The organism is Agromyces sp. NPDC127015 (assembly GCF_042725165.1).
GTDB lineage: Bacteria > Actinomycetota > Actinomycetes > Actinomycetales > Microbacteriaceae > Agromyces > Agromyces chromiiresistens.
In genome coordinates this window covers 474,799-589,064 of the sequence record NZ_JBHXDI010000004.1, presented here as the reverse complement: position 1 = coordinate 589,064, position 114,266 = coordinate 474,799, and the positions used below count along the sequence as shown (strand labels likewise).

The following is a 114,266-nucleotide window of genomic DNA, read 5'->3' as shown; positions in this document are numbered from 1 at the left end:
CTTCATCGCGCCCCAGCTCTTCGGCATGGCGCTGTTCGTAGTCGTGCCGTTCGCAGCGAGCCTCGTGCTCGCGTTCGCGAGCTGGGACGGCCTCGGCGACCTGACCTGGGTCGGGTTCGAGAACTTCACGGCCCAGTTCCAGGACGAGCTGCTCTGGAAGTCGATCGTCAACACGCTGATCATCGCGTTCGTCACCGTGCCGATCGGCCTGGGGCTCGCCGTGATCATCGCGGTCGCGCTCGAGAAGCTGAAGACGCGGACGCTCTACCTCATTCTGTTCTTCGCACCGGTCGTCACGTCGACCGTCGCGGTCGCGATGATCTGGCAGCAGATGTTCCGCGGCGACGGCGTGCTCTCGACGGCGATCTCGAAGATCTTCGGCATCGCGCCGCCCGACTGGCTGCAGGACCCGAAGCTCGCGCTGCTCGCGGTCTGCATCGTGACGATCTGGTCGTCGCTCGGCCTCAACGTGGTGATCTTCCTCGCGGGCCTCCAGAACATCTCACCCTCGGTCATCGAGGCCGCACGCATCGACGGCGCCGGTCCGTGGCGCCTGTTCACGAGCGTCCGCCTGCCGCTGCTCTCGCCGATCGTGTTCTTCTCGTCGGTCGTCGCGTTCATCTCGTCGCTGCAGACGTTCGACACGGTCTACGTGCTCGTGCAGAACGCCGGGCCCGACAACGCGACGCGCACGATCGTCTACCACATCTACGATCTCGGCTTCGGCAAGTTCGAGATCGGGCCGTCGAGCGCGGCGAGCGTCATCCTGCTCGTGCTGACGCTCATCATCACGGCGATCCAATTCGGCGCCCAGAAGAAGTTCGTGCACTACGAGGACGACGAAGCATGAGTCTCACGAATCCGCGCCTCGCCGACGGCACGCAGACGCCGCTGACCGACTCGACGGTCGCGATGAGCGCGCCCGGGTACCGCCCGTCGGCGCCCCGCACGGGCAAGGGCAAGCGCCGCCTCAGCTCGACCGTGCTGCACGTCGCACTCGTGGTCGGCGGCCTCGCGATGGTCTTCCCGTTCCTCTGGATGCTGCTGACCTCGTTCAAGACGCTGCCGCAGCTGCTGCAGGACCCGCTCGCGTTCCTGCCGCAGCCCTGGACGTTCGACAACTACGTCGATGCCTGGAACGCGGTGCCGTTCGGCCAGGCGTACCTCAACAGCCTGTACATCGCCGCGCTCGTCGTGGCCGGCACGCTGCTCACGGCCGCCATGGCCGGTTACGCGTTCGCGCGCATCCGCTTCCGCGGCGCGAAGGTGCTGTTCATCGTGTTCCTCGCGACGCAGATGATCCCGAAGCAGGTCACGCTCATCCCGTTCTACCTGCTCATGACGCAACTCGGCTGGGTCGACTCGCACCTCGCGCTCATCGTGCCCGGCCTGCTTGCGAACCCGTTCGCAGTGTTCCTCATGCGCCAGTTCGTGCTGAGCCTGCCGAGGGAGCTCGAGGAGGCGGCACTCGTCGACGGCGCCGGACGCTGGCGCATCTTCTGGAGCATCATCCTGCCGAACCTGAAGCCGGGTCTCGCGGCGCTCAGCATCATCGTCGCGCTCGACGTGTGGAACGCCTTCCTGTTCCCGCTCGTGCTGCTGAACACGCCCGACCTGTTCACGGTGCCGCTGCTGCTGTCGAGCTTCCAGGGACAGTTCGGTTCGGTGAACTACGGCCTCGTGATGGCCGCGAGCGCGATCTCGACGATCCCGATGCTCATCGTGTTCGTCATCGGGCAGCGCCGCATCCTCAACAGCATGGCCGCCTCGGGACTGGGAGGACGATGACGTTGGCCGGTCGAGCAGGCGCGCAGCGCCGTATCGAGACCATGGATGCCTCGGCGCTGGCCGGCCTCGCCGGCCGCCACCTCGACCTGGTGCAGGCCCCGTTCACCCTGCCGCGTTCGCGCGTGCTCGTGTTCCGGGCCGACCGCGCGGCGGTCGAAGCGCGTGGGGGCGTCGGCGCCGGCGCCCCTGCTTCGGCCGTGCGCGTGCACACGTCGGAGTACGAGCGCCGGCTCGACGACTGCCGCGTCATCGACGAACTGACCGTGCGGGATGCCTCGGGGCTGGCGCTGCCCGTCACCGGGGTGCTGCCGCACGCGATCGAGTTCGGCGACGGCGCCGCGACGCTCACGTTCGCCGGGGCCGGTGCCCTGTCGGTCGGGGGAGGCGCAGGCCTCTCGGTCGAGTGGACGACCCCCGACGGCGAGTCGACCCGAGTCGAGTTCGCGCCGGAGGCGCCGTCGGTGCGCCTGCACGTGGCGGCCGACCGCGGCGTGCGGCACGAGGCATCCACGTCGCACGGTGACGACCTCGCGGGCACCGAGGGCCTGTGGCTCGACTGGTTCGCGAAGTGCCCGCTCGTGCGCGACGACCTGCAGCAGATGGCCGCGTTCTGCTGGTGGGTGCTCGGCGCGAACATCGTCGAACTGCCCGGCCTCGGCGACGCGCGCGGCGTCGTGCCGTCGAAGGTCGGCTACGTCGGGGTGTGGCAGTGGGACGCGTACTTCATCGCGATGGGCCTGCGCCACGGCGACCCCGAGCTCGCGCGCGAGCAGCTCGAGATCGCGTTCCGGTTCCCGAGCGAGAACGGGCAGCTGCCCGACGTCGTGCACGAGGAGGGCGTGCTCGCCACGAGCGACGACCTGCCGCATGCCGACCGCGACCGGTTGCGGCGTGCAGGGTCGCAGATCGCCGACCCGAACGCCCCGGTGCCGCTCACGAAGCCGCCGCTCGCGGCCTGGGCGCTCGGCAAGGTGCTCGAGGTCGAGGATGCCCCCGAATGGGCGGAGCGGCAGCTCGCCGTGATCCGCCGGTCGCAGGACTGGTGGTTCTCGGGCAGCGACCTCGACGGCGACGGCATGCCCGAGTACGGGCACCCCTACTCGTCGGGACTCGACGACAGCCCGATCTTCGACGGCCCGCTGCCGACGACGGCGCCCGACCTCGGCGCCTACCTCGTGCTGCAGGACCTCGAACTCGCCCGGCTCGCCGAGCGCTACGGGGCGGACGCCGCCGGCGACCCCGCGGCGCACCGGTCACGTGCCGCGCGCACGCTCGAGCTCCTGCTCGGCATGTGGGACGAGGCATCCGGCCGCTTCGAGGCCCGCGCGGCCGGCGAAGCGGTCGCGAGCGACGCGATCGTCGGGTTCATGCCGCTCCTGACCGGAGCACTGCCCGAGCCCGTGCTCGCGGCGCTCGTCGAGGCGCTCGGAGATCCCGAGCGGTACGCGCTGCCCTGGTCGGTGCCGACGGTCTCGGCCGCCGACCCCGACTTCTCGGCGACGCGCATGTGGCGGGGGCCGGTGTGGGTCAACACCAACCGGCTCATCGTCGAAGGCCTGCGGGCGTCGGGGCGCGAGGATCTCGCGCACGACCTCGCCGAGCGCACGGTCGCACTCGTCGTGCACGGCGGCGGGCCGCACGAGTACTTCAACCCGCTCACGGGCGAGAAGGCGCCGACCGCGACCACCGCGTTCGGCTGGTCGGCAGCGCTGTTCATCGACCTCGCGGTCGAGCTCTCCGAATCGTCGGCCGAATAGCGGCGAAGCGCAGATCGAGACCGCCGCCCCGAGGCATCCGCGGTCTCGATACGGCGCTGCGCGCCTGCTCGACCGACGCTCAGCAATGCAATTCCCAACCAGACAAGGAAGTCAGATGAGAACACGCACACTGCTCGCTCCCGTGGTCGCCCTCGGCGCCGCGGCTCTCCTCGCCGGATGCGCCCAAGTCAACCACCGAACGCGCGAGCGCCGGGCACGCTTCCGGTCTGTCGAGTAGGCGCACAGCGCCGTATCGGGATCACCGACACGCGATAGCTCCTACCCGTCCGTCTTCTTCGGGAATCGCTTCTTCGCCAGCGCGGGCAAGAGGTCGAATCGTCCCTCGATCAGGGCGAGGCGCTTGGCGCGGCCCCACCCTGCACCTGCTTCTCCGCGAAGTACGCTTCGTCGATCCGGTCGAACTCCTGCCGCAAGACGAGCGTCACGGGCCGACGCCGCTTCGTGTACTCGGCGCCGAGACTTGAGGACCTTCACGAGTCGTGGTCTCGATACGGCGCTTCGCGACTACTCGACCGACCTCCAGGAGTGGTGGTCTCGATACGGGCTTCGCCCCACTCGACCGACCTACGCGGTGAAGTACGGGCTGGAGGCGTTGTCGAGGATGCGGCGCATGCCGTGCAGCCAGTTGACCTTGAGCGCGGCGACCGCGCCCGGTACGTCGCCCTCGGAGAGGCAGGCCGCGATGGCGGCGTGCTCGGCCGCGACGCGCTCGATCATCACGTTGTTCGGCACGAGCAGCGACTCGTAGCGGTGGAACGCCCCGCGCACGCTCTCGATCACGTCGAGGAGGCGCCGGTTCGGGCAGGCCGAGAGCATGATGCCGTGCCACTCGTCGTCCTTCGTGACCACGAGGGCGTGCTCGACGACCTCCTGGTCGAACTCGGCGGCGAGCTTCGAGAGGCGGGTGCCGATCTCGCGCAGCTCGTCGACCGGGCTCAGTTCGAGCGCGAGGCTCTCGAGGGCGGCCATCACGGGAGCGAGGTCCTCGAACTCGCTCGCGCTGAGCGGCACGAAGCGGAAGCCCTTGCCGTTCTCGCTCGTGATCTGGCCTTCGCTCTCGAGGGCGATGAGGGCCTCTCGCAGCGGCGTTCGACTCACGCCGAGCTCGCCGGCGAGCTGCACCTCGTTGATGCCCTCACCCGGCTGCACCTCGCCCGCGCGCATGCGCGCGAGCAACTCCTCACGGACCTGCGAGCGCAGGTTCTTGCGTTCGATCGCCATGTGTTCGCCCTTCGGACCCCTCGGCCGTCGCGGTAAGCCTAGGGCTCAGCCCGGGCTTGACCGCTTCCGGCATCCGGTTTACGGTGTCTGTATACAGAATACATTCTGCACCGCAGACTGTACATCCCCGCGCACTCAGAGAGGAGCAGGTGTGACCGACGAGTCCCCTCGGCCGATCCGCCTCGACGCGCTCGCCTACGGCGGCGACTACAACCCCGACCAGTGGTCGGAGGAGGTCTGGCACGAAGACATCCGCCTCATGCGCGATGCCGGTGTCAACATCGTGAGCCTCCCGGTGTTCTCGTGGCCGCAGCTCGAGACCGCGCCCGGGGTCTACGAGTGGGGCTGGCTCGACCGCATCATCGAGCTCCTGTGGGAGGGCGGCATCAAGGTCGACCTCGCCACCGCGACCGCGACCCCGCCGTCGTGGCTCATCCGCAGCCACCCCGAGATGCTGCCGTCGAACGAAGACGGCCAGCGCCTCGAGTTCGGCTCGCGCCAGGCGTACTGCCCCAGCTCTCCGGTCTGGCGCGAGAACGTGGCGCGGATGACGCGCGCGATGGCCGAACGCTACGGCGAACACCCGGCGCTCGCGCTCTGGCACGTCTCGAACGAGTACGGCGATCACGTCTCGCGCTGCTGGTGCCCCGAGTCATCCGCGCACTTCCGCCGCTGGCTCGAGGCCCGCTACGGCGACCTCGACGGACTCAACGAGGCATGGGGCGTGAACGTGTGGGGCCAGCGCTACACCGACTGGGCGCACATCGAGGCGCCGCGCCGCTCGACCGGACCCGTGAACCCGACGCAGCTGCTCGACTTCGAGCGCTTCTCGTCGGACGCGCTGCTCGAGCTCTTCCAGCTCGAGGTCGACATCCTGCGCGAGGTCACGCCCGAGATCGGCGTCACCACGAACTTCATGTCGATCCTGCGCGACCTCGACTACTGGGACTTCGCCGCGGCCGAGGACCTCGTCACCGACGATGCGTACCCCGACCCCGCCGACCCGCTCGCGCACGTGCCGGCCGCCCTCAACTACGGCTACATGCGCTCACTCAAGGGCGGTCGGCCGTGGCTGCTGCTCGAGCAGGCACCGAGCGGCGTCAGCTGGCGCGACGTCAACGTGCCGAAGGCACCGGGCCAGTATCGGATCGGCAGCCTGCAGGCGATCGCCCACGGCTCCGACGGGGCGATGGTCTTCCAGTGGCGCCAGGCGAAGTACGGGCAGGAGAAGTTCCACTCGGCGATGGTCGGGCACCGCGGCGAGGCATCCCGCTCGTTCCAGGAGGCGAAGGCGTTCGGCGCCGAGCTGAAGCGCCTCGAGCCGGTGCGCGGCACCCGCGTGCGCTCGCGCGTCGCGCTCGTCGTCGACCACGACTCGTGGTGGGGCTCGTCGGCGACCGAGTCGCTGCCCTCGCAGCGGCTCAACTGGCTCGCACAGGCCCGCGCCTGGCACGCGGCGCTGCACGCGCTCGGGCACGCGGTCGACACGGTGCGGGCGACCGGCCCGTTCGACGGCTACGACGTCGTCGTGGTGCCGAACCTGTACGTCTCGGATGCCTCGCAGGCCGAGGCGCTCTCCGACTTCGTCGCACGCGGCGGCCAGCTCGTCGTCGGTCCGTTCTCGGGCGTCGTCGACGACACCGAGAAGGTGCACGACGGGGGAGCGCCCGGCCCGCTGCGCGGCCTCCTGGGTGTCGAGGTCGACGAGCAGTGGCCGGTGCCCGACGGGCTCGCCGAGCGCGTCGCGTTCGTCACCGGCGCCGAGTTCGACGCCCCGACCTGGGGCGAGTGGATCGAGGTGCACGACGGCACCGAGGTGCTCGCGCAGTACGCCTCGGGCGAGCTCGACGGCCGAGCGGCGATCACCATCCGTCGCTCGGGTAGCGCGCGAAGCGAGCGTCTCGAGACCACGGATCCCGCGGAGGGCGGTGGGCTCGATACGGGCTCCGCCCTCCTCGACCGACCGAGTGGCACCGCCTGGTACGTCAGCTGCGTGCTCGAGCGCGACGGGCTGATCGCCCTCTTCCGCGACGTGCTCGCCGCGGCCGGCCTGCCGGCGCGCGAGCGCATCGACCTCGACCTCGAGGCCGTGACCCGCAGCGACGAGACGACCGACTACACCTTCGTGCTCAACCACGGCCGCCGCGAGATCACGGTCGACGTGCCCGCCGGGGCGCGCGACCTGCTCACCGGTTCGACCGACGGCCGCACCCTCGCCCTCCCGCGCTTCGGCGCCGCCGTGCTCGCCACCCCGCGCGCGGCGAAGCCGCCCTTCATCACCCTGTCCGACACCACCGACTGAGGCACCATGACCGACACCTTCGTCCATCCGTACATCCCCAACACCGCGCCCGCGACGAAGCAGGCGATGCTCGACGCGGTCGGCGCCGCCTCGATCGACGAGTTCTACGCCGACGTGCCCGCCGACCTGCGCCTCGGCCGTGCGCTCGACCTGCCGGCGCCGCTCGTCGCCGAGCAGGACCTCGCAGGCCACGTCCGGGGCCTGCTCGGCAAGAACCGCTCGACCGACGAGCGGCTGAGCTTCCTCGGCCACGGCACGTACCACCACTACGTGCCCGCCGTCGTCGACGAGGTCATCAACCGCAGCGAGTTCCTCACCGCCTACGCGGGCGAGCCGTACGAGGACCACGGTCGCTTCCAGGCACTGTTCCAGTACCAGTCGCTCATGGCCGAGCTGCTCGCCATGGACGTCGTGAACGTGCCCACCTACGACGGGTACCAGGCGACCGCCACGGGCCTCTCGATGGCGGGCCGCATGACCGGGCGCCGCCGCGTGCTCGTCGCGAGCGACGTGCTGCCGGCCAAGCTCTCGAAGGTGACCGACTTCGTGCGCGTGCATCTCGACCTCGAGTTCGTGCCGACGGTGAACGGCACCGCGGACGCCTCGGCCGTCGCCGCACGCCTCGACGACGACGTCGCCGCCGTCTGGGTCGAGACGCCGTCGGTGACCGGTGCGCTGGAGACCCGCCTGCGCGAGCTCGCCGACGCGGCCCACGCCGCAGGCGCCGTGCTCGTCGTCGGCACCGACCCGATCGGCTACGGCGTGCTCACGCCGCCCGCCGAGCAGGGCGCCGACATCGTCTGCGGCGACATCCAGTCGCTGGGCCTCCACCAGTGGTTCGGCGGCGCGCACGGCGGCTTCATCGCCGTGAACGACGACCCGAAGTTCATCATGGAGATGCCCTCGCGCCTCTTCGGGCTCGCGACGACCGACGTGCCCGGCGAGGTCGGCTTCGGCGACGTCGCCTACGACCGCACCTCCTTCGCGCACCGCGAGGAGGGCAAGGAATGGGTCGGCACCGCCGCAGCCCTCTGGGGCATCGCCGCCGGCGTCTACCTCGCGCTCATGGGGCCGCAGGGCATGCGCGAACTCGGCGAGCTGCTGCTCGCCCGCACCCGCTACGCCCAGCAGCGGCTCGCCGCGATCCCCGGCGTCGCGCTCGGCGACGGTGCGCTGCACCTGCGCGAGTTCACGGTCGACCTCGCGGGTGCCGGCCTCACGGCGCACGGCGTCGTCGAGTCGCTGCGCCGCCAGGGCATCGAGCCGGGCGTCGTCGTCGGCGAGCACCGGCTGCTCGTCTGCGTCACCGAGATGACCGGCCAGGCCGCCATCGACCGTCTCGCCGCCGCGATCGGCGCGCTCGCCGAGGCATCCACCCTCAACACCACTCAGGAGGACCGCGCATGACGCTCCCCATCGCACCCAAGCCCGCCCTCCGCCGCTTCCACCAGGCCAGCTGGGACGAACCCGTCATCTTCGAGCTCTCCACCCCGGGCGAGCGCGGCGTGCTCGTCACGCCGATCGAGCCGGGCGTGCGCGACGCGGTCGGCGACGTCGTCTCCGACCTGCCCGTGGGCCTCCGCCGCGACGTGCCGCCCGCCCTGCCCGAGATGGGCCAGCAGCGGGTGCTCAAGCACTACCTGCGGCTCTCGCAGGAGAACCTCGGTGCCGACCTCAACGTCGACATCGGCCAGGGCACGTGCACGATGAAGTACTCGCCGAAGATCAACGACCAGCTCATCGGCGTGCCGCAGCTCACCGCCATGCACCCGCTGCAGGACCCGGCCGACGCGCAGGGAGTGCTCGAGATCACCTGGAACCTCGAGCGCATGCTCGCCGAGATCTCGGGCATGGACGAGGTGTCGCTGCACACGCAGGGCGGCTCGGCCGCGATCTGGGCGAACATCGCGATGATCCGTGCGTATCACGAGGCGAACGGCGAGGGCGAGCAGCGGCGCGAGGTCATCACGACGATCTTCAGCCACCCGTCGAACGCGGCGGCCGCGAAGGCGGCCGGCTACGACGTCATCACGATCTTCCCCGACGCCGAGGGCTACCCCGACCTCGCAGCCCTGAAGGCGGCCCTCTCGCCGCGCACCGCGGCGATCATGGTCACCAATCCGGAAGACACGGGCATCTACAACCCCGCGATCCGCGAGTGGGTGGATGCCGCCCACGGGGTCGGTGCGCTCGCCTCGTACGACCAGGCGAACGCCAACGGCATCCTCGGCATCACGCGCGCCCGCGACGCCGGCTTCGACGTGTGCCACTTCAACCTGCACAAGACGTTCTCGACGCCGCACGCGTGCGGCGGGCCCGGCGCCGGGGCGAACGCGGTGAGTGCCGCGCTCGCGCCGTTCCTCCCGGGGCCGCGCGTCGTGCGCGAGGTGGATGCCTCGGGCGAGGTGCGCTTCGACGTGCGCGAGGCGGGCCCGCAGTCGATCGGCGCGGTCGCGCCGTTCCACGGCGTCGTGCCGAACATCGTGCGCGCCTACTCGTGGATCATGGCGCTCGGTGCCGAGGGGCTGCTCGCGGCCGCCGAGATCGCGGTGCTCAACAACAACTACCTGCTCAAGAAGGTGACCGACATCCCGGGCGCCTCGGCGCCCTACGCCGAGGGCCGCCGCCGCATCGAGCAGGTGCGGTACTCGTGGCAGGAGCTCTTCGAGGAGACGGGCATCTCGTCGGAGGAGATCGGCGTTCGCCTCTCAGACTTCGGCATGCACTACTGGACGAGCCACCACCCGTACGTGGTGCCGCAGCCGTTCACCCTCGAGCCGACGGAGTCGTACTCGATGGCCGAGATCGACGAGTACGTCGCCGCGCTCGCCGAGGTCGCCCGCGAGGCACGCGAGACGCCCGAGGTCGTGCGCACCGCACCGCACAACCAGACGGTGCACCACACCCACCACGACGACCTCGACGACCCCGAGCGCTGGGCGATCACCTGGCGCGCCTACCGTCGCAAGTACTTCGGCGAGAGCCCGGCCGGTCGAGCGGCGCAGCGACTCGAGTCGACCGCCGCCACCGCGTCGGAGTCGGCCGCCTGAGCATGCTCGCCCTCGTCGTGAACCCTGTCGCCGGGGTCGGCGGTCCTGCGGGACTCGCCGGCTCCGACGGCGCGGCCGTGCAGGTCGAGGCCGCCGAGCGCGGCGCCCGGCCGCAGGCCGGCGAGCGGGCTCGGGTCGCGCTCGAGGTCGTCGCGGCGCATCTCCGTCGGTCGAGCAGCGCTGACGGGGTCGACGCGTCTCGAGACCGCGCCCGTGTCGCCGGTCGTCCCGGTACGGCGCTGCGCGCCGCCTCGACCGGCCGTCTGCCCGTCGTGCTCACCGCGGCGGGTGCGATGGGGGAGGACGCGGTGCGCGCCGCCGGCCTCGAGCCGCGCGTCGTCTACCGGCCGAGCGTCGCCGACCACGCGACATCCGCGGCCGCCACGACGGCGGCTGACACGACGGCCGCCGTGCGCGCACTCGTCGACGCCGGCGCGACCCTCGTGCTCTTCGCCGGCGGCGACGGCACCGCCCGCGATGTCGCGGCCGGGCTGTCGGAGGCCGGTCGAGGGACCGCGACGGGATCCTCTGCCGACGGCCGGAACGGCTCCGGAGGAACTTCCGTACCGCACGCCGACGTCGTGGTCGACGATTCCGGCATGTCGCCGAGAAGTTCCTACCGAGCATCGGTGCCGACGGCGTGGGGCGGCCGCCCGGGTGCGGTGGCGGTCGCCGCGCTCGGCATCCCGGCCGGCGTCAAGATGTACTCGCCCGCCTTCGCGGTGAGCCCGCGCGCCGCGGGCGCGCTCGCGGCGGCGTGGTCGGCGGCATCCGGATCGGACGGCGCCCTGCCCGTGCAGGAGCGCGAGGTGCTCGACATCGACGAGGCGGCGATGCGGCGTGCGCGCGTCGAGCCGCGCCTCTACGGCACCATGCCCGTGCCCTACCGCGCAGGCCGCACGCAGTCGCGCAAGGCGGCGACGCCGGTGACCGAGCAGGCCGCCGTCGCGGGTGCCGCGCGCGGTGCGGCCAAGGCGATGCGCCCGGGCATCCGCTACCTGCTCGGCCCCGGCGGCACGATGGCCGAGCTCGCCCGCGAGCTCGGGGTCGCGAAGACCCCGCTCGGCGTCGACGTCGTGCTCGACGGCCGGGTCGTCCGCGCGGGGGCGAGCGAGCACGAACTCGTCGACGAGATCTCGCGCGGCCCCGCGAAGGCCGTCGTGAGCGTCATCGGCGGCCAGGGTTTCCTGCTCGGCCGCGGCAACCAGCAGCTCTCGGCGCGCGTGCTGCGCCTGCTCGACGACGACCCGCTCATGGTCGTCGCCCCCGAGCAGAAGCTCATCGACCTCGGCGGCCGCCCCCTGCTCGTCGACACCGGCGACCCCCTCGTCGACGCCCGCCTCGCGGGATTCGCGCGCGTGATCACCGGCCCCTCCACCACGAGCCTCTACCCTGTGCACGCGCCCGACGCCGAGGCATCCGAACCCTGAACGTGACCGGTCGAGCCCGACCGGCCCTACACACCCACCCCGAACCGAAGGAGAAGGCCATGCGCCTCGAGAACAAGCAGGCCATCGTCACGGGCGGCGCGGGCGGCATCGGCCGCGCCACCTCGATCGCCCTCGCAGCCGAGGGTGCGAAGGTCGCCGTCGTCGACCTGAACGCCGACGCGGCGGCCGCGGTCGCCGACGAGATCCGGGCGGCCGGCGGCACGGCCATCGCGATCGCCGCGGATGTCGCGAGCGAGCCCGACATCGAGCGCGTCGTGCAGACCGTGGTCGACGAGTTCGGCGGCGTGAACGTCGTCTTCAACAACGCGGGCATCATCCGTCGCACGACCGCGGTCGAGACGACCGTCGAGGAGTGGGATCGCGTCTTCGGCGTGAACGTGCGCTCGATCTTCCTCATGTGCAAGCACGTCGTGCCGGTCATGGCGGCCGCGGGCGGCGGCTCGATCGTCAACACGGGTTCGGGCTGGGGCCTCAAGGGCGGTGGGCAGGCGATCTCGTACTGCGCCTCGAAGGGCGCCGTCGTCAACATGACCCGCGCGCTCGCCATCGACCACGGTCCGCAGGGTATCCGGGTGAACTCGGTCAACCCGGGCGACGTGAACACGGGCATGCTGCGCGACGAGGCCCGACAGCTCGGCCAGGCCGAAGCCGGATTCCTCGCCGAGGCCGCCGACCGGCCGCTGCGCCGCATGGGCGAGCCGCACGAGATCGCGGCGGCGGTCGTCTGGCTCGCGAGCGACGAGTCGAGCTACGTCACCGGTTCGGCGCTCGTCGTCGACGGCGGCGGCATCGCGTAGGCGGAGGTCGGTCGAGGAGCGCCGACGGAGGCGACGCGTATCGAGACCGCGCGCAACGGGCGCGTGGTCTCGACACGGCGCTTCGCGCCGACTCGACCGACCAGGCAGGGATCAGTCGTGCGGGATGGCGGCGACGACGTCGATCTCGACGAGGATGTTCGCGAGGCGTGAGCCGACCGTCGTGCGCACGGGGTAGGGCTCGGTGAAGAACTCGGCGTAGGCCTCGTTGTACTCGGCGAAGTCGGCGAGGTCCTCGAGGTGCGCGGTCACCTTCACGACGTCGTCGTGCGTGAGGCCGTACTCGGCGAGAACGGCGCCGATGTTGCGCAGCACCTGGCGGGTCTGCTCTTTCACGCCGCCCTCGACGACGAGGCCCGTCGCCGGGTCCTGCGGGCCGAAGCCCGCCGTGTACAGGAATCCGTTCGCGACGACGCCGTGGCTGTATGGCCCGGCGGGCTTCGGCGCGTTCGAGAGGGTGACGGCGGTCTTGGACATGGTTCCTCCTGTGTGATGGTGGTGGTCGTGGTGCGTCGGTGGTCGTCGGGGATGCCTCGGCGTGAGACCCGAGGCATCCGTCAGCCGAGATCGCGGGCGATGAGCTCGGCGGTCTCGCGCATGGCGGGCAGGTCGGCCTTCAGCCGGTCGAGGTCGGCGACCATGCGGATCGCCGTGATCGAGAGTGCGCCGACGATGCCCATGGAACTGCGGATGGGCACGGCGATGCAGTTCACGAATGCCTCGAACTCGCGGTCGTCGGTCGCGTAGCCGCGGGCCGAGACGATGGCGAGCTCGCGGTCGAGTCGCTCGCGCGAGTCGATGGTCAGGTCGGTGTAGCGCTGCCACACGACGCCGTCGAGCACGGCGTCGCGCCCCGCACGGTCGAGGTCGGCGAGGATCGCCTTTCCGACGGCGGAGCAGTAGGGGATCACGGCCCGGCCGATTCGCGAGTACATGCGCACGCCCGACTCGTCCTCGGCCTTGTCGACGTAGACGATCGAGCGGTCCATGAGCGCAGCGAGGTGCACGGTGTTGCCGGTGCGCCGCTGCAGGCGGCGTACGTGCTCGGAGCCGGCCTCGCGCAGGTCGAGCGAGTCGAGGGCCTGCTTCGAGAGGGCGGCGAGGTGCGTGCCGAGCGTGTAGCGGCCCGAGCCTCGCCTGCGCACCCAGCCGACCTGCTCGAGGGCCTGCAGCTCGCGGAACATGGTCGAGCGGTGGAGTCCGAACTCCTCGGCGAGCTCGGCGACCGTGCGCGGGCCGGCCGCGATGGCGTCGATGATGCGCGCCGCGCGCGTCACGCTCTGCGACATGTCAGGCCTCCAGCGGTTCGGTCGGTCGAGCGGCGCCCGACGAAGGAGGGCGCGCATCGGGACCACGGCCTCGATCGGCTCGCAGCCCCGTGCCCGGCGTGGCCCCCGTGAGCACCCCGTCGGCGAGCACGGGCACGCCCGCGACGAACACGTCGTCGATGCCGTCGGCGAACTCCAGCGGCGCGGCGTAGCTCGCGCCCGCGCCCACCCGGTCGGGGTCGACGAGCGCGAGATCGGCGATCGCGCCCTCGCGGACGACGCCCCGGTCGCCGAGCCCGAAGCGGCGCACCGCTCGCGTCGAGACGAGGGCCGAGGCATCCGCCCAGTCCAGCGCGCCCTGTTCACGGACCAGCAGCGCGAGGTACCGTGCGAACGAGCCGCGCGCCCGCGGATGCGGGTGCCGGCCGAGGAAGATGCCGTCGGATCCGCCGATCGCTCCGGGCAGCGAGAGGATCTCGGCGAGCTCGGCATCGCTGCGCTCGTGCTGCACCGCCATGACGACGTTGACCTCGAGCCGGGCGGCGACGAGCACGTCGAGCGCGAAGTCGATCGGGTCGCGCTCCGTGCGGGCCGCTCCCTCGGCGAGGGTGAGACCGTGCGCCCAGTCGAACTCGGGTGCGGCGATGTGCGCGAGCGTCAGCATGCCCGGCCAATCGGGCCCGAGGCTCGCATACCCCGCGATCGTCGGGAACCAGTCGAGCCGCAGCCGCTCCCGCTCGACCGGATCGGCGAGGACCTGCAGCACCTCGTCGGCGGATCGAACGGTGAGCTCGGCGGGCAGGATCGGCATGGCGAGGATCGAGCAGCCCCGCGTGTACGGGTAGGCGTCGAAGCTCGCGCGGTCGCCCGCCGACGCGAGCCGGCTGAGCTCGTGCCGCACGATCGCAGGCTCGGCGTGGAAGTGCGAGACATGCACCCGCACGCCGCTCGCCGCCGCGATCGCCGCGATCTCGTCGATGCCCGCGGCCGAGTTCGCCTCGTACCCGCCGCGCATGTGCGACACGTACACGCCGCCCGCGTCGGCGACGGGGCGGCAGAGCTCGGCGAGCTCGGCGGCGTCGGCGAAGAGACCCGGCACGTAGTCGAGTCCGGTCGAGAGGCCCACGGCGCCGTCGGCCAGGCCGGATGCCACGAGCGCGCGCATCTCGGCGAGCTCGGAACTGCTCGGTGCCGCGGTGGAGCGGCCCATGACCGCGGAACGCACCGTACCGGCGGGCACGAGGGTCGCGACGTTGAGCGGGGTCGTCCCCTCGTAGGTCGCGAGCAGGTCGGCGACGCCGCCGCCCGCGTAGTGCGGGTGCCGCCCGTTGATCGCCGCGAAGTACTCGGTGCCGTACGCGCCGTCGCCTGGGGCGAAGCCGACGCCGTCCTGCCCGCCGATCACCGTGGTGACACCCTGCCGCAGCAGCGCCAGCTGCACGTCGGGATCGAAGACCGCCCCGTCGGCATGCGAGTGCGCGTCGACGAATCCCGGCATGAGCAGGCGTCCGCCGGCGTCGATCGACTTCGTCGGTCGCGGGGATCCCGGCGAAGGCGGACGTGGATCGAGACCACCCGCCCACGCGGCATCCGTGGTCCCGAGACGGCGCTGCGCGCCTGCTCGACCGGCGGATGCCGGCGCGATCCGCGCGATCCGCCCGCCCGCGAGCAGCACGTCGTGCAGCCCCCCTCGTTCACCCGTCTCGTCGACGACGCGCGCATTCCTGATCAGGACGGTCATGGCGACGATCCTCAGAAGTACGTGCGCACGAGGTCGACGACGAGGTCGCTGCCCGAATGCTCGACGACGGGGATCCACCGCCACTTGTCGAACGCCGTGCACGGGTGCGACAGCCCGAGCGCGACGACGTCGCCGATCGCGACGGGCAGCGTGCCGCCCGCCTCGGCGCGCAGGTACGCGTGCTGGTCGTTGACCGCCGTGACGGATGCCTCGCCGAGGGGTCGCAGGTCGGCGCCGGGCGCCCCGGCGACGCCGAGCGGCATCGGCAGCCCCTCGTCGTACGGCAGGTCGCGCTTGCCGCCGTCGAGCAGCGCCAGCCCCGGCTCGGGGTGCGAGACGACGCGGGCGTGGCCGCGCATGGCCGCGACGAGTTCGGCGTCGATCGGCGAGATGCCGCGGTAGAAGCCGTCGTCGTGCACGAGCGAGGCGCCCGAGCGCAGCACCCAGCGAGTCGTGTGCACGTCGTGGTCGGCCTCGATGCCGGGTGCGAACACGTCGGCGACGAGGTCGAGGTAGGCGCTGCCGCCGGCGGTGACGACGAGGGGCCCGTCGGCGGGGTCGGCGAGGTCGCGCACCGCGTCGTGGAGCTCGAGCAGGTCGGCCAGGTAGTCGCGCACGGCGGCGACGGCGACCGAGGAGCGATCGTGCCCGAGGCTGCCCTCGTAGCCCGCGACGCCGGCGAGCCGCAGCACGGGGGAGTCGGCGATGCGGCGGGCGATGTCGATCGCCTCGTCGAGGCCGCGCGCGCCCGTGCGCCCGCCGCCCGCGCCGAGCTCGACGAGCACCGCGAGCGGGCGAGCGGGAGCGACGGATGCCGCGGCGAGTCCGCGCTCCATGGTCTCGACGGTCTCGATCGAGTCGGCCCACGACCAGAACTCGAAGTGGGCGTCGTCGTCCTGCTCGGCGGCGATCCACGCGAGGGTGTCTGGCGCCACGAGGGCGTTCGCGAGCATGAGCGACCGGACGCCGAACGCGCGGGCGGTGCGCACCTGGCCGGGGGTGGCGAGCGTGAGCCCGTTCGCCCCGGCGTCGAGCTGCAGCCGCCACAGCGCCGGTGCCATCGTGGTCTTGCCGTGCGGCATGAGCTCGAGCCCCCGCTCGTCGCACCAGCGCTGGATCGTCGCGGCATTGTGTTCGAGCGCCGCCCGGTCGAGCGCGAGCAGTGGCGTCCAGAACTCCGCGAGCCGCGGCGCGGTGGCGAGGAACTCGCGCACGGTGAGTCCGGCGGCACGGGCGGGCAGTCCTTTGTCGCCCGCCTCGAGGCGGAGGTCGGTGGTCTCGGAGAGCGGGGTGAGGCGCGACATCCGGAGCTCACTTTCATCTGTTGCGTATGCTGCAACGCGTTTGCGCAGCAGTTGCACACCCGTCAGCATAGACCCGTGACCGACGCTCTGCTGCCCGAGATCATCGCCATCGGAGAGACCATGGCGCTCGTGACGCCCGCGCTCGCCGAGCCGCTCGAGCGCGCCGTCGACTTCCACCTCGACGCGGGGGGAGCGGAGTCGAACGTCGCCTCCCACCTCGCCGCGCTCCGCCGAAGGGCCGCGTGGGCGGGCCGGGTCGGCGACGACGCGCTCGGCCGACGGCTCGTGGCGCAGCTCGCGAGCCGCGGCGTCGACACCCGTTTCGTCGAGCGAGATCCCGACGCGCCGACCGGACTCTACGTCAAGGACCCGGGCAACGGGGTGCAGTACTTCCGCGTGGGCTCGGCGGCGTCGCGCATGTCGCCGGCGTTCGCCGAGCGACTGCCCCTCGAGGGGGCGCGCGTCGTGCACCTCAGCGGCATCACGGCCGCGCTGTCGAGTTCGTGCGACGCGATGCTCGACGCGATGATCGAGCGCGTCGCCGCGACTCCCGCGCTGCTCAGCTTCGATGTGAACCACCGCGCGGCACTCTGGCGAAGCGCGGAGGCCGCCGCCGCGCGACTGCGCGCGCTCGCCGCCGCCGCCGATCTCGCCTTCGTCGGGCTCGACGAAGCAGCGCGACTGTGGGGCACCACGACGGCATCCGACGTGCGCGCGTTCCTGCCAGAGCCCGCCCGACTCATCGTGAAGGACGGCGATGTCGGCGCGACCGAGTTCGCGCGGGGCGTCGACGGCATCGACGCGGTCGAGCACGTCGCCGCGCACCCGGTCGACGTGGTCGAGGCCGTCGGCGCCGGCGACGCGTTCGCCGCGGGCTACCTCGCCGCGCTCCTCGACGACCGCGACGCCGCCGGGCGCCTGCGCGCCGGACACGACCGAGCCGTGCTCGTGCTCGGCGAGACGAGCGACTTCCCCCGCGACCCCCGCCGCTGAACCCACCGAGAGGCCCGACCCCCCATGACGACGATCGACAACACCGCCTTCGACACGCTGCTCGCCGGGCGACCCCTGATGGCGATCTTCCGCGGTCTCGGCGCCCGGCGCAGCCTCGAGCTCGCACGGCAGGCGTGGTCGCTCGGCATCGACGTCGTGGAGCTGCCGATCCAGTCCGAGGCCGATCTCGAGGCACTGGCCGCGGTCGCCGAGGCCGGTCGCGCCGAGGGGCGCGTCGTCGGCGCGGGCACCGTCGTCGCCGTGCGGCACGTGGAGCAGGCCGCCGCGGCCGGAGCGGCGTTCACCGTGAGCCCCGGTCTCGACGAGCGGATCGTGCGCGCGTCGTTCGAGGCCGGGTTGCCGCCCCTCCCCGGCGTCGCCACGGCGACGGAGGTGCAGCAGGCGATGGCCCTCGGCCTCACCTGGCTGAAGGCCTTCCCGGCCTCGCTCCTCGGCCCCGCCTGGTTCGGCGCCATGTCCGGTCCGTTCCCCGCGGCGCGCTTCGTCGCCACGGGCGGCATGGATGCCTCGAACGCGGGTGTCTTCCTGGCGAGGGGTGTGCGAACGGTGGCCGTCGGGTCGGCGCTCGAGGACCCCGAGCAGCTGCCGGCGCTCGCCGCGTTGCTCGCCGAGCACTGATCCGGGCTCCTCGGGCTCCACGGCCCCTCGTCGGCGACGCCACACCGGCCGACTTCTCCGCGCCACGCGGGCCGAGGTCGCCCGTCGGCGCGCTCGAGGAGCGGCGCGGGCTCGTGTTCGGGTGTCCTCGAGGCATCCTGAATTAATTGGATGAATTGTTTCCGGTTAGATTCTTTTCTGTTAGGGTCGCTTCCAGTAGCGCCCTGCGCACCAGGCTCCTGCAGGCGGCGTCACTGCTCTTCCCACGCAATGAAGCACGAGAGGACTGTCGGAACGATGAATCGAACCAAGCGCTCCATCACGGTGGCATTCGCCGCCGGAGCGGCCGCTATCGCCCTCGGGATGTCCGGGTGCTCGCCCTCGACCGGATCCGACGGCGACGCCGCGGTCCTCCGCGTCTGGGCCGGCAGCGCCACCCCGATCAACAACAACTTCAACCCGTTCGCCGTCGACACGGCCGTGCACGCCACCTTCGGCGCCATCTACGAGCCGCTGTTCTTCTTCAACCAGCTGTCCGCCGACCCGCCCGTCGGGCTCATCGGCGACAGCTACGAGTACAGCGAGGACGGCAAGACCCTCACCGTCACCATCAAGCCCGACCTGAAGTGGAGCGACGGCGAGGACCTGACGGCGGAGGACGTCGCCTTCACGTTCGGCTACGGCTCGAACAAGACCGAGCAGTTCGTCTCGGCCGAGGCGACCGACGACACGACCGTCGTGCTCACCTACACGGAGCCGCAGTTCACCAGCGCCTCGCTGACGCTCGGCTCGACCTACATCATCCCGAAGCACATCTGGGAGGGCATCGACGACTTCATGGCCGAGACCAACCCCGAACCGGTCGGCTCGGGCCCGTACGTGCTCAAGGACTTCTCGGAGGCCGCGTACACGGTCGAGGCGAACGACCTCTTCCGCGACGGCGCGCCCGCCGTCGAACAGGTGCAGTACCTCGGCCTCGACTCGAACCAGTCATCGCAGGACCTCTTGACCACCGGCAAGATCGACTGGGTCGGCCAGTTCATCGCGAACCCCGACGCCGTCACCGGCAAGGGCGACATCTCGACGCTCAACCTGCAGCAGGACCCGACGACGATCACCACCTGCGCGAACGCCGACCTCGGCTGCACCGGCCCCCAGACCGACCCCGCGGTGCGCCAGGCCATCAACCTCGCGATCGACCGGGCGACCATCCGCGAGAAGGCCTTCGCGGGCCTCGCGGGCGAGTCGTCGCCGTCGTTCACGCTGCAGCCCCGCGACGAGCAGTGGCTCGCCGACCCCGCGCTCGCCACGAGCCCGCAGGAGGCCGACCCCGCCGCGGCGGCCGAGGTCCTCGAGGCGGCCGGATACACCAAGGGCGACGACGGGTTCTACGGCAAGGACGGCACGGCGATCGAGATCGACCTGTTCTCGCCCGACGGATGGACCGACTACAACGATGCGGCGAAGCTCATCTCCGAGCAGGCCGCCGAAGCCGGCATCCGCATCAACGCACGCACCGTCTCCGACGCCGAGTACTGGACCCCGATCCAGAACGGCGACTTCCAGATGGCGCTCTTCGGCCTCACCCAGAGCCTCGTGGCCGACCCGTACTCGAACTACCACGAGTACTTCGCCGGCTCGTCGACCGCGAAGGTCGGCGAGGGCCCGCTCGACGGGCAGAACTACTCGCGCTACGCGAACCCCGTCGTCGACGAGGCCGTGCTCGCGGCCGGCGCCACGCAGGACGTGGCGACCAAGCAGGCGGCCTACGGCGCGATCCAGGCCGAGATCGCCCGAGACCTGCCGTACATCCCGGTGGTGCTCAACGCCTCGCAGTCGTTCTTCAACACCGAGAAGTTCACCGGCTGGCCGAGCGAGAGCGACCTGTACGCCGCTCCGCTGCCCTACCTCGCGGTCGCGAACGCGATGGTGCTCACGCACCTGAAGCCCGCCGAGTAGGCGCCGACGGTCCCATGGAACGAACCTTCCCCGCATCGAGGACGGCGGCAGCATGAGCTTCTACCTTCGGCGGGTCGCCTTCTACCTGGTGACCTTCTGGGCGGCGATCTCGCTCAACTTCCTGCTGCCGCGGCTGCTGCCGGGCGATCCGGCCGCGATCATGCTCGGCAAGCTGCGCCGAGCCAGCGGCGGGCGACCGCTCTCGGAGGAGACCGTGCAGGCGATCACGTCGATCCTCGGTGCGGGCAGGGACATGTCGCTGTGGGACCAGTACGTGGCGTACTGGGGCCGGCTGCTGCAGGGCGACCTCGGGGTCTCCTCGACGCGGTACCCGGCCCCCGTCGCCGACCTGATCTCGGCGGCGCTGCCGTGGACGATCTTCCTGGTCGGGACCGCGACCGTCATCTCGTTCCTGCTCGGCATCATCGTGGGCGCCTGGGTGGGATGGCGGCGCGGCACGAGGCTCGACCACCTCGTGCCGATCACCACCGTGTTCCAGTCGATCCCGTACTTCTGGCTCGCGCTCGTGCTCGTCGCGGTGTTCGCGGTGCAGCTCGGGTGGTTCCCGATCGTCGGCGGCTACGACGTGTTCGAGTTCCCGGCGGGGCCGGAGTGGAGCTGGGCGTTCCTCGGCAGCGCGATCTACCACGCGATCCTCCCGGCGACGACGATCGTGCTCTCCTCGGTCGGCGGCTGGCTGCTCGGCATGCGCAACATGATGGTCTCGACCATGTCGGAGGACTACGTGGTGACGGCCGAGGCGAAGGGACTCACCTCGCGGCGGACGCTCACGCGGTACGCCGCCCGCAACGCCGCCATCCCGAGCCTCGCGGGCTTCGGCATCGCGCTCGGCTTCGTCGTCGCCGGATCGATCGTGATGGAGCAGGTGTTCAGCTATCCGGGCCTCGGCAAACTCATGATCCAGGCCGTGCAGGGTCTCGACTACGCGCTCATGCAGGGCGTGTTCCTCGTGATCACCCTCACGGTGCTGGTGGCGAACTTCATCATGGACCTCATCTACGGCTTCATCGACCCGAGAGTGCGACACAATGGATGACTCCCAGCCGACGCTCGATCGCGCGCCAGACGACTCGGGCTACGCGATGGGCGACGACGCCCCGTTCCAGGCCCCGGTCTCCGCGGAGGCGGTGCGCGAATCCGCGCGCGAGGCGAGTGCGACCGCGGCGTTCGCCGTCGCGCAGGCCGGCCGTGGCGGGCGGTTCCGCCACATCCTGCCGAGTCGCTCGGGCAAGCTCATCACGGGCCTCGTGATCGTCGGCCTGATCACGCTGTTCGGCATCTTCGGCCCCATGATCGCGCAGCCGCCGCGCGACTCCGACAACGACGCCCTGCTGCCGCCGTCGGCGGAGCACTGGCTCGGCACGACGAAGCTCGGCTACGACGTCTTCTCGCAGCTCGCGTGGGGCACTCGCGGGTCGTTGTTCATCGGGCTCGTCGCGGGGGTGGTCGCCCTCGTGCTCGCGATCGTCTTCGGCGTGTTCGCCGGCTACTTCGGCGGCGTCGCCGACGAGGTGCTGACGCTCTTCACCAACATCGTGCTCGTGATCCCGGGGCTTCCCGTGGTCATGGTGATCGCCGCGTACGTGCAGACGGCGGAGGGGCTCGGTCCGCTCGCGCGGAGTTCGCTGCTCGTCGCGCTCGTACTCGGCATCACCGGCTGGGCGGGGTCGGCCGTCGTGCTTCGAGCGCAGGCCCGTTCGCTGCGTACGCGCGAGTACGTCGCCGCCGCACGGGTCGCCGGCGAGAGGCCCGCCCGCATCATCTTCGTCGAGATCCTCCCGAACCTCGTGCCGCTGCTCGCGGCCCAGTTCATCTTCGGCGTGATCTTCGCGGTGCTCGGCGAGGCCGGCCTCTCGTACCTCGGGCTCGGGCCGACCGGGTCGATCACCCTCGGCACGATGCTCAACGACGCCCAGACCGGGCAGGCCGTCGGCACCGGCGCCTGGTGGTGGTTCGTGCCGCCCGGCCTCATCATCGCCGCACTCGGTGCTGGGCTGTCGCTCATCAACTTCGCGATCGACGAGGTCGTGAACCCGAAGCTCAGGCTCGCACCCGAGAACGCCAAGCGCCAGCGACAGGCTGCGAAGGCAGGCAAGGGCGTCGCCGACACGGGAGCGTTCGCATGAGCCGCGCCGGCCGTGCGAACGGCATCGACCGCACCGGCATCCCCGTCGAGGCCGGCGTCACCGGAATCGACCCCTCCCGACGCGGCGAGCCCGTGCTGACCGCCCGGGACGTGTCGATCGAGTACGAGGTGGAGCCGCCCGTGAAGGCGGTGCGCGGCGCGTCGATCACCCTGCATCGCGGCGAGATCCTCGGACTCGCGGGGGAGTCGGGTTGCGGCAAGACGACGCTCGCCTACGGGCTGAACCGACTGCTCAAGGCGCCCGCCCTCATGACGGGCGGCGAGGTGGTCTTCCACGACGCCTCGGGGCGCGACATCGACGTCGTCGGGCTCGACGGCGAGGCGCTGCGCACCTTCCGGTGGAGCAAGGTGTCGATGGTGTTCCAGGGGTCGATGAACTCGCTGAACCCGGTCATGAGCGTGCGGAAGCAGCTGCACGACGTGTTCACGACGCACCGGCCCGGCATGCGGCGCGCCGAGCGCGAGGCGAGGAGCGCCGAGCTGCTGAGTCTCGTGGGCGTCGACCCGGCACGGCTGTCGAGCTTCCCGCACGAGCTCTCGGGCGGCATGCGGCAGCGCGTGATGATCGCGATGGCCCTCGCCCTCGACCCGCAGGTCATGATCATGGACGAGCCGACGACCGCGCTCGACGTGGTGGTGCAGCGGGGGATCATCCGCGAGATCATGCGGCTGCGCGAGCGGTTGGGGTTCGCCGTCGTCTTCATCACGCACGACCTGCCGCTGCTGATCGAGATCAGCGACCGCATCGCGATCATGCTCGAGGGGCGGATCGTCGAGCAGGGCACGGCGGAGGAGATCTACCGCACCCCCTCGCACGAGTACACGAAGCGCCTGCTCTCGAGCTTCCCGAGCCTGCGGGGGGATCGCGGCGACTTCATCAGGACCGGCGTCGGGTCGGGCGCCGTCGAGGGAGGTGCCGCATGAGCGCGCACGGCACGGCGACGAGCGGCACGAGCGCGACTTCGGCGAGCCTCGAGGCCCGCAATCTCGTGAAGGACTTCCGCCTGCGCAGCGGGGTGAAGTCGCGCATCCTGCACGCGGTCAGGGACGTCTCGTTCACCCTCGAACCCGGCCGCACGATCGCCCTCGTGGGCGAGAGCGGCTCGGGCAAGTCGACGATCGCCCGCATGATGGCGAAGCTCGAGGCCCCGAGCTCGGGCGAGATCCTGCTCGACGGGGCGCCGAGTGCGACGGGCGGCTCGCGGCTCGCGAGCTACCGGCGCGACGTGCAGATGGTCTTCCAGGATCCGTTCGGGTCGCTGAACCCGTTCCATCCGATCCGGCACCATCTCGAGCGGCCCCTGCGGATCCACCATCCGAGGCTCTCGTCGAAGGAGATCGGTGCGCGCGTCGACGAGCTGCTGGAACGGGTGCGGCTGTCGCCCGCGTCGACCTTCGCGGATCGGCGGCCGCACGAGCTGTCGGGCGGCCAGCGGCAGCGCGTGGCGATCGCCAGGGCGCTCGCTCCGGGCGCGAGGTTCATCATCGCCGACGAACCGGTGTCGATGCTCGACGTGTCGATCAGGCTCGGGGTGCTGAACCTGCTCGCCGAACTCCAGCGGCAGGAGCAGCTCGGCGTGCTCTACATCACGCACGACCTGGCGACTGCGCGGCACTTCTCCGACGAGATCCTGGTCATGTACCGCGGCGAGATCGTCGAGCGCGGTCCGAGCGAGCGGGTGATCCTCGATCCGCAGCACGAGTACACGAAGACGCTGCTCGAGGCGGCGGCCGACCCCGATCGCCTCGGGCGGCTTCGTGACGAAGTGCGGAACGGCGGTTGAATGTCAATTCAGTAAAGAACGTTTTTAGATAGAGTTGCGACAGTGCGATCCGCACCAGGGGAGGGACGGCATGAACCAGATCGATCCGGGCACGCCCACGTGGCTCGCCGCGCGCAACGACCGCACGGCGTTCCGGCTCCTCCTCGAGCACGGTCCGCTCACCCGCTCGAAGCTCGGTGCACTGTCGGGGCTGTCCAAGCCGACGGCCACGCAGATGATCACCCGGCTCGAGCGGGTCGGCCTCATCCATCCGGTGGGCGAGGTCTCGGGGGGCCGCGGTCCGAACGCCGTCAGCTACGGCGTGCGGGTCGATCGCATCACGGGCGTCGCGATCTCGATCGTGGCCGGCGCCATCCAGGCGGTCGTCGTCGACGCGATCGACGGCGATCACCCGATCGTCGAGATCGAGGCGGCATCCTCGGGGCGAACCCCAGAGGGCGACGTCCGCGCGGCGGTGGCGGCGGCCTGCGAGGCCGCGGGCCTCGATCGTTCGTCGGTCAGCCGCGTCGTCATCGGCGTGCAGGCCGCGTTCTCCGTCGACGGAGACGAGCTCTCGCTCACCGACACGCTCCCGGGCTGGCCGGCGGTCGGCGCCCGCGAACGGATCGAGGCCGCCCTCGGGCTCGCCGCGACGATCGACAACGACGTGAACCTGGCGGCCATGGCCGAGCGCGCGGTCGGCGCCGCGCAGGACGCCGCGAGCTTCGCCCTGTTCTGGATCGGCGACGGACTGGGGGTGGGCGTCGACCTCGGGGGCGTCGTGCATCGCGGCGCGTCGGGCAGCGCGGGCGAGATCGGCTACCTCGGCGTGCCGAGGGCCGCGGCCGAGCTCGCCCCCGAGGCGAACGACCTCACCGACCTGCTGGGCGGGCCGGCGGTGGCCAGGCTCCTCGGCGCCGCCGGGAGGCCGCTCGCCACTGCGCTGCCGCGGCTCGCGGAAGACGATGTCGCGCTCGCCTCGCTCGCCGATCGGGTGGCGCTCGCCGTGCATCCGCTGCTCGCGATCCTCGACCCGGCGATGATCGTGCTCGGCGGTCCGACCGGCACGGCCGGCGGGGCCCGGCTCGCCGCGCTCGTCGCCGAACGGATCGACCCGGCCGACCATCCGAGGGTCGTGGTGCGCACGAGCGGCACCGGCGTGCAGCCGGTCCTGCTCGGCGCCCGGCAGCAGCTCGTCGAACAGATCAGGGACCAGCTCGAGGCCGATATCTCGCTCGCGGGCTGACGCGCCCGCACCTCACACCACCGACACGGATGCCGCGAGGCATCCGGCGGTCGACCACACCTGCGCGCAGCACCTGCGCGCCAGCCTGCTTCCAGCGGAATGAGGAGACATGAAACTCGCCATCGTCGGCGGTGGATCCACCTACACCCCCGAGCTCATCGACGGCTTCGCCCGGCTGCGCGAGACGCTGCCGCTCGAGGAGATCCGGCTCGTCGACCCCGACGAGCACCGTCTCGCCCTCGTCGCCGGGATGTCGCGGCGCATGCTCGCCCACGCCGGTCACCCCGCGCGCGTGATCGGCACGACCGATCTCGTCGCGGGCGTCGCCGACGCCGACGCGGTGCTCGTCCAGCTGCGGGTCGGCGGGCAGCACGCGCGCCACGCCGACGAGACCTGGCCGCACGAGGTCGGCTGCATCGGTCAGGAGACCACCGGGCCCGGCGGCCTCGCGAAGGCGCTGCGCACGGTCCCCGTGGTGCTGCGCATCGCCGAGGCCGTGCGCCGGCACGCGAAGCCCGACGCCTGGATCGTCGACTTCACGAACCCGGTCGGCATCGTGACCCGCGCCTTGCTCGAGGCCGGGCACCGTGCGGTCGGCCTCTGCAACGTCGCGATCGGGTTCCAGCGTCGCTACGCGTCGTTCTACGGCGTCGAGCACGACCGCGTGCACCTCGGCCACGTCGGGCTCAACCACCTCACCTGGGAGCGCAGCGTCACGATCGACGGGCGCGACCGGCTTCCCGACCTCCTCGCCGACCGGCTCGGCGACCTGGCCGACGAGGTGCACCTCGCACCCGAGCTGCTCGCACAGCTCGGCGTCGTGCCCTCGTACTACCTGCGGTACTACTACGCCCACGACGAGGTGCTGCGCGAGCAGCTCGCCGAGCCGACGCGGGCCGAGGCGGTGCAGGCGATCGAGCGCGAGCTGCTCGAGCTCTACGCCGACGAGTCGCAGCACGAGAAACCCGCCGCGCTCGAGGGGCGGGGCGGGGCGTTCTACTCGGAGGCCGCGATCGAGCTGCTCGCCGCGATGCGCGACGGCGCGAGCCGGTCGCGGGTGGTGAACCTCCGGAACGACGGCGTGCTGCCCTTCCTGCCCGACGATCACGTGATCGAGGTGCCGGCCGTGTTCCGCGACGGGGGATTCGTCGCGGAACCGGTCGCGCCGCTGCCCGACGACATCTCGGGCCTCGTCTCGGCGGTCGCGGGCTACGAGCGGCTCGCGCTCGACGCGGCCGTGCACGGCGGACGCGACCGCGTCCTGCGCGCGATGCGGGCGCACCCGCTCGTGCTGCAGCACGAGCGGGCCGAACGGCTCACCGACCTGCTCATGGCCGAGAACGCCCGCTTCCTGGGGTGGGCATGACCGGCCGGGGCGGCTTGCCGCTCGTCGTCGCGGTCGACGGCGGCGGCTCCAAGACCGATGCCGTCTCGCTCGAGCTCGACGGCACGCTCGTCGAGCATCGTCGCGGTCCGGGCTCGAGCCCCCACTTCGACGGGCTCGACGCCTCGGCCGCGGTGGTCGACGAGCTCGTGCGGGCGGTCGCGGGCCGTCGCCCGGTCGTCCACGCGGGGCTCTACCTCTCGGGGCTCGACCTGCCCATCGAGATCGAGCGGTACGAGGCGGCCATCGGCCGGTGCGACTGGGCCGCGGCCTCGGTGACGGTCGACAACGACCTGTACGCGCTGCTGCGCGCCGGCACCGACGAACCCGACGCCGTCGCGATCGTGTGCGGCACGGGCGTGAACGCGATCGGACTCCGCGCCGACCGCGCCGAGGTGCGCTTCCCGTCGCTCGGGTCGCTCTCGGGCGACTGGGGCGGCGGTTCCGGCCTGGGCGAGGCGGCGCTCTGGCACGCCGCCCGCGCGGTCGACGGGCGCGGCCCGTCGACGGCGCTGGTCGGCGAGATCGAGCGGCGCCTCGGCGTCGGCTCGGTCGGTGAGCTGATCGAGGGCCTGCACTTCGGCGAACGGGATGCCTCGGAGCTGATCTCGCTCGCCCCCGCGGTGTTCGAGGCGGCCCGGGCCGGAGACGCCGTCGCGATCGGTCTCGTCGACCGGCAGGCGACGGAGCTCGCGGACTTCGCGCGGGCCTGCCTCACGAGGCTCGAGCTGCTCGACCGCGAGATCCCGGTCGTGCTGGGCGGCGGCATCGCGCGATCGCGCGACGAACGCCTGCTCCGAGGCATCCGCTCGGAACTCGCGGCGGCCGCGCCGCTCGCGCGCCTGAGCGTCGTCGACGATGCCCCCATCGTCGGGGCGGCACTGCTCGCGCTGGAGGCCGCCGGCGGCGACGGCGCCGCGCTCGTGCGTGCACGAGCGGCAGTGTCGGCGGTCACGGCGGCCGAGCCGGCGCTGCTCGACGCGTGACGTCGTCGATGCCGGGGCGTACGCTCGGCCCATGAGCATCCCGCAGCGATTCTCGCTCGTCACGCTCGGCGTCGCCGACGTCGAGGTGGCGACCGCCTTCTACCACCGGCTCGGCTGGCACGAGGCCCGGTCCTCGGTGCCCGGCGAGATCACCTTCTTCGCGACCCCGGGCGGGGTCGTCGCCCTCTGGGAGACCGCCGAGCTCGCGAAGGACGCGGCGCTGGGCACGTTCCACGCGAACGCGCCCGGTTTCCGCGCCGTCGCACTCGCGATCAACCTGGGCTCGCGCGACGAGGTCGACGAGGCGATCGGCGACTGGGTGCTCGCCGGCGGCTCGATCTCGAAGGCCGCGGCCGCGACCGAGTGGGGCGGGTACAGCGGGTACGTCGCCGACCCCGACGGCAACCTGTGGGAGCTGGCGCACAACCCGGGCTGGCCGCTCGACGAGCGAGGGCTGCCCCAGCTCGGCTGAGATCCGGGGCGAAGAGTACCCCGGTCAAGGGCACCCTCCCCGCCCATCTAGACTGGAATCCGTGAATTCAGAGGAAACCGTCGACGTCGTGCTGATCGGCGGGGGCATCATGAGCGCGACGCTCGGCTCCCTGATCTCCCAGTTGCAGCCCGATTGGACGATCCGCCTCTACGAGCGACTCGGCGAGGTCGCGCAGGAGTCCTCCAACGCGTGGAACAACGCGGGCACCGGCCACGCCGCCCTGTGCGAGCTCAACTACATGCCCGAGAACCCCGACGGCACGGTGAGCGCGGCGAAGGCCGTCTCCATCAACGAGCAGTTCCAGATCAGCCGCCAGTACTGGGCGTACCTCGTCGCCCAGGGTGCGCTGCCCGAGCCGCACAACTTCATCAACTCGACGCCGCACATGACCTTCGTGCGCGGCAAGGCGAACATCGAGTACCTGCGCAAGCGCGTCGCCGCGCTCAAGGACGAGCCGCTGTTCCCCGACCTCGAGTACACGGAAGACCTCGAGCGCATCGCCGAGTGGACGCCGCTGCTCGCGAAGAAGCGCAATCCGAAGGCGCGCGTCGCCGCGACGCGCATCGAGGCGGGCACCGACGTCGACTTCGGCGCCCTCACCAAGTACCTCATGCACGACATGGCCGCGCGCGGCGCGTCGATCCAGACGAACCACCAGGTCACCTGGCTCAAGCGCCAGAAAGACGGAACCTGGAAGCTGCGGCTGCGCCACACCGTGGGCAACACCCCGAAGACGGTGCGCGCGCGCTTCGTGTTCGTGGGCGCCGGCGGTGGTGCGCTCGCCCTGCTGCAGCACTCGGGCATCCCCGAGATCAAGGGCTTCGGCGGGTTCCCGATCTCGGGCCAGTTCCTCCGCACCACCGACCCGAAGATCGTCGCCCAGCATCAGTCGAAGGTCTACGGCAAGGCCGCCGTCGGCGCTCCGCCGATGTCGGTGCCGCACCTCGACACCCGCGTCGTCGACGGCGAGACCGCCCTGCTGTTCGGCCCGTACGCCGGCTTCACGCCCAAGTTCCTGAAGACGAGCACCTGGTTCGACCTGCCGTTCTCGATCCGCCTGCACAACATCTGGCCGATGATCCAGGTCGGCCTCAAGAACTTCGATCTCGTGAAGTACCTCGTCGGCGAGCTCATGGCCAACCGCGAGAAGAAGATGAAGGCGCTGCGCGAGTTCATGCCGACGGCGAAGACCGGCGACTGGGAGCTCATCACCGCCGGCCAACGCGTGCAGGTCATGAAGAAGGACGGCGCGAAGGGCGGCGTGCTGCAGTTCGGCACCGAGGTCATCACGGGCGCCGACGGCACGATCGCGGGCCTGCTCGGCGCATCGCCGGGCGCCTCGACGGCCGCGCCCATCATGCTCGACGTGCTCGGTCGCTGCTTCCCCGACCGCATGGCTGATTGGGAGCCGAAGCTGCGCGAGATGATCCCGAGCTACGGCATGCGCCTGTCCGACGACCCGGCCGCGGCCGAGGCGTCGCTGAAGGCCACCGCCGACGTCCTGGGGCTCACCGCCTGACTCGACGGGCGCTTGCGCCGTCGTGCGACCGTCTGCTACGGTCGATCCCGCTATGAAGTGAGTACAGCCCACCGTCCCGCGCCTGAGGCGCCGTAGACATCGGGTGTGCTCACGGGGGTTGACGAACGCCCACTGATCGCGACGGCGCTCTGCGCACCCATCTCGGCAATGCCCGGCGGGAACTCTCCTGCCTCCGAACGGTCGTCGCGCACGCAACCGCGATAACCGGCGACCGTTCGGAGGCCTTCCGCGAACGGCGGTCTCCATGCCGGTACAACTCTCCTTTTCCAACCATCTCCGGGCCGACGGACTGTCGGTCTCCTTCCCCGATCGGCGCATCTTCGCCGATCTCGGCTTCACCGTCGCGCCGGGCCAGCGCGTCGGCCTCATCGGCGAGAACGGGGCGGGCAAGTCCACGCTGCTCCGGCTCCTCGCGGGCGACCACGACGGGGATGCCTCGCCGTCGGGCCTGCCCGACGAGGCATCCGTCTCCGGTCGCCTGACCCGGCCGCGCCGCACCGCGCTGCTCGAACAGGAAGTGCCGTTCTCGCCCGACGCGCGAGTCGGCCTCGTGCTCGAGTCGGCGCTCGCCGAGGTCCGGGCCATCGAGCGCGAGCTCGACGCCGCCGCCGTCGCACTCGGCGGCGCGGACGCCGAGGCCGCCTCCTCCCGGTACGCGGCGGCACTCGACGCCGCCGAGCGCGCCGAGGTCTGGACGGCCGAGACGCGCCGCGACGAACTGCTCGAGGGGCTCGGCGTCGCCGGCCTCGGCCTCGACCGCCGCATCGACGAGCTCTCGGGCGGCCAACGCTCGCGGTTCGCGCTCGCCGCGCTGCTGCTCTCGGCGCCCGAGGCGCTGCTGCTCGACGAGCCGACGAACCACCTCGACGACGCCGCCGCCGACTTCCTCGAGTCGCGGCTCCGAGCCTGGCGAGGACCCGTGCTCTTCGCGAGCCACGACCGGGCGTTCCTCGACCGGGCGGCGACCGGGCTCATCGACCTCGACCCGGGGCGGCAGGGCGCGCTCGCCGCGTCAGCCGCGGCCGGTCGCGGCGCGAGCAGCAGCGAGGTGCTGAGCGCCTCGGGCGGCACGGTGTTCGGCGGCGGATTCAGCGAGTTCCTCGCGGTGAAGGCCGACGAGCGGGCCCGCTGGCAGCGCCAGTACGAGGACGAGCAGGAGGAGCTGAAGCGCCTGCGCGCGGCAGTCGCCGACACGGCGCGGAACGTCGCGTACGGCCGAGCGGCGACCGACAACGACAAGTTCATCCGCCACTTCAAGGGTGAGAACGTCGCGCGCACGGTCGCGCGTCGCGTGCGCAACGCGGAGCAGCGACTCGAGACGCTCGAGCGCGAGCAGGTGCGCAAGCCCCCGTCGCCGCTCGAGTTCGCCGGGATCCCCGCGGGTTCGCACGCGCTCGAGGAGGCCGCCAGTCTGCTCGTGCAGGTCGCCGACCTCGAGGTCGAGGGGCGACTGCGCCTCGACGAGCTGCAGCTCGCACCGCTCACGAGGCTCCTCGTCACGGGTGCGAACGGCGCGGGCAAGTCGACGCTGCTGGGCGTGCTCGCGGGCGGGCTCGCGCCCGATCGCGGTACCGTGCACCGGCGCAAGGGGCTGCGGGTGCAGCTGCTCGAGCAGGACGTGCGCTTCGCCGACCCGTCGGCGACGCCGCGCGCGCTCTACGAACGGGTGCTCGGCGAACGCCGCGCCGGCCAGGTGCCGCTCTCGAGTCTCGGGCTCATCGCGCCGCGTGATCTCGAGCGGCCGCTCGGCACGCTGTCGGTCGGGCAGCAGCGGCGGCTCGCCCTCGCGCTCGTGATCGCGCGGCCGCCGCACGTGTTCCTGCTCGACGAGCCGACCAACCACCTGTCGCTCGCACTCGCGACCGACCTCGAGGAGGCCCTCGGCGGCTACCCCGGCGCCGTCGTCATCGCGAGCCACGATCGCTGGCTCCGCCGGCGCTGGGCGGGGGAGCGGCTCGAGCTGCACGCGGGCGCCGCCGTTCCGGCCGCGGTGGGGAATTGAGCGAGCGGATGCCTCGGGACCGGGCCCGAGGCATCCATCCGCACCGTCCGATGCAGGCGACCTCGCTCGGAATCGCATTCGACTCTCGCCCGAATTTGGACGAGACTCGAATGAGGAATGCGGACGCCGTGCCGGGTGTCGCTTGCGCCGAACTCGAATACATGTTCGAATGTACGAATGAGATGGAGCGGGCAGGAACTCGGCGTCGACCAGGTCGATGCGCTGCCCGGCCTCGCCCGGCTCAACAATCTCGTGCGCTCGGTGCAGACGCCCGAGTTCGCGGGCATCACGTTCCACGAGGTGCTCGCGAAGTCGGCGCTCAACCGGGTGCCGGGCCCGTCGATGATGCCGTTCGGCTGGACCATCAACCCGTATCGGGGCTGCAGTCACGCGTGCGTGTACTGCCTGGAGCCCTCGACGGCCATCATGATGGCCGACGGTCGAACCAAGGCGCTCTCCGACGTCGAGGTCGGTGACGAGGTCATGGGCACACGGCAGATCGGTCAGTACCGGAAGTACGTGGAAACGATCGTGCTGGCCAAATGGGCGACTCGTAAGGCCGCGTACCGCATTCGCCTGGCCGACGGTACTGTTCTCGTCGCGAGCGGCGACCACCGATTCCTCACGGAGCGCGGATGGAAGTACGTCACCGGAGCGATGGCAGGCGGGGCGGGTCGACCGTATCTCACCGTCGACGACCGCCTCATCGGATTCGGCGCAATGTCTGGGAGACCGGTTCCATCGACCGCGTCCGACGATTATCGCCGTGGATATCTGACGGGCATGATTCGCGGCGACGGCATGATGCTTCGACGGATCCACCCGCGTGCGACAGGTGGGGCGTTGGTCGCCCACCGCGTTCGTCTGGCGCTCGCTGACGACGAGGCGCTGTCGCGCTCGCGCCGATTCCTTGAACACTTCGGGGTGATGACGTCGCAATTCCGGTTCACTCCCGCCACGGCCACCCGCCGAGAGATGGCGGCGATCCGAACTTCGAAGTCCAGGGATTTCGACGCCGTCGGCTCCATCATCGAGTGGCCGCAGGATCCGGCCGAGGCGTGGCGTGCAGGGTATCTCGCCGGCATCTTCGACGCCGAAGGCTCGTGTGCTCGGGGCGTGCTGCGCATCAGCAATTCAGACGATGTCGTCCTCACCGCAGTCGAGCGCTCGCTGTCGCATTTCGACATTCCGTACGTCCGTGAGCCCGCCCGCGCGAACGGGGTGTCGAGCGTTCGGGTGCGCGGCGGGCTCCGCGCACGGAACGACTTCTTCTCGATCAGCCGGCCTGCGATCAAGCGGAAGCTTGCGCTCGCCGGCACCACGGTCAAGACAATGGCCGACCTCCGCGTGGTGTCGGTCGAACCGCTCGGTACGCAACTCGAGATGCTCGACATCACGACGTCGACCGGAGACTTCATCGCGAACGGGGTGGTGAGCCACAATTGCTTCGCTCGCCCGACCCACAGCTACCTCGACCTCGATGCCGGTGATGACTTCGATCGGCAGATCATCGTGAAGGTCAACGTCGCCGAGGTGCTCCGGCGCGAACTCGCCCGGCCGTCGTGGCGACACGAGTCCGTCGCATTGGGTACGAACACCGACCCGTACCAGCGGGCCGAGGGGCGCTACGAGCTCATGCCGGGCATCGTCGACGAGCTCACGGCGAGCGGCACGCCGTTCAGCGTCCTCACGAAGGGCACCCTGCTGCGACGCGACCTGCCGAAGCTCGCCGCCGCCGCCGAGCACGTGCCGGTCGACCTCGCGATGTCGATCGCGATCTACGACCCCGAGCTGCAGCAGTCGATCGAGCCGGGCACGCCGTCGACCAGGGCGCGACTCGCGACCGTCACGGCGGTACGTGAGGCGGGGCTCGACTGCGCCGTCTTCCTCATGCCGATCCTGCCCTACCTCACCGACACCCGCGCCCACCTCGACGAGGCACTCCGTCAGGCCAAGGCAGCCGGCGCGTCGAGCGTCCTGTACACGGCGCTGCACCTGCGCGGAGCCGTGAAGCCCTGGTTCATGCAGTGGCTCGAGCGCGCCCACCCCGAGCTCGTGCCGAAGTACCGGTCGATGTACTACGGCACCAACGCCTATGCGCCGAAGGAGTACCGCCGCTGGCTCTGTCACCCCATCCACCCCCACGCCCGCCCGCCCGGCCGCCCCCGGGCACGGTAGTATCGGGTCCGGGGGGGGGGGCGTGGGGGGGGGGGGCGGGGGGCAAGCCCCCCCACGCCGCCCCGCCCCGCCGGCGAGCTGCCCCTCGAGATCGCCGCGCCCGGCGATCCCGCCATGCTGTTCTGATTCCGCCCGCCGAGCCGCCGTGCGCGCCACGGCCTCGGCGTGCGCGTTCGCGATCGAGACGCGCCCCGGATGCGCGGAAGCGCGCAGAACTGGGATAATTCGCTGAGTCCGGTCCACATGGCGCGATCGGGCCGCCGGTCGCGAGTGGAGGTTCACGATGAGCCTGGGGTTGCCGGGGCATCTCGCACGCGACAGCCTGAGCCGGGCGCTCGCCTTCGCGGGACACTGCGCGGCCTTCGCATGCCTCGCCGTCTCGATCTCGGTCGGCGTCATCGTCGCCACGGTCGGCGGAACGCCCGGCGGGTGGGCGGGCGCCGCACTCGCCGCGATCATGGCGCTCGCGCTCGCCGCCGTCGCGCGGTTCCCGACGGTCACGCTCACCGTGCTCGCGCTCGTCATCGGCACCGGCATCATGATCGCGCTGACCGTGCTCATCATGCGGCCGGGCGGCTTCGCGACGACCAACAACGCCCTGCTCGCGATGCCGCGGATCGCTCTGCTGCTGGTCGGCGGTGCCGGCAGCGGATCGCTCATCGCGATCGTGTGGGCGTCGCTCGGCTACGCCCTCGGCGAGGCGGCGATGTTCCTCGGCGTCGCGCTCGTGGGCGGGGTGTATGCGCCGAACATGGCGGCGGCTGCGGCATTCGGCATCCTCATCGTCGTCAGGGTCTTCGACGGCGTCTCCCGCCGTTCCGACGCCCGCCAGGAGACGGGCCTGCACCGTGCGAGCCAGCAGACCCGTGAACTCGCCATCCGCCACGACTACGAGCTCAGGGCGACCGCGCGGCTGCACGACACCGCGCTCAGCCACCTCATCGCGATCGCATCGGCGGGCTCGGGCGTCGTCGACGAGCGGTTGCGCGCCGGAATCCGCCAGGATCTCGGCCTCATCGTCGGCCGGGACTGGGCGATCGACCACGCCGGCCCGACGACGGCAGGGTCACCGCAGCGTGCATCGACCGGCGGCCGCGCAGGCGGGAGCGGCGTGGCACCCGCGACCGCCTCGGCCGCCGGCACCGGGGCGGGCGCCGTCGACGACACCGTCGCGGCGACCGGGGGTCGATCTCGACGGCGTGCCGCCGCTCGGCGCACGAGCGCACCGGCATCGTCCGCCCGCCCCGATGGCGGCTCGGCTCGTGAGGTGGCTGCCGCCGACGGCGAGCCCTCGCTCGTGCAGGCGTTCACGGCGGCCGAGCACGCCGGCCTCACCGTGCGCGTCACGGGCGACGTCGGGGTGATGCGGGTGCTCGGCCCGGCGCGGGCGGAGGCGCTCGACGCCGCGGTCGCCCAGTGCCTCATCAACGTCGCCCGCCACGCCGGCGTCGCCGAGGCCGAACTCGCCCTCGGACTCGGCGGGGGAGAGGTGACGGTCGCCGTCATGGACAGCGGCGTGGGGTTCGACGAGTCCGCCGTGCCCGACGACCGCATCGGGCTGCGCACCTCGATCAGGGCCCGCATCGAACAGCAGGAGGGCACGGTGCGGCTGTGGTCGACGAAGGGCATCGGCACGACGATCGTGCTCACGGTTCCCGAGGGTGGTGCGTGAGCCGGTGAGACTGACCCAGCAGGAGGCCGACCCGATCGGCGCGATCACCGCCGCCCCCATCGTCGTGATCGGCGCCGTGCTCTCGCTCGGCACGTCGCTCGCGCTCACGTGGGTGCACCGCTCCGAGATCGTCGCACCCGTGGCGGCGATCGCGGCGATCGTGCTCGTCGCCGCCGCCGGTGCGGTCGCAGCGGTGTCGGCGGCCCCGTCGCGGGCCCCGTTCACGGCGGAGCGCCTGTGGCTCGTGGTGACGCTCGCCGTGGGGGCGGCCATCGCCGAGTACATGAGCACCGTCGGGTCCAACCAGTACCTCTACGACGACTACGGGCCGGTCGTGATCGGCATGCTCATCCTCTCGGTCGCCCCGTTCTGCACCTGGCTCTCGCTCGCGCTCGCCGGAGTGCTCGCCTCGATCGTGCTGTCGATCCTCGTCGTCGGCGCTTCCGCCTACGTCGTCGCCGACGCCCCGGTCGCCGCGCTCATCGCCGTCAACGCGGCGCCCGTGGTCGCGCTCTCCGCCGCCGCCGCGGGTTACGCGTACGCGATCATCGCCGAGACGCTCGCGTGGCAGCGGGAGGCGAACCGGGCGGCGCTCCAGCGCGACTCGGAGCTGCGGGCCGGCATCGCGAGGTCCGTGCAGCAGAGCCGCGTCTCGGTGCTCGGCCGCGAGGTGCTGCCGTTCCTCGCGGGCGTGATGACCGCGGAGCGCATCTCGGTCGCCGATGCCGACCGCGCGCGCGAGCTCGCCGAAGAGCTCCGGCGGGCGCTTCGTGCGGGCATCGAGTCGACCTGGCTCGACGATCTCGCAGCGAACCTGCGGGTGAGCCGCGGTGTCGAGACCCTCGTCGACGACCCGACGGGCGCCGCCGACGTACTCGGCGACGACCAGCGGTCGGCGCTCACCGCCCTCATCACGTGGCTCGCCGACACAGGCCGTTCCGAACGCGTCAGCGTCGCATTCTCGCCCGAGCCCGAGGGCGGACTCATCCGGATCGTCGCCGATCCCGCGGCGCGTCCACCGGCCAAGCGCGAACTCGATCGGTTCGTCGCCGTGGCTCGTGCCGTGGCGTTGGGTGCCGAATCGGTCTCGACGCGGGAGAATGTCACTGTGGAGCTGAGATATGTCATCGAGTGAACCGGCCGCGACGCCGCGCCATCGTCTCGCGATCCTCGACGACCACGGGTTGATCGTCGACAGCCTGGCGCGGTGGTTCGCCGATCTCGCGCCCGATTTCGAGGTCGTCGTGACCGCGACCTCCTGGATGGACCTGGTGCGCAGCCCCGCCTTCCCGGTCGACCTGGTGCTCATGGACCTCCAGCTCGGCGACAGCGTGTCGATCGAGTCGCGCATCCGGGCGTGCCGCGCCGCCGGCGCGCGGGTCATCGTCGTCACCGCACTCGACGACGACGAGTCGCGAGAACGCAGCATGGCCGCCGGTGCGGCGGGGTTCGTCTCGAAGACGCTGCCCGCCGAGACGCTCGTCGACTATGCGCGGCGCGTGATGCGCGGCGAACGACTGCCGAGGCATCCACGACCGCAGGGGCGACCGGGCGAGGCACCCGGCTCGCACACGACGATGTCGGGGGTGCACCTCAGCCCGGCCGAAGAGAAGGCGCTGCGCTACTACGCGCAGGGGCTCAGCACGCTCGAGGTCGGCCAGCGCATGGACGTCGGCTACGAGACGGCGAAGACGTACCTGCGACGGGTGCGCGAGAAGTACGCGAAGGTGGGCAAGCCGGCCAGCCGCAAGGCCGAGCTGATCCGTCGTGCCGCAGAAGACGGATTCCTCGAGTAGATGGCGAAACTGTACTTCCGCTATGGGGCGATGAACTCCGGAAAGTCGACGGCGTTGCTCCAGGCGGCGTTCAACTACGAGGAGCGGGGCCACCGGGTGCTGCTCGCGAAGCCCGCGATCGACACGAAGGGCGACCGGGACATCGTGTCCCGGCTCGGCGTCGTGCGCGAGGTCGACTTCGTGATCGAACCCGACGCACCCGTGCTCGACCGCTTCCAAGGGCACCGCACCCGGGTCATCGAGGAGGCCGGCCGCGACGTGAGCTGCCTGCTCGTCGACGAGGCGCAGTTCCTCTCGTCCGACCAGGTCGACGACCTCCTGCGCATCGCGCTCATCGACGGCATCCCCGTGCTCGCGTACGGCATCCGCACCGATTTCCAGACGGTCGCCTTCCCGGGCAGCCGTCGCCTGCTCGAGGTCTCGCACTCGCTCGAGGAGCTCAAGACGATCTGCCGCTGCGGTCGCAAGGCGATCTTCAACGGCCGCCGGGTCGACGGCCGCTACATCTTCGACGGCGACCAGGTCGCCATCGACGGGGTCGAGGTCGCCTACGAGTCGCTGTGCGGCGTCTGCTACCTGCAGGAGTCCGGCGGGGTGCTGAACGGCCGTCACTGACGAGGATGCCTCGGCGCGAGCCGTGCCGCCGTCATCCCCGTCCGTCGGGCCGCCGCCACCTGCCCGAGGGTGGTGCCGACGAGGCATCCGCGTGATGATGGAGGCAGGAGGGCCGCCGCATGAGCGAAGTCGTCGTCGGAGTCAGCACCGCCGAGAGCGCCGGCCTGAGGGCGGTGCGCTGGGCCGCAGAACGGGCATCGGCGCGTCGCTGCCCGCTCCGGCTCGTGCACGTGGTCGACAGCGCCGTCGAGGCGACCGGAGACGCCCAGTTGCTGCTCGCCGCGCTCGACCGGGCCCGCGCGTCGCTCGCCGACGCCGCCACAGTGGCGCTCGACGTCGACCCTGGTCTCGAGGTCGCCACCGAACTCGAGCAGGGATCGCCCGTCGAGGTGTTCGCGGAGCGGTCGCGGGGTGCGGAACTGCTCGTCGTCGGCAGCGACTGGCACGGCGGAAAGCGTCCGAGCCGGCGAGGTGTGCACAGCCTGCGCATCGCCGCAGCGAGCGAGGCGCCCGTCGTCGTCGTGCCCGATATCGACGTCTCGGCGCGTCGCGGCGTCGTCGTCGGCGTCGACGGATCGCAGGTCGGCGCGCGTGCACTCGCCTTCGCGGCCGACGAGGCGGAGCGGCGCGCCGTGCCGCTCGTCGCGGTGCACGCGTGGGACATGGCGCTGATGGCCGGCGGCGAATACGGCTACGGCCCCGCGATGGTCGCCGTCGACGACCTCACCGACGCAGCCCGCGAGGTGCTCGACGACGCGCTCGCTCCCGTGGCGTCCGCCCGTCCGGCACTCGAGATCGACCGGCGGGTCGAGGCGGGCGACCCGGTGACGGCGCTCGCCGAGGCGGCTGCCGAGGCCGAGTTGCTCGTCGTCGGCAGCCACGGCAGGGGTGCGATCGCCAGGTTCCTGCTCGGTTCGGTCAGCCACGGCGTGCTCTCGCGGCTCGAGGCGCCGACGGTCGTCGTGCGGTGAGCGCCGCGCCGGTCGTGCGATCGCCGCGCAGCCGGCTGCGCGCCGCACTGCCGGCCCGGGTCGACGGCATCGACGCCGCCCGCGGCCTGGCGCTCATCGGCATGTTCGTCGCGCACGTCGCGCCGGCCGCCGCAACGCTCGACGCGGCAGAACTCCTGGCCATCGCCGACGAACGCCCGCGACTGCTCTTCGCCCTCACGGCGGGCTTCGGGCTCGGCTTCATCTCGGGCGGCACCCGCCCGATCGGCGAGGGGCGCGGGCTGCTGCGCCGTCAGATCACGATCCGCGCGCTCATCCTCATCGCGCTCGGGCTGCTGATCGCCGCGACCCTGCACCCGCTCGTGTACATCATCCTCGACGTGTACGGCGTCGCGTTCCTGCTCATGCTCCCGCTGCTGTTCCTGCCGCCGCGCGTCGCGCTCGGGCTCGGCGCCGTGCTGCTCGCGATCGCGCCGGGCCTCGCGACGGCGGCGCAGTACAGCCCAGAGATCGTCGCCGCGGGCGAGGGCGAGGTCGGGCTCCTCGTCGGCTGGGTCCTGACCGGGGCGTACCCGGTGATCATCTGGGTGCCGGTCATGCTCATCGGCCTCGGGCTCGCGAGGCTCGGCGCCTCGGCTCCGCGAGTCGTCGCCTGGTACGCGCTCTGCGGCGCGGCGGTGGCGGCCGTGATGCTTCCGCTGACCCGGGTGCTGCCTGCCGAGACGGATGCCTCGGCGTCGGTGCTCGAGCACGCGGTCTCCGCCTCGGCGCTCGCCATGGGCAACGTCGGGGTGGCGCTCGTGATCGTCGCGGCCACGGTGACGCTCACCGGTCTCGTCAGGCCCGCCGTCCGCCGCGTCGCCGGCCGCGTGCTGTCGCCGGTCACGGCGATGGGGTCGATGCCGCTCACGATCTACACGCTGCACCTCATCGTGATCGCAGCGGCGAAACGCGCTGAAGACGGATACCTGACCGACGACTCGTGGGCGCTCACGTTCGGGCTGATCATCGGCAGCATGATCTTCGCGTGGTGCTGGCGCCGGTGGCTCGGTCGCGGACCGCTCGAACGACTGCTGCGCGCGGCGAGCGGCCGCAACCGCGAGAATGGAAGTCCCGCTCGAAAGGACTTGCCATGCGCATCTCGGTGATCGGCTGCGGCTACCTCGGGGCGGTGCACGCGTCGGCGATGGCCGAACTCGGACACGAAGTCGTCGGCGTCGACATCGACGCCGCGAAGGTGGCCGAGCTCGCTGCCGGCCGACCGCCGTTCTTCGAGCCGGGGCTCGCCGAGATCCTCACCTCCGCCACCGCGTCGGGTCGCCTGCGCTTCTCGACGGACATCGCCGACGCCGCCGACGCGGAGGTGCACTTCGTCGCGGTCGGCACGCCGCAGTCCGCGGGCACGAACGCGGCCGACCTGAGCTACGTCGACGCGGCGTTCGCAGCGCTCGCCCCGCATCTCGCCGACGGGGCGCTCGTGGTCGGGAAGAGCACGGTGCCGGTCGGCACGGCGTCCCGGCTGGCCGACCTGCTGGCCGCGGTCGCGCCGCAGGCGGAGGTCGCCTGGAATCCGGAGTTCCTGCGCGAGGGCTTCGCGGTCCGCGACACCCTCGAGCCCGACCGACTCGTGTACGGAGTCCGCGATCCCGGTGGGGACGGACGTGCGGCGTCGGTGCTCGATCGGGTGTACCGTGCGGCGATCGAGGCCGGAGCGCCGCGCATCGTGACCGACTACGCGACCGCCGAACTCGTGAAGGTCGCGGCGAACGCCTTCCTCGCGACGAAGATCAGCTTCATCAACGCGATGGCCGAGATCGCCGACGTCACGGGAGCCGATGTCACCGCCCTCGCCGACGCGATCGGCCATGACGCGCGCATCGGCCGCCGCTTCCTCAACGCCGGTGTCGGGTTCGGCGGGGGATGCCTCCCGAAGGACATCCGTGCGTTCACGGCACGCGCCGAAGAACTGGGGCGCGGCGAGTCCCTCGCCTTCCTGCGCGAGGTCGACGCGATCAACCTGCGCCAGCGGCAACGGGTCGTCGACCTCGCCGTCGCCGCACTCGGCGGACAGGTGCACCGCAAGCGCATCGCGGTGCTCGGCGTGACGTTCAAGCCCGAGTCCGACGACGTGCGCGATTCACCCGCGCTCGACGTGGCGGTGCAGCTCAAGGGGCTCGGCGCCGACGTGGTCGCGACCGACCCCGAGGGCATCGAGAACGCCCGTGCGCGGCACCCCCAGCTCGACTACGTCAGCTCGACCCGTGAGGCGTTGCGCGGGGCCGACCTCGTCGTGCTCGTGACCGAGTGGAGGGAGTACCGCGCGCTCGATCCCGTCGACTCGGCGCGACTCGTCGCGGGTCGCCGCATCATCGATGCCCGCAACGTGCTCGACGCCGCCGCTTGGCGCGCGGCCGGCTGGGAACTGCGGGGCATCGGGCGCCCCTGAACGTACGGATACGACAGAACCCCCTCCGATCTCGGAGGGGGTTCTGCGTGTGGTCGGGGTGACAGGATTTGAACCTGCGACCTCTTCGTCCCGAACGAAGCGCGCTACCAAGCTGCGCCACACCCCGGTGGCCCCGCAGGGCCTCAACAAGGATAGCCGATATTTCCGGCGCCGCTGACCAGTCCGCCTCATGCCTCGTGCCGACGCGCGGCACGAGGCATCCGGTTCGTCACCGATCGGCCGGAACGAGCGTGATCAGCGTCGCCTCGGGTGGGCAGGCGAAGCGCACGGGGGCGAAGATCGAGGTGCCGAGCCCGGCCGAGACGTTGAGGAATGCCGAGCGCAGCCCGTGCCGCCAGACGCTCAGCCCCTTGACCTGCTTGCGCGGGATGTCGCAGTTCGTGACGAGGGCTCCGAAGCCGGGCACGCAGACCTGGCCACCGTGGGTGTGACCCGCGAAGATGAGCTGGGCGCCGTGGTTCACGAAGGAATTGAGCACCCGCTGGTACGGGGCGTGCGCCACCCCGATGGTCACGGTGGGGCGAGGCGTCGATCTCCGAGCGCGACGAAGCGGACCGGGATCGGGCCAGGTCTCGTCGCCGAGCGGGTCGTCGGCGCGCAACTCGTCGATCGCGCCCGCGATGAGGTCGAGACGGTCGTAGCCCTTGTGCGGGTCGTCGACGCCGAAGAACTCGAAGTGCGTGCCGCGCAGGTCGAGGCTCGTCGCCGTGTTGTCGAGGTCCTGCCAGCCGAGCTCGGCGAAGCACGCGTGCAGCGCGTCGATGTCGAGCCGCTTCGAGGTCACGCGGTGCCGCGACGGGCCCATGAAGTAGCCGAACGGGTTCTTGGGCACAGGGCCGAAGTAGTCGTTCGACCCGTTGACGAACACGCCGGGGATGCCTCGGAAGGGCTCGAAGGCCCGGCGGATGCCCTCGAGGCCCTGCTCGTGCCCGAGGTTGTCACCGGTGTCGACGATGAGGTCGGGCTCGAGGTCGGCGAGCGAGCGCACCCAGTCCTGCTTGTCGCGCTGCCACGGCGCCATGTGCAGGTCGGAGAGGTGGAGCACCCGGATCGGTTCGGCCCCCGCGGGCAGCACCGGCACCTCGGCGCGCCGGAGCGTCCACCGGGTGCGCTCGACGAGCGAACCCCACGCGAATGCGGCGACGCCCGCCGCGCCGATCGCCAGGGCGATCCGCGCGGCGGGCGTCAGTCGACCGTTCAACCGGCTTCCGGAGCTGCGCCGCCGTCGGTGCCGCCGCCCGGGTTTTCGCCGCCGTCACCGCCGCCGGTGAAGCGGCCGATCACGATCTTGACCTTGTCGCCCGGCTTGGCGTTCTCGCCCGCGCCCGGCGACTGGGAGATGACGATGCCGTCCTTGCTCTGGTCGTCGGTGTCCTCGCGGTCGCGATCGACGCGGTAGCCGGCCGCGGCGAGCGTGGCCTCGGCCTGGTCGGCTTGCATCCCGGTCACGTCGGGCAGCGCGCTCAGGTTGCCGCGGCTGACCTTCAGCGAGATCGACGAGCCCTTCGGCGCCTGGCCCGAGGCCGACTGGCTGCCGATCGTGCCCTTCGGCTGGGCCGAGTCGACCTCGCCGTCCATGGTCCAGCCGAAGCCGGCGTCCTGGAGGGCCTTCTGGGCGGCCTCGGGAGCGAGGCCGAGCACGCTCGGCACGTTCGCCATCGGCGTCGTGAGGTACTTCTGGTCGGGCTCGGGGAAGGCGTCGCCACCGTACTTGTTGTTGGCGACGTCCATGATGCGCGGCCAGATGTTGTGTCGGAGGACCGCGGCCTCGGTGCCGTTGATGTACGTGTCGCGCAGGTTCACGAAGCCGGTCGCGTTGTACACGCCGACCACGGTCGCGACCTTCGACGACGCGCCGCTCATCCAGGTGGCGACCGCGTCGTCGGTCGTGCCGGTCTTGCCAATCATCGGGGTGCCCGCGGTGTCCATCTTGTAGCGCGACGAGCGGCCAGTGCCGTCGGTCATGACGCGCTGCAGCGCGTAGGTCATGCCGGCCGCGACGTCGGGAGTGACGGCCTGCGTGCACGTCGACTTCGGCACCTCCACCGGCTCGCCGTTCGCGTCGGTGATCTTGTCGATCGCGATCGGCGTGCACGACTTGCCGCCGCCGGCGACCGCGGCGAAGGCGGTCGCCATCGAGACCGGCGCGATCTCTTCAGTGCCGAGCACGGCCGAGGGGCCGAATGCGATGCGGTCGCCCTCGCTGTTGATGCCCTCGCCGAGCGGCTTGCCGTCGGCGCGGCCAGAGCTCATGAGCGCTGTCGCGGTGTTCTTGATGCCGCAGAGGTCGAGCTGCTTCGCCATCGCGACGAAACCGGTGTTCTCGGAGTTGACGGTGTTGTAGAGCGCCGACCAGTAGCCGCCGTTGCCGCCCTCGTCGTTGCGCGGGTCCCAGTCGCCGGCGTAGACGTTGTCGGCGGGGCAGCTGCTCTTGAACGTACCCCAGTTATTGCGCTTGCGTGCGTCCATGCTCTCGTTGACCGAGTGCCCCTCCTTCAGCCACTCGCCGAGGGTGAAGATCTTGAAGGTCGACCCGGGCTGGAAGCCGCTCGAACCGCCGTAGTCGATCGTCGAGTTGTAGTTCACGGCGTCGTAGCCGTCGCCCGTGACCTCGGGGTCGACGTTGTAGACGGTGTTCTGCGCCATCGCGAGGATGCGGCCGGTGCCCACCTGCACCGAGACGGCGGAGGCGCCGATGTCGGCCTCGGCGATCGACGGCGGCACGTTGTCGTGCACGGCCGAGTAGGCCGCGGCCTGCAGGTCCATGTCGATCGTCGTGTAGATGTCGAGGCCGCCGCGCTCGAGCATCGCCGCGCCCTCGTTCTCTTCGGTGTCGGGCTTGTCGAGCTTGTTCTTGATCTCCCACGTCACGTAGTCGCAGAAGTACGCGTAGACGGGCGACGCCTGGCAGCCGCTCGACGGCGGCACGATCTTCGGCGCAACCGGCTCGGCGATCGCCGCGTCGTGCTCCTCCTTCGTGATCTTCTTCTGCTCGAGCATCTTGTCGAGGATGTAGTCGCGACGCTCCTTGTTGCGCGCGTACGGCACGGTCTCGCCGTCGACGACGGTCTTCGCGCCATTGAGCTCGTCGTCGGGGTAGTCGAGGCGGAACTCCTCGGGGCTGTTCACGATCGCGATGAGGCTCGCGGCCTGCGCGAGCGAGAGATCGTGGGCGTTCGTACCGAAGTAGTACTGCGCGGCGGTCTGCACGCCGTAGATCTGCCCGCCGAAGCCCGCGATGTTGAGGTAGCCGCGGAGGATGTCGTCCTTGGAGTACTGCTTCTCGACGGTGATCGCGTAGCGCATCTCCTTGAGCTTGCGGTCGATCGACGTCTTGGTGTGCTTCTCCCAGGCCTCGAGGCGTTCTTCTTGGTTCTTCGCCTTCGCCATGTCGTTCGAGACGAGCACGTTCTTCACGTACTGCTGCGTGATCGACGATCCGCCCTGGGTGCCGCCGCCGCTCACCGTCGAGAGCGCACCGCGGATCGTGCCCGCGATGTCGATGCCGCCGTGGTCGTAGAACCGCGGGTCCTCACCGGCGACCGCCGCGTCCTTGAGGTACGGGGAGATGTACTCGAACGCGACCTCTTCGCGATTGTCGTCGTAGAACCACGCCATCGGCGACGTCTTTCCGTCGGGCTTCACCGCGTAGATGGTCGACTTCTGCGCCAGCTCGCCGATCTCGAGCGAACTCGGAAGGTTCTCGAACATCGTGATGCTGTTGTTGGCAGCCATACCGGTGACGGCGAGTGCCGGGGTCACCGCGGCGGTCACGAGGACGCCGGCGACGACGCTCATGCCGACGAATCCGAGAATGCCGGTACCGACGTCGCTCATCGTGCGTTTTTGGGCAGACATATAGTGGAGCTTAACGGAGAAGGCTGGCAAATCCCGCTACGCGCGCTGGGCGTCGCATCCGGGCGCGACACGCCGAGACCCGCCATTCCGCACGCATCGTGCACGAGACATCCAAAGAGGGAGCCCATATGCCGGCCTGGGAGTACATCACCACTCCGCTGCTCATCCACAACACCGCCGCGATCCTCAACAACTGGGGCTCGGAGGGGTGGGAGCTCGTGCAGGTCGTCCAGGGGCCCGAAGGCGGGCTCGTGGCGTACCTGAAGCGCCCCAAGGGCGGCGAGTCGTCGCACGCTGCCCAGGCGGGTGCCGCGGCGGCCGCGCAGGCCGCGAAGCAGTTCGAGGGCGAGGGGCACGCCTGATGGCCGGATTCGAGGCCCGTCTCGCCGAGCTCGGCATCGAGCTCCCCGAGGTCGCAGCACCCGTCGCCGCCTACGTGCCGGCCGTCGTCACCGGCTCGTACGTCTACACCTCGGGCCAGTTGCCGTTCACGGCCGGCGCGCTCCCCGCGACCGGCAAGGTCGGCGACGGCCATGGACTCGTGCCAGCCGACGACGCCAAGGCGTACGCGCGCACGTGCGTGCTCAACGCGCTCGCCGCGGTGCGCGCCGAGATCGGCTCGCTCGACCGCGTGACCCGCATCGTGAAGCTCGTCGGCTTCGTCGCGAGCGACCCGGAGTTCACCGGGCAGCCCGGCGTCATCAACGGCGCCTCCGAGGCGCTCGGCGAGATCTTCGGCGACGCCGGCCGGCACGCCCGCTCCGCGGTCGGCGTCGCGGTGCTGCCGCTCGACTCGCCGGTCGAGCTCGAACTCGTCGTCGAGTTCGCCTGACGCACTGATCGAAGACGGATGCCTCGGCGGGAAGCTTCCCGCCGAGGCATCCGTCGTCTGCGCGAGGCGCCTACTTCACCTGCTCGCTGATGATCTGCATGATCGACGTGTCGGCGAGCGTCGTCGTGTCGCCGATCTGGCGGCCCTCGGCGAGGTCGCGCAGCAGGCGCCGCATGATCTTGCCCGAGCGCGTCTTCGGCAGCTCGTTCACGATGAACACCTGACGCGGGCGCGCGATGGCGCCGATCTGCGTGGCGACGTGCTTGCGAAGCTCCTCCGAGGCGGCGGCCGTGTCGGCCTGGGCGGCCTCGGCCTGGCTCTGCTTGAGGATGACGAACGCCACGACCGCCTGGCCCGTCGTCTCGTCGGTCGCGCCGACGACGGCCGCCTCGGCCGTCCACGGGTGGGCGACGAGCGACGACTCGATCTCGGCCGTCGAGAGCCGGTGGCCCGAGACGTTCATGACGTCGTCGACGCGGCCGAGCAGCCAGATGTCGCCGTCCTCATCGCGACGGGCGCCGTCGCCGGCGAAGTACTTGTCGCCGAACTTCTCCCAGTAGGTCTCCTTGAAGCGCTCGGGGTCGCCCCAGATGCCGCGCAGCATCGACGGCCACGGCTCGGTGATGACGAGGAGCCCGCCGTCCTCGCCCTCGACGGGGGTGCCGTCGTCGCTCAGGATGTCGATCGAGATGCCGGGAATGGGCACCTGCGCGGAGCCGGGCTTCAGGTCGGTGATGCCGGGCAGTGCCGAGATCATGATCGCGCCGGTCTCGGTCTGCCACCACGTGTCGACCACGGGGATCGAGCCGCCGCCGATGACGTGGCGGTACCAGATCCAGGCCTCGGGGTTGATCGGCTCGCCCACCGAGCCGAGCAGGCGGAGCGACCGCAGGTTGAACTGGTGCGGGATCTGCCGGCCGAGCTTCATGAAGGAGCGGATCGCGGTCGGCGCCGTGTACAGGATCGAGACCTTGTACTTCTCGACGATCTCCCACCAGCGGCCGGGGTGCGGCGTGTCGGGGGTGCCCTCGTAGAGCACCTGCGTCGCCGCATTGGCGAGCGGGCCGTACACGACGTACGAGTGGCCGGTGATCCAGCCCACGTCGGCGGTGCACCAGTAGACGTCGGTCTCGGGGTGGAGGTCGAAGACGTTCTTGTGCGTGAACGCCGCCTGGGTCAGGTAACCGCCGCTCGAGTGCACGACGCCCTTCGGCTTCCCGGTGGTGCCCGAGGTGTAGAGGATGAAGAGCGGGTGCTCGGCGCCGAACGCCTTCGGAGCGTGCTCGCCTGAGGCCCCGGCGACCGTGTCGTGCCACCACACGTCGCGGCCGGCCTCGACGCCGACCTCGTTGCCCGTGCGCTTCACGACGAGCACCTTCTCGACCGAGCCGGCGGACTTCGAGATCGCCTCGTCGACCGTGGGCTTCAGCGGGAAGACCCGGCCCTTGCGGTACCCGCCGTCGGCGGTGATGACGAGCTTGGCCTCGGCGTCGTCGATGCGGGAGGCGAGGCTGTCGGAGCTGAAGCCGCCGAACACGACCGAGTGGATCGCGCCGATGCGCGCGACCGCGAGCATCGAGACGACCGCCTCGGGGATCATCGGCAGGTAGATGGCGACCCGATCGCCCTCGCCGACGCCGAGCCCCTCGAGCACGTTCGCCGCGCGCTTGACCTCGTCGGTCAGCTCGGCGTAGGTGATGTCGCGGCTGTCACCGGGCTCGCCCTCGAAGTGGATGGCGACGCGGTCGCCGAGGCCGGCCTCGACATGCCGGTCGAGGCAGTTGACGGCGACGTTGAGCTCACCGTCGTCGAACCACTTCGCGAACGGCGGGTTCGACCAGTCGAGGGTGCGGGTGAACGGCTTCTCCCAGGTGAGCAGCTCACGGGCCTGGTCGGCCCAGAAGCCGACGCGGTCGGCCTTCGCTGCTTCGTAGAGTCCGTCGTCGGCGACGGCTTGGGCGGCGAACTCGGGGCTCGGACGGAAGCGCCTGATCTCCTCGAGTGCGTGATCGATCTGAACGGTCATGGTTCTCCGGTCGCTCCTTCGCGATCTGTTTCATCGGTTGGGTCGCCTGCCCCACCCAGCACACTACCCCGCGCCCGAGACCGTGTTGCGCGCGTGCAGAAACACATCGTGCGATTGCTCTTCCGCGCGGCTTTCGGAGGCGCTACTGTGCCTTTGCGCAGAGATTTCTGAGTGTCCGCACAAATGAGGACAAAAAATGCTTGCGCATTGTTTCTGAGGCCGTACACTGAGTACCGCCCGAACACTCGTTTCGAGGCCTGCAGCACCTGCGATTCCCCCCAATCCTTGTGCTGCCGAGGCGGCACCTGTTCCCCCCAATGGGTGCCGCCCCCTTCTTTTAACGGCACCGCCCCTGCTGAGCCAGCGTTCGGCGGAGCCCGGCGAGTCCTCCTCCACAGCGTCGTGGGGGAGGACTCTCTCCACATCCGGCCGACGGGATGCCTCGCGGCCGGCCCGGCTTCGTACGCTCGCCGCATGAGCCTCCCATTCGTCGCGACGCCGTCGTGGCGTGCACATGCCCCGACGGCAGGGGCCGTTCGCGTCGACGGCGGCGCGCGCCGAGATGCGCGCGGGTCGAGCGGCACGTACGACGGCGCCGGCGGGTTCGGTGCGGCCGTCGTCGGCGAGGCCTCCGGCGACCACCCGTCGCCCGGAGCCCTGCTCGGCGGGTCGATCGCCACGCCGGCCGAGCACCGGCCGTTCGTGCCGACACCGCCCGACGGTCCGCCGGGCGGGTCGACGGACGCCGATCCGATCGACCTGTCCGAGCTCGGCCCGCTCGAACCGTTCGCGGCCGACGGCCCCGTCACCGACCTGTTCCTCAACGGCGCCGCAGGCCTGTGGGTCGACCGCGGCGGGGGCGCCGATCGTGAACCCGCCTGGGCCGCCGACGAAGCGGAGGTGCGGGCGCTCGCCGTGCGCCTGATCGCGCGCGGCGGCCGGCACGTCGACGAGGCGACGCCGGCGGTCGACGTCCGGCTCGGCCGCGGCATCCGCGTGCACGTCGTGCTGCCCCCGGTCTCGACCGCGGGCACCCTCGTCTCGGTGCGCATCCCGCGGGCTGCCGGGCGGTCGCTCGACGACCTCGCGGCGGGCGGAATGCTCGACGAGGCGCAGCGCGCACGGCTCGCGACCGCGGTGGCCCGCCGAGAGAACCTGCTGATCACGGGGGCCGGCGGCACCGGCAAGACCACGTTGCTCGCGGCACTGCTGAGCGAGGCGCCCGAGCGCGAGCGCATCGTCGTCATCGAGGACGTCGCCGAACTGCAGCTCGCCCACCCGCATGCGGTCGCACTGGAGGCCCGCCAGCCGAACCTCGAGGGGACGGGACGCATCGGGCTCGACTCGCTGCTTCGCGAAGCGCTGCGGATGCGGCCCGACCGGCTCGTGGTCGGCGAGTGCCGTGGCGCCGAGCTGCGGGAGCTGCTCGCCGCGCTCAACACCGGCCACGACGGCGGCGCGGGCACGCTGCACGCCAACTCGCTCGTCGACGTGCCCGCCCGGCTCGAGGCGCTGGGGGCGACCGCGGGGCTCACGGCCGAGGCCGTCGCGCGCCAGACCGCGAGCGCCTTCGACCTCGTGCTGCACCTCGAGCGCATCGACGGCCGGCGCCGTCTCGCGCAAGTGGGGCGGTTCGTGGTCGACGGCGACCGGCTCGGAATCGAGGCGCAATGAGCACCCGGCTGCGACGTCGGCGACGTGCCGACCCGGGTGCGGAGGTCGATGCGATCGCCGGCGTCACCGAACGCCTCGCCGTGCTGCTCGCGGCCGGCGTTCCCGCCGCCAACGCCTGGCGCTACGTGTCGATCGGTCCACGGGCGGAGCCCGCCCCGGGTCGCGCCGGCCGAGAACGGCACGCTCACGTCGACGAGCCGGTCGAGCCGTCGCCCGATGAGTGCATTCTCGCGGCCGCCGCGGCGGCGGCTGCTGCGGGCGACGACGTCGTCGAGGCGATCGAGCGGGCACGAGCGGAGCAGCCGGGCGCCGCACCGACCTGGGCGGTGCTGGCGGCCGCATGGTCGGTGGCCGCCGAGGCGGGTGCCCCGCTCGCCGCGAGCCTCAGGTCGCTCGCCCTCGTGCTCCGCGACGAGGCGCAGTTGCGACGCGACGTCGGCACCGCCCTCGCCGGACCGGCGGCCAGTGCCCGGCTCGTCTCGGCGCTGCCGGTGGTCGCGCTCGGCTTCGGCTCATTGCTCGGGTTCGACACCGTGGGCGTACTGGTCGGCAACCCGCTCGGCCTCGCGTGCCTCGCACTCGGCGTCCTCTTCCTCTGGGCGGGGGCGCGGTGGAACCGCCGCCTCGCGCGATCGGCCTCGGTCTCGCGCGCCGATGCCGGTCTCGAGCTCGAACTGCTGGCGATCGCGATGTCGAGCGGTGCCTCGGTCGACCGATCGCGCGACCTCGCACGTCGCGCGATGCGACGTCACCTGTCGCTCGGTGGCGGCGACAACGCGGTCGATGGGGTCGTCGAGCTCGCGGCACGGGCCGGAGCGCCCGTCGCCGAACTGCTGCGTGCCGAGGCGTTCCGGGTGCGCCGCGCGGCCCGCACCGAGGGCGAGTCGAGAGCGGCGGCACTCGGGGTGCGCCTCATGCTGCCGCTCGGGCTCTGCGTGCTGCCCGCGTTCGTCCTGCTCGGGGTCGCGCCGCTCATGATCTCCGTCGTCACCGGCACCCTCGGCGGTGCGATGTGACGGCCCCTGCCTCGTGCCGCTCATCCGCCGGGCAACCGGCGCAATCGAAGGGAACACCGACATGCAGAACCGATCCACCGAGGCGATCGACGTCGTCGACGCGAGCGCCGACGGTTCGACGACCGCCGGATCCGACGCCCGGCACCGGGCGTCGGTCCGGCGATTCGTCCGCCGCATCGCGGGCGAGCGCGGTGCGGCGACCGCCGAGTACGCCGTCGCCACGATGGCCGCCGTCGGCTTCGCCGGGCTCCTCGTCGTCATCCTGCGCGGTGACGAGGTGCGCGGCATCCTCACCGATCTCGTGCGGAATGCGCTCACGGTCGGCTGATCGCGAGCGCGGCAGCGTGACGGCGGAGTTCGCCGTCGCGCTGCCGGCGATCGCGCTGGTGCTCGCGGCATGCCTCGGAGCGGTGCAGCTCGCGGCGCAGCAGGTGCGGCTCACCGACGCCGCCGCCGATGCGGCGCGCGCGCTCGGTCGTGGCGAAGACGCAGGGCGGGCGCGCACGATCGCCTCGCATGTCGCGGGCGACGTGGCGATCGAGGTGTCGCACGACGGCGACATCGTCTGCGCCCTGCTCAGCAGCTCGGGCGCGGGACTGCTCGCCGCCGTGCGGCTCGAAGCCCGCTCGTGCGCGCTGGGCGGTGGACTGTGAGGTGCGACGGAGATCGCGTCCGCGAAACCGACACCGGCACCGACACCGGCGACGACGTCGCCGACCGCTCACGCGATGACCGGGGTGCGGCGACGGTCGTTGCGGTCGGGCTCGTCGGCGCGATCGTGCTCGTGGCGTCGCTCGTCGTGCCCCTCCTCGGTGCGTTCATCACATCGCAGCGCGCAGCGAACGCCGCAGATGCCGCGGCGCTGGCCGCAGCCGACGCATCGGCCGGGATCGTCGCAGGCGTGCCCTGCGAACTCGCGGCCGAACTCGCCGCCCGCAACGGTGCGAGCCTCACCGCCTGCGCACTCGACGGGCCGGTGGCGGAGGTCTCGGTGAACGCGAGCGTCCTCGGCCTCGTCATCTCGGCGAGGGCGCGGGCCGGCCCGCCGGGGTGGGTGGGCTGACTCCGGGGCTCAGTCGAAGACGGTCTCGATGAACCGGTAGTCGACCGCCGAGGGGCGATCGTCGCCCGGGGTCTCGAACTCGAGCCCGGCCGCGCGCGAGTAGATGTAGCGCTTGCCGGCGTCGGCGTTGAGCTCGAGCCGCGGCTTGGGGTCGCCCGTGTCGAGGAAGCCCGTCGCGACGGTCTTGCCCTCGAGCGGTCCGTCGATCAGCTTGGCCGTGTACGAGCCGTGAGATGACGTGTCCATGCGGCCATTCTCCTCCGCCGGGTGCGAACCGCAAGAGGGCGCGGCGAGTGGGCGCGAGAGGTTTCGACGCGGTGGAGTGGGCGTACTCCCGGTGGGAATGTGTATCGTGTGGCTGTCGGCGGAGCGTACCGCCGATCACGGCACACCGCTCGGGGGCGCGGCATTCGAAGTGCGTTCTCGTCTCAAGTGGAACAAAGAGGAGTCTGGTGTCAGGCGCGAAGAAACTGGTCATCGTTGAGTCGCCGACCAAGATGAAGTCCATCGCCCAATACCTGGGCGAGGGATACGAGGTGCTGTCGTCGGTCGGCCACATCCGTGACCTGATCGAGCCGAAGAACCTGCCCGCCGAGCTCAAGAAGGGCCCGCTCGGCAAGTTCTCGGTCGACGTCGACAACGGCTTCGAGCCGTACTACGTCGTCTCCGACTCCAAGAAGAAGACGGTCGCCGAACTCAAGCGCGCGCTCAAGGGCGCCGACGAACTCCTGCTCGCCACCGATGAGGACCGCGAGGGCGAGGCCATCGCGTGGCACCTGCTCCAGGAGCTCAAGCCCAAGGTGCCGGTGCGCCGAATGGTCTTCCACGAGATCACGAAGGACGCGATCCAGAAGGCGAAGGACAACACCCGAGAGCTCGACACCGCGCTCGTCGATGCGCAGGAGACCCGGCGCATCCTCGACCGCCTGTACGGCTACGAGGTGTCGCCCGTGCTCTGGCGCAAGGTCGGTCCCGGCCTCTCGGCCGGCCGCGTGCAGTCGGCCGCGACCCGCCTCGTCGTCGACCGCGAGCGCGAACGGCTCGCCTTCGTCGCCGCGGGCTACTGGGACCTCGTCGGCACCTTCGCCACGGATGCCCCCGGCAGCGCGTTCGAGGCGAAGCTCGTCCGTGTCGGCGGCGAGCGCATCGCCACCGGTCGCGACTTCGACGACGCCGGAAGGCTCACGTCCAAGGCCGTCGTCATCGACGAGCCGACCGCTCAGGCGCTCGCCTCCGCCCTTCGCGACGACGCCGTCGCCCGTCGCGTCTCGAAGCTCGAGACGAAGCCGTACTCGCGCCGGCCCGCCGCTCCCTTCACGACCTCGACCCTCCAGCAGGAGGCCGCGCGAAAGCTCCGGCTCTCGGCGAAGGACACGATGCGGGTGGCGCAGTCGCTGTACGAGAACGGCTACATCACCTATATGCGCACCGACTCGAACTCGCTCTCGCAGCAGGCGATCTCGGCCGCGCGGACGCAGGCGACCGCGCTCTACGGCGCCGACTCGGTGCCCGACAAGCCGCGTGTCTACGCCGGCAAGTCGAAGAACGCGCAGGAGGCCCACGAGGCGATCCGCCCCTCGGGCGAGGTGTTCCGCACGCCGGCGTCGCTCCAGGGCGCGCTGCGCGGGCGGGAGTTCGACCTCTACGACCTCATCTGGAAGCGCACGGTCGCCTCCCAGATGGCCGACGCCAAGGGACAGACGGCGACCGTCACGATCGAGGTCGGGCCGACGGCCGCCTCGGCGACGTCGCCGGCAGCGACCACGACGAAGATCGGCGGCACCATCGCCGAGTTCACCGCGAGCGGCACCGTCATCACCTTCCGCGGCTTCCTCGCCGCCTACGAAGAGGGTCGCGACGAAGAGCGCAATCGCGACGACGCCTCAGGCGATGCCAAGCTGCCGCAGCTCGCCGAGGGCCAGGAACTGTCGCTCGACGAGCTCGAGGCCAAGGGGCACGAGACGAGCCCGCCGCCGCGCTACACCGAGGCGAGCCTCGTCAAGCGCCTCGAGGAGCTCGGCATCGGCCGCCCCTCGACGTTCGCCTCGATCATCTCGACCATCCTCGATCGCGGGTACGTCACGCAGCGCGGTCAGGCGCTGGTGCCGAGCTGGATCGCGTTCTCGGTCGTGCGACTGCTCGAGGAGCACTTCGGCGACCTGGTCGAGTACGACTTCACCGCCGAGATGGAGGACGACCTCGACCACATCGCCGCGGGCGAAGCCGATCGCGTCGACTGGCTGTCGAGCTTCTACTTCGGATCCGACAAGCACCGCGGACTGCGACAGGTCGTCGACAACCTCGGCGACATCGACGCCCGCGAGATCAACTCCGTCGTGATCGCGCCCGACATCACGCTGCGCATCGGCAAGTACGGCCCGTACCTCGAGGCGGTCGACGCCGATGCGGCCGCCGACGCCACGCCCCGCCGTGTGAACCTGCCCGAGGGGCTCGCCCCCGACGAACTGACCGAGGCGAAGGCGCGCGAACTCATCGAGGCGCCCGTGCAGAGCGACCGCGTGCTCGGTGCGAACCCAGACAACGGCAAGCAGGTCGTCGTGAAGGACGGCCGCTTCGGGCCGTACGTCACCGAGCTCGAGCCCGAGCCGGTCGCCGAGGCGGCCGAGGCGACCGTCGATCCCGCGACGGGCGAGGTCGTCGAAGCGCCGAAGGCCAAGCGCGCCCCGAAGAAGGCGGCGGCTCCCAAGCCGCGGACGGCGTCACTGTTCAAGAGCATGCACATCGAGGAGATCGACCTCGAGACCGCGTTGAAGCTGCTCGACCTGCCCCGCGTGGTCGGCCTCGATCCCGAGTCGGGCGTCGAGATCACCGCGCAGAACGGCCGGTACGGCCCTTACCTCAAGAAGGACGCCGACACCCGCACGCTGCCGAGCGAGGACGCGATCTTCGACATCGACCTCGCCGGTGCGCTCGAACTCTTCGCACAGCCGAAGTACGGCGCCCGACGCGCCTCCAGCGCCCTCAAGGAGTTCGACAACGACCCCGTGAGCGGGAAGCCGATCAAGGTGAAGGACGGTCGGTTCGGCCCGTACGTGACCGACGGCACGACGAACGCGACGATCCCGCGCGCCGAGTCGGTCGAGGACATCACCTTCGAACGTGCGGTCGAGCTGCTGCAGATCAAGCGCGACAAGGGCCCGGCGGCACCGCGCAAGAAGGCACCCGCGAAGAAGCCCGCGGCGAAGAAGACGGCGTCCAAGAAGTGAGCGCGCCCGGCCTGTTCATCACCCTCGAGGGGGGCGACGGCTCGGGCAAGACGACGCAGGCCGAGCTGCTGCGCGAGTGGCTCGCGCACGACGGGCGCACCGTCGTGCGCACGCGAGAGCCCGGTGGCACCGCGGTCGGCGTCGAGGTCCGCGAGATCGTGCTGCACCACCGCGGCGACATCGCGCCTCGGGCCGAGGCGCTGCTCTACGCCGCCGACCGCGCCCATCACATCGCCACCGTCGTGCGGCCCGCGCTCGAGCGCGGCGAGGTCGTCATCCAGGATCGGTACATCGACTCGTCCGTCGCCTACCAGGGCGCGGGCCGGGTGCTCGACCCCGAAGCCGTTCGGGGCATCTCGGAATGGGCGACCGAGGGGCTCATGCCCGACCTCACGATCCTGCTCGACCTCGACGCGACGGCCGCGCGCGGTCGCCTCGACGAGGCGCGCACGCGGTACGACCGGCTCGAAGCCGAGGCATCCGAGTTCCACGATCGGGTGCGCGCCGCCTACCTCGCGCTCGCCGAGGCCGACCCCGCGCGCTTCCTCGTCGTCGACGCGTCGAAGCCGGTCGACGTGATCGCGGAGGCCGTCCGCGAACGGGTCGCCGCGCTGCTGAGTGCCCGCTGAGTCCGCCGTCGGCGGCGGAAGGTAGCGTGGATCCCGTGAGCGTGTGGAGCGAGCTGACCGGCCAGGACGCGGCGATCGCCGTGTTCCGAGCGGCCGCGGAGGCCGCCGGCGCCCGACGCGAGGCATCCGCCCCGACGCGCGGCGTCGACGACGATGCGGCGACGGCCCCGACGGCAGGCGCGTCGCAGCAGATGACCCACTCGTGGCTCATCACGGGCCCCCCGGGCTCCGGCCGGTCGAACCTCGCCTACGCCTTCGCGACGGCGCTCATCTCGGGTGCGCCCGACGGCGACGAGGCGACGCGGATCCAGGTTGACGCGCGAAGCCATCCCGACCTGCACGTGCTCGCGACCGAGGGCGTCATCATCAAGCGCGACGACGTGCGCGACATCGTCAAGCGTTCGCACTACGCGCCGTCGATCGGGCGGCACCGCGTCATCATCGTCGAAGACGCCGACCGCATGACCGAGCACACGTCGAACTTCCTGCTGAAAGAGCTCGAGGAGCCGCCGGAGCGCACGGTATGGATCCTGTGCGCGCCGAGCGAGGCCGACCTCATCCCGACGATCCGGTCGCGCGTGCGCTCCGTGCGGCTGCAGGTGCCCAGCGTCACCGACGTCGCGGCCCTGCTCGTGCGTCGCGACGGCGTCGACGCCGAGCTCGCCGAGCGCGCTGCTCGCGAGGCGCAGAGCCACATCGGCATGGCGCACCGCCTCGCGACCGACCACGATGCGCGCGCCCGGCGCTCCGAGACCCTCGAGCTCGCGCTCGACGTGCGGTCGACGGCCGGCGCGGTGATGACCGCCGCGCGGTTCCTCGAGATCGCAGGCGACGACGCGAAGGCGATCACCGAGCTGCGCGACGCCGAAGAGCGCGAGCACGCGCTGCACTCGCTCGGCATCGCGCCGGGGCAGGCCGTGCCGCCCGCGCTCCGTCCGCAGTTGAAGGCCCTCGAAGACGATCAGAAGCGTCGGGCGACCCGCAGCCTGCGCGACGGCATCGACCGCATCCTCGTCGATCTCTCCTCGCTCTACCGCGACATCCTGCTGATCCAGCTCGGCGCCGACGTCGAGCTCGTCAACCGCGAACTCCTGCCGAGGCTCGAGCACGCCGCCGAACAGGCGTCGCCCGCGGGCACGCTCGCCACGCTCGACGCGATCCAGACCGCGCGTACCCGCATCGAGGGCAACGTCCAGCCCGCGCTCGCGCTCGAGGCCATGCTGGTCTCGGCCGTGCGCCCCCCAGAGACCCGAAGGGCCGCATGACCGACACGACCATCAGCACGTCGGGCCGCGGCGCCCGGTTCCCGAACATGCGGATGCCTCGTGGCCGGCGTGGCGCGGCCATCGCCGCCGCCCTCGTCGCGGTGCTGGCGCTGACGGGGTGCATGCCCTCGCTCCTCGAGCGGCCGCAGCCCGTCTCGACGCCGACCGGAGAGCACGTCCCGGCCGAGCTCGAGCCGTTCTACACGCAGGTGCTCGAGTGGGAGCGCTGCGGCGACGGGCTCGGCTGCGCGACCGCGAAGGCGCCGCTCGACTGGAGCGACCCGTCGGCGGGCGAGATCGACCTCGCCCTCGTGCGGCGGGTCGCGAGCGGCGACCGGCTGGGCTCGCTGCTCGTGAACCCCGGCGGGCCGGGCGGCTCCGGTTACGACTTCGTGCACGACTCGCTCGACTACGCCGTCGGGCAGCCGCTCCAGGAGCGCTTCGACATCGTCGGGTTCGACCCGCGCGGAGTCGGGCGGTCGACCCCGGTGACGTGCTACGAGCCCGCCCAGATGGACGAGTACCTCTACGGCGTGCAGCCGGCCGAGCGGGGCAGCGACGAGTGGATCGCCGCGGTGGGCGACGCGAACGCCGACTTCGGCGAAGCCTGCGCCGAGAACACCGGCGACCTGCTCGCGAACGTCGACACGGTGAGCGCGGCGCGCGACCTCGACCTGCTGCGGGCGGTGCTCGGCGACGAGAAGCTCAACTACCTCGGGTACTCGTACGGCACGTTCCTCGGGGCGACCTATGCCGACCTGTACCCCGAGAAGGTCGGCCGGCTCGTGCTCGACGGGGCACTCGACCCGTCGTCGAGCGACTACGAGGTGTCGAAGGCGCAGGCGGTCGGGTTCGAGGGCGCGTTCGACGCCTACCTCGAGGACTGCCTCGTACGCGACGGCTGCCCGTTCGACGGCACCCTCGACGAGGCCCGCGATCAGGTCGGGCGCCTCGTCGCCTCGGTCGACGCCAGTCCGCTGCGGGGCAGCGACGGTCGCATGGTGGGCGCCGACACGCTCGTCACCGCGATCATCTACCCGCTCTACAGCCCCGACATGTGGGGGTACCTCGACGACCTGTTCGACGCGACGATGTTCGGCGACGGCGACCCTGCGCTCGCCTATGCCGATGCGTACAACGGGCGCAACCCCGACGGCACCTACCTCGACAACTCGACCGAGGCGTTCCGTTCGATCAACTGCCTCGACTACCCGTCGCAGTCCGATGTCGCGGTGATGCGCGAGCGGGCGGCCGAGATCGCCGACGCGGCGCCGACCTTCGGACCGTACATGGGCTTCGGCGACCTGTCCTGCGGAAACTGGCCGCACGAGGCGAAGCGAGAACCCGCCGAACTGCACGCCGAGGGCGCCGATCCCATCTTGGTCGTCGGCACGACCGGCGACCCGGCGACGCCGTACGAGTGGGCCGTGTCGCTCGCCGACCAGCTCGACTCCGGCGTGCTCGTCAGTTACGACGGCGAAGGGCACACGGCCTACAACAAGTCGAACGCCTGCGTCGACGACGTCGTCGAGTCGTACTTCATCGACGGCACCGTGCCCTCGAGCGATCCGAAGTGCTGAGCGGTTCGACGCGTCGGCGAACGCGCCGTCGCCCGGCCCGAGGTATACGCGTCGCCGAACGCCGAGTGTGGTCATTCGCACCCCGGAGCATCCGCTAGTATTGTCTCTCGTGCCACGCGGTGCGCTTCGCGCGACGCGGGTCACGCCGCCTTAGCTCAGTCGGCAGAGCGTCTCACTCGTAATGAGAAGGTCGTGGGTTCGATTCCCACAGGCGGCTCCATTCGAAGGCCCCGGTTCGCCGGGGCCTTCGGCGTTTCGCGGGGTGTGCGCGAGCGCGGACGCCGAGGTCGGCGCGCACGCCTCGCAGACGTCGGCGCCCACGTCGGGGATGGGGCGTCGCGCACGATGGGCCCGGTTTCACCGGGCCCATCGCGCTCTCCCGCGGGAGGCAGCGGGAGTGTGGTCAGCCGAGCGCCGGCTTCACGAGCGTCGCGTAGTTCGCGTACCCGGTCGAGTTCGGGTGGAACGCCGCTGTCGTGTTGAACCAGCTGAAGCTGTTGATCCATGGTGAGGAGCTGCCGATGCCGTGCCCCGCGAAGGCGGCCTCGACGTCGACGAAGCCCGCGCCGTTGGCGACCGCGGTCGCCTCCAGCACATCGTTCAGCAAGACGGTGTCGGCGTTGACGCGGGCGGCGTACGCGTAGCTCGACGGCTCGTTGAAGAGCTTCGGGTACCCGGCGAGCACGATCTTGCCGTCGGCGGCGAGCCGCGGCTTGATCTGGGCGATGACGCTCGCGACCCGGGCGGAGATGGTGCCGTCGGCGACCTTGCCCTCCGCCGCGGTGAGCTGCGACTGGCAGGTGCTGTTCGAGATGAGCACGAAGCAGTTCTGCATGATGCTCGAGAACCCGAGGTCGTTTCCGCCGACGGTCAGCGTCACGCGCTTCGTGCCGGCCGGGATCGCGGCGATCTGCCCGGCGGCCACCTCGATCGTCGAGGCGCCCGAGCACGCGGGGAACGCGGTGAGCTTGAGGTTGCGCTCCGCATCGAGGCGCCTCGGGTAGCTGTTGCTGCTGCGATAGCAGGTCGTGTCGAGGTAGCTGCCGCCGCCCTGGCCCGCGGCGAACGAGTCCCCGAGCGCCGCATACGTGAGCTCGGCCGTCGTGCCGCCGCCCCCGGGCTTGCCGCCGCCCTTCGCCGCGAACGCGGGCGACGCGCCCGCCAGCGCGAGCGCGGCGACGACGACCGCAGCTGCTGCGGCGGCGAAGTTCCGGCGGGCGTTCATGATGCCGACTCCAGGTACGCGCTGTGCAGGAGTTCCGCGTAGGCGTCGTAGCCCGCCGCGTTCGGATGGAGGAACGTGACCGGGTCGGCCGGGTCTGCACCGATCCAGGCCGCTGGGCCCGAAGCGGCCCCGTGCCCGGCGAACGCCTCGGCGACCGGCACGAACGAGACGGGCGCACCGCTCGCGGCGGCACCCGTCGCCGCTCCGCCGACGAATCCGTTGAGTGCGATCACGGCCTGGTCGATCGCGGTCGGGAAGCCCGGGACCGCGAGGTCGAAGGGGACCGGATAGCCGGTGACGAGGATCTGCGCACGTGGCGCGCGTTCGTGCGCCGCGGCGATGAGCGCCGCCATCCGGGGGCCGATGACGCCCGAGGCGAGCACCTGCTGCGCCGCGCCGTAGGCGGCCGCGCACGCGGGCGTCTGCGGGTCCGGCACGCACGCGGCGTAGACGGCTCCGATCTCGAGGTCGCCGGCGCCGGCGGTGATGGTGACGAGCGTCGTGCCCTGGTTGAGCTGGCCGAGCTGTTGCTCGACGACATCGGTGATCGAGGCGCCGCTGCAGCCGGCGTTGCGCAACAGGTTGATCCGGGGCTGGTCGTCGAGCAGGTTCGCGTAGCCCGCGCCGGTGCGCAGGCACGAATCGAGCGGGACGCCCGCGCCCTGCCCTGCGGCGATGGAATCGCCGAGGGCGACGTACTTCGCGATCGGGAGCGCCGGGGGTGCCGCCTGCGAGGGCGACGCGAATCCCATCGGGATCGCGAGGAGGGCGGAGGCGATCAGGGCGGCGAGGATGCCGCGTCGATTCGGCCGGGGGGAAGGCGCGTTCATGGACCAACGCTAGGCGCGAAGGTGAGCATTCCGCATCTCCCAGATCAGGGGGTGCGCAACGTGCCCGCATCCTCGCGCCCGCCGTTTCGCGATGTCGCTCGAACACCCGGTCGGCGGACGTGCCGTCGCGGCAATAGTGTTGAGCGCATGACCGAACCTCTGCGCTGGGGCATTCTCGCGACGGGCGGCATCGCCCGCATGTTCACGAACGATCTGCGCCGCCACGGCTTCGACGTGCGGGCCGTGGGCTCGCGCTCCGAGGCATCCGCCGCCCGATTCGCCGACGAGTTCGAGATCGAACGCGTGCACGACAGCTACGAGTCGCTCGTGAACGACTCCGAGGTCGACGTGGTGTACGTCGCGACCCCGCATCCCATGCACGCCGAGAACGCGGTGCGCGCGCTCGAGGCGGGCAAGCACGTGCTCGTCGAGAAGGCGTTCACGCTCAACGAGGGCGAGGCGCGTCGCATCGCCGACGCCGCCGAGGCGAACGGCCGAGTCGCGCTCGAGGCGATGTGGACGCGGTACCTGCCGCACATGGTGCGGATCCGCGAGCTCATCGAGGCGGGCGTGCTCGGCGAGGTCCGAGGCCTCATCGCCGACCACACGCAGCTGCTCTCCGAGGACCCGCTGCACCGGCTGAACGCGCTGGAACTGGGCGGCGGCGCGCTGCTCGACCTCGGCATCTATCCGATCTCCTTCGCGTGGGACCTGTTCGGCGAGCCCGCCGAGATCACGGCGACGGCGACGTTCAAGCCGACCGGCGCCGACGCACAGGTGTCGGCCGTCTTCGGGTACGAGGGCGGGCGCATGGCGTCGACGTTCTCGGCCTCGAACACGCAGGGACCGAACACCGCCGTCGTGCTCGGCTCGGAGGCCCGGGTCGACATCGACTCGGTCTGGTACTCGCCGACGACCTTCCGGGTGGTGCGCGCCGACGGCGAGGTCATCGAGGAGTACGTCTCGCAGGTCGACGGGCGCGGCATGCAGTATCAGGCCGCGGCGCTCGAACGCTGCGTCGCCGAGGGCCGCCTCGACGGCGGCGACATCCTGCCGACGCGCGAGAGCGTCGCGATCATGGGCACGCTCGACCGCATCCGCACCCAGATCGGGCTCGTGTACCCGGGGGAGTGAGCCGACCCCGCACGCGGCCCTCGGTGACGGAGCCGCGCCACGGTCGGGGATCTCCCTGAGTCGACCCCGAATCATCCGTGCGGAGGATGGCGCCCTGGCGCGGGGCCCCGCTAGGCTCCCGAGCAGGCCGCCCTGCCGGCGCACCGGGCCCCCGACCGGTCGACGCGATGCGAGGCCACGCACCGCCCACCGACCCGAAGGAGTTCCCGTGCCCGCTCGCCGACCCGTCGCCGGCCTCATCGCCGCCTCGGCAGCCGTCCTCATGCTCGCCGCCTGCACCGCAGGTCCCGCCGGAGGCGGAGGAGGCGAGCTCTCATACGAGGACAGCCCCCTCACGAAGTACCTCGAGGCGGTCAACGGCGAATGGACCGAGGAACGCGCGATCGCGGACGCGAAGAAGACCGAGGAGCTCAAGGCCGAGTGCATGGCCGAGGAGGGATTCGAGTACGTGCCCGTCGACCAGTCGCAGGGCATGTCGATCATGGGCGAAGACGAGATGGCCGAACGCGAGACCGAGGAGTGGGTCGCGTCCAATGGCTGGGGCATGGTCCAGACCCAGGAGGAGATGGAGCAGCAGCAGGAGGAGGCCGAGGAGTTCGTCGACCCGAACCAGCCGTACGTCGAGACGCTCTCGCCCAGCGAGCAGGAGGCCTACTGGGCGACGCTCTACGGCGTGCCGCCGAGCGAGGAGGAGATCGGCGAGGACGGCTCCTACGAGTACAAGTGGGAGGAAGCGGGCTGCGAGGGCGCCGCCCAGCATGAGATCAACGGCGACAACTACTGGGAGGACGAGCAGTTCGCCGACCTCAACGAGGCGATGGGCAAGCTGTGGGAGAGCACCGCGAAGCAGCCCGACATGATCGCGCTCGACGAGAAGTGGGCCGAGTGCATGGCCGACGCCGAGTATCCCGACTTCACGACGCGCAGCGACGCGCAGAACTCGATCATGGAGGCCCAGAACGCCCTCTACGAGGTCGGCGACGACGGCCAGACGTACGAGGAGCCGAGCGCCGAGACGCTCGCCGAGCTCAAGCAGCAGGAGATCGACGTCGCACTCGCCGACTTCCGCTGCGCGGAGAAGCTCGACTACCAGGACAAGCAGCTCGCCGCGCAGTTCGCACTCGAGGAGCAGTTCATCGAGGACCACGAGGCCGAGCTCGAGGAGCTCGTGGCCGCGTACGGCAAGGGCGAGGAGTGACCGACCGCGACGGGGTCGCCGGCGACGACTTCGACGCGATCATCGACCCCGAGACATCGCGCGCCGAACTCCTGACGGAGGCCGAAGACGGGCTCGAGATCGAACCCGCATCCGCCGAACCCGCACCGACCGAAGACCCGGCCGCCGACCCCGCCGTGCAGGGCTGGCGGCGGGTGCTGCGCGGCAACCGCGTGCTGTGGGTGCTCGCCGCCGTGGCGGTGGTCTCGCTCGCGGCCGGTGTGGGGCTGAGCTTCGTCATCGTGTCGCCGGGGCAAGCCGCCGCCGACGCCGCGGCGCCCGACGCCGGACCGATCACGGTGCCCGTCGAGTCGCGCACGCTCTCGAACGACGTGACGATCCGCGGTGACGCGGCGTTCGCCGACTCGGTCGAGGTGAAGCTCGAGACGGGTGAGCTCGGGGGACCCGCGGTCGTCACCGGGCGCGTGCCCGAAGTCGGTGCGACGCTCGGGCCGGCGTCGGTTGCGCTCGAGGTCACGGGCCGGCCGGTGATCGTGCTTCCGGGTGAACTGCCCGCATACCGGACGCTCAGGGCCGGGCTCTCGGGCCCCGACGTGATCCAGCTGAAGCAATCGCTGCGGGCGATCGGCCTCGACCCGGGCGACGTCGCCTCGAACGTGTTCGACTCCGCGACCGCCGACGCCGTCGCAGCGCTCTACGAACGGGTCGGCTACCCGCTGCCCGAGGCGCCCGAGGGCACCGACGATGCGGTGCGCGCCGCGCGCGACGGCGTGACCGCAGCCGAGGACCAGGTCTCCTCCGCGGAGCGCGCGCTCGCCGAGGCGGGCGGAGGCCCCAGTGCCGTCGAACGCGTGCAGCTCGACAACGCCGTTCGCTCGGCCGAGCGGGCGCTCGCCGCCGCGAAGGCGTCGGGTGATGCGAACGCCGTCGCGGAGGCCGAGGACGCGCTGAAGCTCGCTCGGGTCGAGCGCGACGCCGCGCTCGCGCCGCGCGACACCGCGGCCGAGCGCGCAGCGCTCGAGTCCGCCCGGGCGCAGCTCGGCGACGCGCAGGAACTCCTCGCCGAGGCCGAGACCGGCACGCTCGCCTTCCTGCCGGTGAGCGAGGTGCTCTACCTCGACGAGCTGCCCCGGCGGGTCGACGAGGTCATGGTCGAGCGCGGCTCGATCGTCGAGAGCGCGGCCATGCTCGTCTCGGGCGCGACCCTCGCGATCGAGGCATCGGCGGCCGAGAGCGACGCCAAGCTCCTGAAGGTCGGCGATGTCGCGACGCTCGCGGTTCCCGATGGATCCGAGCTGCAGGCGACGATCACCTCGGTCGCGCCGCGCGAGGCCGCGGGCGGCGACGCCGCCGAGTCGGGCCCGCGCTACGACGTCGTGCTCGCGCCCGTGAAGCCGACCGACGCGCAGGTGCAGGCCCTGCGCGGTCAGAACGTACGGGTCAACATCTCGATCGGCGCGACCGACGGCGAGGTCCTCGCGGTGCCGCTCGCGGCGCTCACGGCCGGCCCCGGCGGCGAGTCGCGGGTCGAGGTGCTCGTCGACGGTGACGGTGCCCCGAGCTCCGGCGCCGACGCCGAGACCCGTCTCGTCGAGGTCGAGACGGGCCTCGCTGCCGAGGGGTTCGTCGAGGTGGTGGGCGATCTCGAGGAGGGAGACCTCGTCGTGGTGGGCGAATGAGCGACCGCATGCGGACGAGCCCGGCGCCCGTCGTCGAGCTCGTCGACGTCACGCGCTCGTTTCCCGGTCCGCCCGAGGTTCAGGCGCTCAAGGCCGTGAACCTCACGATCGGGCGCGGCGACTACCTCTCCATCGTCGGCCCGAGCGGCTCGGGCAAGTCGACCCTGCTCAACGTGCTCGGCCTCCTGGACCGCCCGACCGTCGGCGAGTACCGGCTCGGCGGCGTGCTCACCGGCACGCTCGACGAGGAGGCGCGCGCGGGGCTCCGCGCCCGCACGATCGGGTTCGTGTTCCAGGCGTTCCACCTGCTGCCGCGTCGCACGGTGCTCGACAACGTGCTGCTGGCGACGCTCTACAGCGGGGTGCCGAGGGCCGATCGGATGCCTCGGGCGCGCGCCGCTCTCGAGCGGGTCGGCCTCGCGCATCGGGCCGACTTCCTGCCGACGACCCTCTCGGGCGGCGAGCGTCAGCGCGTGGCCGTGGCTCGCGCAGTCATGGCTGCGCCGGAGATGATCCTCGCCGACGAGCCGACGGGCAACCTCGACGAGCGCACCTCGGGCGAGGTCATGGACCTCTTCGAGGAACTCAACGCGGACGGGCTCACGCTCGTCGTCATCACGCACGACCAGCAGGTCGCGGGTCGGGCGGGGCGAAGCATCCGCATCGCCGACGGACGGGTGAGCGAGCTGTGAGACGACGATCGCTGCTGCGGCGGGGCGGCGATGCCGGCCGCACGAGAGCCGCAGCGCCCGCCGTCGCCGACGGCGCGCAGCCCGACGCGACCCCGCGGGCCGACCGATTCACCGCGCAGGACCTGCTCGTCGAGGTCAGCCACGGCATCGGCGGACACACGGGCCGGCTCGTGATGACGACGCTCGGAACGGTGCTCGGCATCGCGTCGCTCGTCGTGACGATCGGGTTCGCGCAGACCGCGGCGGGTCAGATCAGCCGGCAGTTCGACGCGGTCGCCGCAACGCAGGCGGTCGTCGAGCCGGGCACGACCGACTCGGCGAACGGCGAGGTCGCGACGACGATGCTGCCGTGGGACGCGCCGGATCGCGTCGAGCGGCTGAACGGGGTCGAACGGGCCGGGCTCATCGGCGAGGTGTCGATCGGCGAGGAGCGCATCACCGCGGTGCCGGTCAACGATCCGTCGGCGGCGGAGGCGCTGAGCCCAGCGCTCGTCGCCACCTCGCCCGGCCTGCTCGACGCGGTACGGGGCGACGTGACCGCGGGCAGGTACTTCGACGCCGGCCACGACGAACGAGGCGATCGCGTCGCCGTGCTCGGCTCGCGCGCGGCCGAGAAGCTCGGCATCAACCGGGTCGACCGGCAGCCGTCGATCTTCATCGGCGAGCGGGCCTACACGGTCATCGGCATCGTCGACGGCATGGAACGGCGCGTCGACCTGCTCGACTCGGTGATCGTGCCGCTCGGTGCTGCGCGCTCGGATTTCGGGCTGCCCAGCGCGAGCGAGCTGCAACTGCGCATCGCACCGGGCGCCGGATCGCTCGTCGCGAAGCAGGCGCCCGTCGCGCTCGACCCGAACGCACCCGAGAACTTCGACGTGCAGGCGCCGCGCAGCGGGTCGACGCTGCAGGAGAACGTGCAGGCCGACATCAACGTGGTGTTCCTGATCCTCGGCGTCATCGCACTGCTCGCGGGCGGGCTCGGCATCGCGAACGTGACGCTGCTCTCGGTGTCGGAGCGCACCGGCGAGATCGGCCTGCGGCGCGCCCTCGGCGCGACCCGGCGGCAGATCGCCCGGCAGTTCATGGTCGAGTCGATCGTGATCGGCCTTCTCGGTGGGCTCATCGGCGCCGCCGTCGGCGTGTTCGCCGTCGTCGCGGTCGCGCTCGTACAGCAGTGGACGCCGATCGTCGACCTGCCCATGGTGCTCGGCGCGGCGCTGCTCGGCGCGGTCGTCGGTCTCGCCGCCGGCGCCTACCCCGCCCGCAAGGCCTCGCGCATCGAGCCGATCGCGGCGCTCCGCGCCGGCGTCTGAGCCGCGACCGTCCCTCAGGAACGTGACTGCGAAGCCGGCGCGGTCCCGCGCGCTTCCGGTCTTCGACGGCCGGTCGACCGCCACTCGTTCCTGAAACGGGATCGGGGGTGCGGCGCGTATGATGCCCGGGTGAACGACGAGACGGATGCCACGGGCGCGACGTCGCTCCCGGGTGACCCGCCGCGCGGGTCCGGTGACGAGCACTCGTTCGACGGAACGCCGTCGAGCGACGGTGCCGAGCGTGCCGAGCGTGCCGACGACACGACCGATGCCGAAGGCACGACCGGTGCCGAAGACATGACCGGTGCCGAGCACGCCGACGACGCCACCGGTGCCGAGCACGCCGACGGCGACACCGGTGCCGACGAGGTCGGCGCCACGAGCGATGCGGGCACCGAGTCATCCTTCTTCGCCTTCGTGCGGAAGCACCGTGCACCGCTCGCCGTCGTCGGCGGCGTGGTCGCACTCGCGCTCGCCGGAACCGCCGCCCTGTTCGCGGGGTCGGCGACCGTCGCCGACCCGACCGCCGCGGCCGCGCCGACGCCGAGCGAGACCCCGACGCCGACGCCCGAGGCGAGGCCCGTGCCGACCGCTGCGCCGGTGAGCCGGATCCGCACCTGCTCGGTCGCCGACCGTGCGGCCGACGCGCGGCTCGCGAACCTGCAGGCGCAGGTGCTCAACGCGAAGACCGGCGAGGTGCTCTTCGACCGCGGGGGCGCGACCGCATCGCGCACGGCGAGCGTCATGAAGGTGCTCACCTCGGCCGCCGCGCTCTCGGTGCTCGGCCCCGACCACCGGGCGGCGACCACCGTGGTGAAGGGATCGGAGCCCGGCTCGGTCGTGCTCGTCGGCGGCGGCGACGTGACGCTCTCGCGCACGCCGTCGGGCGACGAGACCGCGTACCCGGGCGCCGCGCACCTCGACGAGCTCGCCGCGCAGGTGCAGGACGCGTGGGCGGCCGACCCCGCGAACCCGCCCATCACGAAGCTCGTCCTCGACGCGTCGTACTTCGGCGGCGACGAGTGGCAGCCGAGCTGGGACCTCGTCGAACGCGACGACGGATACATGTCGAACATCACCGCGCTGATGGTCGACGGCGACCGCGACGACCCGTACTCGAATACGTCGCGTCGCAGCGACGACCCGATCGGGCGCGCGGGCCAGGCCTTCGCCGACGAGCTCGGCGGCATCGCGACCATCGAGCGCGGCACGGCGCCCGCCGGCGCCCAGCAGCTCGGGCAGGTGCTCTCGCCGACCGCCGCCGAGCTCGTCGACAAGGCGCTCGTCGTCAGCGACAACACCGTCGCCGAGATGCTGGCCCGGCTCGTCGCGATCGAGACGGGATCGGGCAACACGTTCGCGGCGATCAACGCCGGCGTGCTCGAAGGCCTCGCCGGCTACGGCGTCGACACGGCCGGCATCGCGGTCGTCGACGGCTCGGGCCTCTCCGACGACAACGCCGTGCCACCCGCCTACCTCACGCGGCTCTTCGTGAAGATCAACGCCCGCGAGGGCCAGCTCGGCCATCTGCTCGATTCACTGCCCGTCGCGGGCGAGCGCGGGTCGCTCGCCTACGACGACCGGTTCTGGGGCGACAACGCGGTGGCCGACGGGCGGGTCATCGCGAAGACCGGCTGGATCAACACGGGCTACACGCTCGCCGGCGTGATCCGCGCCGAGGACGGCACCGACCTCACCTTCGCGATCTACGCGCTCGGCGACGTCTCCGACGACGCGAAGACGGCGATCGACACCCTCGCCACCGGCTTCTACCTCTGCGGCGACAACCTCTCGAACCGGTAGCGCCGCCGGAGGGATCGTCGCCGGGGCTCCCGGTCGCGGCGCGACAGGGGGAGAATGGAGCCATGACACGGGCCCTGTTCATCATCGACGTGCAGAACGACTTCACGGAGGGCGGCGCACTCGGCGTCGACGGCGGGGCGGCCGTCGCCGCCGGCGTCAGCGAACTGCTCGCGAACCATCGCGACGCCTACTCGCTCGTCATCGCCTCGCGCGACTGGCACTCGAGCGACAACGACAACGGCGGCCACTTCGCGACCGACGCCGAGCCCGACTACGTCGACACCTGGCCGCCGCACTGCGTCGCGGGCACGCTGGGCGCCGAGTACCACCCGGCGCTCGCGGTCGACGAGATCGACGTGCACATCCGAAAGGGACAGGGTGTGCCGGCGTACTCGATCTACGAGGGCACCGACGACGCCGGCGAGAGCGTGAGCGAGGTGCTCGGGCGCCACGGCATCACCGATGTCGACGTCGTCGGCCTCGCCACCGACTACTGCGTGCGGGCGAGCGCGCTCGACGCGCTCGAGCACGGGCAGCACGTGCGCGTGCTCACCGATCTCGTCGCAGGCGTCGCACCCGAGTCCTCGATCGCGGCCCTCGCCGAGCTCGGCCACGCCGGCGCGGTCATCGAGACCTCGGCCGCGGTCGGGGCCGGCACCGCCGGAGAGGCCGGCGCCGAGGCATCCGGGTCTCCCGAATGATCGGTGCGACCGACCGGTCGCCCGCGCTCTACGCCGAGGGCGCCGACGGCGTGCTCATCGCGTACCGCGTGCACCGGGCGGCGACGACTCGGGACGACTCGGCGACGGCTGCGCTGCCACCGGTGCTGCTGGTGCACGGCTTCGCATCGACCGCTCGCGTCACGTGGGAGGGCACGGGCTGGGTGAAGGCGCTCAACGAAGCCGGACGCACGGCGGTCACGGTCGACCTGCGCGGACACGGCGAGAGCGACAAGCCGGTGGGCGACGACGACTACCGGCCCGAGCGGCTCGGGGCCGACCTCATCGCCGTGCTCGACACCGAGCGCATCACGCGCGTCGACGCGGTCGGGTACTCGATGGGCAACCGGGTGATCTCGGCGCTCGCCGCACTCGCGCCCGAGCGGTTGCGCCGGGTCGTCGTCGGCGGTGCCGGACCGAACGAGTTGTTCGCGTCGTGGCGGCTCGACGAGGTGCGCGCGTTGCTGATCGACGGCGTGCCGACCGCGAACCCCGTGATCGAGCAGGTGCTCCGCCCCGCCATCGAGGCGGGAGCCGACCCCGAGGCGCTGCTCGCCGTCGTCGCCGGGGTGTCGGGCGCGCCGCTCGCGATCCCCGGCGACGTGCCGACGCTGTTCGTCGCGGGCGAGGCCGACCCGGTGCCGGCCGGAGCGCAGCAGCTCGCGCTCGACTGGGGTGCCGACTTCGTCTCGATCCCCGGGCGCGACCACGTGTCGACGCTGACCTCTCGGCTGTTCAAGGACGCGGCGATCGGGTTCTTGGCGGCTTCTGCAGGAGAAGAGCGCTGACGCGGCCCCGAGGGCGCCGTCGCGGATCCGCTCCTGCAGAAGCCTGACGCACTACAGCGTGTTGCCGAGCTTGAAGCCGTGCTCCTCGTCGCCCCGGCGCGTGTATGAGAAGCCGTCGGCGCCGATCGTGACGGCCATCTCCGACGAGTCGGTTCGGGCGACGACGGGCTTGGGGTTGCCGTCGAGGTCGAGCACGAGGGATGCCTCGGTGTACCAGGAGGGCACGACCGGGTTGCCCCACCAGTCGCGGCGCTGGTTGTCGTGCACGTCCCACGTGACGACGGGGTTGTCGGGGTCGCCCGTGTAGTAGTCCTGCGTGTAGATCTCGACGCGGTGGCCGTCGGGGTCGCGCAGGTACAGGTAGAACGCGTTCGAGACGCCGTGGCGGCCCGGCCCGCGCTCGATCGCGTCCGACCGCCGCAGCGCGCCGAGTTTGTCGCAGATCGCGAGGATGTTGTGCTTCTCGTGCGTCGCGAACGCGACGTGGTGCATGCGGGGGCCGTCGCCACCGGTCATGGCGGTGTCGTGCACGGTGGGCTTGCGGCGCATCCACGCGGCGTACACGACGCCCTCCGCGTCCTGGATGTCCTCCGTGACGCGGAACCCGAGCGACTGCATGAAGTTCACCGCGCGGGGCACGTCGGGCGTGACCTGGTTGAAGTGGTCGAGGCGCACGAGCTCGCCCGGCGTGTGCAGGTCGTAGCGCCACGAAAGGCGCTCGACGTGCTCGGTCTGGTAGAAGAACTCGTACGGGAAGCCCAGCGGGTCCTCGACGCGCACCGAGTCGCCGATGCCCTTCGTGAAGCCCTCCGCGCGGCGCTCGACGCGGCATCCGAGCTCGGTGTAGAACGCGACCGCCTTGTCGAGGTCTTCGGGCGTGCGCACGCGGTACGAGAACGCGGCGACGGCCGCGATCTCGCCCTGGCGCAGCACGAGGTTGTGGTGGATGAACTCCTCGGTCGAGCGCAGGTAGATCGCCCGGTCGTCCTCCTCGGTGACGTAGAGGCCCAGCACGTCGACGTAGAACTCGCGCGAGGCGGCGAGGTCGGTGACGACGAGCTCCATGTACGCGCAGCGCAGGATGTCGGGGGCGGGGACCGAGGGCGTCGGCACCGGATTGTCAGTGTGGATCGGGGCCTCCTGCGAAACGTAGAAGCCGGAGGAGGTGAGGGTCATGTCGTCGCGGTTGGTCATTTCAGCGTCCTTGCTCGGGTGGGTCGTCGGGATCGGCGCGGCTCAGCGGGGGTCGGGGTCGTCGAGGTCGGATGCCTCGTGCACCTGCTGCTTGCCGAAGGTGGGGTTGTGGGGTGCGCCGAGCGTGATGTGCACGCTCTGCTGGTCGGTGTAGAAGTCGATCGAGCGGTAGCCGCCCTCGTGGCCGAGCCCCGACGCCTTGACGCCGCCGAACGGGGTGCGCAGGTCGCGCACGTTGTTCGAGTTGAGCCACACCATGCCGGCCTCGACCGACTGGGCGAAGTTGTGCGCCCGCTTGAGGTCGTTCGTCCAGATGTAGGCGGCGAGCCCGTACTTCGTGTTGTTCGCGAGGGCGAGGGCCTCTTCCTCGGTGTCGAAGGGCGTGATCGCCACGACCGGGCCGAAGATCTCCTCCTGGAAGATGCGGGCGTCGGGCGCGACGTCCGCGAAGACGGTCGGGGCGACGTAGTTGCCCGTCGGGAAGCCCTCGGGGCGCCCCCCGCCGGCGACGAGCCGGCCCTCGGTCTTGCCGAGCTCGACGTAGCTCATCACCTTGTCGTAGTGCTCGGGGTGCACGAGCGCACCGACCTCGGTCGCGGGGTCGTGCGGGTGTCCGACCTTGACGCGCTTCGCCTGCGCCGCGTAGCGCTCGACGAACTCGTCGTAGACCTCGCGCTGCACGAGGATGCGGCTGCCCGCGGTGCAGCGTTCGCCGTTCAGAGAGAACACGCCGAAGATGCATGCGTCGATGGCGATGTCGAGGTCGGCGTCGGCGAAGACGACGGCGGGGCTCTTGCCGCCGAGCTCCATCGACAGGCCCTTGAGGTACGGGGCGGCGTTGCCGAAGATCAGCTGGCCGGTCGAGCTCTCGCCCGTGAACGAGATGAGGGGCACGTCGGGGTGCTTGACGAGCGCGTCGCCCGCGTCCTCGCCGAGGCCGTTCACGAGGTTGAAGACGCCCTTGGGCAGGCCCGCCTCCTCGAAGATGCCCGCCCAGAGCGACGCCGAGAGCGGCGTGAACTCGGCGGGCTTCAGCACGACCGTGTTGCCGGTCGCGAGGGCGGGGCCGAGCTTCCACGACTCCAGCATGAACGGGGTGTTCCACGGGGTGATGAGCCCGGCGACGCCGATCGGCTTGCGGTTCACGTAGTTCATTTGCTTGCCGGGCACCTTGAAGGCGTCGTCGGCCTGGGCGACGATCAGGTCGGCGAAGAAGCGGAAGTTCTCGGCGGCGCGGCGGGCCTGGCCGAGCGCCTGCGTGATCGGCAGACCCGAGTCGAACGACTCGAGCTCGGCGAGACGCTGGTCGCGCGACTCCACGAGGTCGGCGATCCGGTGCAGCACGCGCGACCGCTCGCGGGGGAGCATCCGCGGCCAGGGGCCCTCGGTGAAGGCACGACGCGCGGCGGCGACGGCGCGCTCGACGTCGGCCTTCTTGCCGGCGGCGGCGTGCACGTACGTCTCGTTCGTGACGGGGTTCAGCACCTCGAAGGTGTCGCCGTCGATCGAGTCGACGAACTCGCCGTCGATGTAGTGGCGGATGCGGTCGGGCAGGCCCTCGGGCGTGTGGTCGGTCATCTGTTGCTCACCTTCGTGTGGTCGTGGATCCGCCGGTCGGGCGGTCGGTCGGGCGGGCCTGCACGGCCCGCAACGGGTCAGGGTGTCGGTACCGGGTGCCGCAGCTCGGCCTGGTGCTCGAGCACGGCGTCGAGCGTCGCGGTGCGGTGCGCACGCGCGGCGAGCTCGATCTCGAGGGGAGCTGCGCCCGCCTCGATCAGGGCGACGATGCGCTCGTGCTCGTCGACCGATTCGTGCGCGCGCCCCGGCACGAAGCTGAACGACGAGTCGCGCAGCACCTTCATGCGGTTCCAGCCCCGGTGCACGAGGTCGAGGATGTGCGGGTTCGGGCACTCCTCGTAGAGCACCGCGTGGAACTCGAGGTTGAGCTCGGTGAACCGGTGCGGGTCGAAGTCGTCGAGGCTCCGGCGCATGCGCTCGTTGATCTCGCGGGCGCGGTGCAGGTGCGCGGGCGTGAGCGCGGGCGCCGAGAGCGCAGTCGCCGCGCCCTCGACCAGGGCGAGCGTCTGCATGGTGTGCAGGTACTCGGTCTCCTTGATCAGCGCGACCTGGGCGCCGACATTGCGCTCGAACGTCACGAGCCCCTCGGCCTCGAGTCGCCGGATCGCCTCGCGCACGGGCACGACGCTCACGTCGAGCTCGGCCGCGATCGGGCCGAGCACCAGGCGGTAGCCGGGCACGAAGCGCCCGTCGTCGATGCGCTCGCGGATGAACCGGTAGGCGCGCTGCGACTTCGACTCGGTGCTCATCGCGCGGCCTCCGCGGCGGCGGCCTCGGCCGAGCGAGTGGCCTCGAAGCGCGCCCGCCACTCGGCGTTCATGGGGAACAACCCGTCGACGGACGCCCCACCCGCGACCTGCTCGGCGACCCAGGCGTCCTCGGCCTCCTGCGCGGCCGCCTCGGCCGCGACCTCCGCGGCGATCGCCGCCGGGATCACGAGCACCCCGTCGCCGTCGCCGACGATGACGTCGCCCGGCTGCACGGCCGCACCGCCGCAGGCGATCGTGACGTCGGTCTCCCACGGCACGTGCCGGCGGCCGAGCACGCTCGGGTGCGGCCCCTGGCTGAACACGGGGATGTCGAACTCGGCGACGGCGTCGAAGTCGCGCACGCCGCCGTCGGTCACGATGCCGGCGGCGCCGCGCACCTGGGCGCGGAGCGCGAGCACGTCGCCCACGGTGCCGGTGCCGCGCTCGCCGCGGGCCTCGACGACGAGCACCTCGCCCGGCTCGACGGTGTCGAACGCGCGCTTCTGCGCGTTGAAGCCGCCGCCGAACTCCTTGAACAGGTCGGGGCGGAACGGGATGAAGCGGAGCGTCTTCGCGGTGCCGACGATGCGGTCGCCCGGATGGTTCGCGAACACGCCCTCGATGAAGACGTCGTGGTAGCCGCGCTTGCGCAGCGCCGCCGAGACGGTCGCGACGGCGGCGCTCGAGAGGAGCTCGCGCACCTCGTCGGTCAACGCCGCAGGGGATGGCTCGGGGGCGGCGCTCGCCGCGGCGGCCTCGTCGCTCGCGGTCGGTGCGTCGAGCGGGCTGGCCTTGCCGGCGGCGACGGCCGCGGCGTGCTCGGCCTCGCTGCCCCACGCCTCGATGCGCTGCGCGTCGTCGACGGCGGGCTTGGTGCCGAAGTCGCCGAACGGGGCGTCGCCCTGCGTCACGGTCGTGACGAGACGGCCCGTCGAGGGGGCGCCGGGTGCGAGCGGGGCGTCGACCTCGACCTCGACGACATCGCCGGGAACGACGACCGACGAGCCGGCGGGGGTGCCGGTGAGGATGACGTCGCCCGTCTCGAGCGTCATGTGCTGCGAGAGGTCGGCGACGAGGCGCCCGAACGGGAACAGCAGGGTGTCGGAGATGTCGAGCTGCACGAGCTCGCCGTTGACCCAGGTGCGCACCCGCCACCCGTCTTCGCCGGCGACGCTCGCGGGGATCGCTGCCGGCCCGATCGGCGTGAAGCCGTCGCCGCCCTTGTTGCGCACGTTCGAACCCTTGTCGGCGGCGCGCAGGTCGTAGAGGCCGAAGTCGTTCGCCGCGGTGACCTGGGCGACGTGCCTCCAGCCGTCTTCGGGGGAGACGCGGCGGGCGGGCTCGCCGATGACGATCGCGATCTCGCCCTCGAAGGCGAGCAGCTCGGTGCCGGCGGGGCGCTCGATGGTGCCGCCGGTCGGGGCGAGCGAGGAGGCCGGCTTGAAGAAGTAGCTCGGCTGAGCGGGCGTGCGACCCCGCTGCGCGGCCCTCGACGGGTAGTTGAGGTGCACGGCGATGATCTTGCCGGGGGTCGGGATACCGAAGGTCATTGACGTCCTCGTCTCGTAATATCACAAATCATATACGATCTGCGGGGGCTTGTGAAGCGATGAATCGGCGGTCAGTAGCTCGCGCGCGGGGGTGTGCCCGAGGCATCCGAACCGGTCGTTCGCCGGGCGATGAAGCGGTCGGCGAGCGCCTCGGAGGCACGCGCGAGGATCGCGACGTCGGCGCCGACGGCGGCGAACGAGGCGCCCGCCGCAAGGTAGCGCTCCGCGTCCTCGGCGACGAACGCGTTGATGCCGACGGGCTTGCCGGCCGCCTGCGCCGCACGGATCGCCGTCAGCGCGGCCTCGACGACGTCGGGGTGCGAGGGCTGCCCGAGCAGGCCCATCGACCCCGCGAGGTCGGCCGGGCCGACGAAGATCGCATCGACGCCGTCGACCGCGAGGATCTCGTCGACGTTCGCGACGGCGGTCGCCGACTCGATCTGCACGGTGAGGCTCACCGTCGCCGAGGCGCCGGCGAGGTAACCCTCGACGCGATTCCAGCGCGACGAGCGGGCGAGCGAGGCACCGACCCCGCGAATGCCGTGATCGGTCGGGCCGGGGCGGTGGCCCGAGGCATCCCGCTCGGTGCTCGTCGCCGTGCCGGGGTACCGCACGGCGCGCACCAGCCGGCGCGCCTGCTCGGCCGTGTCGACCATCGGTACGAGCAGGTTCTGCACGCCGAGGTCGAGGTACTGCTTGATGACGACCGGGTCGCCGATCGGCGGGCGCACGACCGGGGCGACCGGGTACGCCGACACCGCGTAGAGCTGGTGGAGGATGGTCTGCAGGTCGTTGGGGGAGTGCTCGGCGTCGATGAGCAGCCAGTCGACGCCGCTGCCTGCTGCGACCTCGGCGATGAGCGGGCTCGCCGAGCACACCCACATGCCGATCTGGGGGCGGTCGGCGGCGGCGACGCGGTCGGTGAACGTGTCGGGCAGGTTCAGGCGAATCGGCACGTGATCGCCCCCAGCTGTCCGTAGTCGGCGTGCACGGTGTCGCCGCGCTCGACCCACATGGGCCGGGTGAACGAGCCGGCGAGGATGATCTCGCCCGCCTCGAGCGACTGCCCGTGCTGGGCGAGCTTGTTCGCGAGCCAGGCGACGCCCATCGCGGGGTGGCCGAGCACCGCTGCGGCGACGCCCGACTCCTCGATCGTCTGGTTGCGATAGAGGAGCGCGCCGATCCAGCGCAGGTCGACCTCGTCGACCTTCACCGGGCGGCCGCCGACGACCATCGCGCCCATCGCGGCGTTGTCGCTGATCGTGTCGACGATCGTGCGGCCCTCGAGTTCGAGGTGCGAGTTGAGGACCTCGAGCGCGGGCACGACGTAGGCGGTCGCGTCGAGCACGTCGAAGACGGTCGTGTTCGGACCGGCGAGCGGCTTGGCGAGCACGAACGCGAGCTCGACCTCGATGCGCACGTTCGAGAACCGGTCGAACTCGATCTCGGCGCCCGACTCGAACACCATGTCGTCGAGGATGACGCCGTAGTCGGGCTCGGTGATGCCGGTCGCGACCTGCATGACCTTCGAGGTGAGGCCGATCTTGCGGCCGACGAGCCGGGCGCCGTCGGCGATGCGCCGCTCGGCCCAGACCTTCTGCACGGCGTACGAGTCGTCGACGGTCATGCCGGGGTACCGCGCGGTGAGCCGCGGCACGATGGTGCGGTCGCGATCTGCGGCGACGAGTTCGTCGGCGATCTGCTCGATGGTGGACTGGTTCAGCACGCGGGCTCCACTTCGTCGTCGGGCGCTCAGCACGATCGTATACGATCCTGCGTCGCCGTCACAGGGCGAGAACGGGCGGGATGCCTCAGCGGGAGTTCACCCGGATGATCTCGTGCTGGTACGGGGCGATGACCGACCCCGAGATGCGGCAGTCGAGCAGCAGGAACGACCGCTCGTCGACCGGTCGGGCCGCCCACTCCGCGAGCGCATCGAGGTCGCCGAGCGTGCGCACGACGACGCCCTCCGCCCCGAACGCCGCGGCCGCGGCGGCGAAGTCGGCCTCGGGGATGCGCATCGGCGCCTCGGCGAGCCCCTTGAGCCCGTAGAGATTGACCTCGGCGCCGTAGGCGGCGTCGTTCCAGATGACGGCGATGCCGCGGCCGCCGGCGGTGCGCACGGCGGTCTCGAGGTCGGCGAGCGCCATCAGGCCGCCGCCGTCGCCCGAGGTCAGCACGATCGTCGATCCGGGCTTGGCCGCCGCGGCACCCGCAACGCTCGGGAAGCCCTGGCCGATCGACTGGAACGCGGTGCCGACCATCATCATGCGATCGGGCGAGGCGACCGGCCAGTACATGTTCGCCCACCCGATGAAGTGCCCGCCGTCGGAGACGACGACCCGGTCCTCGGGCAGCAGCTCGGCGATGCGGCGCGCGGCCGAGCGCGGGTCGAGGCGACCGTCGGCGGCGAGTTCGTCGCCCTCGTCGTAGCGGCGCAGCGCGGCCGCGTCGATCGTGTCGCGCCAGCCGCTCGGCTCGGCGCCGAGCACCGCGAGCTCCCCGACGATCGCCCGGGCCGCGAGCGCGGCGTCGCCGCGCACGTAGCCGCCGACGTTGGGATGGGTCGCGGCGGGCGCGACGTCGACCTGGAACACCCGGGTGCCGGGCGCGAAGAGCTCGCCGAAGCGCATCGTGAACTGGTTGAGCGAGGCGCCGAACACGACCGCGACATCGGCGTCGTGCACGAGTGCCATCGCCCCGTCGGCGCCGAACCCGCCGGTGACGCCGAGGTCGTACCGGCCGTCGGGGAAGACGCCCCGTCCGAGCGCGGTCGACGCGGTCACGGCGCCGGTCGCCGCGGCCAGCTCGCCGAGCGCCTCGCCGGCGTCGGCGAGCCACGCGCCACGACCCGCGAGCAGGAACGGCCGGCTCGCGCCGGCGAGGGCGCGGGCGATCTCGGCGATCGTGCCGCGGGCGTATTCCCCGGCCGGCCCGAGCGGTGCGGGATGCTTCGGGGCCGGTGCCTCCACGAGGGGTCCGGCCTCCGCCGCCGCGACGTCGTACGGGATCGCGAGCACGACCGGCAGGCGGTACGCGAGTGCATGCTCGACCGCGATGACGGTGGTCGCCGCGGCGTCGGTGCGACCGACGGTGTAGGTGCGAGCGCCCACCGCGGAGGCGAGCGCGATCTGGTCGACGTCCCATGGGCGCGGACCGGAGGTGGGCTCGTCGCCGACGACGAGCACGAGCGGCACGCGGGCCTGCGCGGCTTCGGCGAGCGAGGTGAGCGTGTTCGTGAAGCCGGCGCCGTACGTCGACGTCGCAGCCGCGAGGCGCTTCGAAGCGCGGTAGTGGGCGTCGGCGGCCACGACGCCGCCCGCCTCGTGGCGGACAGCCGTGAACGAGGCATCCGTCTCGCGTTCGAGTGCGTCGAGGAACCAGGCGTTGCCGTTGCCCATCACCCCGAAGACATGGTCGACGTGGGCGGCGAGGGCGTGGGCGACGTGGGCGGAGACGTTGGGCATGGCGAAGCCTTTCGAGACGGTGACGGACGTGATCGATTCCGTATGTGTCTCGCGGCAGGGGCCCGCTTCGTGCCCATTTTTCGAGCACCGGCGCGAGTGTCGCGCCTGGACGAGGACGAGTATACGACGGCGGCGGGGCCCGGACCGACCGGCCCGGGCCCCGCCGCCCCGGTCAGATCCGCGCCTGCTTCGCAGCCAGCGGGGTGGGCTGCATCGGCTGGTCGTTCGCCGTGAGGTCGATGCCGAGGTCGCGGGCGTAGACGACGCGCGTCGCGATCGACACGTCGTCGCCCGACTCGGTGAGCTCGAACACGCGGCCGCCCCGCATGCGGTTGCGCTCGGCGCCCGGCAGGCCGTACGCGCCGAAGCCGGTGCCGGGCGCGTACCCGAGCAGCACGCCGTAGTAGTCGCCGACGTAGTCGTTGACGTGGTCGTGGCCGACGAAGACGCCCTTCACGTCGCCGCGCTCGAGGATCGCGTTGTACATGCCCGAATTGATGGGGCCGGGGCACTCGTCCTCGTTGCGCTCGCCGACGATGCCGTGCCGCGCCTTGCCGCGTGCCGCGTCGGCGGCCGTACGGGTGTCGACCCCGCCCCACCACATGAACCGGTGCTCCCACAGCGCGATGTGGACGAACATGAGGCCGGGGAGCTTGCGGCCGAGCCGCTGCTCGAGGCGCTGCGACTCATCGCGGTACCACGCGACCTGGTCCATGCGCAGCCAGTCCCAGGTCGGGTAGCCGGTGAAGTCCTGGCCGTTGATCGAACCCGGCGCGTAGCGGCCGGAGTCGAGCAGCCACAGCGCGAACGCGTCGCGGTTCTGCTTCGCCGACGAGGCGATCGACACGAGCGTGTTGCCGGTGCCGGTCACGTCGGCGATGTTCGCGGCGTTCATGTTGTGGTCGTACGACCGGTAGAACTCGAGCATGCCCGCCTCGTCGACCCCCGACTGCGGCAGCGAGTCCTCGTCGTGGTTGCCGTAGGTGACGGCCCACGGGATGCCGCGGCTCTCCATCGGCCAGACGACGTTGTTGATCGCCTGCTTCACCGCGAGGCGCGTCTCGCAGCCGCCCGTGATGACGTCGCCGTTGATGACGACGAAGTCGGGCTGCTCCTGGTCGAGGGTCTTCTCCATGAGCTCGACGGTGCGCCGGTCGGTGAGCTCGTCGTCCTGCGTGTCGTTGAACTGGACGACCTTGAACGTGCCGTCGGAACGGAACCGCAGGCTCGGTCCGCTCGTGCTCGGGCGCCCGGCGGGGGAGCGGCGCGGGCTCGTGGTCGCGGCGTTCGCGGCTCCGGCCGGCAGCGCGGCGCCGACGGCGCCGAGCGCTCCGGCGGTGATGACGGCTCGGCGGCTCACGGGCAGTCGGTCGGGCATGGTCTGGTCTCCTGTTCGTCGGAAGGGCGACGGTCGCCGCTCGCGACGGTACGGCTCGGGGATGTCGCGGGCGCGACCTGCGGGTGAACGAAGCCCTCGTCCCGACGCGCGAGAGCGCCGACGCCCTGAGGGCGCCGGCGCTCCGAGGCATCCGTGCTCAGCCGTTGACGACCTGCGGGACCGACACCGCCTTCAGGCCCTCGACACCGAACTCGAGTCCGTACCCCGACTGCTTCACGCCGCCGAACGGGATCATGGGGTGCACGCCGCCGTGGGAGTTGATCCAGACGGTGCCGGCCTCGAGGCGCGCGGCGATCTCGCGAGCGCGGTCGCGGTCGCCCGACCAGACCGAGGCGCCGAGGCCGACCTCGACGTCGTTCGCGAGCCGCACGGCCTCGTCGATGTCGGAGTAGCGGACGATCGGCAGGGCGGGGCCGAACTGCTCCTCGAGGACGAGCGGGTTGCCTGGGTCGATGTCGGCAACGAGGGTCGTCGGGTAGAAGTGGCCCGCCTGCTCGCGATCGGGTTCGCCGCCGACGAGCACCCGGGCTCCCGAGGCCTTCGCCGCCTCGACGAGGCGGTCGACGACGCCGAACTGCATGCGGTTCTGCAGCGGACCGAGCACGTTCTGCTCGTCGAGGCCGACGCCCATGGGCATCTGCTCGGCGACGGCGGTGAGCGCTGCGCAGACCGCGTCGTAGACGTCGTCGTGCACGTACAGGCGCTTCATCGCGGCGCACGTCTGCCCGGTGTTGATGAATGCGCCCCAGAAGAGGCCCTCGGCGATCGCCGCCGGGTCGACGTCGGGCAGCACGATGCCGGCGTCGTTGCCGCCGAGCTCGAGCGTGAGCCGCGTGAGGTTGCCGGCGGAGGCCTCGATGATGCGCTTGCCCGTCGCGGTCGAGCCGGTGAACATGATCTTGCCGAACTCGGGGCGGGCGACCATCTCGGCGCCGATCGCGCCGTCGCCGGCGACCACCTCGAGGACGCCCTCGGGCAGCACCTCGTTCATGACCGCGGCGAGGGCGAGGCCCGAGAGCGTCGTGTACTCGCTGGGCTTGGCGACGACGGTGTTGCCCATGCGCAGCGCCGGGGCGATCTGCCAGATCGCGATCATCATCGGCCAGTTCCACGGCGTGATCGCCGCGACCGTGCCGACGGGGCGGTAGCGCAGCTCGGCGTAGGTCTCGCCGTCGTCGACGACGACCTCGCCCGGCAGCGGCGTCTCGGCGGTCGCGCGCAGCCAGCCGACGCACGCGCCGACCTCGAAGCGGGCGTTCGGGCCGTTGAGCGGCTTTCCCTGCTCGCGCGAGAGCACTCGCGCGAGCGGTTCGGCGGCGGCCTCGATCGCATCGGCGACCCGGTGCAGGGTCGCCTTGCGCTCGTCGTCGTCGAGCGCGGCCCACGCGCGCCGGGCGTTCGTCGCCCCGGCGATGGCGCGGTCGAGATCGGCCGTGCCATGCACGGGCACCGTGCCGATGAGCTCGCCGGTGGCTGGGTCGTGCACCTCGCGGCCCGGGCCGTCGGCCGGGGCGATCGCGGCGAGCAGTCCTGCTTCGCTGTCCATGGGGTCTCCTTCTCGGGTTCGTCGATCGGTTCGTTCGGTGGTCGTGGGCTCAGTGCGCGCAGTCGCAGGCGGCGCCGGTACCGCAGCAGCCCGAGGCATCCGCACGGCCGGCATCGGGCAGGTCGAGCGCGGGGTTGCGGTCGAGGAAGCCGTGGGGCTTGAACAGGAATCCCGAGTAGTCGACCGGCATGATCGGCCAGTCCTCGGGGCGCGGGAGGTGGGTCGGCCCGAACACGTGCCAGAGCACGAGGTCGGTGCCGTCGAGGTCGCGGTCCGCCTGCTGCCACGCGGGGATGCCCGCGCCACCCGCGTGGGCGTTCGGGTAGTCGCCGGCGGGGAAGCGCTCGTCGGGGGAGTAGGCGGTCGCCCAGAGGTGCTTCGTGGCGAAGTTCGCCCGGCCCCACACGGTCGAGTCGGGCTGCGCGAGCAGGGTCGACTTGCCCTCGGGCACGAGCCAGAACGCGGTGGGCCGGCCGACCGCGTTGCGCCGCGAGGCGCTCGCGACCTGCCACACCCGCGAGGTCGCTCCGTTCGCGAGGCGGCCGGCCTCGGACTCGCGCGTGATCGGGGTGACCCGCCAGGTGAACGCGTTGCCGTAGGGATTCTCCGGTCCGGTCGGCACGCCGACCGCGTCGATCTCGGCGAGCGTGTTGTCGTCGCCGTCGACCGACACGTCGAGGCGGGCGCAGAACAGGTGCTGGTGCACCGGCGCGAAGAGGCCGGGCGCGATCTCGTTCGCGTGCGGGTCGTCGTGGCCGGGCTCGCCGGCGCCCGCGAACACGATGCCGGTGGCCTTCGCCTCCATCTGGATCGTGCCGTCGAGGTAGAGGTACCAGAAGAAGCCGTAGTCGTAGTTGCCGATCGTGGCGAAGTAGCTGATCACGAGGCGCCGGCTCCGCCGGACCTCGGGGCGCTCGCCCATCTCGTTGTGCTTCCAGAGGATCCCGTAGTCCTCCTCGTGCATGCACACGACGTTGGGCATGCGCACCGGGTTGCCGTGGTCGTCGGCGACGTGGGCGTCGAAGTAGTGGATGACGCCGAGGCAGTCGCAGCCGAGCTGCAGCGCGTTGGCGTTCTTGCCGAGCAGGTACTCGCCGGCGTCGAAGTAGCTGATCCAGAAGCGGGTCGGCGAGGTGTCGCCGTACGGCACCACCATCTCGGGCACGCTCGCACGGAAGAGCACGGGGCGGTGCTCGTCGCCGTCGCGGAAGGTCAGCTGATGCAGCACGAGGCCCTCGCGCGCGTTGAACCCGACCCGGAACCGCCAGTTCTCCCACTCGACCTCGTTGCCGTCGACGTGGTAGCTCGGGCCCTCGGGCTGGGTGATCTCGATGGGCTTCAGGCTCGTGCGCGCGGGACCGGTCGACTCGGCGTCGTAGCGTCCGTCGAGGTCGGGCACGGCGGCGCCGTCGTGGTCCTCGACGCGGATGACCCGGCGCTCGGTGAGGTCGATGTGCACGATGAGGCCTTCGACGGGGTGCGACCAGTGGTTGTCGCCGGGCGAGTCCTTGAGGAAGGTGAGCGAGCGGATGACGCGGCGGCCGACCTCGTCGGATCGGTTGAAGAAGCCGGGGGCGAGCGGGCCGCAGAACGCGAGCCCGATGCGGTCGCCGAGGCCGCGACGCTCCATCGCGGCACGCCATTCGGGGGAGGACTTCACGATCTCGGCAGCGAGCTCGTACTCCTCGAACAGGTACTGCGGCTGCCCGTACGGCGGATGCTGCAGGTCGAGGTCGCGCCACTCGTCGATCTCGCCCGTGGTGAGGTTCACCACCGCTTCGGCCGCGCGGCCGCTGTCGAGCTCGAGGAGCGTGTAGCGCAGCCGCCGCTCGACGACGTCGCCCGACGTGAAGCCGGCGACGACCGCCTTGTCGGGTTCCTCGGGCGAGACGTTCGGGAACCGGGTCTGTTCGCCGACCCGGCCGGCCTCGACCAGGATTTCGCGCCCGCGCTCGAACTCCTCCGCGGTCGTGAGGTCGAGCGGGTGACGCACCTCGGTCGGGGCGACGGTGAGCAGGTCGTGGTGGTGCATGGGTCCTCCAGGGGGTCGTGATCAGTCTTCGCGCGGGGCGCGCGGGCGTCTTGTCGTTCCGGGCGCGGTGGTGTGACGTGCGCGCACGGGTCGGGTCGGTACGGGTACGGGGGCGGGTGCCGGCCGGTTACCGCTCGGCGCGGACCGCGCTGGGCGATCGGTCGAACTCCGCCCGGAACACCCGGCTGAAGTGCGCGGCGTCGGCGAAGCCCCATTCGCTCGCGATGCTCGAGATGGAGCGCTCGTCGAACAGGGGGTCGGCGAGGCGTCGGCGGCACTCCTCGAGGCGTCGGCGGCGCACCCAGCCCGAGACGGTCGCGCCGTGCTCGTGGAAGAGCGCGTGCAGGTGGCGGGGCGAGATGAAGTGCGCCGCGGCGAGGCTGCCCGGGTCGAGCACGGCCGAACGGAGGTGATCGTCGATGTACCGCGTGACCTCGCCGAACAGGCGCGCTCGCGGGCTGGTCGATACGCGGGCGACGGCCAGCTCGTTCGACAGCATGGCTGCGACGAGGTCGACGCTCGTGCGGGCGAGTCGGTCGCCGCCGGGCCCGGCGACGAGCCCGAGGTTGCCGGCGAGGTTCGCGAGGTGGGGCACGACGACATCGCCGAGGCCGCCCGCGTCGCCGAGGGAGGTCGCGGTGAGCTGGCCGACGGCGTCGTGGGGAAGGTCGAGCGCGTGCGCCGGGAACATCAGCACGAAGGTGCTCGACCGCTCCTCGAAGGCGAGCGAGTACGGGTGGTCGGTGTCGTAGATCACGAGCGACCCGGGCCGCAGCACCGTCTGGCGCCCGTGCTGCACGAGGAGGCCCGTGCCCTCGAGCTGGAGGCCGACCTTGTAACAGCGTCGCGGCGAGTCCGCGATGAGCCTCGGGGTGCGCTCCACGAGGTGCTCGTCGGCCGAGACGATCGAGCAGTGGACCTCGCCCGCGGCGACGTGGCGGATGCCGCCCCCGAACGGATCCGGGCGGCCGGTCGTCACCCGGAGCGGCACGAAGGACTCGCTCACCGCCGTGCGGAATCGTGGGAAGTCCAGGCTCCCCGTCGTCGTCGCTCGACCCATCGCCACATTCCTCCTCGAACCGCCTCGATGGTTGCGAACACCATAGGACTATCCATTTGGATAGTCAAGGGTGGCAGGCGATGCGAGCGGGCGTCCGGTGAGGTTCTGGACGTGGCGCTCGGCGAGGTCAGCCGGCCGCCGCGTGCTCCTCCACGAGGCGGCGGATGCGGGCCAGCACTCGCTCGGCGTCGGCGTCGACCCCGAGCACGAGGCTCTTGAACACGAGCCCGTCGAGGGCGAACCAGATCACCTCGATGAGCTCGTCGTCGTCGATGCCGAGCTCGATGAGACGATCGCGGGTGGCCCGTCGATATGTCTCGTAGTACTGCTCGACCGCGGGCCGAAGCTCGGGCCGGCGCCGCGACTCGAGCAGCAGCTCGTACTGGAACGCCTGCACCGCCGTGCTGCGCGAGGCGAGCGAGGCGAGCCCCTCGGCGAAGTGCGACGCGTCGCCCGGCGCGCCGCGATCGGCCATGTTCGTCTCGCGCAGGCTCTCGTCGACGGCGTACGAGAGGGCCTCGGCGATCAGCTGGTCGCGGGTGCCGAAGTGATGGCGGACGAGCCCGTGCGAGACGCCGGCCTCGGCCGCCACCGCCCGGTAGGTCAGCGCGCGCAGGCCCGATTCCGCGACGACCGTGATCGTCGCGGCCAGCAGCGCCTGGCGGCCCGGGGTCGTCGGGGGCGGCGCGGGTGCCTTCTCGGGGACGAGCGCTGGGGAAGAAGGACGTTCACTGCTCACAGCGAGCACGATAGCGGCCCGACGCCGTCGCGGGGCCCCCGTGCCGGGGTGGTCAAGCACCGTGCGCCGCCGGTCAAGACGGCGCGGGAGCGGCGGGGCAGTATTGCGTCCACCCCGTCCCCCGTCGAACACTGGAGTTCACATGAGTGCGAGCACGCTCCCAGAGACGATCGAGCCCGAGCGCCGGACCCGCGGCCGTCTCGGCGTTCCGGCGATCGTCGTGCTGATCATCGCCGCGTCCGCCCCGCTGACCGTCATCGCCGGCGGCGCGACGACGGCCTATTCCGTCACCGGCTCCATCGCGGTGCCCGTCGGGTACCTCGTGCTCGCCGCCGTGCTCGCCGTCTTCTCCCTCGGCTACGCGGCCATGAGCCGGTTCATCACCAACGCCGGCGCCTTCTACGCCTACGCGGCGCAGGGTCTCGGGCGCCCGGTCGGCGTGGGCGTCGCGCTCATCGCACTCGTCGCCTACAACTGCATGCAGATCGGCATCTGGGGCATGTTCGGCTTCCAGGTGTCGGTGCTCGTCGGCGAGAAGCTCGGGCTCGACGTGCCGTGGTGGGTCGGCGTCGTCGTGTTCATCCTGGTCGTGGGCCTGCTCGGCGTGAACCGGGTCGACCTCTCGGCCAAGGTGCTCGGCGTCATCGTCGTGCTCGAGTTCGTCGTCGTGACCGTGTTCGACGTCGTCGCCTTCGCGAACCCGGCCGGCGGCTTCACGGCGGCGCCCATCTCGCCGGCCTCGCTCCTGCTGCCCGGCATCGGCGCCGTGCTCGTCTTCGGGATCGCCGCCTTCATGGGCTTCGAGTCCGCCGCCATCTACGGCGAGGAGGCGAAGGACCCGAAGCGAACGGTCGCCCGCGCCACCTTCGCGGCCGTCATCATCATCGGCGTGTTCTACGCGATCTCGTCGTGGGCGCTCGCGCTCGCCGTCGGCACCGACAAGATCTCGTCGGGCGGCATCACCCCCGAGGAGGCCGGGCCGCCGCTCTTCTTCGCCTTCGTCGCCGAGCGCCTCGGCCCGATCATGGTCGACTTCATGTCGCTGCTGTTCATCACGAGCCTCTTCGCCGCGCTCGTGAGCTTCCACAACGCCGTCGCCCGCTACGGCTTCGCGCTCGGCCGCGAGGGCGTACTGCCCGCCTGGTTCGCGAAGGTCCGGGAGCGCAGCGGGTCGCCCTGGGCCGGCTCGATCGCGCAGTCGATCGTCGCGCTCGCCGTGATCGCGGTGTTCGCGGTCGCGGTCGCGGGCGCCGGCAGCGAGCTCGGGCCGCTGTTCCCCGTCGTCACGCTCTTCAACTGGCTCACCAACACGGGCGCGCTCGGGCTCGTGCTGCTGATGGCGGTCGTGTCGCTCGCGGTCATCGGCTACTTCCGCCGCGACCCGCGCGACGTCGGGGTGGGCTCCCGCCTCGTGTCGCCCGTGCTCTCGTTCCTCGCGCTCGCGACCGTGCTCGTGCTCATCGTGCTGAACTTCAACGTGCTGCTCGGGCAGACCGACTCCGACCTCACGACGTTCCTCCTGCCCGCCCTCATCGTGCTCGCCGGCGTCGTCGGCATCGTCTGGGGGCTCGTGCTGCGCCGCCGGCGCCCCGAGGTCTACCGTCGCATCGGCCACGGGGCGGAGGGTGCGTCGGCCGAGCACCTCGGCTGACGCGAGACGTCACGCACTCGCCCGCCACGGCATGATGGACGCATGAAGACCGTGCAGCTGCGCCGCTACCAGATCGTCCCGGGCGAGTACGAGGCGTTCGTCTCGTGGTTCGAGGAGAAGATGCCCCCGGTGCGGCGCGCGACCGGCTTCGAGGTGGAGTTCGCCTACGGCGTGCCCGAGGCGAACGAGTTCGTGTGGGCGGTCAGCGTGCCCGGCGACCGGGCCGAGTTCGAGCGCGTCGAGGCGGCCTACGTCGTCTCGCCCGAGCGGGCGGCGGCGTTCGAGGGCATCCCCGAGCGCATCGCCGGCAAGCAGATCGGCTACGTCGACGACGTGCGGATCGGCTGAGTCCGACCCTCGAGTCGCCGCGAGCCGCGCCGGCTAGCGCCTTGCGGCTCTCGGCGAGGCATCCGGTTCGCCTTGCGCCGCCGCGCGGGCACGGCCGACCGCGTCCATGCCGGCGACGGCCTGCGCGAACCCGCGGTGGCCGCGTGTCGTGAACGCTCCGATGAGGTTCGCCACCGCGAGTGCGGGGCCGATGATGGCGAACGCGCCCGGCAGGAGCGACGCGATCGAGTAGCCCCCGATGCCGGCGAGGAAGCGCAGCAGGCGCCACGCCGCAGCAGGCCGGCGGCGCTCGGTCGCCTCGATGAGCACGACGCGCTCGCCGATCGTCACGCCGCCGGCGAGCACCGACACGGCCTGCGCGGCGATCGCGACCAGGCTCGTCGCGAGGGCGACGACTTGGGGGTCGAGCCCGTCGGGCACGCCGTCGGCGAGCACGTACACGATCGCCGTCACTCCCACGGCGAGGCCGTAGCCGGTGAGCCACAGGGTGACGAGGTCGACGAGCATCGCGAGGAGGCGCCGGCCGGCCGTGACGGGTGAGGCGTCGTCGGCAGCGTCGGGCGACGACGGGGCATCGGAGCGCCTCCGCCACGGACGGAGGGCGGCCGCGGCGATGAGCGAGCCGAGCACGGCCCCCGCCGTGTTCGTCGCGAGGTCGCCGGTGTCGAACAGGCGGTACGCGCACGGAAACAGGCCCCACGCGCCCGTGAGCTGCGTGAGCTCGATCGCGAGCGACACGAGTGCGCCCGAGACGGCCGCGACGAGGATGCCGCGGTCGAAGAGCGCCCGCACGAAGAAGCCGAGCGGCAGGAACAGCACCAGGTTGAGCACGAACTGCTGGAACGCCGCGTTGCGCAGCAGCGACCCGCCCTCGTCGGCCTGCAGCCGTGCGATGTCGGTGACGACCGCGAAGGGGTTGAGCTCGACGCCGACGCAGTCGTACGGCCCGTCGGGCAGGGGAAGCAGGGTGTACGCCCAGAGGCCCATGACGTAGAAGAGCAGGGCGATCCAGCCGAGCATCCTCGCGCCCGAGAACCCTCCGCGCCGGCGGTAGCTCAGCGCGACGAGCGGCACGAACACGAGCACGAGCAGGGCCGAGCCCACGAAGAGCGCGACGATCCCCGGCATGATGCGATCCACGAGACAGCAGTGTACGGAGGTCGCGCGCCGTCGCCGCACCGTCGCGCCGTGTTGCATCCGTTCGACGTCATGTACAGCAAGCGTGCATGAATGTCCACGTATGATCGAGACATCCCCGGAAAGAATGCGGCCAGCGCTGCCCACCGGCAGACGCAGTCGCACGACCCTGGTCGACGACGCCCACGTACGCTCGGCCGAGAAGGAAGACCGTGAGCCACGAGTTCGACGCCCGCCGTGCCGAATGGATCGCCAAGGAGGAGCTCGCCGAGCGGATGATTCCGCTCATCGGCGGCCTGTACCGAGACCACGGGGTGGTGACGTCCATCCACGGCCGCCGCCTCATCAACCGCTCCGCCATCGAGCTGCTGAAGGCGCACCGCTTCTCGCGCCAGGCCGGCGACGTCGAGCTCGAGCTCGCCGACACCATGCGCGTGCTCGAGGCGCTCCGCGAGATCCAGCCCGGCCCCGCCTCGATCGACATCGCCCGCATCGTCAGCCGCTACGCCGACGCCCGGGCGACCGGCGACTCGCGCGAGCTCGTGGACTTCGTGCGCGCCGAGATCGCGCCCGTCGCGGGCGGCGCCTCGCCCGAGGCATCCGGCACCGACGTGGTGCTCTACGGCTTCGGCCGCATCGGGCGCCTGCTCGCCCGCATCCTCATCGCCCACTCGGGCGGGGGCCAGGGGCTGCGCCTCCGCGCGATCGTCGTGCGGAAGGGCAGCGACAACGACCTCATGAAGCGCGCGAGCCTGCTGCGCCGCGACTCGGTGCACGGCCCCTTCGCCGGCACGATCGAGGTCGACGAGGAGAACGACACGATCCTCGCCAACGGCACGCTCATCCAGGTCATCTACTCGAACGACCCGGCCACGATCGACTACACCGAGTACGGCATCGACGACGCGATCGTCGTCGACAACACCGGCCGCTGGCGCGACGAGGCCGGCCTCAGCCAGCACCTGCAGTCGAAGGGCGTCTCGCGCGTGCTGCTCACCGCGCCCGGCAAGGGCGCGATCAAGAACATCGTGCACGGCATCAACACCGACGACATCACGGACGCCGATCGCATCCTCTCGGCCGCCTCGTGCACGACCAACGCGATCACCCCGGTGCTGAAGGCCGTCAACGACGCCTACGGCGTCGTGCGCGGCCATGTCGAGACGGTGCACTCGTTCACGAACGACCAGAACCTCATCGACAACTTCCACAAGGGCGACCGCCGGGGCCGCTCGGCGGCGCTCAACATGGTCATCACCGAGACCGGTGCCGCCAAGGCCGTGTCGAAGGCGCTGCCCGAACTCGAGGGCAGGCTCACCGGTTCGGCGATCCGCGTGCCCACGCCCGACGTGTCGCTCGCGATCCTCAACCTGCAGCTCGAGCGGCCGGCATCGAAGGCCGAGATCAACAGGTACCTCCGCCAGGTCTCGCTGACGTCGCCGCTGCGGCAGCAGATCGACTACATCGAGTCGCCCGAGGTCGTGTCGACCGACTTCGTCGGCTCGAATCGCGCCGGCATCGTCGACGGCCTCGCCACGATCGCCGACGGCACCGACGCGGTGCTCTATGTCTGGTACGACAACGAGTACGGCTACTCGTGCCAGGTCGTGCGCGTCATCGAGGCGATGGCGGGATCGCACCCGACCGTCTTCCCGGCACGCCGGCCGGTCGTGCTCGAGTCGCTCGAGCGCGAGGTCGCGCCCGTCGGCTGACCCCGGCTCCGATCGCGGATGCCCCGTGCGCGGGTTCGCGTGCGGGGCATCCGTCGTCCGGGGCGGGCGCTCAGGGTGAGAGCCGCGGCAGTGCGAGGGCAGCGACGAGGTCGTCGACGTCGGCATCGACGCGTCGGAACTCGAGGAACGGGCTGCCGTCGAATGCGGCGAGCTTCGCCTTCGTACCCAGTGACCCGAGCGGTGCGAGTTCGAGGATGGCGCCGTGCAGCAGGATCTCGGTGGCCACCTCGACGCCGATCAGCACCGGATCGGGCGGCGTCGCCACGATCGCCGCCTCGATCTCGACCGTGCCGGCCGCGTTGACCGTGCGCGGACCCGGGCCGCTCGAATGCACCTCGGCGAGGATGCGCCGAGCCTGGCCGAATTCCGGAGCGGCGAACGGGTCGGTGCCGTCGGCCGTGACCGCCCAAGTGGCGGAGTGCCGAGCAACGACGAGGCCGCCGTCGGCCCGGCCATCGATCTGGCCATGCGCCCTGAACCGGACGAACACGGTCTCGAGCGCCGAAAGCGCAGGCACGATGGCGAGTCCGCGGCGGCTGAGTCGGATCGTCCGGGGTTCCTCGTCGGGGTCGGTCGCGACCACGCCGGAGAGGGACATGCACGGGCCCGGCCGGTCGATCACGGTCATTCCCGACGGCGCAACGGCCGGTGCTCCGTACGGTTCCGCTCGTACGACCTCCCATGTGACGAGCCAGCGGTGCAACTCCCGTTGCCACGCCGAGAATTGTGTCGCCCGTGACTCGGGCCGGGGGTCGCCGGGCTTCTCGGGCTGGATCGGGATCCGGCCCTCCCTCCAGTCGGCGAACGGCTGGAGGGGCGAGGGCGGTTCGGGCACTTCGGTGAAGGGATCCGGCTCAGGCACGGTCGTCCTCCGTCGGCGGCATCCCGTCGCGAAGACGGCGAAGTTCCGCGAGATCCGCCACGATCGCCTCGAGCCGGTCGGGCACGTAGCGGTAGTCGATGCATCCGCGGCCCGTCCTGCCGTCCATGCGGAGCCGGTTCGAATCGCCCTGTTCGAGCATGACCCATCCGTCGTGCACGAGGATGTCGGCGGACAGCCCGACGGCGATCTCGGGCGTCGCGCCGGCCTTCACGCGGATCGACGACTCGATGACGGCCTCCCCGTCGGCGGCGAGCCGCTGCGGCCCGCCGGCCGGAGTGGTCGACGCCCAAGCGCCCGCGGGGCGCGCCTGCTGCCACTCGGCGGTGAGGAAGGGCGTCGCCGTGACCTCGTCGGCCACTGCTGCGGTGCGTGCCGTGTGCGCGACGACCACGGTGCCGTCCGCGGCACCGGTGAACCCGCCCGCCACGCGGAACCGGTAGTGGAGCCGCCCGTCGACCGTCGGTGCGGGCAGCACGACCTGTGACCGCCATCCGCTCCATGCGAGCATGGGCGAACCGGTGGCCGACAGCCAGCCGTTGTAGACGAACCCGTTGCCGAGCTCGCGCGCCGTGAACCAGCCGACGTCGGAGGAGTGCACGTGCGACCCCTCGATGAAGGGAGGCAGGCAGATCGACCGCCAACCGTCGAGCCATTCGAGGATCGCCCGCTGCAGCTCCGAGAACCGGGTGATTCGAAGGTCGCGCACCGGTTCGGATCCGGTTGGCGGCCAGTCGGGACGGATCGGCGGAGTGCGATCACGGAGCCAGTCGGCGAGGGGCGCGAGCGAACTCGGCGGCTCGCCGGGGGTATCGGGGTGCGCGGGCATCTCGGACATCGTGAGCTCCTCTCGGTGACGCGACGCACGCTACGCGCCGGCTCCGCCACCGCCATCCGGGCGAGCACTGAACCCGACATAGGCTGGAGCCATGAGCAGCGAAGCCGTGATCGTCGATGTCGTGCGCACCCCGGTCGGGCGCGGAAAGCCGGGCGGACTCCTCTCGGGCGTGCACCCGGTCGACCTGCTCGCGGGCGTGCTCGACACGCTCGTCTCGCGCAGCGACCTCGACCCGGCCCTCATCGACGACGTCATCGGCGGCTGCGTCAGCCAGATCGGCGAGCAGAGCTACAACATCACGCGGAACGCCGTGCTCGCGGCCGGCTTCCCCGAGCACGTGCCCGGCACCACGATCGACCGTCAGTGCGGATCAAGCCAGCAGGCGGCGACCTTCGCGGCGCAGGCCGTCATCTCGGGCAGCGCCGACATCGTGATCGCCTGCGGGGTCGAGTCGATGAGCCGGGTGCCGCTCGGCACGAGCGCCGCGGGCGCCGACCCGTTCGGTTCGCGACTGCGTCACCGGTACCCCGAGGGGCTCGTGAACCAGGGCGTCTCGGCCGAGCTCATCGCCGCGAAATGGGGGTTCCCGCGCGACGAGCTCGACGCGTTCGCCGCGCACTCGCACGAGCTCGCGGCCGCCGCGGCCGAGTCGGGGGCGTTCGCGACCGAACTCGTGCCGGTGCCCGGCATCGACTCCCTCACCGACGAGACGGTGCGGCCCGGCACGAGCGTGGAGTCGCTCGCCGGACTCGACGCGGCGTTCCGCACCGACGAGCTCGCGTCGCGCTTCCCCGAGATCGACTGGCGCATCACGCCCGGCAACTCGTCGCCGCTCACCGACGGCGCCTCGGCCGCGCTCATCATGAGCGCCGAGCGCGCGTCGCAGCTCGGACTCGAGCCCCGGGCGCGGTTCCGCGCGTTCTCGGTCGTCGGCAGCGACCCGCTGTACATGCTGACGGGCGTCATCCCGGCGACGGCGAAGGTGCTCGGGCGCGCGGGACTGACGCACGACGACATCGACGCCTACGAGGTCAACGAGGCGTTCGCGTCGGTGCCGCTCGCCTGGCTCGCCGACACCGGGGCGGATGCCTCGAAGCTCAACCCGCGCGGCGGCGCGATCGCCCTCGGCCACGCGCTCGGATCGAGCGGCACGCGCCTGCTCACGACCCTCGTCAACCAGCTCGAGGCGACCGGTGGCCGCTACGGCCTGCAGACGATGTGCGAGGGCGGCGGCATGGCGAACGCCACCGTCATCGAGCGCCTCTGACCGACCCGCCCCACCCACCACCCACCACCCACTCCGGTTCATCGAGTGTTGCCGTTTCGACCGGGCGTCGCCGCGGCAGCGGAGACATCCGGTTCGAATGGAAACGCTCGGCGACCACACCAACGAAGGAGCACACATGGAACTCACCGGCGTATCCGCGATCGTCACCGGCGGGGCCTCCGGCCTCGGGCGTGCGACGGCGCGCGCCCTCATCGACGGCGGAGCCTCGGTCGTCGTCATCGACCTGCCCGGGCCCCGCGGCGAGGAGGCGGCCGCCGAACTCGGCGAGCGAGCCCGGTTCGTGCCCGCCGACGTCGCGAACGAGGCCGAGGTGCAGGCCGCGGTCGACGCCGCTTCGGCGATCGCGCCGCTCCGCGTGGCGGTCAACTGCGCCGGCATCGTGACGGCGAACCGCACGGTCGGCCGTGACGGTGCGGGCCCGCTCGACGCGTTCGAGCGCACGATCCGGGTGAACCTCGTCGGCACGTTCAACGTGACCCGCCTCGCCGCTGCGGCGATGGCCGCGAACGAGCCCGTCACCTCGTCGCTGCCCGGCGGACCTGCGACGGCCGAGCGCGGCGTCATCGTCAACACGGCGTCGGTCGCCGCCTTCGACGGGCAGATCGGCCAGGCCGCCTACTCGGCGTCGAAGGCCGGCGTCGCCGGCATGACCCTGCCGATCGCGCGCGACCTGTCGAAGCTGCTCATCCGCGTCATGACGATCGCGCCGGGCATCTTCGAGACGCCGATGATGGCCGGCATGCCGGACGAGGTGCGGGCCTCGCTCGAGGCGCAGGTGCCGCACCCATCGCGGCTCGGCCACCCGACCGAGTACGCCGCGCTCGTGCGGTCGATCATCGCCAACCCGATGCTGAACGGCGAGGTGATCCGGCTCGACGGTGCGATCCGCATGCAGCCGAAGTAGGCGGGCGGCACTCCACGACGAGGATGCCTCGGGGCCGGCGATCGATCGATCGCCGGCCCCGAGGCATCCGGCTCTGCGGTGCTCAGGCCGCCGTGATGCGCTGCTGGGAGCGCGCCGCCTTGATGAAGCCGTCGATGACGTCCCACGCGGCGCCCGCGATCACGACCACGACGGCGATCGGCGCGATCACCTCGCCGGCATCGCCCCACGGCCACCCGACGGCCTCGAGCGCGGCGGGGTTGAAGAGCTGCCCGGTCGCGTAGAGCCAGAGGCCGGGCACGACCCACGCGGCGCCGAGCACGAGGTTCGCGCCGGCGAGGCCCCAGGTCCAGCCGCGGAGGTACACGGCGACCGCGAACGCCGCCTCGAGCACGATGAGCACGAGGAAGTACGGCAGCCAGAAGCTCCACAGGGCGGGGTCGAGCAGGGGCATCGACGAGAGCGCGTCGACCCACGGCAGGCCGAACTGCTGCATGACGAGCAGCACGCCGAAGATGCCGAGCAGCACGAGCGAGGCGACGAGGTCGACGAGCCGGTTGGTGCGACCGTCCTCGGCGATCTGCGGCAGCATCTCGGGCTTCCACTCGAGGTCGATGCCGCGCTGGCCGGCGGCCGCGGGCGTGCGCTCGAGGATCGCGAACACGAGCGTCGTCCAGAAGCCGAGATGCACGGCGATCGAGAACGCGCTCGCAACGGCGCTGCCGATGACCTCGTCGACATCGGCGCCCGAGAGCAGCTGGCCGAGCGTGACCGCCGCGACGGCGATCGGGAGCACGACCGCGAGCAGGAACTTCAGCAGCCGCCACCAGACGAGGAAGTAGCGCGGCCCGATGAGCTGCAGCGGGCGGCCGACGTACTCGGCGGCGAGGGCGGCCGGGTCGCCGAGGGCGGTGAGGGCGGCGTGCTCGGCGTCGGCCGGCGTGCGCCCCTGCTCGACGAGCGCGTCGCTCGCGTCGCCGATGCGCTCGCGCAGCTCGCGCTCGAGCTCGTCGCGCTGGGCCTCGGGCACGCTGCGGGCGGCGGCCCACACGTAGCGGTCGGTGAGGGTGTTCGCGGTCATGATTCGTCTCCGTCGGTGAGGCCGGCGAGCGCGTCGTCGATGCGTCGCCAGTCGGTCATGAGGGTGTCGGCGAGTTCAACGCCGGTCGGGCTCGTGCGATAGAACTTGCGGGGCCGTGCCTCGTCGGTGTTCCACTCGCTCGTCAGCAGGCCCTGCTTCTCGAGGCGACGCAGCAGCGGGTAGAGCGTGTTCGCGTCGACGAGGATGCCGAGCGCGTTGAGCGACTCGAGCAGTGCGTAGCCGTAGTCGGGCGTGCGCAGCCGGACGAGGCAGGCGAGCACGACGGTGCCGCGGCGCAGCTCTTGCAGGTGCCCGGCGGTCGTCTCATCGGTGTTCATGGCTGACACGATACTGTGCGACACACACTAATGCAATAGGAACTTCATTGCGTGTGGTGGTCCCGGCCCGGTGCGCGACCGAACAGGCGCATCCGCGCGACCCGCCGCACCGCGCAGGTCTCGGCCCGGTGTGGCGACGGAGAAGTGCCTGTTCGGACGAAGAGGCCGTCGGCGGAAGTCGCCGCCTACTGCTCGGCGTGCGCCTCGAGGAACTCGTAGACCGAGACGTCGTCGACCCCGGGGAAGGTGCCCGACGGCAGCGGCGAGAGCACGTGCGCGTGCAACCTGGCACTCGGCCACGCCCGCCCGGCCCAGCGCTCGGCGAGCCCCGACGGCGCCCGGCGGCAGCACGACTCGTCGGGGCAGGTCGACACCGCGCGCACCGTGGTCTCGCGGCCGCGGAACCACTTGGCCTGCGCGAACGGGACGCCGACCGTGATCGAGAACTCCGCGGCATCCGTTCGCCCGGTCTGGGTCGCGCACCAGAAGGTGCCCGCCGGGGTGTCGGTGTACTGGTAGTTCTCGGTCGTGCGGTTGGTGTGCTCGAACGCGGTGCGCGCGCTCCACTGCTTGCACACCCACTGGCCCTCGATCGACCCGGTCACGTCGGTCGGCAGCGGCAGGCCGTCGTTCTCGTAGCCCTTGAGCAACGCCCCGTCGCCGTTCACCCTGAGGAAGTGCAGCGTCATGTCGAGGTGCTCGGTCGCGAGGTTCGTGAACCGCAGGGCGGCGGCTTCGTGCGTAACGCCGAACGCGTCGCGGAAGTCCTCGATCGCGAGCCGCTTCTCCTTCTTCGCCTCCTGCAGGAACGTGACCGACGCCTCCTGGGGCATGAGGCACGCCGCGGCGAAGTAGTTGATCTCGAGCCGCTGCCAGAGGAACTCGTCGTAGCTCGCGGGCGGCGTGTGGCCGAGCAGCCGGTGCGCCATCGCCTGGAGCGCCATCGAACGCAGCCCGTGCCCGCCCGGGATCGAGGCCGGCGGCAGGTAGATGCGCCCGTTGGCGAGGTCGGTGATCGAGCGGGTGGAGTCGGGCAGGTCGTCGACGTAGATGAGCTGGAAGCCGAGCCGCTCGGCCATCACGCCGACCTCCCGGTGGGTGAGCGCGCCGGACCGGTGGCCCGAGGCGCGCACCTGCTCCTCGGCGAGGGCCTCGATGTCGGGCAGGTAGTTGTGCCGCGCGCGCATGCGCTCGCGCTGGTCGGTGTTGGCACGCCGGGCCTCTTCGGGGGTGGCGATCGCCTCGGATGCACGCCGTTGCAGTTCGCGGTGCAGCCCGACGATCGCCTCGAGCGTCTCGTCGGAGATGCCGCGCGAGGGCTTCACGGCCGGCAGCCCGAGGCTCGCGTACAACTGGCCGGTCTGCGCGCGGCCGAGCTCGAGCTCGAGGGCCGCGCGGCGGCTCGGCGCCTCGCGCGAGAGCAGGTCGGAGAGCTCGACCCCGAGGGCGGCCGCGAGCGCGTCGAGCGTCGAGAGCTTCGGCTCGCGCTTGCCGTTCTCGATGAGCGAGAGCTGGCTGCCGGCCATGCCGACCGCGTCGCCGAGCTGGTCGAGGGTGAGCCCGCGCTCGCCGCGGAAATGGCGGATGCGGTGGCCGAGGGTCGCGAGATCGGGGGAGCCTGCCTTCATCCGTTAAGAATATCGAAAGATCGCAGATTCTTAACCCCCGAATTGGTCACCGGGATGCCTCGAATCGGCGCATTCTGGAAACACGAAGCGATCCGGCGCCGCGCCGGGCACCACTTGGAAGGGACGATGATGACCATCTCCGGGCTCTCGACCGACACGGACGGCACCCAGGCCTACGGCGAAGGCCACGCGCCGCGCGGCACCACCGACCCCGCGCTTCGGGCATGGGTCGACGAGATCGCCGGCCTCACCAAGCCCGACGCCGTCGTGTGGTGCGACGGATCGCAGCACGAGGCCGACCTCCTCGAGCGCCAGCTCGTCGCCGAGGGCAAGCTGATCAAGCTCAACCCCGAGTGGCGCCCCAACAGCTACCTCGCGCGCACCGACCCGTCGGACGTCGCCCGCGTCGAGGACCGCACGTTCATCTGCTCGACGTACGAGGAGGACGCCGGTCCCACGAACAACTGGCGCGACCCGCGCGAGATGCGCGACGAGCTCACCGAGGTCTTCGACGGCTCGATGAAGGGCCGCACGATGTACGTCGTGCCGTTCTCGATGGGCCCGCTCGGCGGCCCCATCTCGCAGCTCGGCGTCGAGATCACCGACTCGCCGTACGTGGTGCTGTCGATGGGCATCATGACGCGCATGGGCGAGCAGGTCTACCGCCTCATCGAGGCCGGCGAGCCCTGGGTGCGCACGGTGCACTCGGTCGGCTACCCGCTCGTCGACGGCGTCGGCCACCGCCGCGCCGAGATCGAGTGGCCCTGCAACGACACCAAGTACATCGTGCAGTTCCCGGACTCGCGCGAGATCTGGTCGTACGGTTCGGGCTACGGCGGCAACGCCCTGCTCGCGAAGAAGTGCTTCGCGCTGCGCATCGCGAGTGTCATGGCGCGCGACGAGGGCTGGCTCGCCGAGCACATGCTGCTCATCAAGGTCACCTCGCCCGAGGGCAAGTCGTACCACGTCGCCGCGGCGTTCCCGTCGGCGTGCGGCAAGACGAACCTCGCGATGCTGCAGCCCACGATCCCCGGCTGGAAGGTCGAGACGATCGGCGACGACATCGCCTGGATGCGCCCCGGCGACGACGGCCGCCTCTACGCGATCAACCCCGAGGCCGGGTTCTTCGGGGTCGCACCGGGCACGGGCGAGTCGACCAACCCGACCGCCGTGCAGACGCTCTGGGGCAACACGATCTTCACGAACGTGGCCCTGCGCCCCGACGGCGACGTCTGGTGGGAGGGCCTGACCGACGAGGTGCCGGCCGAGCTCACCGACTGGGAGGGCAACCACTGGACGCCCGCTTCGGGCCGCCCCGCCGCGCACCCGAACTCCCGCTTCACGGTCGCCGCCGCGCAGTGCCCGCAGATCTCCGACGACTGGGACGCCCACGACGGCGTGCCGATCGACGCGATCCTCTTCGGCGGACGCCGCGCGACGAACGTGCCGCTCGTCGCCGAGGCCCGCTCGTGGAAGCACGGAGTGTTCATGGGCGCGACGATCTCGTCGGAGAAGACCGCCGCGGCCGAGGGCACCGTGGGCGAGCTCCGCCGCGATCCCTTCGCGATGCTCCCGTTCTGCGGCTACAACATGGCCGACTACTGGGGCCACTGGGTGAAGATGGGCCGCGTGCTCGGCCAGGGCGCCCCGAAGATCTTCCAGGTCAACTGGTTCCGCAAGGGCGCCGACGGCTCGTTCCTCTGGCCCGGGTTCGGTGAGAACTCGCGCGTGCTCGAGTGGATCGTCGGCCGCGTCGAGGGCACCGCCGACACCGTCGAGACGCCGATCGGCCTCCTCCCGGCCGCCGATTCGCTCGACCTCGACGGCCTCGACATCACGGCCGAGGCGCTCGAGCAGCTGTTCGACGTCGACCGCGACTCGTGGCTCGCCGAGTGCGAGCTGACCGACGAGTACTTCGCCCAGTTCGGCGACCGCGTGCCGGCGGCCCTCAAGGCCGAGCTCGCGAGCCTGCGCTACCACCTCGAGCACGAGTCGGCCCCGGTGGTCGAGTAGCGAAGGGCCCCGAGACGCCGCAAGCGAAGGGCGGATGCCTCGGGCATCCGCCCTTCGCCGTGTCCGGGCCCGCGGCACGCGGGAGGTCATCGGGCGCGCGGCGCCCGTGCGGGTCTAGCGTGGGCCGCAGGAGGCCCCCATGGAGTTCGGCCAGATCATCACCCGAGCCGGCGAGGTCATCGACGTCATCGGTGTCATCGCGATCGTCGTCGGCGTGCTCTACGCGATGATCGACGCCGCGATCCGGCGGGTGCGGAACACCGGCCCGGTCTACGAACGCTTCCGGCGAGTGCTCGGGCGCGGCATCCTCATCGGCCTGGAACTCCTCGTCGCCGCGGACATCATCCGCACGGTCGCCGTGACCCCGACGCTCGAGTCGGTCGGCGTGCTCGGCATCATCGTCCTGATCCGGACGTTCCTGAGCTGGTCGCTCGCGGTGGAGATCACGGGGCGGTGGCCGTGGCAGCGCCATGGCGCGACCGTCGACGGCGAGGCCGCCGACGGTGGCGCCGAACGGGTCCCGGTACCGGGGCGATAGTGTCGCCGTCGCCGTCGCCGTCGCCGTCGCCGTCGCCGTCGCCGTCGCCGTCGCCGTCGCCGTCGCCGTCACCGCCGCCGCCGCGCCCGGCAGCAGCCCGGTTAGACTCGCCGGATGGCGCGCTTCGTGGTCGTGCTGCCGCTCTCGCCGCTCACCGTCGGCGACGAGTTCACGGTCGCGCAGTGGCCGTTGCACGTGACCCTGGTCGAACCCTTCGAGACCGAGCTCGACGCCGACGTGCTCGGCACGGCGCTCGCCGCCGTCGCGGGCTCACCGGGTGCCCGCGCGATCACGGTCGCGGTCGGCGACGACGCGATGTTCGGGCCCCGCCGCGACATCCTCGTGTCGCTCGTGCGCGACGGCGGCGCCATCGCGGCGCTGCGGACCGCCGCGATCTCGGCGCTGCGCGGACTGGGGATCGATCTCGTCCGGATGCGCCAGGACTTCCGTCCGCACGTGACGGCGAAGCGGCACGGGCGCGTGGACCGCGGCGACCGCCTGCAGCTCGGCAGCCTCGCTCTCGTGCGGCTCCGCCCGCCGGAGACCTCGCACCACGGCCGGATCGTCGGATCCTGGCCGCTCGGCGAGGGCAATACGGGCGGAGGCTGAGCGAGTGCGCCTTCAGTCGGCCGTGTGCGGGTCGTCGAGGTGGCCGATGACGCGCAGCACGGCGGCCGGCGCGTAGCGGAACTCGACGGTGCCGCTCGCGCCCGGCTCGGCCGGGCCGACCCAGGTGCTCGACCCCTCGTGCAGACGCACCCAGCCGTCCTCGAAGAGCACATCGGTGCCGATGACGAAGGCCATCGCCGGGGTCTCGCCCTGCCGCACGGCGATCGATCCCTCGAACACCTGCGTCGCCTGCGCGTCGACGTCGGCGCGCGCCTGCACGCCGACGAGCGGACGCGCGATGGGCGTCGCGAAGCCGGGAGCCTGGAAGGGGCTCTGCTTGGCCGCGTCGGCCACGATGCCGAAGTTCACGCTCGTCGAGACGAGGCTGAGCGACGCCTGGCCGTCGAGCACGAGTCGGCTCGACACGCTGAAGCGGTAGAAGAGCCGGCCCGATTCGCGGGCGGGCGGCAGCACCGCGGCACTGGCCCAGTTGCGCGACCAGGCGAGGGGCTCGCCGTGGCGGTTCGGCGGGTCGTAGAGGCTCGCCGTGAGACGCACCGACCCGTCGGGGCGGGCGGGTGCGGCCTTGAGCGAGCTGCGGCCGCGGTCGTCGTCGGGCATGACGTCGCGCACGGGGGTGAAGGCCGGGAGTTCGAGCGGCTCCCAGTGGCGCAGCCAGCCCTGGACGGCCGATTGCACGCGGTCGAACGAACTGCCGAGGCCGGTGCGGCGGATCGTGGGGCCGTCGGTCGCGACCTCGGGCAGGTCGTCGATGAGGCCGACGGGAATCCCGTCGAACGGGTCGAGGTCGCGCGCGGTGGGCACGGTCGCGATGGTCATGGTGGGTCCTCCAGGGGGCGTGGGCTCAGGGCATCCGCTATCGGATGCGATGACTCCACGCTAGGAAGACGATCGCCGTCGTCCATCCGAGCAGGCACTGAGGTTCGCTCGGGACACCCCTGAACCGGCCGGGATGCCTCGGGGCCGCGCCGCGCCCGCCGAGGCAGCCGAGACGTGCCTCAGACGAGCAGCTGGTGCTCGGCCAGCTCGCGGTACAGCGGCACGGTCGCGACGAGCTCGGTGTGGGTGCCCTCGCCGACGACCCGCCCGTCGTCGAGCACGACGATGCGGTCGGAGTCGATCACGGTCGAGAGCCGGTGCGCGATCACGATGAGCGTGCGCCCGGCCGCGACGGCATCGATCGCCTCGCGCATCATCCGCTCGTTCACGCCGTCGAGCGACGAGGTCGACTCGTCGAGCAGCAGGATCGGCGGCGCCGCGAGCAACGCGCGGGCGATCGCGAGGCGCTGCCGCTCGCCTCCTGAGAGCATGATGCCGTCGTCGCCCACGGCGGCCCCCAGGCCGGCGGGGTCGCGGTCGAGCACCGTGCCGAGATTGACCGCGCGCAGCACGTGCTCGCACTCGGCGTCGGTCGCGTCGGGCGAGCCGAGCAGCAGGTTGTCGCGCAACGTTCCGGCGAGCACGGGGGCGTCCTGTTCGACGTACCCGATCTGCGCGCGCAGCTCGGTGCGGTCGATCGACCGGAGGTCGAGCCCGCCCATGCGCACGGCGCCGACCGACGGGTCGTAGAACCGCTCGATGAGGGCGAGGATGGTCGACTTGCCGGCCCCCGACGGCCCCACGAGCGCGATGCGCTGACCGCGAGGCACGTCGAACGACACGCCTCTCAGCACGGGCTGCCGCTCGGTGACGTCGGGCTCGGGAAGGTGCTCGTCGGGGGAGTCGTTGGCCGGGTCGGCCGGGTCCTGCCGGGTCGCGGCGTAGGCGAAGTGCACGTCGTCGAAGGCGACGGCGGGGGCGTCGGGGAGGAGGCCCTCGTTCGCGTCGCCGACGATGAGGGCGCGCGGGGCGAGCTCGCGGTCGTGCTCGTCCTCGTCGGGCAGGTCGAGGATCTCCTGGATCCGGCCCAGCGCGCCGAGCGCGAGGTTGACCGACGTGATCGCCCCGAACGCCTGCCCGAGCGGCAGGATCATCATGAAGAGGAACAGGATGAACGCGACGAGGTTCGCGACCGTGATCGCCCCCGAGGCGACGCGGTATCCGCCCACGCCGAGCACGACGAGGAACGACACCTGCATGGCGATGCCGGCGATCGGCACGATGAGCGCCGAGATCTTCGCGACGGCGACGCCCATGCGCCATGCTCCCTCGGCCTCGCCTTCGACGGCGGCGATCTCGCGCTCGGTGGCGCCGGCGGCGCGGATCGTGCGCACGGCGCCGATCGCCCGCTCGACGCTCGCCGCGACATCCCCGACCTTCGCCTGCGCGGCGTGCGACGCCTCGCGCACCCGCTGCGACAGCAGGGTCACGGTCGTGATCGCGATGGCGACGACGAGCACGGTGAGCCCGAGCAGCACGGGATCGATCACGAGCATGAAGATGAGCGCGCCGAAGAACGTCACGGTGCCGCCGATCGCCTCGACGAGCCCCTGGGTGAGCACGGCGCGCAGCATGGTCGTGTCGCTGCCGACGCGGGAGACGAGGTCGCCCGTGCGGCGGGTGTCGAACTCGGCGATCGGCAGGTGCAGCAGCTTCGCGATGAGCTTCTTGCGGCTCGAGAGCACGACGCCCTCGCCGGTACGCTGCAGCAGGTAGTGCTGGTAGCCCGAGATGACGCCGCTGACGACGACGAGGGCGACGAGGGCCCAGACGATCCAGCCGAGCGAGTCTCCGGCCTCGACGACCGTGATCACGCGGCTGACGAGCAGCGGCTGCGCGAGGCTCGCCAGTGCGCCGATGACCGAGAGCACGGCGACCCAGATGAGCACCGGCCGGTGTTCGAAGATGAACGGCAGCAGCTGCCGGAACGTCGCGCGCGGACCCGGTGGCTGCTCGCCGCGCCGCCCGAACGGCGAGGTGCGGGCGGGGCGTTCGGCTGCGCCGTCGGCCTGGTCGCGAGTGCGTGCCGGTCGTGGGGTGCGCCGGCGCGCTTCGCGCTCGGCTCGGCGGGTGGGGGTCTCGCTCGTGCTCATCTTCACTCTCTGGTCGCTGGCAGCCTGACGACGGTGGCGATCGGATGCCTCGCGCCCCCGTCGCTCGCGTCGTCGCCGCATTGCAGCCTACGCGCCCCGGCTGCGCCGGGCTCCCAGCCCTGTCGGCGGGAGGGCCCGTCCGGGCGCGCTCAGGAACGGCCGTACTTCTTGTGCACCGCCTGCTTCGAGACCTCGAGCGCGAGGGCGATGAGCTGCCAGCTCGACCCGCCCGCGCGCGCGCGGCGCACCGCGACGGCTTCGGCTCGGTCGAGCTCGCGATTGAGCTCGATGCGCACGTGGTGCAGCTCGCGCAGGGCGCGGTAGGGGTCGTCGCCGTCGGCCGCGGCGATCGCGGTGCGGAGGGTGCGGTCGTCCATGCCGTCAACCGTAGTTGACGTGAGTACTGCTCGTCAACGTGAGTTGACGATCCGCCGCGGAAGGTCCGTTCGGCTCAGCCGGCGGTGCCCGGGGCGGTGATCACCCGGGCGGCGACGCCGTGCCCGCCGAGCACCGCATCGCCGGTCGGTCGCCCGGCGAGGCGCGCCGCGAGGAACCCCGCCGCGAATGCGTCTCCCGCGCCGGTGAGGTCGCGCGCGCCGGGAACCGGTGCGACCGGGACCTCGGCGACGAGGGTGCCGCCCTCGAACACCTGCGTCGGCTCGGGTCCGTGCTTCACGACGATCGTTGCGGTGATCGACCCGGGCCCGGGCCCGGGCCCGGGCCCGAGCCCGAGCAGGGCCGCCTCGGTCTCGTTCGCGAAGAGCACGTCGGGGGCGAGCGAGGCGAACAGGTCGAGCACCTTCGGAACCCCGAGCCCGGCGAGCAGGCCCGTCGACGACGCGTCGATCGAGACGCCGGCTCCGTGCCGACGTGCCTCGCCGATGAGCGCGAGCACCGCCGAGCGTGCCGGCTCGAGCTCGAAACCGTAGCTCGGCACATGCAGCCATGAGACGCCGTCGAGCCAGGCGGGGTCGACCGTCTCGAGCAGGGCCGACGCCCCGCGATCGGGGAACATCGTGCGTTCGCCCGCCGGATCGACGATGACGACGACGGCGCCCGTCGTGCCGTGTCGCTGCACCCGGACCTCGGCGCCGCACCCCTCGAGTGCTGCGACCAGCGCGTCGCCCGCGGCGTCGGGCCCGACGCAGCCGATGAACCGGGTCGGCACGAGCGGTGCGGCGAGTGCGGCGACGTTCGCGGCGCTGCCGCCACGAGTGCGGAACACCCGTGCCGCCGTGTCGGTGCCGTGCCGCACCGGCTCGGAGGTCCAGACGACGACGTCCTCGACGAGGTCGCCGACGACCGCGAGGAGCGGCGGGGCCGAGGCATCCGCCCGCTCAGCCGGCGAGCTCACGCGCGATCTCCGCCCCGAGGGCGACGTTCGCCCGATACAGCTCGAGGTTGACCTCGAGGCTCTCTCCGCCGGTCGCCCGCTGGAACCGGTCGAGCAGGAACGGCGTCGTGTCGTGGCCCGTCACTCCTGCGGCCTCGGCTGCCGCGAGCGCCTCGCCGAGCACCCGGTCGTGCAGCGCCGGATCGAGCTGCCGGTCGGCCGCGATCGGGTTCGCGACGAGCACGGCCGCCCGCTGCCCGAGCTCGTCGCGCGCCCGGGCGAGCGCTGCGGCCTCTGCGGGGGAGTCGACCCGGTAGTCGAGGGCGAATCCCGAGTCGGCGACGGTGAAGGCCGGAAACCGGGTGGTGCGGTAGCCGACGACCGGCACGCCGAGCGTCTCGAGCCGTTCGAGCGTCGCGCCGATGTCGAGGATCGACTTCACTCCGGCGCTCACGAGCGTGATCGGCGTCTCGGCGAGCACGGGCAGGTCGGCCGACTCGTCGAAGCTCTCGGCGGCGCCGCGGTGCACGCCGCCGAGTCCGCCGGTCGACATCACCCGGATGCCGGCGCGGTGCGCGAGCCAGGCCGTCGCTGCGACCGTCGTGCCCGCGTCGAGCCCCTTCGCCCGAGCGATCGGCAGGTCGCGCACGCTCGCCTTCACCACCTCGGCGGCCGTGCAGAGCCGCTCGATCTCGCCGCGGGAGAGGCCGACGACCGCGACGCCTTCGACGACGCCGATGGTCGCCGGTACGACGCCGGCGGCGCGCACCTCGGCCTCGCTCCGCAACCCGACCTCGAGGTTGCGCGGCTGCGGCAGGCCGTGGGTGAGGATGGTCGACTCGAGGGCGAGCACCGGCCTCCCCTCGTCGAGGGCGGCGCGCACCTCGTCGGACACGCGGATCGCGGCGGGCAGGGTGGGGTGCACGTCGGCGGGCATGCCGCAATGCTAGGCGCGGCGCCCGATCCGGCGGGGACGCCTCGCCCAGGGCGCACGCTCGGCTCTGTTGCCGCGTGTGACGGCCCGCCGGGACATCCGCACCCGCCGCGCGTATCGTCGCCTGCACGAACCGACCACGAGGAGCCCTCATGTCGCACCGCGAGCCGCACGCCGTCACCGAGCCCCGCACGGGCGCGGTCATGGGCATGCGCGGCTGCGAGCGGGCGCACGAGTGCTCGAGCGACCGCCCGGGCCATGGGCTGCACGCGATGCAGCTCCGCCTCTCGACGGCGACGCCCTCGAAGTGGGTCGACGCGATCGTCACGGCAGTCGACGGCGACGGGTTCGCGACGCTCGCCGCGATCGACGGCGGCGGAACGCGTCGCGTCTGGCACCACGACGCGTTCGCCGGCACGCTGCGGCTCGGCGACCCGGTCGCCGTGCACGCGGTGTACGGCGTGCTCGCGGCGGGCGGGCAGCGCTTCAGCGTCGCGGAGTAGCGCAGGGTTCCGAGGGCTCGCTGCGCTCGCCCCCTTCGACCGCAGGGGGTCACGCCATGGGCATCGCCCCGCTCATCGAACTCATCATCTTCTCCATCGCCGCGACGCACTGATCGCATGCCATCGCGCACATGCGGCAGTGCTCGCTCATGTCGGCGTGCTGCATGCACTCGGCCGAGCAGGCGCGGCACATCAACACGGTCGCCTGCATCATCGACGTCATCACCTGCAGGTCCATGCCGCGCATCCGCAGCATCATGCGCATCATCGTGTCGCAGACGTCGGCGCAGTTCGCGCACATGCCGGCGCACCGGCCCATGCCCTCGCCCGCGTCGGCATCGGCGCACATGAGGCACGCCTGCATGCACGCGGAGAGGGCCTCCATACACTCCTGCATCATCGCGGCGTCCATGCCCTGCATCGGCATCTCCGTCGACGACATCGCGTCCTTCATCATGTCCATCGTCATGTTCACCTGCGCACCCGTCCGCCCCGGGCGGCCGAGCGCCGACGGTGCCGGCTGGAGCGGTTCGGCGGCCCTGATGCGGGCCATGCTACGCCGGGCGCCACCCTGCCAGAAGGGGCCGGGCGTGACGTTCTCGTGACGCTCGCGTGACGGTGTCCGAGTACGACGGAGGGCGGACGCCTCTGCCCGCGCGCGGCGAGGGGAGCGGCATCCGCCCTTCGGCGACCGAGATGCCTACAGCACCGCCGACGACTCGAGCCCGGCCTCGTCGAAGTCGACGTCGCGGGTCTCCTTCGAGACCAGCAGCGCGACGAGCGTGAGCACGCCCATGACCGAGAGGTAGACGCCGACCCAGAACGGGCTGCCGCCGCCGGCGCCCCAGAGCGCGGTGCCGATGAACGGCGCGACGGCGGCGCCCAGGATCGACGACACGTTGTACGAGATCCCCGAGCCGGTGTAGCGGACGTTCGTCGGGAACAGCTCGGGCAGCAGGGCGCCCATCGGGCCGAAGGTCATGCCCATGAGCGCGAAGCCGATGATGAGCCATCCCATGACGCCCGCGAAGCCGGCCGAGAGCAGCGGCACCCAGAGCAGCCCGAAGACGATGATCGCCGACGTGACCCAGATGAGCGTCTTGCGACGGCCCCAGCGGTCGGCCCACGGGCCCGAGAGCATCGTGAAGATGCCGAAGAACACGACGCCGCCGATGAGCATGAGCACGAAGGTGTTGTACGCGTAGCCGAGACCGGGCACGGGGGCGTCGCCGGGCTTCGTGCCGTAGCCGAGCGAGAAGGTCGTCATCAGGTAGAAGAGCACGTAGGTCGCGAGCATGAAGAACGTGCCGAGGATGAGCTCCTTCCAGTAGCTCTTGAACACGCTTGCGAGCGGCAGCCGCTGGAGCTTGCCGCGCTTGGAGGCGTTGGCGAACGCCGTCGACTCGACGAGGCGGAGCCGCACCCACAGGCCGACGATCACCATCACGGCCGAGAAGAGGAAGGGGATGCGCCAGCCCCATTCGAGGAACTCGGTCGACGGCAGGGCGGAGTTCGGGTCGTCCGACGGCAGCAGCGCCGCGATGATGAGGAACAGGCCGTTCGCGATGATGAAGCCGATCGGCGCGCCGAGCTGCGGGAAGGTGCCGTACCAGGCGCGTTTGCCCTTCGGGGCGTTCTCGGTCGCGACGAGCGCCGCCCCCGACCATTCGCCGCCGAGCGCGAAGCCCTGTGCGAGGCGCAGGATCACGAGGAGGAGCGGTGCGAACCAGCCGACCGCGGCGTAGGTCGGCAGCACGCCGATGAGGAACGTCGCGATGCCCATCGTGAGCAGTGCGCCGACGAGCGTCGCCTTGCGACCGACCCGGTCGCCGAGGTGGCCGAAGAAGACGGCGCCGAGCGGGCGGGCGACCATGGCCGCGCCGAACACGGCGAACGACGCGAGCAGCGCCGTCGTCGGGTCGCCTGCCGGGAAGAACAGGTAGGGGAAGACGAGCACGGCCGCGGTCGCGTAGACGTAGAAGTCGTAGAACTCGATCGTCGTGCCGATGAGGCTGGCGAGGACCACGCGACTGCGTGGATTGGCGGGTGCTGCTGCTGCGGCCGTGGCCGCTGACGACGACGACATCGTTGCGAAGACTCCAAGGGTGATGCGGGTGACGCTGCACTCGGGCACGTCGGTCTGGCGCTCAGCCTGGGGCAGTGATGGAATCGTCGCTTGTGGCAACCCGGATACGATACGGCAGGGGTGCCTCGCCACCCCGCGATCGGGGGTGATCGGGGCCCCTCGCTGCGACGAACGGCGGTGATCGTGCGACGAACGGCGTCGGTCGGTCGGCCGAGGAGGGCCGAAGCGTCGGGTCCGAAGCCACCGCCCCGAGCCATCCGCCTCAACCGAAGGATCGACGCGTTGGGAGCCTCGGCCTCGTTAGGCTGAGCCCATGGATACCCTCTTCAGCGTTCTGCACGTCACCGCGGCCGTCTTCATCGTGGGCCCGATGGCCATCCTGCCGATGACGGCGATGCGCGCGGTGCGCGCCGGAAACGGCGCACAGGTCGCCACGCTCGCGAAGTCGACGATGATCTTCAGCTGGCTGTCGCTCGTCGTCTTCGTGTTCGGCTTCGGCGCGATGAGCATGGCGCCCGACGAGTACGACCTGTCGGTGACCACGCCGTGGATCCTCTGGTCGATCATCCTCTACGTCGTGGCCTTCGGCCTCAGCCTCTTCGTCGTCGTGCCCGCCATGAACAAGGCCGCCGCGGCGCTGCAGCCGAGCGGTGCGGATGCCTCGGGCGCGGCGACCGCCGAGGGCAAGGGCTACCCGGCGATCGCGGCCGGCAGCGGCATCGTCTCGCTGCTGCTCGTCGCGGTCGTCGTGCTCATGGTCTGGAAGCCGTAGGCCTCAGAGCGCGCGCAGCGCCCTCGCCGTCGCGATGGCGGCCTCGGCCGCCTCGCGGCCCTTGTCCTCCTTCGAGCCGGGGAGACCTGCGCGATCGAGCCCCTGCTGCTCGTCGTCGAGGGTGAGCACGCCGAAGCCGACCGGCTTGCCCGTGTCGATGGCGACGCGGGTGAGCCCGTCGGTCGCGGCCGACGACACGTACTCGAAGTGCGGCGTCCCGCCGCGGATGATCACGCCGAGCGCGACCACGGCGTCGGCGCCGGCCTCGAGCGCCGCCTTCGAGACGACCGGAAGCTCGAAGCTGCCCGGCACCCGTACGAGCGAGTAGTCGGCGCCGGCGCCCTCGAGCGTGCGCGTCGCACCGGCGATGAGGCCGTCGGTGATCTCGTCGTGCCAGCTGCCGGCGACGATCACGACCTTCAGGCCGCTGCCGTCGATGTCGAGGGTGGGGGATCCCTGTCCGCTCATGATGCGTGTCCTTCCAGGAGGGCTTCAGCCGCGGCATCCGCGAGCTGCTGGTCGTCGATGGCGTGGCCCATGCGGGACGCCTTGGTCTCGAGGTACCCCTGGTTCACCGCGCCGACGCCGACGACGAGCGGCAGTCGCTCGGTCACGTCGATGCCGTGCGCGGTGAGCTGGCGCACCTTCTCGGGGTTGTTGGTGAGCAGGCGCACCCGCTCGATGCCGAGGTCCGTGAGGATCGCGGTCGCGGACGAGTAGTCGCGGGCGTCGATCGGCAGGCCGAGCGCGACGTTCGCGTCGAGCGTGTCGAGGCCCTGCTCCTGCAGCCGGTAGGCGCGCAGCTTGTTGATGAGGCCGATGCCGCGGCCCTCGTGCCCGCGCAGGTACACGACGACGCCGCCGCCCTGCCGGATGGTCTGCAGCGCCGCGTCGAGCTGCGGGCCGCACTCGCACTTCAGCGATCCGAATGCCTCGCCGGTCAGGCACTCCGAGTGCACGCGCACGATCGCGCCGGCCGGATCGGCGGCGGGGTCGCCCGCGATGATGGCGACGTGGTCGGCGCCGGTGCCGCGGTCGCGGTACGCCCGCACGCGGAAGTCGCCGTGCACGGTCGGCAGCGTCGTCTCGACCTCGAAGGCGACGGGCGAGGACTCGGGCACGGCGGCCGCGGCCGCCGAGTCGAGGTCGTCGCCGTCGTGCCACTCCCGCAACCAGTCGATGAGCGCGGCGACCGTCGTCACGGGAAGCCCCTCGCGCTCGCCGAGCGCGATGAGGGCGGGCAGGCGCATCATCTCGCCGTCGTCCTCGACGAGTTCGCCGATGACGCCGACGGGGGAGAGGCCGGCGAGGCGCATGAGGTCGACCGCGGCCTCCGTGTGACCGGCGCGCTCGCGCACGCCGCCGTCGACGGCACGCAGCGGAAGGATGTGGCCGGGACGGACGAGCCCCTCGGGGATCGACGACGGGTCGGCGAGAACTCGCAGAGTGTGCGCGCGCTCGGCCGCCGAGATGCCCGTCGAGTTGCGGTCGGCGGCGTCGACGGAGACCGTGTACGCGGTGCCGCGCAGGTCCTCGTTTCGCTCGACCATGAGGGGCAGCGACAGCCGGTCGGCGACGGAGTTCGGCATCGGCGCGCACAGGTAGCCGCTCGTGTGCCGCACCATCCACGCGATCCACTCCTGGGTCGCGAACTCGGCGGCCATGATGGCGTCGCCCTCGTTCTCGCGGGCCTCGTCGTCGGCGACGATGACGGGCTTGCCGGCGCGCAGCGCGTCGAGCACTTCGGGGATCGTGGCGAGGCTCATGCCGCACCTCCTTCGCGGGTCGGTGCGGACTCGGGCGTCCGAGCGGGTTGAGGATCACCGGGCCGCGTCTCGAAGCCCACCGACGAGGGCAGGGTGCGGTGGTCGCCGAACCGCAGCATGCGCGCCACCTGCCGCGCCACGATGTCGGTCTCGATGTTGACGAGGTCGCCGACCTCGCGCTCGCCGAGCGTGGTGGCGGTGAGCGTCTCGGGGATGAGCGAGACCTCGAACCAGTCGCCGTCGGCGTCGGCGCCGACGCTCGACACCGTGAGCGAGACCCCGTCGACCGCGATCGATCCCTTGTCGACGACGAGCGGCGCGTGCTCGGGGTCGAGCGAGAACCGCACGTAGCGCCACGCCTCACCGGGGCGGACCTCGAGCACCCGTGCGGTGCCGTCGATGTGCCCCTGCACGATGTGCCCGCCGAGGCGGTCGCCGACGCGTGCGGCGCGCTCGAGGTTGACCGCGAGGCCCTCGTGCGCGCCGTCGAGGGTCGACATCGCGAGCGTCTGCGCCATCACGTCGGCCGTGAAGCCCTCGTCGTCGAAGTCGACGACCGTGAGGCAGACGCCCGACACCGAGATCGAGTCGCCGTGGGCCACGCCCTCGACCGCGAGCGGGCCGCGAACGGTGAGGCGGGCGGCGTCGTCGGTGCGTTCGATGCGCGTGATGCGGCCGAGCTCCTCGATGATTCCGGTGAACATGTCAGTTCCCTCCAGGGTGGGTGGTCGGGTGGGCGACGAGCAGCACGTCGTCGCCGAGCCGCTCGACGGCGGCGAAGCGGAAGCGCCTGGCGTCGGCGATGGTGGGGATGCCGAGATCGCCGACGGCGAGCCGCGGGCCGCCGAGCAGCGCCGGCGCGACGTAGACGAGAAGCTCGTCGACGAGGTCGGCGGCGAGGAGCGCGCTCGCGAGCGTCGGCCCGCCTTCGACGAACAGCGAGCGGATGCCTCGGCGCTGCAGCTCCTCGAGGTCGGCGGCGAGATCGTCGCCGGTCGGGAAGATCGGCGGGTTGGGGTGCCGACGCACGGCGGCGTCGGCGGGGACGGCGCGGTGCCCGAAGACGACCGGCACGGGCTGCGCCTCGAGGAGGTGCCCGCGGTCGTCCCGCGCCGTGAGCGACGGGTCGTCGGCGAGCACCGTGCCGGTGCCGACCGCGATCGCGTCGGCCGCGGAACGACGTCGGTGCACGTCGGCGCGGGCGCCGGCACCCGTGATCCACTGGCTCGTGCCGTCGGCCGCCGCGGCCCGGCCGTCGAGGCTCGCGGCCCACTTCACGATCACGCGGGGGCGATGGCGGCGGGCGGCGAAGAGCCAATCGTCGAGCATGGCCTCGACCTCGTCGGCGAGCACGCCGGGCACGACCTCGACGCCGGCCGCGCGGAGCCGGTCGGCACCGCCTGAGGAGTGGTCGCCGGGGTCGGCGACCGCGTAGACGACACGTGCCACGCCGGCCTCGACGAGGGCGACCGCGCAGGGGCCGGTGCGCCCGGTGTGGTTGCAGGGCTCGAGCGTCACGACGGCTGTCGCGCCACGGGCGGCGCCGGGCGCGAGCTTCGAGAGCGCGTCGACCTCGGCGTGCGCGGTGCCTGCGCCGCGGTGCCAGCCCTCGGCGAGGATCTCGCCGGCGGGGGAGAGGACGACGCAACCCACCCGGGGGTTCACGCCCCTGGCCGGGCCGAGCTCGGCGAGCTCGAGGGCGCGGCGCATCGCCGAGGCATCCGCCCCGTGCTGTTCATCGACCGTCGTCATTCCCTCGTCCTGTCCGAGGCTCCGGGAATGCTCGGGTCGCCGCGGTGCGATCACCGCGGAGCCGGCCGCGCGCACGGCGCCGCCGACACGTGCCGCCTCCCATCCGGACTTTCACCGTCGGTACCGGATTTCCACCGGTTCAACCGTTCGCGTCGACCTCTCGATCGAACGCGCCCGGCTCGCGGACTGTCACCGCCGGCTCGGAATTACACCGACCCCGGAGCACGTTTCTCGTGTTCGATCATAGGTCAACGCCCGCGGGCCCGGACTATTCCCGCTCCTCAGCCCGCGGTCGGCTCCACCAGCGCCCGCGCCGTGCCCTCGTCGACGATGAGGTCGGTGATGAGCCCGGCGGCGAGCGCGCCGCGCAGGCTCGCGAGCTTCGCGCGGCCGGCGACCACGCAGATGCGACGGGGGGCGTGCCGCAACACCGAGAAGTCGGGGCCGGTCGCACGTTCGTTCAGCGCGATTCCGTCGGTCGAGCCGTCGGCACGGTAGAAGACCGTCGCCACGTCGCCGACGGCGCCGTCGCGGCTCAGCCCCTCGTAGTCGGCCCGCTCGAGGTAGCCGCCCTGGTAGACGTGGCTCGGCACCTCGGCGAACGGCGAGCCGATGCCGAAGAGCGCGAGGTCGAGCCGGCCCTGGAGCTCGAGCAGGCGCCGCGTCGAGCGCTCGCGCCAGAACGCCTGCTTCGTCGCGGGGTCGTCGAAGAAGGCCGGCACCGGGAACTGCTGCACGCGGGCGCCGAACGCGTCGCCGAAGCGGCGCAGCAGCTCGCTCGCGTAGACGATGCCGGTCGTGCGCACGTTGCCGGCGCCGTTGAGCTGCACGATCTCGGTGTTGTGGGTGGCCTTCGGCACGAGGTGGCGGCTCATCGCCCCCATCGTCGAGCCCCAGGCGACGCCGACGAGCTGGTTCGAGTCGACGAAGCGGCCGAGAATCCGTGCAGCCGAGAGCGCGACGCGGTCGAGGCGGTCGACGTCGCTCGCATGGTCGGGCACCGGGATGACGTGGGCCGAGACCTCGAAGCGCTCGAGGATCTCCTGTTCGATGCGGCTCGGAAGGTCGAGCGGCGAGTGGATCGAGATCTCGACGAGCCCGCTCGCCCTGGCGTGGCTGAGCAGGCGGGAGACCGAGGATCGCGAGGTGTGCAGCTCGTGCGCGATCGCATCCATCGTGAGGTCCTGCATGTAGTACAGGTGCGCCGCGCGCAGCGCGTCCCGGGTCTTGCCGGGCACGGCCTCGTCGGCGTCCACCGTCGCGAGGAGTTCCTTGTCGATCATCCGTCCACCTTGCACATATGTTCACGCGGCTTGCAAGTTCGTGCTGCCGTGTTCACGATGTATTCATCCACACCCGGCAGGCTCGTGCAAGCCCGCCGTTCGCTCCCGAGAGGACAGTGATGTCAGCGCAATCGATGAACCGGAACCGCCGGCAGCCCGCACCCGCAGGTGCCGTCTCGGCCCGCGAAGCGGTCGCACGCCTGCGCGAGCGCCCGCAGGCCGCGGTGCTCGTGATCGGCGGCGGCATCAACGGCATCGCGACGTTCCGCGATCTCGCACTGCAGGGCGTCGACGTCGTGCTCGTCGAACGCGGCGACTTCGTCTCGGGGGCGTCGTCGGCGTCGTCGCACATGATCCACGGCGGCATCCGCTACCTCGAGAACGGCGAGTTCCGACTCGTCAAGGAGTCGGTCGAAGAGCGCAACGGACTCATCCGCATCGCCCCGCACTACGTCAAGCCGCTCGAGACGACGGTGCCGATCTTCTCG

The 114,266-nt window shown here is 71.6% G+C and carries 99 protein-coding genes, 2 tRNA genes, 1 pseudogene and 1 riboswitch (2 of these 103 only partly in view); of the genes and pseudogenes, 60 read left to right on the top strand and 42 right to left on the bottom strand.

Features of this window, described 5'->3' with window-relative positions:
• The 3 genes in view from ACFWGP_RS14765 to ACFWGP_RS14755 are tightly spaced (at most 2 nt apart) and all read left to right on the top strand, a layout consistent with a single transcriptional unit that may run on beyond the window.
• Nucleotides 1-850, top strand: the 3' portion of a protein-coding gene (locus ACFWGP_RS14765; RefSeq protein WP_231431747.1) for a carbohydrate ABC transporter permease. The gene continues 122 nt to the left of window position 1, outside the view; the window shows 850 of its 972 coding nt (coding positions 123-972); its start codon lies beyond the left edge, outside the window; it ends in the stop codon at nt 848-850.
• On the top strand, nt 847-1,788 hold the full coding sequence (locus ACFWGP_RS14760; protein ID WP_231431746.1) for a carbohydrate ABC transporter permease: 942 nt from the start codon (nt 847-849) through the stop codon (nt 1,786-1,788). Before ACFWGP_RS14765 ends, ACFWGP_RS14760 begins: the two co-directional genes overlap by 4 nt.
• A gap of 2 nt (nt 1,789-1,790) precedes the next feature.
• A complete protein-coding gene (locus tag ACFWGP_RS14755; protein WP_376931244.1) occupies nt 1,791-3,545 on the top strand; it encodes an amylo-alpha-1,6-glucosidase in 1,755 nt (584 codons plus the stop codon).
• Nucleotides 3,546-4,130: 585 nt separating this feature from the next.
• Here ACFWGP_RS14755 and ACFWGP_RS14750 read toward each other — a convergent pair.
• The gene (locus ACFWGP_RS14750; protein WP_376931243.1) at nt 4,131-4,787 is read right to left on the bottom strand and encodes a GntR family transcriptional regulator; all 657 of its coding nucleotides are present in this window, start codon (nt 4,785-4,787) and stop codon (nt 4,131-4,133) included.
• 151 nt (nt 4,788-4,938) lie between these two features.
• Here ACFWGP_RS14750 and ACFWGP_RS14745 point away from each other — a divergent pair, with 151 nt between their 5' ends.
• From ACFWGP_RS14745 to ACFWGP_RS14725, 5 genes are read left to right on the top strand one after another with little or no spacing between them, the layout of a single operon-like run.
• Nucleotides 4,939-7,089 carry a beta-galactosidase gene (locus tag ACFWGP_RS14745; protein WP_376931242.1) on the top strand — a complete coding sequence of 717 codons (2,151 nt, stop codon included), beginning with the start codon at nt 4,939-4,941 and terminating at the stop codon, nt 7,087-7,089.
• Nucleotides 7,090-7,095: 6 nt separating this feature from the next.
• A complete protein-coding gene (gene gcvPA, locus ACFWGP_RS14740; protein WP_376931241.1) occupies nt 7,096-8,496 on the top strand; it encodes an aminomethyl-transferring glycine dehydrogenase subunit GcvPA in 1,401 nt (466 codons plus the stop codon).
• On the top strand, nt 8,493-10,139 hold the full coding sequence (gcvPB, locus tag ACFWGP_RS14735; protein WP_376931240.1) for an aminomethyl-transferring glycine dehydrogenase subunit GcvPB: 1,647 nt from the start codon (nt 8,493-8,495) through the stop codon (nt 10,137-10,139). The genes gcvPA and gcvPB overlap by 4 nt, the downstream gene beginning before the upstream one ends.
• Before the next feature lie 17 nt (nt 10,140-10,156).
• Nucleotides 10,157-11,569 carry an ATP-NAD kinase family protein gene (locus tag ACFWGP_RS14730; RefSeq protein WP_376931239.1) on the top strand — a complete coding sequence of 471 codons (1,413 nt, stop codon included), beginning with the start codon at nt 10,157-10,159 and terminating at the stop codon, nt 11,567-11,569.
• Nucleotides 11,570-11,628: 59 nt separating this feature from the next.
• Entirely contained in the window at nt 11,629-12,387 is a 759-nt protein-coding gene (locus ACFWGP_RS14725; RefSeq protein ID WP_376931238.1) for an SDR family NAD(P)-dependent oxidoreductase, read from the top strand.
• 111 nt (nt 12,388-12,498) lie between these two features.
• On the opposite strand, the gene ACFWGP_RS14720 is transcribed toward ACFWGP_RS14725, so the two are convergent.
• The 4 genes from ACFWGP_RS14720 to ACFWGP_RS14705 all read right to left on the bottom strand — a co-directional run bounded on the left by ACFWGP_RS14720 (nt 12,499) and on the right by ACFWGP_RS14705 (nt 16,718).
• The gene (locus tag ACFWGP_RS14720; RefSeq protein WP_231431735.1) at nt 12,499-12,882 is read right to left on the bottom strand and encodes a RidA family protein; all 384 of its coding nucleotides are present in this window, start codon (nt 12,880-12,882) and stop codon (nt 12,499-12,501) included.
• 80 nt (nt 12,883-12,962) lie between these two features.
• Nucleotides 12,963-13,694, bottom strand: a complete 732-nt coding sequence (locus ACFWGP_RS14715; protein ID WP_275506494.1) for an IclR family transcriptional regulator — start codon at nt 13,692-13,694, stop codon at nt 12,963-12,965.
• Nucleotide 13,695: 1 nt separating this feature from the next.
• Complete coding sequence (locus ACFWGP_RS14710) at nt 13,696-15,414, bottom strand: amidohydrolase family protein (protein ID WP_376931237.1); 1,719 nt, start codon at nt 15,412-15,414, stop codon at nt 13,696-13,698.
• Nucleotides 15,415-15,425: 11 nt separating this feature from the next.
• A complete protein-coding gene (locus ACFWGP_RS14705) occupies nt 15,426-16,718 on the bottom strand; it encodes an alanine racemase (RefSeq protein ID WP_376931236.1) in 1,293 nt (430 codons plus the stop codon).
• 75 nt (nt 16,719-16,793) lie between these two features.
• Between ACFWGP_RS14705 and ACFWGP_RS14700 the strand changes: the two genes are divergently transcribed.
• The 21 genes from ACFWGP_RS14700 to ACFWGP_RS14600 all read left to right on the top strand — a co-directional run bounded on the left by ACFWGP_RS14700 (nt 16,794) and on the right by ACFWGP_RS14600 (nt 41,526).
• Nucleotides 16,794-17,711 (top strand): sugar kinase, encoded by a 918-nt coding sequence (locus ACFWGP_RS14700; protein ID WP_376931235.1) that lies wholly within the window; start codon nt 16,794-16,796, stop codon nt 17,709-17,711.
• 24 nt (nt 17,712-17,735) lie between these two features.
• Nucleotides 17,736-18,350, top strand: coding sequence for a bifunctional 4-hydroxy-2-oxoglutarate aldolase/2-dehydro-3-deoxy-phosphogluconate aldolase (locus ACFWGP_RS14695; protein ID WP_376931234.1), 615 nt, complete (start codon nt 17,736-17,738; stop codon nt 18,348-18,350).
• A 342-nt stretch (nt 18,351-18,692) separates the two neighbouring features.
• On the top strand, nt 18,693-20,288 hold the full coding sequence (locus ACFWGP_RS14690) for an ABC transporter substrate-binding protein (protein WP_376931233.1): 1,596 nt from the start codon (nt 18,693-18,695) through the stop codon (nt 20,286-20,288).
• Between the two features lie 52 nt (nt 20,289-20,340).
• Nucleotides 20,341-21,345, top strand: coding sequence for an ABC transporter permease (locus ACFWGP_RS14685; RefSeq protein ID WP_231431728.1), 1,005 nt, complete (start codon nt 20,341-20,343; stop codon nt 21,343-21,345).
• Nucleotides 21,338-22,435 (top strand): ABC transporter permease, encoded by a 1,098-nt coding sequence (locus ACFWGP_RS14680; protein ID WP_376931232.1) that lies wholly within the window; start codon nt 21,338-21,340, stop codon nt 22,433-22,435. The genes ACFWGP_RS14685 and ACFWGP_RS14680 overlap by 8 nt, the downstream gene beginning before the upstream one ends.
• Nucleotides 22,432-23,379, top strand: coding sequence for an ABC transporter ATP-binding protein (locus tag ACFWGP_RS14675; protein ID WP_275506501.1), 948 nt, complete (start codon nt 22,432-22,434; stop codon nt 23,377-23,379). Before ACFWGP_RS14680 ends, ACFWGP_RS14675 begins: the two co-directional genes overlap by 4 nt.
• Nucleotides 23,376-24,239, top strand: coding sequence for an ABC transporter ATP-binding protein (locus ACFWGP_RS14670; RefSeq protein ID WP_231431725.1), 864 nt, complete (start codon nt 23,376-23,378; stop codon nt 24,237-24,239). Before ACFWGP_RS14675 ends, ACFWGP_RS14670 begins: the two co-directional genes overlap by 4 nt.
• A gap of 70 nt (nt 24,240-24,309) precedes the next feature.
• Nucleotides 24,310-25,464, top strand: a complete 1,155-nt coding sequence (locus tag ACFWGP_RS14665) for an ROK family transcriptional regulator (RefSeq protein ID WP_275506502.1) — start codon at nt 24,310-24,312, stop codon at nt 25,462-25,464.
• Nucleotides 25,465-25,573: 109 nt separating this feature from the next.
• Nucleotides 25,574-26,830: a 6-phospho-beta-glucosidase gene (locus tag ACFWGP_RS14660; RefSeq protein ID WP_376931231.1), complete on the top strand. Its 1,257-nt coding sequence runs from the start codon at nt 25,574-25,576 to the stop codon at nt 26,828-26,830.
• Complete coding sequence (locus ACFWGP_RS14655; RefSeq protein ID WP_376931230.1) at nt 26,827-27,834, top strand: N-acetylglucosamine kinase; 1,008 nt, start codon at nt 26,827-26,829, stop codon at nt 27,832-27,834. Before ACFWGP_RS14660 ends, ACFWGP_RS14655 begins: the two co-directional genes overlap by 4 nt.
• Before the next feature lie 31 nt (nt 27,835-27,865).
• Nucleotides 27,866-28,306 carry a VOC family protein gene (locus ACFWGP_RS14650; protein WP_376931229.1) on the top strand — a complete coding sequence of 147 codons (441 nt, stop codon included), beginning with the start codon at nt 27,866-27,868 and terminating at the stop codon, nt 28,304-28,306.
• Nucleotides 28,307-28,367: 61 nt separating this feature from the next.
• Nucleotides 28,368-29,846, top strand: coding sequence for a malate:quinone oxidoreductase (locus tag ACFWGP_RS14645; protein ID WP_376931228.1), 1,479 nt, complete (start codon nt 28,368-28,370; stop codon nt 29,844-29,846).
• A 265-nt stretch (nt 29,847-30,111) separates the two neighbouring features.
• Nucleotides 30,112-31,869, top strand: coding sequence for an ABC-F family ATP-binding cassette domain-containing protein (locus ACFWGP_RS14640; protein ID WP_376931227.1), 1,758 nt, complete (start codon nt 30,112-30,114; stop codon nt 31,867-31,869).
• A 177-nt stretch (nt 31,870-32,046) separates the two neighbouring features.
• On the top strand, nt 32,047-34,047 hold the full coding sequence (locus tag ACFWGP_RS14635) for an intein-containing Rv2578c family radical SAM protein (RefSeq protein ID WP_376931226.1): 2,001 nt from the start codon (nt 32,047-32,049) through the stop codon (nt 34,045-34,047).
• Between the two features lie 283 nt (nt 34,048-34,330).
• On the top strand, nt 34,331-35,719 hold the full coding sequence (locus ACFWGP_RS14630; protein WP_376931225.1) for a sensor histidine kinase: 1,389 nt from the start codon (nt 34,331-34,333) through the stop codon (nt 35,717-35,719).
• Between the two features lie 4 nt (nt 35,720-35,723).
• Complete coding sequence (locus ACFWGP_RS14625; RefSeq protein ID WP_376931224.1) at nt 35,724-36,854, top strand: hypothetical protein; 1,131 nt, start codon at nt 35,724-35,726, stop codon at nt 36,852-36,854.
• Nucleotides 36,841-37,515, top strand: a complete 675-nt coding sequence (locus ACFWGP_RS14620; RefSeq protein WP_231431716.1) for a response regulator transcription factor — start codon at nt 36,841-36,843, stop codon at nt 37,513-37,515. The genes ACFWGP_RS14625 and ACFWGP_RS14620 overlap by 14 nt, the downstream gene beginning before the upstream one ends.
• Entirely contained in the window at nt 37,516-38,130 is a 615-nt protein-coding gene (locus tag ACFWGP_RS14615; protein WP_376931223.1) for a thymidine kinase, read from the top strand.
• Between the two features lie 119 nt (nt 38,131-38,249).
• Complete coding sequence (locus tag ACFWGP_RS14610) at nt 38,250-39,101, top strand: universal stress protein (RefSeq protein ID WP_376931222.1); 852 nt, start codon at nt 38,250-38,252, stop codon at nt 39,099-39,101.
• Entirely contained in the window at nt 39,098-40,228 is a 1,131-nt protein-coding gene (locus ACFWGP_RS14605) for a heparan-alpha-glucosaminide N-acetyltransferase domain-containing protein (protein ID WP_376931221.1), read from the top strand. Before ACFWGP_RS14610 ends, ACFWGP_RS14605 begins: the two co-directional genes overlap by 4 nt.
• Nucleotides 40,213-41,526: a UDP-glucose dehydrogenase family protein gene (locus ACFWGP_RS14600; RefSeq protein WP_376931220.1), complete on the top strand. Its 1,314-nt coding sequence runs from the start codon at nt 40,213-40,215 to the stop codon at nt 41,524-41,526. The genes ACFWGP_RS14605 and ACFWGP_RS14600 overlap by 16 nt, the downstream gene beginning before the upstream one ends.
• Before the next feature lie 50 nt (nt 41,527-41,576).
• Here the strand turns inward: ACFWGP_RS14600 and ACFWGP_RS14595 are convergent.
• The 3 genes from ACFWGP_RS14595 to ACFWGP_RS14585 all read right to left on the bottom strand — a co-directional run bounded on the left by ACFWGP_RS14595 (nt 41,577) and on the right by ACFWGP_RS14585 (nt 45,384).
• Nucleotides 41,577-41,653 (bottom strand) — tRNA-Pro (locus tag ACFWGP_RS14595).
• A 102-nt stretch (nt 41,654-41,755) separates the two neighbouring features.
• On the bottom strand, nt 41,756-42,748 hold the full coding sequence (locus ACFWGP_RS14590) for a metallophosphoesterase (protein WP_275506513.1): 993 nt from the start codon (nt 42,746-42,748) through the stop codon (nt 41,756-41,758).
• Nucleotides 42,745-45,384, bottom strand: a complete 2,640-nt coding sequence (locus tag ACFWGP_RS14585) for a transglycosylase domain-containing protein (RefSeq protein WP_376931219.1) — start codon at nt 45,382-45,384, stop codon at nt 42,745-42,747. The genes ACFWGP_RS14590 and ACFWGP_RS14585 overlap by 4 nt, the downstream gene beginning before the upstream one ends.
• 149 nt (nt 45,385-45,533) lie before the next feature.
• Between ACFWGP_RS14585 and ACFWGP_RS14580 the strand changes: the two genes are divergently transcribed.
• Complete coding sequence (locus tag ACFWGP_RS14580) at nt 45,534-45,767, top strand: DUF4177 domain-containing protein (RefSeq protein ID WP_231431709.1); 234 nt, start codon at nt 45,534-45,536, stop codon at nt 45,765-45,767.
• Nucleotides 45,767-46,237 (top strand): RidA family protein, encoded by a 471-nt coding sequence (locus ACFWGP_RS14575; protein ID WP_376931218.1) that lies wholly within the window; start codon nt 45,767-45,769, stop codon nt 46,235-46,237. The genes ACFWGP_RS14580 and ACFWGP_RS14575 overlap by 1 nt, the downstream gene beginning before the upstream one ends.
• Nucleotides 46,238-46,307: 70 nt before the next feature.
• Here the strand turns inward: ACFWGP_RS14575 and acs are convergent, their stop codons facing one another.
• Nucleotides 46,308-48,263 (bottom strand): acetate--CoA ligase, encoded by a 1,956-nt coding sequence (gene acs, locus ACFWGP_RS14570; protein ID WP_275506516.1) that lies wholly within the window; start codon nt 48,261-48,263, stop codon nt 46,308-46,310.
• Nucleotides 48,264-48,737: 474 nt separating this feature from the next.
• Here acs and ACFWGP_RS14565 point away from each other — a divergent pair, with 474 nt between their 5' ends.
• From ACFWGP_RS14565 to ACFWGP_RS14545, 5 genes are all read left to right on the top strand, one after another.
• Nucleotides 48,738-49,937 carry a TadA family conjugal transfer-associated ATPase gene (locus ACFWGP_RS14565; protein ID WP_376931217.1) on the top strand — a complete coding sequence of 400 codons (1,200 nt, stop codon included), beginning with the start codon at nt 48,738-48,740 and terminating at the stop codon, nt 49,935-49,937.
• On the top strand, nt 49,934-50,953 hold the full coding sequence (locus tag ACFWGP_RS14560; protein ID WP_376931216.1) for a type II secretion system F family protein: 1,020 nt from the start codon (nt 49,934-49,936) through the stop codon (nt 50,951-50,953). Before ACFWGP_RS14565 ends, ACFWGP_RS14560 begins: the two co-directional genes overlap by 4 nt.
• Before the next feature lie 85 nt (nt 50,954-51,038).
• On the top strand, nt 51,039-51,281 hold the full coding sequence (locus ACFWGP_RS14555) for a DUF4244 domain-containing protein (RefSeq protein WP_374201169.1): 243 nt from the start codon (nt 51,039-51,041) through the stop codon (nt 51,279-51,281).
• Between the two features lie 16 nt (nt 51,282-51,297).
• A complete protein-coding gene (locus ACFWGP_RS14550) occupies nt 51,298-51,606 on the top strand; it encodes a TadE family type IV pilus minor pilin (protein WP_231431704.1) in 309 nt (102 codons plus the stop codon).
• Nucleotides 51,603-52,016: an Rv3654c family TadE-like protein gene (locus ACFWGP_RS14545; protein WP_275506518.1), complete on the top strand. Its 414-nt coding sequence runs from the start codon at nt 51,603-51,605 to the stop codon at nt 52,014-52,016. The genes ACFWGP_RS14550 and ACFWGP_RS14545 overlap by 4 nt, the downstream gene beginning before the upstream one ends.
• Nucleotides 52,017-52,025: 9 nt before the next feature.
• Here the strand turns inward: ACFWGP_RS14545 and ACFWGP_RS14540 are convergent, their stop codons facing one another.
• Nucleotides 52,026-52,262: a hypothetical protein gene (locus tag ACFWGP_RS14540; RefSeq protein WP_231431702.1), complete on the bottom strand. Its 237-nt coding sequence runs from the start codon at nt 52,260-52,262 to the stop codon at nt 52,026-52,028.
• Nucleotides 52,263-52,468: 206 nt separating this feature from the next.
• Between ACFWGP_RS14540 and topA the strand changes: the two are divergent.
• From topA to ACFWGP_RS14515, 5 genes and pseudogenes are all read left to right on the top strand, one after another.
• Nucleotides 52,469-55,240 (top strand): annotated as a pseudogene (gene topA / locus ACFWGP_RS14535) (type I DNA topoisomerase); the annotation flags it as partial.
• A complete protein-coding gene (gene tmk / locus ACFWGP_RS14530) occupies nt 55,240-55,872 on the top strand; it encodes a dTMP kinase (RefSeq protein ID WP_231431700.1) in 633 nt (210 codons plus the stop codon). The pseudogene topA and the gene tmk, both read left to right, overlap by 1 nt.
• 35 nt (nt 55,873-55,907) lie before the next feature.
• Nucleotides 55,908-57,137: a DNA polymerase III subunit delta' gene (locus ACFWGP_RS14525; protein WP_376931215.1), complete on the top strand. Its 1,230-nt coding sequence runs from the start codon at nt 55,908-55,910 to the stop codon at nt 57,135-57,137.
• On the top strand, nt 57,134-58,717 hold the full coding sequence (locus ACFWGP_RS14520; protein ID WP_376931214.1) for an alpha/beta hydrolase: 1,584 nt from the start codon (nt 57,134-57,136) through the stop codon (nt 58,715-58,717). Before ACFWGP_RS14525 ends, ACFWGP_RS14520 begins: the two co-directional genes overlap by 4 nt.
• A 144-nt stretch (nt 58,718-58,861) precedes the next feature.
• Nucleotides 58,862-58,937 (top strand) — tRNA-Thr (locus tag ACFWGP_RS14515).
• A 183-nt stretch (nt 58,938-59,120) separates the two neighbouring features.
• On the opposite strand, the gene ACFWGP_RS14510 is transcribed toward ACFWGP_RS14515, so the two are convergent.
• Both ACFWGP_RS14510 and ACFWGP_RS14505 read right to left on the bottom strand, forming a co-directional pair.
• Nucleotides 59,121-59,942, bottom strand: coding sequence for an SGNH/GDSL hydrolase family protein (locus ACFWGP_RS14510; RefSeq protein WP_376931213.1), 822 nt, complete (start codon nt 59,940-59,942; stop codon nt 59,121-59,123).
• Entirely contained in the window at nt 59,939-60,772 is an 834-nt protein-coding gene (locus ACFWGP_RS14505) for an SGNH/GDSL hydrolase family protein (RefSeq protein WP_231431697.1), read from the bottom strand. Before ACFWGP_RS14505 ends, ACFWGP_RS14510 begins: the two co-directional genes overlap by 4 nt.
• 147 nt (nt 60,773-60,919) lie before the next feature.
• Here ACFWGP_RS14505 and ACFWGP_RS14500 point away from each other — a divergent pair, with 147 nt between their 5' ends.
• The 8 genes from ACFWGP_RS14500 to ACFWGP_RS14465 all read left to right on the top strand — a co-directional run bounded on the left by ACFWGP_RS14500 (nt 60,920) and on the right by ACFWGP_RS14465 (nt 70,077).
• The gene (locus ACFWGP_RS14500) at nt 60,920-61,906 is read left to right on the top strand and encodes a Gfo/Idh/MocA family protein (RefSeq protein ID WP_376931212.1); all 987 of its coding nucleotides are present in this window, start codon (nt 60,920-60,922) and stop codon (nt 61,904-61,906) included.
• Between the two features lie 208 nt (nt 61,907-62,114).
• Nucleotides 62,115-63,104, top strand: a complete 990-nt coding sequence (locus ACFWGP_RS14495; RefSeq protein ID WP_376931211.1) for a hypothetical protein — start codon at nt 62,115-62,117, stop codon at nt 63,102-63,104.
• On the top strand, nt 63,101-64,762 hold the full coding sequence (locus ACFWGP_RS14490) for a hypothetical protein (RefSeq protein ID WP_376931210.1): 1,662 nt from the start codon (nt 63,101-63,103) through the stop codon (nt 64,760-64,762). The genes ACFWGP_RS14495 and ACFWGP_RS14490 overlap by 4 nt, the downstream gene beginning before the upstream one ends.
• An 8-nt stretch (nt 64,763-64,770) precedes the next feature.
• On the top strand, nt 64,771-65,454 hold the full coding sequence (locus ACFWGP_RS14485) for an ABC transporter ATP-binding protein (RefSeq protein WP_231431693.1): 684 nt from the start codon (nt 64,771-64,773) through the stop codon (nt 65,452-65,454).
• Nucleotides 65,451-66,767, top strand: a complete 1,317-nt coding sequence (locus ACFWGP_RS14480) for an ABC transporter permease (RefSeq protein ID WP_374201138.1) — start codon at nt 65,451-65,453, stop codon at nt 66,765-66,767. Before ACFWGP_RS14485 ends, ACFWGP_RS14480 begins: the two co-directional genes overlap by 4 nt.
• Nucleotides 66,768-66,896: 129 nt before the next feature.
• On the top strand, nt 66,897-68,570 hold the full coding sequence (locus tag ACFWGP_RS14475) for a D-alanyl-D-alanine carboxypeptidase/D-alanyl-D-alanine-endopeptidase (RefSeq protein WP_376931209.1): 1,674 nt from the start codon (nt 66,897-66,899) through the stop codon (nt 68,568-68,570).
• Nucleotides 68,571-68,632: 62 nt separating this feature from the next.
• Nucleotides 68,633-69,271: an isochorismatase family protein gene (locus ACFWGP_RS14470; protein WP_231431691.1), complete on the top strand. Its 639-nt coding sequence runs from the start codon at nt 68,633-68,635 to the stop codon at nt 69,269-69,271.
• Nucleotides 69,268-70,077, top strand: a complete 810-nt coding sequence (locus tag ACFWGP_RS14465; RefSeq protein WP_376931208.1) for an alpha/beta fold hydrolase — start codon at nt 69,268-69,270, stop codon at nt 70,075-70,077. Before ACFWGP_RS14470 ends, ACFWGP_RS14465 begins: the two co-directional genes overlap by 4 nt.
• 51 nt (nt 70,078-70,128) lie before the next feature.
• On the opposite strand, the gene hpaD is transcribed toward ACFWGP_RS14465, so the two are convergent.
• The 12 genes from hpaD to ACFWGP_RS14405 form a co-directional block, all read right to left on the bottom strand.
• A complete protein-coding gene (gene hpaD, locus ACFWGP_RS14460; protein WP_231431689.1) occupies nt 70,129-71,271 on the bottom strand; it encodes a 3,4-dihydroxyphenylacetate 2,3-dioxygenase in 1,143 nt (380 codons plus the stop codon).
• A 42-nt stretch (nt 71,272-71,313) separates the two neighbouring features.
• Nucleotides 71,314-72,849 (bottom strand): 5-carboxymethyl-2-hydroxymuconate semialdehyde dehydrogenase, encoded by a 1,536-nt coding sequence (gene hpaE, locus ACFWGP_RS14455; RefSeq protein ID WP_231431688.1) that lies wholly within the window; start codon nt 72,847-72,849, stop codon nt 71,314-71,316.
• Nucleotides 72,850-72,926: 77 nt separating this feature from the next.
• Entirely contained in the window at nt 72,927-73,598 is a 672-nt protein-coding gene (locus ACFWGP_RS14450; protein ID WP_231431687.1) for a GntR family transcriptional regulator, read from the bottom strand.
• Nucleotides 73,595-75,148, bottom strand: a complete 1,554-nt coding sequence (locus tag ACFWGP_RS14445; protein WP_376931207.1) for a fumarylacetoacetate hydrolase family protein — start codon at nt 75,146-75,148, stop codon at nt 73,595-73,597. The genes ACFWGP_RS14450 and ACFWGP_RS14445 overlap by 4 nt, the downstream gene beginning before the upstream one ends.
• A 71-nt stretch (nt 75,149-75,219) precedes the next feature.
• Entirely contained in the window at nt 75,220-76,104 is an 885-nt protein-coding gene (locus ACFWGP_RS14440) for an HpcH/HpaI aldolase/citrate lyase family protein (protein ID WP_231431685.1), read from the bottom strand.
• Nucleotides 76,089-76,874: a 2-oxo-hept-4-ene-1,7-dioate hydratase gene (gene hpaH / locus ACFWGP_RS14435; protein ID WP_231431684.1), complete on the bottom strand. Its 786-nt coding sequence runs from the start codon at nt 76,872-76,874 to the stop codon at nt 76,089-76,091. Before hpaH ends, ACFWGP_RS14440 begins: the two co-directional genes overlap by 16 nt.
• A gap of 85 nt (nt 76,875-76,959) precedes the next feature.
• Entirely contained in the window at nt 76,960-78,615 is a 1,656-nt protein-coding gene (locus ACFWGP_RS14430; RefSeq protein ID WP_231431683.1) for a thiamine pyrophosphate-binding protein, read from the bottom strand.
• 172 nt (nt 78,616-78,787) lie between these two features.
• Nucleotides 78,788-79,993 carry a metallophosphoesterase family protein gene (locus ACFWGP_RS14425; RefSeq protein ID WP_376931206.1) on the bottom strand — a complete coding sequence of 402 codons (1,206 nt, stop codon included), beginning with the start codon at nt 79,991-79,993 and terminating at the stop codon, nt 78,788-78,790.
• A gap of 157 nt (nt 79,994-80,150) precedes the next feature.
• Nucleotides 80,151-81,560 carry an aldehyde dehydrogenase family protein gene (locus ACFWGP_RS14420; RefSeq protein WP_231431681.1) on the bottom strand — a complete coding sequence of 470 codons (1,410 nt, stop codon included), beginning with the start codon at nt 81,558-81,560 and terminating at the stop codon, nt 80,151-80,153.
• Nucleotides 81,561-81,609: 49 nt separating this feature from the next.
• On the bottom strand, nt 81,610-83,592 hold the full coding sequence (locus tag ACFWGP_RS14415; protein ID WP_376931205.1) for a primary-amine oxidase: 1,983 nt from the start codon (nt 83,590-83,592) through the stop codon (nt 81,610-81,612).
• A 127-nt stretch (nt 83,593-83,719) separates the two neighbouring features.
• Nucleotides 83,720-84,652, bottom strand: coding sequence for a helix-turn-helix domain-containing protein (locus tag ACFWGP_RS14410; protein WP_376931204.1), 933 nt, complete (start codon nt 84,650-84,652; stop codon nt 83,720-83,722).
• A gap of 127 nt (nt 84,653-84,779) precedes the next feature.
• The gene (locus ACFWGP_RS14405; protein WP_275506532.1) at nt 84,780-85,391 is read right to left on the bottom strand and encodes a TetR/AcrR family transcriptional regulator; all 612 of its coding nucleotides are present in this window, start codon (nt 85,389-85,391) and stop codon (nt 84,780-84,782) included.
• 142 nt (nt 85,392-85,533) lie between these two features.
• On the opposite strand from ACFWGP_RS14405, the gene ACFWGP_RS14400 reads away from it, so the two are divergent.
• Both ACFWGP_RS14400 and ACFWGP_RS14395 read left to right on the top strand, forming a co-directional pair.
• Nucleotides 85,534-87,042 (top strand): APC family permease, encoded by a 1,509-nt coding sequence (locus tag ACFWGP_RS14400; RefSeq protein ID WP_376931203.1) that lies wholly within the window; start codon nt 85,534-85,536, stop codon nt 87,040-87,042.
• Nucleotides 87,043-87,084: 42 nt separating this feature from the next.
• Nucleotides 87,085-87,390: a hypothetical protein gene (locus ACFWGP_RS14395; protein ID WP_231431676.1), complete on the top strand. Its 306-nt coding sequence runs from the start codon at nt 87,085-87,087 to the stop codon at nt 87,388-87,390.
• A gap of 33 nt (nt 87,391-87,423) precedes the next feature.
• Here the strand turns inward: ACFWGP_RS14395 and ACFWGP_RS14390 are convergent, their stop codons facing one another.
• Nucleotides 87,424-88,530: a VanZ family protein gene (locus ACFWGP_RS14390; RefSeq protein ID WP_376931202.1), complete on the bottom strand. Its 1,107-nt coding sequence runs from the start codon at nt 88,528-88,530 to the stop codon at nt 87,424-87,426.
• A gap of 209 nt (nt 88,531-88,739) precedes the next feature.
• Between ACFWGP_RS14390 and ACFWGP_RS14385 the strand changes: the two genes are divergently transcribed.
• Nucleotides 88,740-90,239 (top strand): glyceraldehyde-3-phosphate dehydrogenase, encoded by a 1,500-nt coding sequence (locus ACFWGP_RS14385; RefSeq protein WP_308191660.1) that lies wholly within the window; start codon nt 88,740-88,742, stop codon nt 90,237-90,239.
• Nucleotides 90,240-90,309: 70 nt separating this feature from the next.
• Here the strand turns inward: ACFWGP_RS14385 and ACFWGP_RS14380 are convergent, their stop codons facing one another.
• Entirely contained in the window at nt 90,310-90,858 is a 549-nt protein-coding gene (locus tag ACFWGP_RS14380; RefSeq protein ID WP_376931201.1) for a hypothetical protein, read from the bottom strand.
• A 256-nt stretch (nt 90,859-91,114) separates the two neighbouring features.
• Nucleotides 91,115-91,978 (bottom strand): hypothetical protein, encoded by an 864-nt coding sequence (locus ACFWGP_RS14375; RefSeq protein WP_376931200.1) that lies wholly within the window; start codon nt 91,976-91,978, stop codon nt 91,115-91,117.
• A 91-nt stretch (nt 91,979-92,069) separates the two neighbouring features.
• Here ACFWGP_RS14375 and ACFWGP_RS14370 point away from each other — a divergent pair, with 91 nt between their 5' ends.
• Complete coding sequence (locus tag ACFWGP_RS14370) at nt 92,070-93,245, top strand: thiolase family protein (protein ID WP_376931199.1); 1,176 nt, start codon at nt 92,070-92,072, stop codon at nt 93,243-93,245.
• A gap of 136 nt (nt 93,246-93,381) precedes the next feature.
• Nucleotides 93,382-94,170, top strand: a complete 789-nt coding sequence (locus ACFWGP_RS14365; protein ID WP_231431671.1) for an SDR family NAD(P)-dependent oxidoreductase — start codon at nt 93,382-93,384, stop codon at nt 94,168-94,170.
• A gap of 82 nt (nt 94,171-94,252) precedes the next feature.
• Here the strand turns inward: ACFWGP_RS14365 and ACFWGP_RS14360 are convergent, their stop codons facing one another.
• From ACFWGP_RS14360 to ACFWGP_RS14350, 3 genes are all read right to left on the bottom strand, one after another.
• Nucleotides 94,253-95,230: a permease prefix domain 1-containing protein gene (locus ACFWGP_RS14360; RefSeq protein WP_275506537.1), complete on the bottom strand. Its 978-nt coding sequence runs from the start codon at nt 95,228-95,230 to the stop codon at nt 94,253-94,255.
• Nucleotides 95,227-95,568 (bottom strand): PadR family transcriptional regulator, encoded by a 342-nt coding sequence (locus tag ACFWGP_RS14355; RefSeq protein WP_231431669.1) that lies wholly within the window; start codon nt 95,566-95,568, stop codon nt 95,227-95,229. The genes ACFWGP_RS14360 and ACFWGP_RS14355 overlap by 4 nt, the downstream gene beginning before the upstream one ends.
• A gap of 185 nt (nt 95,569-95,753) precedes the next feature.
• Nucleotides 95,754-97,196 carry a helix-turn-helix domain-containing protein gene (locus ACFWGP_RS14350; protein ID WP_231431668.1) on the bottom strand — a complete coding sequence of 481 codons (1,443 nt, stop codon included), beginning with the start codon at nt 97,194-97,196 and terminating at the stop codon, nt 95,754-95,756.
• A 129-nt stretch (nt 97,197-97,325) separates the two neighbouring features.
• Between ACFWGP_RS14350 and ACFWGP_RS14345 the strand changes: the two genes are divergently transcribed.
• From ACFWGP_RS14345 to ACFWGP_RS14335, 3 genes are all read left to right on the top strand, one after another.
• Entirely contained in the window at nt 97,326-99,209 is a 1,884-nt protein-coding gene (locus ACFWGP_RS14345) for a phosphoenolpyruvate carboxykinase (GTP) (protein ID WP_231432370.1), read from the top strand.
• A 139-nt stretch (nt 99,210-99,348) separates the two neighbouring features.
• Nucleotides 99,349-99,747, top strand: coding sequence for a DUF1622 domain-containing protein (locus ACFWGP_RS14340; protein ID WP_231431667.1), 399 nt, complete (start codon nt 99,349-99,351; stop codon nt 99,745-99,747).
• Nucleotides 99,748-99,861: 114 nt separating this feature from the next.
• Nucleotides 99,862-100,356 (top strand): 2'-5' RNA ligase family protein, encoded by a 495-nt coding sequence (locus ACFWGP_RS14335; protein WP_376931198.1) that lies wholly within the window; start codon nt 99,862-99,864, stop codon nt 100,354-100,356.
• Between the two features lie 12 nt (nt 100,357-100,368).
• Here ACFWGP_RS14335 and ACFWGP_RS14330 read toward each other — a convergent pair whose 3' ends face one another.
• From ACFWGP_RS14330 to ACFWGP_RS14310, 5 genes are all read right to left on the bottom strand, one after another.
• Nucleotides 100,369-101,196: a hypothetical protein gene (locus ACFWGP_RS14330; protein ID WP_376931197.1), complete on the bottom strand. Its 828-nt coding sequence runs from the start codon at nt 101,194-101,196 to the stop codon at nt 100,369-100,371.
• 179 nt (nt 101,197-101,375) lie between these two features.
• Nucleotides 101,376-103,349, bottom strand: coding sequence for an ABC transporter ATP-binding protein (locus ACFWGP_RS14325; protein ID WP_376931196.1), 1,974 nt, complete (start codon nt 103,347-103,349; stop codon nt 101,376-101,378).
• A gap of 149 nt (nt 103,350-103,498) precedes the next feature.
• Complete coding sequence (locus ACFWGP_RS14320; protein ID WP_231431663.1) at nt 103,499-103,726, bottom strand: hypothetical protein; 228 nt, start codon at nt 103,724-103,726, stop codon at nt 103,499-103,501.
• 74 nt (nt 103,727-103,800) lie between these two features.
• Complete coding sequence (locus tag ACFWGP_RS14315) at nt 103,801-104,703, bottom strand: carbohydrate kinase family protein (protein WP_376931195.1); 903 nt, start codon at nt 104,701-104,703, stop codon at nt 103,801-103,803.
• A complete protein-coding gene (locus ACFWGP_RS14310) occupies nt 104,687-105,619 on the bottom strand; it encodes a pseudouridine-5'-phosphate glycosidase (protein ID WP_376931194.1) in 933 nt (310 codons plus the stop codon). The genes ACFWGP_RS14315 and ACFWGP_RS14310 overlap by 17 nt, the downstream gene beginning before the upstream one ends.
• 149 nt (nt 105,620-105,768) lie before the next feature.
• Between ACFWGP_RS14310 and ACFWGP_RS14305 the strand changes: the two genes are divergently transcribed.
• Nucleotides 105,769-106,119: a hypothetical protein gene (locus tag ACFWGP_RS14305; RefSeq protein ID WP_231431660.1), complete on the top strand. Its 351-nt coding sequence runs from the start codon at nt 105,769-105,771 to the stop codon at nt 106,117-106,119.
• Between the two features lie 49 nt (nt 106,120-106,168).
• Here ACFWGP_RS14305 and ACFWGP_RS14300 read toward each other — a convergent pair whose 3' ends face one another.
• Together ACFWGP_RS14300 and ACFWGP_RS14295 are read right to left on the bottom strand one after the other, a co-directional pair.
• On the bottom strand, nt 106,169-106,540 hold the full coding sequence (locus ACFWGP_RS14300; protein WP_231431659.1) for an aldehyde dehydrogenase: 372 nt from the start codon (nt 106,538-106,540) through the stop codon (nt 106,169-106,171).
• Between the two features lie 279 nt (nt 106,541-106,819).
• Entirely contained in the window at nt 106,820-108,205 is a 1,386-nt protein-coding gene (locus ACFWGP_RS14295) for an MFS transporter (RefSeq protein WP_231431658.1), read from the bottom strand.
• Nucleotides 108,206-108,518: 313 nt separating this feature from the next.
• On the opposite strand from ACFWGP_RS14295, the gene ACFWGP_RS14290 reads away from it, so the two are divergent.
• A complete protein-coding gene (locus ACFWGP_RS14290) occupies nt 108,519-108,977 on the top strand; it encodes a DUF2269 family protein (protein ID WP_376931193.1) in 459 nt (152 codons plus the stop codon).
• A 3-nt stretch (nt 108,978-108,980) separates the two neighbouring features.
• Here ACFWGP_RS14290 and ribH read toward each other — a convergent pair whose 3' ends face one another.
• The 5 genes from ribH to ACFWGP_RS14265 form a co-directional block, all read right to left on the bottom strand.
• A complete protein-coding gene (ribH, locus tag ACFWGP_RS14285; protein ID WP_231431656.1) occupies nt 108,981-109,445 on the bottom strand; it encodes a 6,7-dimethyl-8-ribityllumazine synthase in 465 nt (154 codons plus the stop codon).
• Nucleotides 109,442-110,743 (bottom strand): GTP cyclohydrolase II, encoded by a 1,302-nt coding sequence (ribA, locus tag ACFWGP_RS14280; protein WP_275506545.1) that lies wholly within the window; start codon nt 110,741-110,743, stop codon nt 109,442-109,444. Before ribA ends, ribH begins: the two co-directional genes overlap by 4 nt.
• Nucleotides 110,740-111,447 carry a riboflavin synthase gene (locus ACFWGP_RS14275; RefSeq protein WP_231431654.1) on the bottom strand — a complete coding sequence of 236 codons (708 nt, stop codon included), beginning with the start codon at nt 111,445-111,447 and terminating at the stop codon, nt 110,740-110,742. The genes ribA and ACFWGP_RS14275 overlap by 4 nt, the downstream gene beginning before the upstream one ends.
• A gap of 1 nt (nt 111,448) precedes the next feature.
• Nucleotides 111,449-112,495 carry a bifunctional diaminohydroxyphosphoribosylaminopyrimidine deaminase/5-amino-6-(5-phosphoribosylamino)uracil reductase RibD gene (gene ribD / locus ACFWGP_RS14270; protein ID WP_376931192.1) on the bottom strand — a complete coding sequence of 349 codons (1,047 nt, stop codon included), beginning with the start codon at nt 112,493-112,495 and terminating at the stop codon, nt 111,449-111,451.
• Nucleotides 112,496-112,580: 85 nt separating this feature from the next.
• Nucleotides 112,581-112,725, bottom strand: a riboswitch (FMN riboswitch).
• 51 nt (nt 112,726-112,776) lie between these two features.
• On the bottom strand, nt 112,777-113,778 hold the full coding sequence (locus ACFWGP_RS14265) for a sugar-binding transcriptional regulator (protein WP_231431652.1): 1,002 nt from the start codon (nt 113,776-113,778) through the stop codon (nt 112,777-112,779).
• 134 nt (nt 113,779-113,912) lie between these two features.
• Here ACFWGP_RS14265 and ACFWGP_RS14260 point away from each other — a divergent pair, with 134 nt between their 5' ends.
• Nucleotides 113,913-114,266 carry the 5' portion of an FAD-dependent oxidoreductase gene (locus ACFWGP_RS14260; protein ID WP_376931258.1) on the top strand. Its footprint extends 1,392 nt past the window's final position, so only the first 354 of its 1,746 coding nucleotides appear in the window; the start codon lies at nt 113,913-113,915; its stop codon lies beyond the right edge, outside the window.

Bases quoted from the DNA above. Each gene is read 5' to 3' on its own strand.
- ACFWGP_RS14760 (WP_231431746.1), top strand. From the start codon at position 847: ATGAGTCTCACGAATCCGCGCCTCGCCGACGGCACGCAGACGCCGCTG.
- ACFWGP_RS14750 (WP_376931243.1), bottom strand. From the start codon at position 4,787: ATGGCGATCGAACGCAAGAACCTGCGCTCGCAGGTCCGTGAGGAGTTG.
- gcvPA (WP_376931241.1), top strand. From the start codon at position 7,096: ATGACCGACACCTTCGTCCATCCGTACATCCCCAACACCGCGCCCGCG.
- gcvPB (WP_376931240.1), top strand. From the start codon at position 8,493: ATGACGCTCCCCATCGCACCCAAGCCCGCCCTCCGCCGCTTCCACCAG.
- ACFWGP_RS14725 (WP_376931238.1), top strand. From the start codon at position 11,629: ATGCGCCTCGAGAACAAGCAGGCCATCGTCACGGGCGGCGCGGGCGGC.
- ACFWGP_RS14720 (WP_231431735.1), bottom strand. From the start codon at position 12,882: ATGTCCAAGACCGCCGTCACCCTCTCGAACGCGCCGAAGCCCGCCGGG.
- ACFWGP_RS14715 (WP_275506494.1), bottom strand. From the start codon at position 13,694: ATGTCGCAGAGCGTGACGCGCGCGGCGCGCATCATCGACGCCATCGCG.
- ACFWGP_RS14710 (WP_376931237.1), bottom strand. From the start codon at position 15,414: ATGACCGTCCTGATCAGGAATGCGCGCGTCGTCGACGAGACGGGTGAA.
- ACFWGP_RS14705 (WP_376931236.1), bottom strand. From the start codon at position 16,718: ATGTCGCGCCTCACCCCGCTCTCCGAGACCACCGACCTCCGCCTCGAG.
- ACFWGP_RS14695 (WP_376931234.1), top strand. From the start codon at position 17,736: ATGACGACGATCGACAACACCGCCTTCGACACGCTGCTCGCCGGGCGA.
- ACFWGP_RS14690 (WP_376931233.1), top strand. From the start codon at position 18,693: ATGTCCGGGTGCTCGCCCTCGACCGGATCCGACGGCGACGCCGCGGTC.
- ACFWGP_RS14685 (WP_231431728.1), top strand. From the start codon at position 20,341: ATGAGCTTCTACCTTCGGCGGGTCGCCTTCTACCTGGTGACCTTCTGG.
- ACFWGP_RS14680 (WP_376931232.1), top strand. From the start codon at position 21,338: ATGGATGACTCCCAGCCGACGCTCGATCGCGCGCCAGACGACTCGGGC.
- ACFWGP_RS14675 (WP_275506501.1), top strand. From the start codon at position 22,432: ATGAGCCGCGCCGGCCGTGCGAACGGCATCGACCGCACCGGCATCCCC.
- ACFWGP_RS14670 (WP_231431725.1), top strand. From the start codon at position 23,376: ATGAGCGCGCACGGCACGGCGACGAGCGGCACGAGCGCGACTTCGGCG.
- ACFWGP_RS14665 (WP_275506502.1), top strand. From the start codon at position 24,310: ATGAACCAGATCGATCCGGGCACGCCCACGTGGCTCGCCGCGCGCAAC.
- ACFWGP_RS14660 (WP_376931231.1), top strand. From the start codon at position 25,574: ATGAAACTCGCCATCGTCGGCGGTGGATCCACCTACACCCCCGAGCTC.
- ACFWGP_RS14655 (WP_376931230.1), top strand. From the start codon at position 26,827: ATGACCGGCCGGGGCGGCTTGCCGCTCGTCGTCGCGGTCGACGGCGGC.
- ACFWGP_RS14650 (WP_376931229.1), top strand. From the start codon at position 27,866: ATGAGCATCCCGCAGCGATTCTCGCTCGTCACGCTCGGCGTCGCCGAC.
- ACFWGP_RS14640 (WP_376931227.1), top strand. From the start codon at position 30,112: ATGCCGGTACAACTCTCCTTTTCCAACCATCTCCGGGCCGACGGACTG.
- ACFWGP_RS14635 (WP_376931226.1), top strand. From the start codon at position 32,047: ATGAGATGGAGCGGGCAGGAACTCGGCGTCGACCAGGTCGATGCGCTG.
- ACFWGP_RS14630 (WP_376931225.1), top strand. From the start codon at position 34,331: ATGAGCCTGGGGTTGCCGGGGCATCTCGCACGCGACAGCCTGAGCCGG.
- ACFWGP_RS14620 (WP_231431716.1), top strand. From the start codon at position 36,841: ATGTCATCGAGTGAACCGGCCGCGACGCCGCGCCATCGTCTCGCGATC.
- ACFWGP_RS14615 (WP_376931223.1), top strand. From the start codon at position 37,516: ATGGCGAAACTGTACTTCCGCTATGGGGCGATGAACTCCGGAAAGTCG.
- ACFWGP_RS14610 (WP_376931222.1), top strand. From the start codon at position 38,250: ATGAGCGAAGTCGTCGTCGGAGTCAGCACCGCCGAGAGCGCCGGCCTG.
- ACFWGP_RS14600 (WP_376931220.1), top strand. From the start codon at position 40,213: ATGCGCATCTCGGTGATCGGCTGCGGCTACCTCGGGGCGGTGCACGCG.
- ACFWGP_RS14585 (WP_376931219.1), bottom strand. From the start codon at position 45,384: ATGAGCGACGTCGGTACCGGCATTCTCGGATTCGTCGGCATGAGCGTC.
- ACFWGP_RS14580 (WP_231431709.1), top strand. From the start codon at position 45,534: ATGCCGGCCTGGGAGTACATCACCACTCCGCTGCTCATCCACAACACC.
- ACFWGP_RS14575 (WP_376931218.1), top strand. From the start codon at position 45,767: ATGGCCGGATTCGAGGCCCGTCTCGCCGAGCTCGGCATCGAGCTCCCC.
- acs (WP_275506516.1), bottom strand. From the start codon at position 48,263: ATGACCGTTCAGATCGATCACGCACTCGAGGAGATCAGGCGCTTCCGT.
- ACFWGP_RS14565 (WP_376931217.1), top strand. From the start codon at position 48,738: ATGAGCCTCCCATTCGTCGCGACGCCGTCGTGGCGTGCACATGCCCCG.
- ACFWGP_RS14560 (WP_376931216.1), top strand. From the start codon at position 49,934: ATGAGCACCCGGCTGCGACGTCGGCGACGTGCCGACCCGGGTGCGGAG.
- ACFWGP_RS14540 (WP_231431702.1), bottom strand. From the start codon at position 52,262: ATGGACACGTCATCTCACGGCTCGTACACGGCCAAGCTGATCGACGGA.
- ACFWGP_RS14520 (WP_376931214.1), top strand. From the start codon at position 57,134: ATGACCGACACGACCATCAGCACGTCGGGCCGCGGCGCCCGGTTCCCG.
- ACFWGP_RS14510 (WP_376931213.1), bottom strand. From the start codon at position 59,942: ATGAACGCCCGCCGGAACTTCGCCGCCGCAGCAGCTGCGGTCGTCGTC.
- ACFWGP_RS14505 (WP_231431697.1), bottom strand. From the start codon at position 60,772: ATGAACGCGCCTTCCCCCCGGCCGAATCGACGCGGCATCCTCGCCGCC.
- ACFWGP_RS14500 (WP_376931212.1), top strand. From the start codon at position 60,920: ATGACCGAACCTCTGCGCTGGGGCATTCTCGCGACGGGCGGCATCGCC.
- ACFWGP_RS14485 (WP_231431693.1), top strand. From the start codon at position 64,771: ATGCGGACGAGCCCGGCGCCCGTCGTCGAGCTCGTCGACGTCACGCGC.
- ACFWGP_RS14470 (WP_231431691.1), top strand. From the start codon at position 68,633: ATGACACGGGCCCTGTTCATCATCGACGTGCAGAACGACTTCACGGAG.
- ACFWGP_RS14465 (WP_376931208.1), top strand. From the start codon at position 69,268: ATGATCGGTGCGACCGACCGGTCGCCCGCGCTCTACGCCGAGGGCGCC.
- hpaD (WP_231431689.1), bottom strand. From the start codon at position 71,271: ATGACCAACCGCGACGACATGACCCTCACCTCCTCCGGCTTCTACGTT.
- hpaE (WP_231431688.1), bottom strand. From the start codon at position 72,849: ATGACCGACCACACGCCCGAGGGCCTGCCCGACCGCATCCGCCACTAC.
- ACFWGP_RS14450 (WP_231431687.1), bottom strand. From the start codon at position 73,598: ATGAGCACCGAGTCGAAGTCGCAGCGCGCCTACCGGTTCATCCGCGAG.
- ACFWGP_RS14445 (WP_376931207.1), bottom strand. From the start codon at position 75,148: ATGACCTTCGGTATCCCGACCCCCGGCAAGATCATCGCCGTGCACCTC.
- ACFWGP_RS14430 (WP_231431683.1), bottom strand. From the start codon at position 78,615: ATGCCCAACGTCTCCGCCCACGTCGCCCACGCCCTCGCCGCCCACGTC.
- ACFWGP_RS14425 (WP_376931206.1), bottom strand. From the start codon at position 79,993: ATGCCCGACCGACTGCCCGTGAGCCGCCGAGCCGTCATCACCGCCGGA.
- ACFWGP_RS14420 (WP_231431681.1), bottom strand. From the start codon at position 81,560: ATGGACAGCGAAGCAGGACTGCTCGCCGCGATCGCCCCGGCCGACGGC.
- ACFWGP_RS14415 (WP_376931205.1), bottom strand. From the start codon at position 83,592: ATGCACCACCACGACCTGCTCACCGTCGCCCCGACCGAGGTGCGTCAC.
- ACFWGP_RS14410 (WP_376931204.1), bottom strand. From the start codon at position 84,652: ATGGGTCGAGCGACGACGACGGGGAGCCTGGACTTCCCACGATTCCGC.
- ACFWGP_RS14400 (WP_376931203.1), top strand. From the start codon at position 85,534: ATGAGTGCGAGCACGCTCCCAGAGACGATCGAGCCCGAGCGCCGGACC.
- ACFWGP_RS14395 (WP_231431676.1), top strand. From the start codon at position 87,085: ATGAAGACCGTGCAGCTGCGCCGCTACCAGATCGTCCCGGGCGAGTAC.
- ACFWGP_RS14380 (WP_376931201.1), bottom strand. From the start codon at position 90,858: ATGTCCCTCTCCGGCGTGGTCGCGACCGACCCCGACGAGGAACCCCGG.
- ACFWGP_RS14375 (WP_376931200.1), bottom strand. From the start codon at position 91,978: ATGTCCGAGATGCCCGCGCACCCCGATACCCCCGGCGAGCCGCCGAGT.
- ACFWGP_RS14370 (WP_376931199.1), top strand. From the start codon at position 92,070: ATGAGCAGCGAAGCCGTGATCGTCGATGTCGTGCGCACCCCGGTCGGG.
- ACFWGP_RS14365 (WP_231431671.1), top strand. From the start codon at position 93,382: ATGGAACTCACCGGCGTATCCGCGATCGTCACCGGCGGGGCCTCCGGC.
- ACFWGP_RS14360 (WP_275506537.1), bottom strand. From the start codon at position 95,230: ATGACCGCGAACACCCTCACCGACCGCTACGTGTGGGCCGCCGCCCGC.
- ACFWGP_RS14355 (WP_231431669.1), bottom strand. From the start codon at position 95,568: ATGAACACCGATGAGACGACCGCCGGGCACCTGCAAGAGCTGCGCCGC.
- ACFWGP_RS14350 (WP_231431668.1), bottom strand. From the start codon at position 97,196: ATGAAGGCAGGCTCCCCCGATCTCGCGACCCTCGGCCACCGCATCCGC.
- ACFWGP_RS14345 (WP_231432370.1), top strand. From the start codon at position 97,326: ATGACCATCTCCGGGCTCTCGACCGACACGGACGGCACCCAGGCCTAC.
- ACFWGP_RS14340 (WP_231431667.1), top strand. From the start codon at position 99,349: ATGGAGTTCGGCCAGATCATCACCCGAGCCGGCGAGGTCATCGACGTC.
- ACFWGP_RS14335 (WP_376931198.1), top strand. From the start codon at position 99,862: ATGGCGCGCTTCGTGGTCGTGCTGCCGCTCTCGCCGCTCACCGTCGGC.
- ACFWGP_RS14330 (WP_376931197.1), bottom strand. From the start codon at position 101,196: ATGACCATCGCGACCGTGCCCACCGCGCGCGACCTCGACCCGTTCGAC.
- ACFWGP_RS14325 (WP_376931196.1), bottom strand. From the start codon at position 103,349: ATGAGCACGAGCGAGACCCCCACCCGCCGAGCCGAGCGCGAAGCGCGC.
- ACFWGP_RS14320 (WP_231431663.1), bottom strand. From the start codon at position 103,726: ATGGACGACCGCACCCTCCGCACCGCGATCGCCGCGGCCGACGGCGAC.
- ACFWGP_RS14310 (WP_376931194.1), bottom strand. From the start codon at position 105,619: ATGCCCGCCGACGTGCACCCCACCCTGCCCGCCGCGATCCGCGTGTCC.
- ACFWGP_RS14305 (WP_231431660.1), top strand. From the start codon at position 105,769: ATGTCGCACCGCGAGCCGCACGCCGTCACCGAGCCCCGCACGGGCGCG.
- ACFWGP_RS14300 (WP_231431659.1), bottom strand. From the start codon at position 106,540: ATGCAGGGCATGGACGCCGCGATGATGCAGGAGTGTATGGAGGCCCTC.
- ACFWGP_RS14295 (WP_231431658.1), bottom strand. From the start codon at position 108,205: ATGTCGTCGTCGTCAGCGGCCACGGCCGCAGCAGCAGCACCCGCCAAT.
- ACFWGP_RS14290 (WP_376931193.1), top strand. From the start codon at position 108,519: ATGGATACCCTCTTCAGCGTTCTGCACGTCACCGCGGCCGTCTTCATC.
- ribH (WP_231431656.1), bottom strand. From the start codon at position 109,445: ATGAGCGGACAGGGATCCCCCACCCTCGACATCGACGGCAGCGGCCTG.
- ribA (WP_275506545.1), bottom strand. From the start codon at position 110,743: ATGAGCCTCGCCACGATCCCCGAAGTGCTCGACGCGCTGCGCGCCGGC.
- ACFWGP_RS14275 (WP_231431654.1), bottom strand. From the start codon at position 111,447: ATGTTCACCGGAATCATCGAGGAGCTCGGCCGCATCACGCGCATCGAA.
- ribD (WP_376931192.1), bottom strand. From the start codon at position 112,495: ATGACGACGGTCGATGAACAGCACGGGGCGGATGCCTCGGCGATGCGC.
- ACFWGP_RS14265 (WP_231431652.1), bottom strand. From the start codon at position 113,778: ATGATCGACAAGGAACTCCTCGCGACGGTGGACGCCGACGAGGCCGTG.